The 115343-nt window shown below is 42.1% G+C and carries 123 protein-coding genes, 1 other RNA gene and 2 riboswitches (2 of these 126 only partly in view); of the genes, 96 read left to right on the top strand and 28 right to left on the bottom strand.

What is annotated here, in order from left to right; translation table 11 throughout:
* The 11 genes from NST65_RS15800 to NST65_RS15750 all read left to right on the top strand — a co-directional run.
* Window positions 1-261: the 3' portion of a sugar-binding transcriptional regulator gene (locus NST65_RS15800; RefSeq protein ID WP_034280955.1), read on the top strand. The gene continues 777 nt to the left of window position 1, outside the view; 261 of the gene's 1038 nt are visible here — the last part of the coding sequence; the start codon falls outside the window, past its left edge; its stop codon occupies window positions 259-261.
* A gap of 31 nt (window positions 262-292) precedes the next feature.
* A complete protein-coding gene (gene gap, locus NST65_RS15795; RefSeq protein ID WP_007500174.1) occupies window positions 293-1300 on the top strand; it encodes a type I glyceraldehyde-3-phosphate dehydrogenase in 1008 nt (335 codons plus the stop codon).
* Between the two features lie 213 nt (window positions 1301-1513).
* Window positions 1514-2698, top strand: coding sequence for a phosphoglycerate kinase (locus tag NST65_RS15790; protein WP_111926750.1), 1185 nt, complete (start codon window positions 1514-1516; stop codon window positions 2696-2698).
* A gap of 30 nt (window positions 2699-2728) precedes the next feature.
* The gene (gene tpiA / locus NST65_RS15785) at window positions 2729-3490 is read left to right on the top strand and encodes a triose-phosphate isomerase (RefSeq protein WP_017359213.1); all 762 of its coding nucleotides are present in this window, start codon (window positions 2729-2731) and stop codon (window positions 3488-3490) included.
* Window positions 3483-5018 (top strand): 2,3-bisphosphoglycerate-independent phosphoglycerate mutase, encoded by a 1536-nt coding sequence (gene gpmI, locus NST65_RS15780; RefSeq protein WP_034280952.1) that lies wholly within the window; start codon window positions 3483-3485, stop codon window positions 5016-5018. Before tpiA ends, gpmI begins: the two co-directional genes overlap by 8 nt.
* Before the next feature lie 30 nt (window positions 5019-5048).
* Window positions 5049-6341 (top strand): phosphopyruvate hydratase, encoded by a 1293-nt coding sequence (gene eno, locus NST65_RS15775; RefSeq protein ID WP_003212752.1) that lies wholly within the window; start codon window positions 5049-5051, stop codon window positions 6339-6341.
* A 258-nt stretch (window positions 6342-6599) separates the two neighbouring features.
* Complete coding sequence (locus NST65_RS15770) at window positions 6600-6869, top strand: hypothetical protein (protein WP_024423498.1); 270 nt, start codon at window positions 6600-6602, stop codon at window positions 6867-6869.
* A 58-nt stretch (window positions 6870-6927) separates the two neighbouring features.
* The gene (locus tag NST65_RS15765; protein ID WP_034280947.1) at window positions 6928-7695 is read left to right on the top strand and encodes an ABC transporter ATP-binding protein; all 768 of its coding nucleotides are present in this window, start codon (window positions 6928-6930) and stop codon (window positions 7693-7695) included.
* Window positions 7667-9064, top strand: coding sequence for a hypothetical protein (locus NST65_RS15760; protein WP_111926748.1), 1398 nt, complete (start codon window positions 7667-7669; stop codon window positions 9062-9064). Before NST65_RS15765 ends, NST65_RS15760 begins: the two co-directional genes overlap by 29 nt.
* Window positions 9061-9429, top strand: coding sequence for a hypothetical protein (locus tag NST65_RS15755; RefSeq protein ID WP_217008731.1), 369 nt, complete (start codon window positions 9061-9063; stop codon window positions 9427-9429). The genes NST65_RS15760 and NST65_RS15755 overlap by 4 nt, the downstream gene beginning before the upstream one ends.
* Complete coding sequence (locus NST65_RS15750; RefSeq protein WP_024426069.1) at window positions 9426-9707, top strand: hypothetical protein; 282 nt, start codon at window positions 9426-9428, stop codon at window positions 9705-9707. Before NST65_RS15755 ends, NST65_RS15750 begins: the two co-directional genes overlap by 4 nt.
* Before the next feature lie 21 nt (window positions 9708-9728).
* Here the strand turns inward: NST65_RS15750 and NST65_RS15745 are convergent, their stop codons facing one another.
* On the bottom strand, window positions 9729-10193 hold the full coding sequence (locus NST65_RS15745; protein WP_029706297.1) for a GNAT family N-acetyltransferase: 465 nt from the start codon (window positions 10191-10193) through the stop codon (window positions 9729-9731).
* Between the two features lie 15 nt (window positions 10194-10208).
* Window positions 10209-10673 carry a hypothetical protein gene (locus NST65_RS15740; protein ID WP_041115645.1) on the bottom strand — a complete coding sequence of 155 codons (465 nt, stop codon included), beginning with the start codon at window positions 10671-10673 and terminating at the stop codon, window positions 10209-10211.
* 119 nt (window positions 10674-10792) lie between these two features.
* Between NST65_RS15740 and NST65_RS15735 the strand changes: the two genes are divergently transcribed.
* Window positions 10793-11425, top strand: a complete 633-nt coding sequence (locus tag NST65_RS15735; RefSeq protein ID WP_217008733.1) for an NAAT family transporter — start codon at window positions 10793-10795, stop codon at window positions 11423-11425.
* A gap of 54 nt (window positions 11426-11479) precedes the next feature.
* On the opposite strand, the gene NST65_RS15730 is transcribed toward NST65_RS15735, so the two are convergent.
* Window positions 11480-12016: a GbsR/MarR family transcriptional regulator gene (locus NST65_RS15730; RefSeq protein ID WP_034280936.1), complete on the bottom strand. Its 537-nt coding sequence runs from the start codon at window positions 12014-12016 to the stop codon at window positions 11480-11482.
* A gap of 269 nt (window positions 12017-12285) precedes the next feature.
* On the opposite strand from NST65_RS15730, the gene NST65_RS15725 reads away from it, so the two are divergent.
* The 4 genes from NST65_RS15725 to NST65_RS15710 are packed head-to-tail and all read left to right on the top strand — an operon-like array spanning window position 12286 to window position 15743.
* A complete protein-coding gene (locus NST65_RS15725) occupies window positions 12286-13434 on the top strand; it encodes a betaine/proline/choline family ABC transporter ATP-binding protein (protein ID WP_025094044.1) in 1149 nt (382 codons plus the stop codon).
* Window positions 13435-13447: 13 nt separating this feature from the next.
* On the top strand, window positions 13448-14101 hold the full coding sequence (locus tag NST65_RS15720) for an ABC transporter permease (protein WP_034280933.1): 654 nt from the start codon (window positions 13448-13450) through the stop codon (window positions 14099-14101).
* Window positions 14102-14114: 13 nt separating this feature from the next.
* On the top strand, window positions 14115-15032 hold the full coding sequence (locus tag NST65_RS15715) for an osmoprotectant ABC transporter substrate-binding protein (protein ID WP_034280932.1): 918 nt from the start codon (window positions 14115-14117) through the stop codon (window positions 15030-15032).
* Between the two features lie 21 nt (window positions 15033-15053).
* Window positions 15054-15743, top strand: a complete 690-nt coding sequence (locus tag NST65_RS15710) for an ABC transporter permease (protein WP_034280931.1) — start codon at window positions 15054-15056, stop codon at window positions 15741-15743.
* A 77-nt stretch (window positions 15744-15820) separates the two neighbouring features.
* On the opposite strand, the gene NST65_RS15705 is transcribed toward NST65_RS15710, so the two are convergent.
* The 3 genes from NST65_RS15705 to NST65_RS15695 form a co-directional block, all read right to left on the bottom strand.
* Window positions 15821-16141, bottom strand: a complete 321-nt coding sequence (locus tag NST65_RS15705; protein ID WP_024423485.1) for a helix-turn-helix domain-containing protein — start codon at window positions 16139-16141, stop codon at window positions 15821-15823.
* 70 nt (window positions 16142-16211) lie between these two features.
* Window positions 16212-16613, bottom strand: a complete 402-nt coding sequence (locus tag NST65_RS15700; RefSeq protein ID WP_034280930.1) for a transcriptional regulator — start codon at window positions 16611-16613, stop codon at window positions 16212-16214.
* Window positions 16614-16751: 138 nt separating this feature from the next.
* On the bottom strand, window positions 16752-17147 hold the full coding sequence (locus NST65_RS15695; RefSeq protein WP_034280928.1) for a helix-turn-helix transcriptional regulator: 396 nt from the start codon (window positions 17145-17147) through the stop codon (window positions 16752-16754).
* Window positions 17148-17301: 154 nt separating this feature from the next.
* Between NST65_RS15695 and NST65_RS15690 the strand changes: the two genes are divergently transcribed.
* The 8 genes from NST65_RS15690 (at window position 17302) to NST65_RS15655 (ending at window position 23933) form a co-directional block, all read left to right on the top strand.
* Window positions 17302-17535 carry a helix-turn-helix transcriptional regulator gene (locus tag NST65_RS15690; protein ID WP_111291378.1) on the top strand — a complete coding sequence of 78 codons (234 nt, stop codon included), beginning with the start codon at window positions 17302-17304 and terminating at the stop codon, window positions 17533-17535.
* A 37-nt stretch (window positions 17536-17572) separates the two neighbouring features.
* Window positions 17573-17863, top strand: coding sequence for an AbrB/MazE/SpoVT family DNA-binding domain-containing protein (locus tag NST65_RS15685; RefSeq protein WP_060698323.1), 291 nt, complete (start codon window positions 17573-17575; stop codon window positions 17861-17863).
* 186 nt (window positions 17864-18049) lie between these two features.
* Window positions 18050-18283, top strand: a complete 234-nt coding sequence (secG, locus tag NST65_RS15680) for a preprotein translocase subunit SecG (protein WP_003212746.1) — start codon at window positions 18050-18052, stop codon at window positions 18281-18283.
* 124 nt (window positions 18284-18407) lie between these two features.
* Window positions 18408-19154: a carboxylesterase gene (locus tag NST65_RS15675; protein ID WP_034280925.1), complete on the top strand. Its 747-nt coding sequence runs from the start codon at window positions 18408-18410 to the stop codon at window positions 19152-19154.
* Between the two features lie 19 nt (window positions 19155-19173).
* Window positions 19174-21516, top strand: coding sequence for a ribonuclease R (rnr, locus tag NST65_RS15670; RefSeq protein ID WP_041107812.1), 2343 nt, complete (start codon window positions 19174-19176; stop codon window positions 21514-21516).
* A gap of 139 nt (window positions 21517-21655) precedes the next feature.
* Window positions 21656-22126, top strand: coding sequence for an SsrA-binding protein SmpB (gene smpB / locus NST65_RS15665; RefSeq protein ID WP_012011279.1), 471 nt, complete (start codon window positions 21656-21658; stop codon window positions 22124-22126).
* A gap of 176 nt (window positions 22127-22302) precedes the next feature.
* Window positions 22303-22666, top strand: a transfer-messenger RNA (tmRNA) gene (ssrA, locus tag NST65_RS15660).
* Between the two features lie 355 nt (window positions 22667-23021).
* A complete protein-coding gene (locus NST65_RS15655; RefSeq protein WP_206761824.1) occupies window positions 23022-23933 on the top strand; it encodes a hypothetical protein in 912 nt (303 codons plus the stop codon).
* Window positions 23934-23992: 59 nt separating this feature from the next.
* Here NST65_RS15655 and NST65_RS15650 read toward each other — a convergent pair whose 3' ends face one another.
* Window positions 23993-24232 (bottom strand): hypothetical protein, encoded by a 240-nt coding sequence (locus NST65_RS15650; protein ID WP_046313180.1) that lies wholly within the window; start codon window positions 24230-24232, stop codon window positions 23993-23995.
* Between the two features lie 239 nt (window positions 24233-24471).
* On the opposite strand from NST65_RS15650, the gene NST65_RS15645 reads away from it, so the two are divergent.
* The 10 genes from NST65_RS15645 to NST65_RS15600 all read left to right on the top strand — a co-directional run bounded on the left by NST65_RS15645 (window position 24472) and on the right by NST65_RS15600 (window position 35402).
* Window positions 24472-26073 carry a histidine kinase N-terminal 7TM domain-containing protein gene (locus NST65_RS15645; protein ID WP_111926738.1) on the top strand — a complete coding sequence of 534 codons (1602 nt, stop codon included), beginning with the start codon at window positions 24472-24474 and terminating at the stop codon, window positions 26071-26073.
* A gap of 257 nt (window positions 26074-26330) precedes the next feature.
* Entirely contained in the window at window positions 26331-26786 is a 456-nt protein-coding gene (locus NST65_RS15640) for a DUF6376 family protein (protein WP_034280921.1), read from the top strand.
* A 104-nt stretch (window positions 26787-26890) separates the two neighbouring features.
* Window positions 26891-27196: a metal-sensing transcriptional repressor gene (locus NST65_RS15635; RefSeq protein WP_012011272.1), complete on the top strand. Its 306-nt coding sequence runs from the start codon at window positions 26891-26893 to the stop codon at window positions 27194-27196.
* 72 nt (window positions 27197-27268) lie between these two features.
* Window positions 27269-27475, top strand: a complete 207-nt coding sequence (copZ, locus tag NST65_RS15630; protein WP_024423475.1) for a copper chaperone CopZ — start codon at window positions 27269-27271, stop codon at window positions 27473-27475.
* Between the two features lie 80 nt (window positions 27476-27555).
* Window positions 27556-29991 (top strand): heavy metal translocating P-type ATPase, encoded by a 2436-nt coding sequence (locus NST65_RS15625; protein WP_342489078.1) that lies wholly within the window; start codon window positions 27556-27558, stop codon window positions 29989-29991.
* On the top strand, window positions 29988-30122 hold the full coding sequence (locus NST65_RS15620) for a hypothetical protein (protein ID WP_257788743.1): 135 nt from the start codon (window positions 29988-29990) through the stop codon (window positions 30120-30122). The genes NST65_RS15625 and NST65_RS15620 overlap by 4 nt, the downstream gene beginning before the upstream one ends.
* 176 nt (window positions 30123-30298) lie before the next feature.
* Window positions 30299-31576, top strand: a complete 1278-nt coding sequence (locus NST65_RS15615) for a cation:dicarboxylase symporter family transporter (protein ID WP_024426051.1) — start codon at window positions 30299-30301, stop codon at window positions 31574-31576.
* Window positions 31577-31594: 18 nt separating this feature from the next.
* The gene (aspA, locus tag NST65_RS15610) at window positions 31595-33040 is read left to right on the top strand and encodes an aspartate ammonia-lyase (RefSeq protein ID WP_024426050.1); all 1446 of its coding nucleotides are present in this window, start codon (window positions 31595-31597) and stop codon (window positions 33038-33040) included.
* 116 nt (window positions 33041-33156) lie between these two features.
* Window positions 33157-34473, top strand: a complete 1317-nt coding sequence (locus tag NST65_RS15605) for a sensor histidine kinase (RefSeq protein WP_111926734.1) — start codon at window positions 33157-33159, stop codon at window positions 34471-34473.
* The gene (locus NST65_RS15600) at window positions 34470-35402 is read left to right on the top strand and encodes a response regulator (RefSeq protein ID WP_111926732.1); all 933 of its coding nucleotides are present in this window, start codon (window positions 34470-34472) and stop codon (window positions 35400-35402) included. The genes NST65_RS15605 and NST65_RS15600 overlap by 4 nt, the downstream gene beginning before the upstream one ends.
* A gap of 19 nt (window positions 35403-35421) precedes the next feature.
* Here NST65_RS15600 and NST65_RS15595 read toward each other — a convergent pair whose 3' ends face one another.
* Window positions 35422-36027 carry a TetR/AcrR family transcriptional regulator gene (locus NST65_RS15595; protein WP_034280915.1) on the bottom strand — a complete coding sequence of 202 codons (606 nt, stop codon included), beginning with the start codon at window positions 36025-36027 and terminating at the stop codon, window positions 35422-35424.
* 89 nt (window positions 36028-36116) lie between these two features.
* On the opposite strand from NST65_RS15595, the gene NST65_RS15590 reads away from it, so the two are divergent.
* Window positions 36117-36665 carry a hypothetical protein gene (locus NST65_RS15590; RefSeq protein ID WP_034280914.1) on the top strand — a complete coding sequence of 183 codons (549 nt, stop codon included), beginning with the start codon at window positions 36117-36119 and terminating at the stop codon, window positions 36663-36665.
* Window positions 36666-36702: 37 nt separating this feature from the next.
* Here the strand turns inward: NST65_RS15590 and NST65_RS15585 are convergent, their stop codons facing one another.
* The 3 genes from NST65_RS15585 to NST65_RS15575 are packed head-to-tail and all read right to left on the bottom strand — an operon-like array spanning window position 36703 to window position 39270.
* Window positions 36703-37641 (bottom strand): metal ABC transporter substrate-binding protein, encoded by a 939-nt coding sequence (locus NST65_RS15585; protein ID WP_041115667.1) that lies wholly within the window; start codon window positions 37639-37641, stop codon window positions 36703-36705.
* A gap of 13 nt (window positions 37642-37654) precedes the next feature.
* The gene (locus tag NST65_RS15580) at window positions 37655-38527 is read right to left on the bottom strand and encodes a metal ABC transporter permease (protein ID WP_024423468.1); all 873 of its coding nucleotides are present in this window, start codon (window positions 38525-38527) and stop codon (window positions 37655-37657) included.
* A complete protein-coding gene (locus tag NST65_RS15575; protein WP_024423467.1) occupies window positions 38527-39270 on the bottom strand; it encodes a metal ABC transporter ATP-binding protein in 744 nt (247 codons plus the stop codon). The genes NST65_RS15580 and NST65_RS15575 overlap by 1 nt, the downstream gene beginning before the upstream one ends.
* 412 nt (window positions 39271-39682) lie before the next feature.
* Here NST65_RS15575 and NST65_RS15570 point away from each other — a divergent pair, with 412 nt between their 5' ends.
* The 7 genes from NST65_RS15570 to NST65_RS15540 all read left to right on the top strand — a co-directional run bounded on the left by NST65_RS15570 (window position 39683) and on the right by NST65_RS15540 (window position 47953).
* Window positions 39683-41782 (top strand): heavy metal translocating P-type ATPase, encoded by a 2100-nt coding sequence (locus NST65_RS15570; protein WP_041115669.1) that lies wholly within the window; start codon window positions 39683-39685, stop codon window positions 41780-41782.
* 141 nt (window positions 41783-41923) lie between these two features.
* Window positions 41924-42610 carry a DsbA family protein gene (locus NST65_RS15565; RefSeq protein WP_034280910.1) on the top strand — a complete coding sequence of 229 codons (687 nt, stop codon included), beginning with the start codon at window positions 41924-41926 and terminating at the stop codon, window positions 42608-42610.
* Window positions 42607-43020 (top strand): disulfide oxidoreductase, encoded by a 414-nt coding sequence (locus NST65_RS15560; protein ID WP_024423464.1) that lies wholly within the window; start codon window positions 42607-42609, stop codon window positions 43018-43020. Before NST65_RS15565 ends, NST65_RS15560 begins: the two co-directional genes overlap by 4 nt.
* A gap of 149 nt (window positions 43021-43169) precedes the next feature.
* Window positions 43170-43781: a trimeric intracellular cation channel family protein gene (locus tag NST65_RS15555; protein WP_024423463.1), complete on the top strand. Its 612-nt coding sequence runs from the start codon at window positions 43170-43172 to the stop codon at window positions 43779-43781.
* 309 nt (window positions 43782-44090) lie between these two features.
* Window positions 44091-46106, top strand: a complete 2016-nt coding sequence (locus NST65_RS15550) for a Na+/H+ antiporter (RefSeq protein WP_041115673.1) — start codon at window positions 44091-44093, stop codon at window positions 46104-46106.
* Window positions 46107-46168: 62 nt separating this feature from the next.
* The gene (locus NST65_RS15545) at window positions 46169-47038 is read left to right on the top strand and encodes an ROK family protein (protein WP_034280908.1); all 870 of its coding nucleotides are present in this window, start codon (window positions 46169-46171) and stop codon (window positions 47036-47038) included.
* 69 nt (window positions 47039-47107) lie between these two features.
* Entirely contained in the window at window positions 47108-47953 is an 846-nt protein-coding gene (locus tag NST65_RS15540; protein ID WP_039181397.1) for an aldo/keto reductase, read from the top strand.
* Between the two features lie 39 nt (window positions 47954-47992).
* Here NST65_RS15540 and modB read toward each other — a convergent pair whose 3' ends face one another.
* The 4 genes from modB to NST65_RS15520 all read right to left on the bottom strand — a co-directional run bounded on the left by modB (window position 47993) and on the right by NST65_RS15520 (window position 52012).
* Window positions 47993-48658 (bottom strand): molybdate ABC transporter permease subunit, encoded by a 666-nt coding sequence (gene modB / locus NST65_RS15535; RefSeq protein WP_061110087.1) that lies wholly within the window; start codon window positions 48656-48658, stop codon window positions 47993-47995.
* On the bottom strand, window positions 48658-49437 hold the full coding sequence (modA, locus tag NST65_RS15530; RefSeq protein ID WP_061110086.1) for a molybdate ABC transporter substrate-binding protein: 780 nt from the start codon (window positions 49435-49437) through the stop codon (window positions 48658-48660). Before modA ends, modB begins: the two co-directional genes overlap by 1 nt.
* Window positions 49438-49552: 115 nt before the next feature.
* Window positions 49553-51403 (bottom strand): LTA synthase family protein, encoded by a 1851-nt coding sequence (locus NST65_RS15525; RefSeq protein ID WP_098677561.1) that lies wholly within the window; start codon window positions 51401-51403, stop codon window positions 49553-49555.
* 123 nt (window positions 51404-51526) lie between these two features.
* A complete protein-coding gene (locus NST65_RS15520) occupies window positions 51527-52012 on the bottom strand; it encodes a metal-dependent hydrolase (RefSeq protein ID WP_034280902.1) in 486 nt (161 codons plus the stop codon).
* Between the two features lie 171 nt (window positions 52013-52183).
* Between NST65_RS15520 and NST65_RS15515 the strand changes: the two genes are divergently transcribed.
* The 3 genes from NST65_RS15515 (at window position 52184) to NST65_RS15505 (ending at window position 54736) form a co-directional block, all read left to right on the top strand.
* Window positions 52184-52612 (top strand): MarR family transcriptional regulator, encoded by a 429-nt coding sequence (locus tag NST65_RS15515; protein ID WP_034280901.1) that lies wholly within the window; start codon window positions 52184-52186, stop codon window positions 52610-52612.
* An 81-nt stretch (window positions 52613-52693) separates the two neighbouring features.
* On the top strand, window positions 52694-52837 hold the full coding sequence (sspJ, locus tag NST65_RS15510; protein WP_024423454.1) for a small acid-soluble spore protein SspJ: 144 nt from the start codon (window positions 52694-52696) through the stop codon (window positions 52835-52837).
* Between the two features lie 121 nt (window positions 52838-52958).
* Window positions 52959-53137: riboswitch (Lysine riboswitch) on the top strand.
* 192 nt (window positions 53138-53329) lie between these two features.
* Entirely contained in the window at window positions 53330-54736 is a 1407-nt protein-coding gene (locus tag NST65_RS15505; protein WP_034280899.1) for an amino acid permease, read from the top strand.
* Between the two features lie 40 nt (window positions 54737-54776).
* Here the strand turns inward: NST65_RS15505 and NST65_RS15500 are convergent, their stop codons facing one another.
* Window positions 54777-55715: an iron-hydroxamate ABC transporter substrate-binding protein gene (locus NST65_RS15500; RefSeq protein WP_111926722.1), complete on the bottom strand. Its 939-nt coding sequence runs from the start codon at window positions 55713-55715 to the stop codon at window positions 54777-54779.
* A gap of 248 nt (window positions 55716-55963) precedes the next feature.
* Here NST65_RS15500 and NST65_RS15495 point away from each other — a divergent pair, with 248 nt between their 5' ends.
* The 20 genes from NST65_RS15495 to pdxA all read left to right on the top strand — a co-directional run bounded on the left by NST65_RS15495 (window position 55964) and on the right by pdxA (window position 81210).
* A complete protein-coding gene (locus tag NST65_RS15495) occupies window positions 55964-57016 on the top strand; it encodes an iron ABC transporter permease (RefSeq protein ID WP_111926720.1) in 1053 nt (350 codons plus the stop codon).
* Complete coding sequence (locus NST65_RS15490) at window positions 57017-58039, top strand: iron ABC transporter permease (RefSeq protein ID WP_034280896.1); 1023 nt, start codon at window positions 57017-57019, stop codon at window positions 58037-58039.
* 20 nt (window positions 58040-58059) lie between these two features.
* Window positions 58060-58875, top strand: a complete 816-nt coding sequence (locus NST65_RS15485; RefSeq protein WP_024423449.1) for an ABC transporter ATP-binding protein — start codon at window positions 58060-58062, stop codon at window positions 58873-58875.
* Window positions 58876-59050: 175 nt separating this feature from the next.
* The gene (locus tag NST65_RS15480; protein ID WP_024423448.1) at window positions 59051-59773 is read left to right on the top strand and encodes a response regulator transcription factor; all 723 of its coding nucleotides are present in this window, start codon (window positions 59051-59053) and stop codon (window positions 59771-59773) included.
* A gap of 3 nt (window positions 59774-59776) precedes the next feature.
* Window positions 59777-61531 (top strand): HAMP domain-containing sensor histidine kinase, encoded by a 1755-nt coding sequence (locus NST65_RS15475; RefSeq protein WP_111926718.1) that lies wholly within the window; start codon window positions 59777-59779, stop codon window positions 61529-61531.
* Between the two features lie 135 nt (window positions 61532-61666).
* Window positions 61667-63106 (top strand): glucuronate isomerase, encoded by a 1440-nt coding sequence (uxaC, locus tag NST65_RS15470; protein ID WP_111926716.1) that lies wholly within the window; start codon window positions 61667-61669, stop codon window positions 63104-63106.
* Between the two features lie 57 nt (window positions 63107-63163).
* The gene (locus NST65_RS15465; RefSeq protein ID WP_034280892.1) at window positions 63164-64174 is read left to right on the top strand and encodes a LacI family DNA-binding transcriptional regulator; all 1011 of its coding nucleotides are present in this window, start codon (window positions 63164-63166) and stop codon (window positions 64172-64174) included.
* A 58-nt stretch (window positions 64175-64232) separates the two neighbouring features.
* Window positions 64233-65690 (top strand): tagaturonate reductase, encoded by a 1458-nt coding sequence (locus NST65_RS15460; protein WP_111926714.1) that lies wholly within the window; start codon window positions 64233-64235, stop codon window positions 65688-65690.
* Entirely contained in the window at window positions 65687-67180 is a 1494-nt protein-coding gene (locus NST65_RS15455) for an altronate dehydratase family protein (protein ID WP_061110078.1), read from the top strand. Before NST65_RS15460 ends, NST65_RS15455 begins: the two co-directional genes overlap by 4 nt.
* 20 nt (window positions 67181-67200) lie before the next feature.
* Window positions 67201-68616 carry a glycoside hydrolase family 28 protein gene (locus NST65_RS15450; protein WP_111926713.1) on the top strand — a complete coding sequence of 472 codons (1416 nt, stop codon included), beginning with the start codon at window positions 67201-67203 and terminating at the stop codon, window positions 68614-68616.
* Between the two features lie 148 nt (window positions 68617-68764).
* Complete coding sequence (locus NST65_RS15445; RefSeq protein ID WP_065215175.1) at window positions 68765-69715, top strand: ABC transporter substrate-binding protein; 951 nt, start codon at window positions 68765-68767, stop codon at window positions 69713-69715.
* A complete protein-coding gene (locus NST65_RS15440; protein WP_041115703.1) occupies window positions 69681-70739 on the top strand; it encodes an iron ABC transporter permease in 1059 nt (352 codons plus the stop codon). The genes NST65_RS15445 and NST65_RS15440 overlap by 35 nt, the downstream gene beginning before the upstream one ends.
* Window positions 70736-72022 (top strand): heme ABC transporter ATP-binding protein, encoded by a 1287-nt coding sequence (locus NST65_RS15435; protein ID WP_065215176.1) that lies wholly within the window; start codon window positions 70736-70738, stop codon window positions 72020-72022. The genes NST65_RS15440 and NST65_RS15435 overlap by 4 nt, the downstream gene beginning before the upstream one ends.
* A gap of 179 nt (window positions 72023-72201) precedes the next feature.
* A complete protein-coding gene (gene dapA, locus NST65_RS15430; RefSeq protein WP_065215177.1) occupies window positions 72202-73101 on the top strand; it encodes a 4-hydroxy-tetrahydrodipicolinate synthase in 900 nt (299 codons plus the stop codon).
* A gap of 7 nt (window positions 73102-73108) precedes the next feature.
* Window positions 73109-74281 (top strand): iron-containing alcohol dehydrogenase, encoded by a 1173-nt coding sequence (locus NST65_RS15425; protein WP_268436286.1) that lies wholly within the window; start codon window positions 73109-73111, stop codon window positions 74279-74281.
* 63 nt (window positions 74282-74344) lie between these two features.
* Entirely contained in the window at window positions 74345-75751 is a 1407-nt protein-coding gene (locus NST65_RS15420; RefSeq protein WP_024426026.1) for a sodium:solute symporter family protein, read from the top strand.
* On the top strand, window positions 75748-76923 hold the full coding sequence (locus NST65_RS15415) for an exo-alpha-sialidase (RefSeq protein WP_111926707.1): 1176 nt from the start codon (window positions 75748-75750) through the stop codon (window positions 76921-76923). Before NST65_RS15420 ends, NST65_RS15415 begins: the two co-directional genes overlap by 4 nt.
* A gap of 147 nt (window positions 76924-77070) precedes the next feature.
* Window positions 77071-78852, top strand: coding sequence for a sigma-54-dependent transcriptional regulator (locus NST65_RS15410; RefSeq protein ID WP_181566856.1), 1782 nt, complete (start codon window positions 77071-77073; stop codon window positions 78850-78852).
* Between the two features lie 25 nt (window positions 78853-78877).
* Entirely contained in the window at window positions 78878-80221 is a 1344-nt protein-coding gene (locus tag NST65_RS15405; RefSeq protein WP_111926703.1) for a four-carbon acid sugar kinase family protein, read from the top strand.
* Window positions 80197-81210, top strand: coding sequence for a 4-hydroxythreonine-4-phosphate dehydrogenase PdxA (pdxA, locus tag NST65_RS15400; protein ID WP_111926701.1), 1014 nt, complete (start codon window positions 80197-80199; stop codon window positions 81208-81210). The genes NST65_RS15405 and pdxA overlap by 25 nt, the downstream gene beginning before the upstream one ends.
* A gap of 28 nt (window positions 81211-81238) precedes the next feature.
* Here pdxA and NST65_RS15395 read toward each other — a convergent pair whose 3' ends face one another.
* Window positions 81239-81985, bottom strand: a complete 747-nt coding sequence (locus tag NST65_RS15395; protein WP_024423430.1) for a 3-oxoacyl-ACP reductase family protein — start codon at window positions 81983-81985, stop codon at window positions 81239-81241.
* A gap of 189 nt (window positions 81986-82174) precedes the next feature.
* Between NST65_RS15395 and NST65_RS15390 the strand changes: the two genes are divergently transcribed.
* The 7 genes from NST65_RS15390 (at window position 82175) to NST65_RS15360 (ending at window position 87445) form a co-directional block, all read left to right on the top strand.
* Window positions 82175-82744 carry a cob(I)yrinic acid a,c-diamide adenosyltransferase gene (locus tag NST65_RS15390; RefSeq protein WP_111926699.1) on the top strand — a complete coding sequence of 190 codons (570 nt, stop codon included), beginning with the start codon at window positions 82175-82177 and terminating at the stop codon, window positions 82742-82744.
* A gap of 162 nt (window positions 82745-82906) precedes the next feature.
* Complete coding sequence (locus tag NST65_RS15385) at window positions 82907-83299, top strand: membrane protein (protein WP_024426019.1); 393 nt, start codon at window positions 82907-82909, stop codon at window positions 83297-83299.
* Between the two features lie 15 nt (window positions 83300-83314).
* A complete protein-coding gene (locus NST65_RS15380) occupies window positions 83315-83983 on the top strand; it encodes a PspA/IM30 family protein (protein ID WP_111926697.1) in 669 nt (222 codons plus the stop codon).
* A gap of 104 nt (window positions 83984-84087) precedes the next feature.
* Window positions 84088-84957, top strand: a complete 870-nt coding sequence (locus NST65_RS15375; protein ID WP_034280875.1) for a DUF4097 domain-containing protein — start codon at window positions 84088-84090, stop codon at window positions 84955-84957.
* Between the two features lie 30 nt (window positions 84958-84987).
* Window positions 84988-85752, top strand: a complete 765-nt coding sequence (gene liaF, locus NST65_RS15370; RefSeq protein WP_034281438.1) for a cell wall-active antibiotics response protein LiaF — start codon at window positions 84988-84990, stop codon at window positions 85750-85752.
* Window positions 85749-86813: a two-component system sensor histidine kinase LiaS gene (liaS, locus tag NST65_RS15365; protein ID WP_034280874.1), complete on the top strand. Its 1065-nt coding sequence runs from the start codon at window positions 85749-85751 to the stop codon at window positions 86811-86813. The genes liaF and liaS overlap by 4 nt, the downstream gene beginning before the upstream one ends.
* A complete protein-coding gene (locus NST65_RS15360; protein ID WP_024423423.1) occupies window positions 86810-87445 on the top strand; it encodes a response regulator transcription factor in 636 nt (211 codons plus the stop codon). The genes liaS and NST65_RS15360 overlap by 4 nt, the downstream gene beginning before the upstream one ends.
* A 42-nt stretch (window positions 87446-87487) precedes the next feature.
* Here NST65_RS15360 and NST65_RS15355 read toward each other — a convergent pair whose 3' ends face one another.
* Genes NST65_RS15355 through NST65_RS15340 form a run of 4 tightly spaced genes read right to left on the bottom strand, consistent with a single transcriptional unit; the run spans window position 87488 to window position 91517 of the window.
* Window positions 87488-87856, bottom strand: coding sequence for a hypothetical protein (locus NST65_RS15355; protein ID WP_034280872.1), 369 nt, complete (start codon window positions 87854-87856; stop codon window positions 87488-87490).
* 37 nt (window positions 87857-87893) lie between these two features.
* Window positions 87894-89015 carry a Ger(x)C family spore germination protein gene (locus NST65_RS15350; protein ID WP_034280871.1) on the bottom strand — a complete coding sequence of 374 codons (1122 nt, stop codon included), beginning with the start codon at window positions 89013-89015 and terminating at the stop codon, window positions 87894-87896.
* Entirely contained in the window at window positions 89012-90106 is a 1095-nt protein-coding gene (locus tag NST65_RS15345; protein WP_034280869.1) for an endospore germination permease, read from the bottom strand. The genes NST65_RS15350 and NST65_RS15345 overlap by 4 nt, the downstream gene beginning before the upstream one ends.
* A complete protein-coding gene (locus NST65_RS15340) occupies window positions 90093-91517 on the bottom strand; it encodes a spore germination protein (RefSeq protein ID WP_034280868.1) in 1425 nt (474 codons plus the stop codon). The genes NST65_RS15345 and NST65_RS15340 overlap by 14 nt, the downstream gene beginning before the upstream one ends.
* A gap of 112 nt (window positions 91518-91629) precedes the next feature.
* Between NST65_RS15340 and NST65_RS15335 the strand changes: the two genes are divergently transcribed.
* The 3 genes from NST65_RS15335 (at window position 91630) to NST65_RS15325 (ending at window position 93741) form a co-directional block, all read left to right on the top strand.
* The gene (locus NST65_RS15335; RefSeq protein ID WP_003213147.1) at window positions 91630-91797 is read left to right on the top strand and encodes a YvzF family protein; all 168 of its coding nucleotides are present in this window, start codon (window positions 91630-91632) and stop codon (window positions 91795-91797) included.
* 89 nt (window positions 91798-91886) lie between these two features.
* The gene (fumC, locus tag NST65_RS15330; protein ID WP_024423418.1) at window positions 91887-93281 is read left to right on the top strand and encodes a class II fumarate hydratase; all 1395 of its coding nucleotides are present in this window, start codon (window positions 91887-91889) and stop codon (window positions 93279-93281) included.
* 154 nt (window positions 93282-93435) lie between these two features.
* A complete protein-coding gene (locus NST65_RS15325) occupies window positions 93436-93741 on the top strand; it encodes a hypothetical protein (RefSeq protein ID WP_231293930.1) in 306 nt (101 codons plus the stop codon).
* 21 nt (window positions 93742-93762) lie between these two features.
* On the opposite strand, the gene NST65_RS15320 is transcribed toward NST65_RS15325, so the two are convergent.
* The gene (locus tag NST65_RS15320; RefSeq protein WP_034280864.1) at window positions 93763-94641 is read right to left on the bottom strand and encodes a TetR/AcrR family transcriptional regulator; all 879 of its coding nucleotides are present in this window, start codon (window positions 94639-94641) and stop codon (window positions 93763-93765) included.
* A 192-nt stretch (window positions 94642-94833) separates the two neighbouring features.
* Here NST65_RS15320 and spxO point away from each other — a divergent pair, with 192 nt between their 5' ends.
* On the top strand, window positions 94834-94998 hold the full coding sequence (gene spxO / locus NST65_RS15315; RefSeq protein WP_003212782.1) for an anti-adapter protein SpxO: 165 nt from the start codon (window positions 94834-94836) through the stop codon (window positions 94996-94998).
* Between the two features lie 20 nt (window positions 94999-95018).
* Here spxO and NST65_RS15310 read toward each other — a convergent pair whose 3' ends face one another.
* The gene (locus NST65_RS15310) at window positions 95019-96350 is read right to left on the bottom strand and encodes a HAMP domain-containing sensor histidine kinase (protein ID WP_034280863.1); all 1332 of its coding nucleotides are present in this window, start codon (window positions 96348-96350) and stop codon (window positions 95019-95021) included.
* Window positions 96347-97021, bottom strand: a complete 675-nt coding sequence (locus tag NST65_RS15305) for a response regulator transcription factor (RefSeq protein WP_034280861.1) — start codon at window positions 97019-97021, stop codon at window positions 96347-96349. The genes NST65_RS15310 and NST65_RS15305 overlap by 4 nt, the downstream gene beginning before the upstream one ends.
* A 326-nt stretch (window positions 97022-97347) precedes the next feature.
* Here NST65_RS15305 and NST65_RS15300 point away from each other — a divergent pair, with 326 nt between their 5' ends.
* Window positions 97348-98754, top strand: coding sequence for a trypsin-like peptidase domain-containing protein (locus tag NST65_RS15300; RefSeq protein ID WP_034280859.1), 1407 nt, complete (start codon window positions 97348-97350; stop codon window positions 98752-98754).
* A 46-nt stretch (window positions 98755-98800) separates the two neighbouring features.
* Here the strand turns inward: NST65_RS15300 and NST65_RS15295 are convergent, their stop codons facing one another.
* Entirely contained in the window at window positions 98801-99643 is an 843-nt protein-coding gene (locus tag NST65_RS15295; RefSeq protein WP_081124815.1) for an oxidoreductase, read from the bottom strand.
* 113 nt (window positions 99644-99756) lie between these two features.
* Here NST65_RS15295 and NST65_RS15290 point away from each other — a divergent pair, with 113 nt between their 5' ends.
* The 3 genes from NST65_RS15290 (at window position 99757) to NST65_RS15280 (ending at window position 101503) form a co-directional block, all read left to right on the top strand.
* Window positions 99757-100203: a YusW family protein gene (locus NST65_RS15290; RefSeq protein WP_170825857.1), complete on the top strand. Its 447-nt coding sequence runs from the start codon at window positions 99757-99759 to the stop codon at window positions 100201-100203.
* Window positions 100204-100349: 146 nt separating this feature from the next.
* Window positions 100350-101180: an ABC transporter ATP-binding protein gene (locus tag NST65_RS15285; RefSeq protein WP_008347057.1), complete on the top strand. Its 831-nt coding sequence runs from the start codon at window positions 100350-100352 to the stop codon at window positions 101178-101180.
* A gap of 71 nt (window positions 101181-101251) precedes the next feature.
* Window positions 101252-101503 carry a YusU family protein gene (locus NST65_RS15280; protein ID WP_034280853.1) on the top strand — a complete coding sequence of 84 codons (252 nt, stop codon included), beginning with the start codon at window positions 101252-101254 and terminating at the stop codon, window positions 101501-101503.
* 215 nt (window positions 101504-101718) lie between these two features.
* On the opposite strand, the gene NST65_RS15275 is transcribed toward NST65_RS15280, so the two are convergent.
* Genes NST65_RS15275 through NST65_RS15265 form a run of 3 tightly spaced genes read right to left on the bottom strand, consistent with a single transcriptional unit; the run spans window position 101719 to window position 102493 of the window.
* Window positions 101719-102066 carry a spore coat protein gene (locus NST65_RS15275; protein WP_065215193.1) on the bottom strand — a complete coding sequence of 116 codons (348 nt, stop codon included), beginning with the start codon at window positions 102064-102066 and terminating at the stop codon, window positions 101719-101721.
* A gap of 11 nt (window positions 102067-102077) precedes the next feature.
* A complete protein-coding gene (locus tag NST65_RS15270) occupies window positions 102078-102329 on the bottom strand; it encodes a hypothetical protein (RefSeq protein ID WP_048237393.1) in 252 nt (83 codons plus the stop codon).
* Between the two features lie 26 nt (window positions 102330-102355).
* Window positions 102356-102493: a YuzL family protein gene (locus tag NST65_RS15265; protein WP_003212904.1), complete on the bottom strand. Its 138-nt coding sequence runs from the start codon at window positions 102491-102493 to the stop codon at window positions 102356-102358.
* A 199-nt stretch (window positions 102494-102692) separates the two neighbouring features.
* On the opposite strand from NST65_RS15265, the gene NST65_RS15260 reads away from it, so the two are divergent.
* From NST65_RS15260 to sufD, 16 genes are all read left to right on the top strand, one after another.
* On the top strand, window positions 102693-105080 hold the full coding sequence (locus tag NST65_RS15260) for a 3-hydroxyacyl-CoA dehydrogenase/enoyl-CoA hydratase family protein (protein ID WP_065215194.1): 2388 nt from the start codon (window positions 102693-102695) through the stop codon (window positions 105078-105080).
* 12 nt (window positions 105081-105092) lie between these two features.
* Window positions 105093-106268 (top strand): acetyl-CoA C-acetyltransferase, encoded by a 1176-nt coding sequence (locus NST65_RS15255; protein WP_041115740.1) that lies wholly within the window; start codon window positions 105093-105095, stop codon window positions 106266-106268.
* A 14-nt stretch (window positions 106269-106282) separates the two neighbouring features.
* Complete coding sequence (locus tag NST65_RS15250) at window positions 106283-108064, top strand: acyl-CoA dehydrogenase family protein (RefSeq protein WP_034280847.1); 1782 nt, start codon at window positions 106283-106285, stop codon at window positions 108062-108064.
* A 110-nt stretch (window positions 108065-108174) separates the two neighbouring features.
* Window positions 108175-108531, top strand: a complete 357-nt coding sequence (locus tag NST65_RS15245; RefSeq protein ID WP_024423406.1) for an arsenate reductase family protein — start codon at window positions 108175-108177, stop codon at window positions 108529-108531.
* A 66-nt stretch (window positions 108532-108597) separates the two neighbouring features.
* Complete coding sequence (gene gcvH, locus NST65_RS15240; RefSeq protein ID WP_008347039.1) at window positions 108598-108981, top strand: glycine cleavage system protein GcvH; 384 nt, start codon at window positions 108598-108600, stop codon at window positions 108979-108981.
* Between the two features lie 45 nt (window positions 108982-109026).
* Window positions 109027-109263, top strand: coding sequence for a YusG family protein (locus NST65_RS15235; RefSeq protein ID WP_039181284.1), 237 nt, complete (start codon window positions 109027-109029; stop codon window positions 109261-109263).
* Window positions 109264-109394: 131 nt separating this feature from the next.
* The gene (locus tag NST65_RS15230) at window positions 109395-109739 is read left to right on the top strand and encodes a toprim domain-containing protein (protein WP_034281437.1); all 345 of its coding nucleotides are present in this window, start codon (window positions 109395-109397) and stop codon (window positions 109737-109739) included.
* 12 nt (window positions 109740-109751) lie between these two features.
* The gene (locus NST65_RS15225; protein ID WP_024426005.1) at window positions 109752-110054 is read left to right on the top strand and encodes a thioredoxin family protein; all 303 of its coding nucleotides are present in this window, start codon (window positions 109752-109754) and stop codon (window positions 110052-110054) included.
* Window positions 110055-110174: 120 nt separating this feature from the next.
* A complete protein-coding gene (locus tag NST65_RS15220; RefSeq protein WP_024423403.1) occupies window positions 110175-110516 on the top strand; it encodes an SCP2 sterol-binding domain-containing protein in 342 nt (113 codons plus the stop codon).
* A gap of 102 nt (window positions 110517-110618) precedes the next feature.
* Window positions 110619-110727: riboswitch (SAM riboswitch) on the top strand.
* A 154-nt stretch (window positions 110728-110881) separates the two neighbouring features.
* Complete coding sequence (locus NST65_RS15215; protein WP_024423402.1) at window positions 110882-111907, top strand: methionine ABC transporter ATP-binding protein; 1026 nt, start codon at window positions 110882-110884, stop codon at window positions 111905-111907.
* Window positions 111900-112568 (top strand): methionine ABC transporter permease, encoded by a 669-nt coding sequence (locus tag NST65_RS15210; RefSeq protein ID WP_111926693.1) that lies wholly within the window; start codon window positions 111900-111902, stop codon window positions 112566-112568. The genes NST65_RS15215 and NST65_RS15210 overlap by 8 nt, the downstream gene beginning before the upstream one ends.
* 14 nt (window positions 112569-112582) lie before the next feature.
* Window positions 112583-113404 (top strand): methionine ABC transporter substrate-binding lipoprotein MetQ, encoded by an 822-nt coding sequence (gene metQ / locus NST65_RS15205; RefSeq protein WP_111926691.1) that lies wholly within the window; start codon window positions 112583-112585, stop codon window positions 113402-113404.
* A 103-nt stretch (window positions 113405-113507) separates the two neighbouring features.
* Window positions 113508-113876, top strand: a complete 369-nt coding sequence (locus NST65_RS15200) for a carboxymuconolactone decarboxylase family protein (RefSeq protein ID WP_003212803.1) — start codon at window positions 113508-113510, stop codon at window positions 113874-113876.
* Between the two features lie 215 nt (window positions 113877-114091).
* The gene (locus tag NST65_RS15195; RefSeq protein ID WP_254965641.1) at window positions 114092-114226 is read left to right on the top strand and encodes a hypothetical protein; all 135 of its coding nucleotides are present in this window, start codon (window positions 114092-114094) and stop codon (window positions 114224-114226) included.
* A gap of 213 nt (window positions 114227-114439) precedes the next feature.
* Window positions 114440-115225: a Fe-S cluster assembly ATPase SufC gene (gene sufC / locus NST65_RS15190; protein ID WP_007500355.1), complete on the top strand. Its 786-nt coding sequence runs from the start codon at window positions 114440-114442 to the stop codon at window positions 115223-115225.
* 18 nt (window positions 115226-115243) lie between these two features.
* Window positions 115244-115343 carry the 5' portion of a Fe-S cluster assembly protein SufD gene (gene sufD, locus NST65_RS15185; RefSeq protein WP_041115742.1) on the top strand. Its footprint extends 1214 nt past the window's final position, so 100 of the gene's 1314 nt are visible here — the first part of the coding sequence; the start codon lies at window positions 115244-115246; its stop codon lies beyond the right edge, outside the window.

Below are 115343 nucleotides of genomic sequence, written 5' to 3'. Positions count from 1 at the left end.
AAGATTGATGAGCATGACGCAGTGACAGAGGCCTTTGGCTATTACTTTAATCGTGATGGTGAGGTCGTACACAAAGTGCACTCCGTCGGTATGCAGCTAGATGATCTAGAAAGCATTCCACACATCATTGCTGTTGCAGGTGGATCATCAAAGGCGGGGGCGATTGAAGCTTATTTCAAAAAACCGCGCCGAACGGTTCTCGTCACAGACGAAGGAGCCGCAAAAGAGTTATTAAGGGAGTCAATTGATCCCTCAATATAAAACATTGTGACCTATAAAAGGAGGAAACATCATGGCAGTAAAAGTCGGTATTAACGGATTTGGACGTATTGGACGTAACGTATTTCGTGCAGCATTAAATAATCCTGAAGTTGAGGTAGTAGCGGTTAACGATCTAACAGATGCTAACATGCTTGCACACCTTTTACAATATGACTCTGTTCACGGAAAACTAGATGCAGAGGTTTCTGTAGACGGTACAAACTTAGTAGTGAACGGTAAAACAATCGAAGTATCAGCTGAGCGTGACCCTGCGAAATTAAGCTGGGGTAAACAAGGCGTAGAAATCGTTGTTGAATCTACTGGATTCTTCACAAAACGTGCAGACGCTGCGAAACACTTAGAAGCTGGCGCTAAAAAAGTCATCATCTCTGCTCCTGCTAACGAAGAAGATATCACAATCGTTATGGGTGTAAACGAAGACAAATACGATGCAGCTAGCCACGATGTCATCTCTAATGCATCTTGTACGACAAACTGCTTAGCTCCATTTGCAAAAGTACTTAACGATAAATTTGGTATCAAACGCGGTATGATGACAACTGTTCACTCATACACAAATGACCAGCAAATTCTTGATCTTCCGCACAAAGACTACCGTCGTGCTCGTGCAGCTGCGGAAAACATCATCCCAACTTCTACAGGTGCTGCGAAAGCTGTTTCACTTGTATTGCCTGAACTTAAAGGTAAATTAAACGGTGGCGCTATGCGTGTTCCAACACCTAACGTTTCTTTAGTTGACCTTGTGGCTGAATTAAACCAAGATGTAACAGCTGAAGACGTAAATGCAGCACTTAAAGAAGCAGCTGAAGGAGAACTTAAAGGAATCCTTGGCTACAGCGAAGAGCCATTAGTATCTGGTGACTACAATGGTAATGCAAACTCTTCAACAATCGATGCTCTTTCTACAATGGTAATGGAAGGCAGCATGGTGAAAGTGATTTCTTGGTACGATAACGAGAGCGGATATTCTCACCGCGTTGTTGACCTTGCAGCTTACATTGCAAAACAAGGTCTTTAATTTCTCACACTGAAGGAACTCACTTGGTTCTTTCCTAGAGACACGATATAATGAAGACGGACAAGGGAAGGGGAAGCATCCCTTTCCCTTTTTCTCTGTTTTTATCCGTTCTGCACGATTTCTCGTTTTGATGAGGGCAAAATGGGAAAAGGATAAAGAGAGTCTTGTCCAATGCGTAAGGAAACCAGAATAAAGGAGGATCTCCTGACGAGCATGAATAAGAAATCAGTAAAAGACATTGACGTAAAAGGTAAAGTTGTGTTCTGCCGCGTAGATTTTAACGTTCCGATGAAGGACGGAGAAGTGACGGATGATACTCGTATCCGCGCAGCATTACCAACGATTGAGTATTTAACAGGACAAGGCGCAAAGGTACTGCTAGCTAGTCATTTGGGTCGTCCGAAGGGTCAAGTTACTGAAGAACTGCGTCTGACACCTGTGGCAAAACGTCTGCAAGAGCTTCTTGGAAAAGAAGTGAAAAAAGCAGATGAAGCTTACGGCGACAACGTGAAGAAGCAAATCTCTGACTTAAAAGAAGGAGATGTGCTAGTGCTTGAAAACGTTCGTTTCTATCCTGGTGAAGAAAAGAACGATCCTGAATTATCAAAAGCATTTGCTGATTTAGCCGATGTGTATGTCAATGATGCGTTCGGTGCTGCACACCGTGCACATGCATCGACAGCTGGTATTGCAGCTTATCTTCCGGCTGTTTCAGGCTTCCTCATGCAAAAAGAGCTTGAGGTTTTAGGAAAAGCCATTTCAAATCCTGATCGCCCATTTACAGCGATTATCGGCGGCGCAAAGGTAAAGGATAAAATCGGTGTGATTGAAAGTCTTCTTGATAAAGTGGACAACCTCATCATCGGCGGCGGACTTGCTTACACATTTGTGAAAGCACTAGGCCACGAAGTAGGGAAATCTCTATTAGAAGAAGACAAAGTAGATTTAGCGAAATCCTTTATGGACCGTGCAAAGGAAAAAGGCGTGAACTTCCTGATTCCAACAGATGTTCTGGTAGCCGACGACTTTTCAAATGATGCGAATACAAGCATTGTGCCAATCTCTGAAATTCCAAGTGATCTAGAAGCACTTGATATTGGAACAGAGACAAGAGAAAAGTATGCTGACGTTATTAAAAACAGCAAACTTGTTGTCTGGAACGGACCAATGGGTGTATTTGAAATCGATGCATTCGCTAAAGGAACAAAAGCTATCGCAGAAGCACTGGCAGAAGCAAAAGGTACATATTCTGTCATTGGCGGTGGAGATTCAGCAGCAGCTGTTGAGAAATTTGGTCTTGCCGATCAGATGAGCCATATTTCTACAGGCGGCGGCGCTTCACTTGAATTTATGGAAGGCAAAGAACTTCCTGGTGTTACTGCATTAAACGATAAATAAGACCAAAACTGCTATAAGGAAGTGTCAATCATGAGAAAACCAATTATAGCTGGGAACTGGAAAATGAACAAAACACTTGGCGAAGCAGTCAGCTTCGTTGAAGAAGTCAAGTCATCTATTCCATCTCCTGACAAAGTGGAATCAATTGTCTGTGCGCCAGCTCTTTTCCTTGAAAAGTTAAACAGCCTTTCAAACGGAACAGACCTTAAAATTGGTGCACAAAACATGCACTTTGAAGAAAATGGTGCATTCACTGGTGAAATCAGCCCTGCTGCTTTAAAAGATTTAGGCATCGGCTATTCAGTAATTGGGCATTCAGAGCGCCGTGAATTCTTTGCTGAAACAGATGAAACAGTGAACAAAAAAGCACATGCTGCATTCAAGCATGGCATCGTTCCAATCATTTGTGTAGGTGAAACGCTTGAAGAGCGTGAAGCTGGCAAAACAAATGAACTTGTCGCTGATCAAGTGAAGAAAGCACTAGCTGGTTTAACGAAGCAGCAAGTCGCTGAATCTGTGATTGCATATGAGCCAATCTGGGCGATCGGTACAGGAAAATCTTCTACAGCGAAAGATGCAAACGACGTTTGCGCACACATCCGCCAAACCGTTGCAAGCGAATTTGGTCAAGAAGCGGCAGACAGCCTTCGCATTCAATATGGCGGAAGCGTGAAGCCGGCAAATATTAAAGAATATATGGCAGAATCCGATATTGACGGTGCTTTGGTAGGCGGCGCAAGCTTAGAACCTCAGTCTTTCGTTCAATTATTGGAGGAAGGTCAATATGAGTAAGAAACCAGCTGCATTAATCATCTTAGACGGGTTCGGTTTAAGAGGCGAAACAGTCGGTAACGCTGTCGCACAAGCAAAAAAACCGAACTTTGACCGCTACTGGAACGAATTTCCGCATCAAACCTTAACGGCTTCAGGTGAGGCAGTAGGCCTCCCAGAAGGTCAAATGGGAAACTCTGAAGTTGGGCATTTGAACATCGGTGCAGGACGTATTGTGTATCAAAGCTTAACAAGGGTGAATGTTGCCATCCGTGAAGGGGAATTTGAGAAAAACGAAACGTTCCTAGATGCAATGACTTATGCAAAAGAGAATGACAAGGCGCTTCATTTATTTGGACTCTTGTCAGACGGCGGTGTGCACAGTCACATCCAGCATCTTTTTGCCCTGCTGAAGCTGGCGAAAAAAGAAGGCTTAACAAAGGTATACATTCATGGCTTCTTGGACGGACGTGATGTTGGTCAGAAGACAGCCAAAGTGTACTTGAAACAGCTGGAAGATCAAATCAAAGAAATCGGTGTCGGTGAAGTGGCAACACTTTCTGGACGCTATTACTCAATGGACCGTGACAAACGCTGGGATCGTGTGGAGAAAGCGTACCGCGCGATGGCATATGGTGAAGGCCCAAGTTATCAAAACATTTATGATGTCGTTGATGACTCCTATGAAAATGGAATCTACGATGAATTCGTTATTCCATCTGTCATTACGAGAGAAAATGGTGAGCCGGTTGCCAAAGTAAACGACGGTGACTCTGTGATTTTCTATAACTTCCGTCCAGACCGTGCCATCCAAATCTCGAACACTTTCACAAATGCAGATTTCCGCTCGTTTGACCGCGGAGAAGCTCATCCGAAGAATTTACACTTCGTCTGCTTCACACACTTCAGTGAAACGGTTGATGGTTATGTTGCCTTCAAACCAGTGAATTTGGATAACACAGTAGGAGAAGTGCTTTCTCAAAACGGATTGAAACAGCTGCGGATTGCTGAAACAGAGAAATATCCTCACGTGACGTTCTTTATGAGTGGTGGACGTGAAGAAGAATTTCCTGGTGAAGACCGCATCTTAATCAATTCACCAGATGTGGCAACCTATGACCTCAAGCCGGAAATGAGCGCTTATGAGGTAAAGGATGCACTTGTTGCAGACATCAATGCTGACAAGCATGATGCGATCATCCTGAACTTTGCTAACCCGGATATGGTTGGTCATTCAGGTATGCTTGAGCCAACAATCAAAGCTATTGAAGCAGTAGATGAGTGCTTAGGAGCTGTAGTCGACGCAATCCTGGCAAAAGGCGGACATGCCATCATCACGGCAGACCACGGTAACGCAGACGTGCTCATTACCGAAGAAGGAAAGCCGCATACTGCACATACAACGAATCCTGTACCAGTCATCGTGACGAAAAAAGGTGCGACGCTTAGAGAAGGCGGTATTTTAGCCGATCTATCTCCAACGCTTTTAGACTTACTTGGTCTTGAAAAACCAAAAGAGATGACAGGAACATCATTAATTCAGAAATAAAAAAATTGATTCAAAAGGAGAGAAATAACGATGCCATACATTGTTGACGTATATGCACGCGAAGTATTAGACTCTCGCGGTAACCCAACAGTTGAAGTAGAAGTTTACACAGAATCTGGCGGCTTTGGCCGTGCGCTTGTTCCAAGTGGTGCTTCTACTGGTGAATATGAAGCAGTAGAACTACGTGACGGAGACAAAGACCGTTACCTTGGAAAAGGTGTTCTGACAGCTGTAAACAACGTAAATGAAATCATTGCACCAGAGCTTTTAGGCTTTGATGTAACAGAACAAGTAGCGATTGACAAAATGTTAATCGAACTTGATGGAACAGAAAACAAAGGGAAATTAGGCGCAAACGCAATCCTTGGCGTATCTATCGCTGTAGCACGTGCGGCTGCTGATTTCTTACAAATTCCACTTTATCAATACCTTGGTGGCTTCAACTCCAAAACGCTTCCAGTACCAATGATGAACATCGTCAACGGCGGAGAGCATGCGGATAACAACGTAGACATTCAAGAATTCATGATTATGCCTGTAGGTGCACCGAACTTCCGTGAAGCACTTCGCATGGGCGCTCAAATCTTCCATAGCCTGAAATCTGTATTAAGCGCAAAAGGCTTAAACACAGCTGTAGGTGACGAAGGTGGATTCGCTCCAAACCTTGGTTCTAACGAAGAAGCACTTCAAACAATCGTTGAAGCGATCGAAAAAGCTGGCTTCAAACCAGGTGAAGAAGTGAAGCTTGCAATGGATGCTGCATCTTCTGAGTTCTACAACAAAGAAGACGGTAAATATCATTTATCAGGCGAAGGTGTTGTGAAAACATCTGCTGAAATGGTTGACTGGTATGAAGATATGGTATCGAAATACCCAATCATCTCTATTGAAGACGGCCTTGATGAAAACGACTGGGAAGGTCACAAACTATTAACTGAGCGCCTTGGCAGCAAGGTTCAGCTAGTAGGAGATGACTTGTTCGTTACAAATACGAAGAAGCTATCTGAAGGAATCAAAAACGGTGTTGGTAACTCAATCCTGATCAAAGTAAACCAAATCGGTACATTAACTGAAACATTTGATGCAATCGAAATGGCAAAACGCGCAGGATACACAGCTGTTATCTCTCACCGTTCTGGTGAAACTGAAGACAGCACGATTGCAGACATCGCTGTGGCAACAAACGCTGGACAAATCAAAACAGGTGCTCCGTCTCGTACGGACCGTGTGGCGAAATACAACCAATTACTTCGCATCGAAGATCAATTGGCTGAAACAGCACAATATCACGGCATTGCAACATTCTATAACTTGAATAAATAATGTCAGCTATGCGCTGCGTTCCGCTCTTTCATGAGAGCGGGACGCAGCGTTTTTTTGTGTTGAGCGAAAATCCGGTGGCTAATTCATTTGGCTTATCCTATTTCTGTAAAAAATCCTCCTTCAGTTAGAGAAGAAGCCAAAATCCCCTCCATTTATAAGTACTAAATCATGAAAAATCGACTAAAAATATGATCTGAAATGAACTTATGCTTTCTATAAGGAGGTGGTATCATTTTACATATATTAGGGGGTGATGAGATGCTGAATCCTTTTAGCCTTCGTTTTCCAGTAGGTGTGTATATGTATGTCCTTCACCTATTGGCGGCATATGATGAAAGGAAGCAACGAATTTTAACTTCTAAGAATGTACAGAAAAACGCATTTTGGATTTATGTCCTTGCCGCTATATTAGGCATTATTTCACTCGGAGCATTGATTTGGGCATGCAAGACCTTTGGACGGGGCTCGAAATTTTTAGGAGAGTTCAAATTATTAGGCATGTACGTTAAAATCCAGTGCGGTTTTTAACAGGGATGAGAACAGATGCAAGGTCATCTGTTCTATTTGAAACAAACGGAGGGATATGATGCTGACATTACGATTAAAAGAAAAAACATATAGCCGCACCTTCTCTCTCCGTAATATTCAAATGAATGTCGAGAAAGGGCAGATGCTGCTGCTTTTGGGGCATAATGGTGCGGGAAAGACGACGATGATCCAATCCATGTTTGGGCTGACACCATTTATAGGATGCGTCACTTTACACGGTAAACAGCTGAACCTTCAATCCTCAGAACACATCTCCTTGTTGAAAAAACATGTTTCCTATATTCCTGACGAGCATTCGTTGTTCGATTATTTATCACCGAGGGAATACTTTCAATTACTTCAGCTGCCAAATGAGCAAGATGTCACACGGGAGGAGACGTTCATCGAACTGTTTGAGCTGGGTTCATATATGGATCAGCCTATCGCTCAGCTGTCTCATGGCAATCAAAAGAAAACGCAGATCATTTCCCAGCTCCTCAGGCCATGTGATTATTATGTGTTCGACGAGCCAACGAACGGACTTGATCCAGATATGATGATCATCTTAAAAAAGGTGCTCATGAAGCTGAGAAATCAAGGCGCTGGCATTCTCATTTCAACCCATCATTTGAGCTTTGGTGATACGCTTTATGACCATCTCATGATCTTAAGAAATGGGGACGTCAAGCTGGATATGTCCCGCCAAGAAACGAATCAGACATTTCCTCATCAGGCACTTGAAGAGATTTATAAAGAAGTGAATCGAGATTACTATATGCAGGTGGAGAGGTTACTCAATGATCTGGACACGACACGTTCTTCATAAAATAGAATGGGGAATGCTGACAACGAAAGGAAAGCAGCTCGCAAAAAAGTACCCTATACAGCTTCTCGCAGCCGCGGCTTTTTTCTTGCTCATGTACGCGATATACGTCGTTATCAGCCTGCGTTTTTTCATGCAGGCAGGAGAAAGTGAGCCGGCTGCTCTATACCTCCAATTGATGAAAATGACGCTTTTACTTTTAGGCGCAGCTATTTTGTTATCCCGCAATAAATTAAAGCGACAGGAATATCAATTCTACTTTTTGAATAGTGCGATACAAAGTGTGCCATTTGTCCTTTGTGTGTATTTTTTTCCGATGCTCTTTTGTTTTCTCATGGTAGGACTGCTTTTTTTACCGATTGTCTTAGGCCTTTTGATCAGCGGTGTTACGCCATCTTTGTATTGGATAACGGCTGTATGCATGACTTGCTGTGTACTGGCGCTGCTTGCACTTGCTTCTTGGATGGTGATGCGGATTGCTGTGAGCCATTTCGTATCAAAAACAAAAGAGCATTTGCTGCTGCAAACGCTAGGCTTTGCGGTGCTGAATCTATTGGTGTTTCTCCTTTTGAAAAAAGCAATGGAGATGATCCGTGTATGGCCATCAGTCTATCTCATATTTCTGGTGATCCTTCTAAGCGCTGGCTGGCTATGGCTGAAGGGGTTAGCGGCTTCTTATGTCCATCGGATGTTTTTGCAGCTGAAAACAGAGGTAAAGTCGTTTTCTTACAAGAAAATCAGAACGCAATCTTCCTTTCTGACGCACCTGCGGCAGGAATTGGTCTATTTCAGCCGGTCAGCTGTTTTTAAAGAACAGGGCATTTTGTTTTTATTTCTCGTTTGTTTGACGGCGGGGCTGCCATTTGTTTTTACACCGGTAGAAACCGGCTGGCTGTATGCCTTTATTGTGCAGTATGCATTAAAGGAAATATTGATCATGCTTCCGCTGATGATTGGCAGAGAATATCATATGAATCAAAGGGCTATTTTTATGTTAAATACATCAAAGAGTGCTTATTTATTGTCGAGAATTTTATTTTATTACGCTATTAATTTGTTGACATATTTTGTGTTTATTTGGCTTGCATCTATGGTGATAGGCATTGAAAGTGAAGGGCATGGCCTCGCAAGTTTGTCCATTTTGTTGATCACTGCCATGGCGGCCTGTACAGGGTTTATCGTGAAGATCAGTGAGTTTAATAAACTGTTTGTCATCGTGATGATGATTGCTGTATTCAGCTTCATCGATATGCTTTTATTGAAGTGGCTTTCATCAGATGTGTATCTTCTCGCCACCGCCTATCTGCTAGGTTCACTTGCATTCTTTATCTGTATATATGCTGTCATGTTAAAGAGGCCTGTCTTGCGATGATAGAACTTGTGTGCAGTTTCCTAGCGGTTGTGGTGATACATGAACTCGGACATATGCTGATGGTCATGGTGTGTAACAAATTCGAAAAAAGGCCGCTCTTTGATTTTGTGGTCACGATTGATTGGAAGCATGTGGCGGTTGTCCATGAAACATTTGTCCGGCCGAGCTTCAATATGATGGTGGCACTTGCAGGGCCGCTCTTTCCGGTGCTTTGTTCGATTGTGCTTATTATGATATGGAAGCATCCGGTCAGTCATCAGCTGCTGTTTTTTTCTTTACTGAATACGGTGATGCTGCATCCAGCTTGTCCAGACGGGAAAAATATCACAGCCAGTTTAAAAGAGATGAAGGAGAGAAAGAGATGATCAAAGTATTTCATTCGTTTTCCAGCGGTATAACACTTGCGATGCTGTATGTATTTGCTGTGTTTATGACCCCTGTTTTTTTACTGCTGCTAGAGGTCAATCATGTTGAATCAAGCCCAACATTGTTTGGCATGCCATTTTATATCATGAAAATTGAAGAGTATCAATTCAGCTCAGAGGCGACGCTCTTTGGATGTGTGGTCTGTTTTTTAGCTGGCGCCGTCCTTTATTTCTTCATTCAATATGTGAAGCACGTGGTAAAAAAGCGCAGAACATAAAAAAGCAGACGGAACAAAACATCAGTCTGCTTGCAAAGTGAGTGACAGCCGTACCATATCCATACACTGAATGCCATTTTCAAAAATCGGTTCATCATAATGCTTTAGAAAGAAATCGTGGTCAATAGATGTCATGCGGAAGCCGCATTTCTGATAAAGTGCGAGCTGCTGAATACTCGAGTTGCCTGTGCCGATTTCAACTGTGTGAAATCCGGCGGCTTTCGCTTCAGCAATGGCATGGCGGATCAGCTGCTTCCCAATTCCTTTTCCTTGCCATGATTCCTTCACGGCGACATTAATGATTTCGACTGTCTGCTGAGACAGAGATAAAAGCACATAGACGCCAATCACGTCCTGTTCATGATACGCGGCATAACAAGAGCCGGATTGCACATAAGTAAGAACCTTTTCCTTGGAAGGATCAGCTAAGAGTAAAAGATCCATAGGGACAGATTGATCACCTGACAATGGCCGAATGTGTATCATGTTTTTTCATCCTTTCTATTCTTTAATATACCCTTGTTTCACACCCCAATCATATTGATCCTGTACCCATTGTGAGGGCGGATTGTGGGTGACATTTGGGTCTTTTTTGACAGTTGGTTTCCTTGCAGCCTGTGCTCTCTGCTTATTCGCTTGAGCAGTGGCTTTCGCTGCTGTCAGCTCTTTTTGAAGCTGGTCAATTTTTGCCTCAAGCGCTTTACGCTGCTTGACTTCTTTTTGATAGGCTTTCTTTTCGTTTTTGAGCTTTTTCGACATGGTCGACAGTTTCTTTTTTTGATCTTCGTTTTCATGCTTCATATCCGCTTGATCTGATTTCAACTGCGAAAGCTGCTCAGTGTTCGTTTTGCTTTCTTGCTGATGTTTTTCCTCTGCTGCTTTGATGGTCTGCTGCTGCCAAACCATCCAGCCGGCTGCGCCTAAAACCGCAACAGATAGAAGGACGATAGTGATTGTTTTCTTCATGTGTGATTCCCCTTTCAATAAAACCTCTATTAACATCGGTTAAATATATACAGGTTTTAACATCACAAGGGAATATTCACATCAGATTGGCAGACACTATGAAAAAAGGAGGGTGTCTGTTGATTTCCTTTATGATTCATGTCGTGGTCTCATTATTTGCTGTATCAAATCCCATTGGAAACGTGCCTCTTTTTATCACCTTAACAGAGGGATATACAGAGAAAGAACGCTCCCAGACAGCCAAAAAAGCCATTGTGGTCTCTTTCATCATTCTGATTGCCTTTTTATTGGCAGGAAGGTTTATTTTCAAATTGTTTGGGATCGATATTCATGCACTCCGCATCGCTGGAGGTATTTTTATTTTTGGTATCGCTTACAATTTACTGAATGCAAAGGAGTCACATGTCCAAAATCCACATTCTGAAGAAAAGGCAGAAAGCAAAGAGAAAGCGGATGTCTCCGTTACGCCGCTGGCGATCCCGATCATCGCTGGTCCTGGTACAATCGCTACAGTGATGAGCTTAACCCCGGGAAGTCAAGTGATGCTTCACATGTTTGCCATTGTAATTGGCATTGTCATCGTTCTGGCAATGACCTTTTATGCCTTTCATTATTCAAGTTTCATTATGCGGAAAATGGGGAAAACAGAGATGAATGTCGTGACGCGGTTAATGGGATTAATTCTTGCTGTAGTGGCAGTTGAGATGATCGGCGCAGGCTTAAAAGGGATGTTTCCAATGTTTATGCAATAAGTGTATATAAAAAAGCTGTTTTTTCTACAATGATGTAAAATAAAACAGCTTTTTTTAAGGTTTCGGCACATGCTTAAACACTTCTTCACTTTCAAAGAATTCAATTAAGCGGCTAATCCAATCATAGTAATCAAGACTTTCCTTGATTTCTGAAAGAAGCAGATTGATTTTATCCTCTGTCTCTTCTGGCAGGTCGTCCTGTTCAAGCAGCTCCAGCAATTCCTTGCACGTTTTCTTATGTGCCTTGCGGTTTTTGCTGACAACTCGGGACCAATTGGCTGCAAACAAGGAAATAAACGTTTGATATTGATCTTGCTCAACGTCATATAGATCTTTACGTATTCCTTTTTCATAAACCTTTTCCGCAATATTCAAATCAAGCATTTCTCGAACGACTTGACTCATTCTCGTTTTGCTCATGCCTGTCGCCTCTGATAGCTCCCCAAGCGTCATTGGTTTACGGTTCATGTGAATGATACCAAGCACTCTACCCACTGTAGAAGAAAGACCAAAGGCATTCATGTTCTCGGCAGCTTTTTCAATATAATGATCCTGTGCTTTTTGAATGGCGCCTAACGCTAGCTTGTCCACTCCCCGATTCATCCCTTCACGACTGACAATTTGTAACACAATATATCATATACCTGTTTGTTGATGAAAACAATAAATATTGAGTATTTGCTCGTAATTTGGAGGAAAAAGGAGAGATCTCTATCTATCGGGCCGTTAACTGAAAATTTTAAATAAATGTTATGCAATACAAACACATCGTAAACTTTTTATTTTATAAAGTTTGCACTATAATAAATAAGGTGTAAATTTTCTGAAAATATTGATCCGACTAATTGGAGGTGTCTCATTTGCTGAAACTAGAGAATGTATCTAAGACGTATAAAGGCGGAAAAAAAGCTGTCAAAAATATTGATTTAGAAATAGCAAAAGGAGAATTTATTTGTTTTATTGGACCGAGTGGCTGTGGTAAGACAACAACCATGAAGATGATCAACCGACTCATCGAACCTTCCTCAGGAAAAATCTTCATCGAGGGAGAAAACATTATGAAAAAAGATCCAGTTCAATTAAGAAGAGAAATTGGCTATGTGATTCAGCAAATTGGACTGTTCCCCCATATGACCATCGCACAAAACATTTCACTTGTTCCGAAGCTGTTAAAATGGCCGGAAGAAAAACGAAAAGAACGGGCGCGTGAACTGCTGAAGCTTGTCGACATGGGACCGGAATATTTAGAGCGCTATCCTCATGAACTCAGCGGAGGACAGCAGCAGCGTATTGGTGTTCTTCGCGCACTAGCAGCGGAACCCCCTCTGATCCTCATGGATGAACCGTTTGGCGCACTTGATCCAATCACACGAGATTCATTGCAGGAAGAATTTAAGAAACTGCAAAAAACGTTAAATAAAACCATCGTATTCGTCACACATGACATGGACGAAGCTATTAAACTAGCTGATCGAATTGTGATTTTAAAAGATGGAGAGATTGTCCAAGTAGGTACGCCTGACGATATTCTGCGAAACCCAGCCAATGAATTCGTAGAAGAATTCATCGGCAAAGAACGTCTGCTTCAATCAAATCCGAATATGGAACGTGTAGAACAAATGATGAACACGTCACCAGTCACCGTTACAGTTGAAAAAACATTAACAGATGCCATCTACATCATGAGAGAAAAGCGGGTCGATTCCTTGCTTGTAGTAGATGAACATCATGTGCTAAAAGGCTATATCGATATTGAAACAATTGATGCGAACCGCAGAAAAGCAGCTTTCGTTGGTGATATTTTAAATACAGAGTTCTATACCGTACAAGAAGGCGCACTTCTAAGAGACACTGTCCGGAAAATCTTAATACGCGGCATTAAATATGTACCGGTTGTGGATGCAGAAGGGCACTTAAAAGGCATTGTGACACGTGCAAGTCTTGTAGATGTTGTGTACGACTCCATTTGGGGAGACGATACGCCAGCAGCTGTCACTGAAATGAAGTAAGGGAGGTGTACACATGGATCAAATCATCGACTTTCTAGAGAAAAATGGCGGGGAACTCCTCACAAAAATGTGGGAGCATTTATATATTTCCTTAATTGCTGTTGTGCTCGGTATTCTTGTTGCCGTTCCTTTAGGCGTGGTACTCACACGAATGAAGCGAGGCGCAGGTTTTATCATCGGTATCGTGAATATCTTTCAAACACTCCCTAGTTTAGCGATTCTTGCCTTTTTTATTCCTATTTTGGGGGTTGGGAAAATACCTGCAATCGTTGCTCTCTTTTTCTATTCGGTTTTACCTATTTTAAGAAATACGTATGCCGGGGTACAAGGTGTGAACAAAAACTTGCTTGAATCCGGTAAAGGAATCGGGATGACAACATGGGAACAAATTCGTCTTGTTGAACTCCCGCTTGCTGTACCGGTCATTATGGCAGGTGTCAGAACGTCAACGATTTATTTGATTGGCTGGACAACACTTGCAGCCTTTATCGGTGGAGGCGGTCTAGGTGACTACATTTTGATTGGACTTCAGCTGTATCAGCCGGAATTCATTATTGCGGGTGCGATCCCAGTCACAATTTTAGCAGTCATCATCGACCTATCATTAATGAAGCTGGAGAAAAAAGTAACACCTGAAGGCTTAAAAGGATTGAAGGAAGTTTCATAAGGAGTTGGCTTATGTGAAGAATCGAAAAACAAAATGGATCAGTGCACTGCTTGCCGGATGCTTGCTATTGATAAGCGGCTGTTCACTTCCTGGACTAGCCGGCTCCTCAGGGGGCACGCTGCGAATTGGAGCACAAAACTTTACCGAATCAGAAATTATGGCCTATATGGTTAGCGATATGATCGAACATTACACTGATAAAAAGACGACCATTGTGAAAAACTTAGGTTCCAACACTGTGCAGCAGAAAGCAATGGAAAACGGAGATGTCGACATTTCTGCCACAAGATATTCAGGCACAGATTTAACAAGCACGCTTGGAATGGATGCGGAAAAAGACCCGGAGCGGGCGATGGAGATCGTCCAAAAAGAATTTAAAAAACGCTATGATTACAAATGGTTTGATTCTTATGGATTTGATAATACGTATGCCTTTGCCGTGACGCAAAAGATGGCGAAGGAAAATAATTTAGAAACGGTCTCTGATTTGAAAAAGAATGCGACCAATTACCGATTTGGGGTCGATAACATATGGCTCAAAAAGAAAGGCGACGGCTATGACGGATTTGTGAAAACATACGGAATCAAATTTGGCAGCACATATCCGATGCAGATTGGTTTAGTCTATGATGCATTAAAAAATAAAAAAATGGATATTGTACTTGCCTATTCAACAGATGGACGAATCAAAGCCTATAATCTCAAAATCTTAAAAGATGATAAACGGTTCTTCCCGCCATATGATGCATCGCCAGTAGTCCCGGAGAAAGTCTTAAAAGAAAATCCAGGGCTTGATAAGGTGATCAACAGGCTGATCGGAAAAATCGATACAGAACAAATGCAAGAGCTGAACTATCAAGTCGACGGAGAGCTTCAAGAACCAGCAACCGTTGCGAAGAATTTCCTGAAAAAACACAATTACTTTGAGTAAGATGGGGAGGTGTCACGGCTGATGGACACACTGCAGCAATTATGGACGTATTATCAGCAGAACGGGTCATATGTGTTAGAAGAATTTTATCGGCATTTTCTCATGTCGGCGTATGGGGTGTTGTTTGCGGCGATTGTCGGGATTCCAGTAGGCATCTTTGTAGCGCATTACCGCAAGCTGAGCAATTGGGTCTTTGCCATTACCAACGTCATCCAAACGATACCGGCATTAGCGATGCTTTCCGTGTTGATGCTTGTATTAGGACTTGGCGCAAATACAGTCATCCTATCACTCTTTCTGTATTCGCTTCTGCCGATCATCAGAAACACGTATACAGGCATTGTCAGCATTGAACATGCCTATTTAGAATCAGGTAAAGCGATGGGCATGACGAAATGGCAAGTGCTGAGAATGGTTGAACTACCGCTTGCTTTATCAGTCATTATGGCTGGTTTAAGAACCGCACTGGTCATTGCCATCGGAATTACAGCGATTGGAACATTTGTGGGCGCGGGAGGTCTTGGTGATATCATCATCAGAGGGTCAAACGCCACAAACGGAACAGCCATCATTTTAGCAGGTGCGATTCCAACTGCACTTATGGCTATTATCGCTGACCTTGTCATGGGCTGGCTCGAACGCTATTTAAGCCCGACAAACAAGAAAAAAGAAAGAAAAGCGTTAGCTGAAAAAAACATCACATCTGCTTAAGCTGTTGAAAAGACAAAACCTCCCTTACATCTGTAAGGGAGGTTGTTTTATGAAGATCAGGCGGTTCGAATGCTGGTTTATGATTCAAGCGTGATCCATTCAGAGGACCACTTCGCAATTTCCTCAAAAACGGGTGCAAGTGAACGCCCCATATCTGTTAAAGAATACTCAATGCGCACGGGTGTTTCAGCAAAAACCTCCCGTTTTACAATACCTGCTGCTTCCAGCTCTTTTAATCTCTCAGATAATACTCTTCCGCTTAAATTTGTCAGAGCCGCCTCAATTTCACTAAAGCGCTGCTGACCTGAGAGAAGCTGAAAAACAATCAGTGCCACCCAGCGTTTACTCAATAACTCAACTGCTTTTTCAAACCGCGGGCACATGTCAGATTGATTCATCTTTCTTCACTCCAATCTGAACCCATTATACCGTAAATCTGTCATAAATCGGCGCAAAAAGCTTAAACATTTATGAGGACGAACGGCTGTTTAACATAAATAACAAATAGCGGTTGAGGTCCTCTATTTCTTTTTTCGAAAGGGTTGACCATATGTCACCATCAAATATTTCGAGATCACCAAGTTCATATTGCGCTGCGGCTTCCTTTATTTTGGATAAAGCAAGATCATCTTCCCTAAGCTGTTGGACAGAAGCGGCTTCCTCAATATAGCCCGCAGCCTGCATCATGTCTTCATAAGGTACCTTTAACGCACCAGCTAGCTTTTTAATCGTAGGAGGTTTCGGAATGCCGCGTTTCCCGTTTTCAATACGAGAAATACCGGCAGCGCTGACCTCAGAATACATCGCTAATTGGTTCACCGACAGCTTCTTTTCCTCACGTAATGCTCTTAAATATGCACCAAAGTTCATTAACGCAAAACCTCACATGGTTATAGATTAGATATGTCTATTTTACTTGATTTGTTGACTATTGGCAATAAGTGCACCATGAAAATATTGACATTAGTTAATGGTGGATGTACATTAGGTTTATGCCCCGCTATTTGTTCACCTTTTTTGGTTGATGAGCGTGAGAAAGTATTCATTCAGCTGGCTGATGTCTTGTGCGGAGAGCCTTTCCCATTTGTCCCCGTCAAAAATGGGGAGATGTTCTACATCCTTTTGAAGCGCCGTTTGATAGATTTTTAACATGGACTCATATTTCGGTTTCATTTCATGAACTTGTTCCTGTTCAATATGACCGGCAAGCAGCATTAAATCCTCATAAGGCACCTTCAAAGCGTGTGCTAATTTTTTTATGGTTAAAGGCTTTGGCACACCGCGCTTTCCATTTTCAATACGAGAAATACCAGCAGCGCTTACACCTGAATACATGGCAAGCTGATTGACCGACATTTTTCTATTTTCTCTTAAAATGCGTAATTGTTCACCAAAGTGATTCATGACATCGAACCTCACATTTCAGTATATGACTTATTTTAGTATGATCATTGACCAAAGGAAATAGCAGAGGGGTAAAAGTGTTGACATAAGTTAATGAATCTGCTTGATGTGAGAGTCTTACATGTTGTACATAATGATTCCATAGGAGGTTGTAATGATGGTCGAAAAGATTCAGATCAGGCGGGCTTTTGTCATGCAGTATATGATCGAGAACGATATGTCGTTAAATCAGCTCGCTGATGAAATTGGCATCTCTCCTGCCACACTTAGCAGGGTATTAAATGGTCACCGAAAACCGGGACAGCTTGTCATTGGCAAAATGATTCATTACTTTGATAAAAAATTTGAAGATCTATTTTACTATGAAAATATTGACAAAAGTCAATGAATGATATCATCATATCATCATTAAGGAGGAAATGTCATTGAAAAGGACTGGGATGGTCAGACACATTGATTCTCTCGGCAGAATTGTTCTGCCCTCAGAAATGCGCAAGGTACTCAATATTAAAGAAGAGCAGCTGTTAGAAATTTTCATTGAAGATCAAACCATTATGCTGAAAAAATATGATGCAGATAAGAGCTGCCTGCTGACGGGACAAGTGACGAAGTACAACAAAAGCTATGGAAATGGGAAAGTGATGCTGAGTCCTGAAGGAGCTGAACGTTTGTTAGTAGAATTAAAACAGCTATTGAAGGAAGAAGCAACTCATTAAAAATGTGTTTTTAACCGAAAAATTGCATATAAAAATGCTGCAGCCAGCACTTTGGAACGAAATTGTATCAAAATAACGAATCAAGTCGACAATATATAGGAAATCTTTATTTTGATGTTTCGTGACATGCACCTTGTTTTCATGTAAAATAAAGTTATGTGTACCAGTTTGTCTGGAGGTGTTTTCATGCACGCATTTGTTATCACATTACTCGTAATTGTCAGTATCGCACTTATCATCGTTGTATTACTACAATCAAGTAAAAGTGCTGGACTGTCAGGCGCTATTTCAGGTGGAGCCGAGCAGCTTTTCGGTAAGCAAAAAGCGAGAGGCCTTGACTTGATTCTTCACCGTTTAACGGTTATTTTGTCAGTGCTTTTCTTCATCTTAACACTTGCATTGGCATATTTAGGCGTGTAAAGCGCGAGTAACAGAAGGTCTGATCTTTTTTCAGACCTTTTTTTATTATCAGCACTCTTTTGTGTTTGTTTCATACATACAAGTGGAAAATATAAACCATACCAGAAGGAAAGGAAGTCACATCATGAAAGTTGTTACACCAAAACCATTTACGTTTAAAGGTGGAGAAAAGGCGGTGCTTCTTCTTCACGGTTTTACTGGGAATACAGCCGATGTTCGAATGCTTGGCCGTTATTTGAACGATAGAGGATATACATGCCATGCACCTCAATATAAAGGACACGGTGTGCCGCCAGAAGAGCTTGTCCATACAGGCCCGGCTGACTGGTGGAAAGACGTTGAAGAAGGCTATCAATTCTTAAAAGATGAGGGTTATGAGGAGATTGCAGTTTGCGGCCTATCCCTCGGAGGAGTTTTTTCATTGAAATTAGGTTACACTGTACCTGTAAAGGGAATTGTACCTATGTGTGCACCTATGTACATAAAAAGTGAAGAAGTCATGTACCAGGGTGTACTAGATTATGCCCGTAACTATAAGAAATTTGAGGGTAAGTCAGAGGACCAAATTGAACAAGAAATGGAATCGTTCAAGAAAACACCAATGGATACACTGAGGAGCCTGCAAGAACTGATTGCAGATGTTAGAAACAATGTCGACATGATCTATTCACCTACTTTTGTTGTGCAGGCACGTCACGATCATATGATTAATACAGACAGTGCGAATATCATTTATAACGAAGTAGAGACAGATGATAAGCATTTGAAATGGTATGAAGAATCAGGCCATGTCATCACGCTTGATAAAGAGCGGGAGAAGGTTCATCAGGATGTCTATGCATTCTTAGAATCACTTGATTGGTCAATTTAAATATATAGGGGGTTAGAGTGTGCAAAAAGAAGAATTTATGGATGAATTACTCGCTTTTATGAAAGAAGAAGCGTATAAACCGTTAACCGTTCAAGAGCTGGAAGTCATGATGGAGATTACCAATCCTGATGATTATAAAGAGCTCGTCAAAGCACTTGTGACGCTGGAGGATCAAGGACTCATTGTTCGCACGCGCAGCGACCGTTACGGTGTACCAGAAAAAATGAATTTGGTAAAAGGAAAGCTGTCTGCTCATGCAAAAGGATTTGCATTTGTAACGCCTGAAGAGTTTGGACAGGATGATATTTTCATTCCGCCAAATGAGTTAGGCACAGCGATGAATGGAGATACCGTCATGGTTCGTGTCAGCCACAAATCAAATGGCACGAAAAAGGAAGGAACTGTTATCCGTATTCTCGAGCGTAATACTCAGACGGTTGTCGGTACCTACACAGAAACGAAAAGCTTTGGCTTTGTCATTCCTGATGATAAAAAAATCACAAACGATATCTTCATTCCGAAATCCGCTAAAAACGGTGCGGTCGAAGGTCATAAAGTCGTTGTGACGCTGACAAGCTACCCTGAAGGAAGAATGAGTGCAGAAGGTGAAGTGACTGAAATCCTCGGTCATAAAAATGACCCTGGCATTGATATTTTGTCGATCATTCATAAACACGGTCTGCCAGGTGAGTTCCCAGAAGAAGCACTTCAGCAGGCAGTAGACACACCTGAAACGATTGATGAAAAAGACCTTGAAGGCAGACGCGACTTGCGCAATGAAACGATTGTGACGATTGACGGTGCAGATGCGAAGGACTTAGATGATGCTGTAACTGTGCAAAAGCTGGATGATGGCAAATATAAGCTTGGCGTGCACATTGCAGACGTTTCTCATTATGTCACAGAGAATTCGCCGATTGATCAGGAAGCTTATGAACGTGGAACGAGTGTGTATCTCGTCGACCGCGTCATCCCAATGATTCCGCATCGTTTGTCAAACGGTATTTGTTCATTAAATCCAAAGGTCGATCGTCTCACACTGTCTTGTGAAATGGTCATTGATCGAAACGGAAAAGTCGTCAAACACGAGATTTTCCAAAGTGTGATCAAAACGACGGAGAGAATGACCTATTCTGATGTGAATAAGATTTTAGTCGACCAAGACGAAGAGCTTTTAAACAAATATGAGCCGCTAGTGCCGATGTTTCAAGAGATGGAGAAGCTTGCAGAGATTCTTCGTGACAAACGAATGGAGCGCGGAGCTGTAGACTTTGATTTCAAGGAAGCAAAAGTACTTGTAGATGATGAAGGCGCAGCGAAAGACGTTGTCATTCGTGAGCGTTCCGTTGCAGAGAAATTAATTGAAGAATTCATGCTTGTTGCAAACGAAACGGTTGCAGAGCATTTCCACTGGATGAATGTTCCGTTCATTTACCGAATTCACGAAGAACCAAACCCTGAGAAGCTTCAGCGCTTTTTAGAGTTCGTAACGACGTTTGGTTACATTGTGAAAGGGACGTCAACGAACATTCACCCGCGCGCACTTCAAAGTGTCCTCGATGCTGTCAGGGATCAACCGGAAGAAGTTGTCATTCAAACTGTGATGCTTCGCTCTATGAAACAGGCGAAGTATGATCCAGAAAGCATTGGCCATTTTGGGTTATCAACGGAATTCTATACACACTTCACATCACCGATCCGCCGTTACCCGGATTTAATCGTGCATAGACTGATTAGAACCTATTTGATTCAGAAAAAGACAGATGAAGCGACTCTAGAAAAGTGGGGCCAGCTGCTTCCTGAAATCGCAGATCATGCGTCCACGATGGAGCGCCGCTCAGTCGATGCAGAGCGTGAAACAGATGATCTGAAAAAGGCAGAGTTTATGCTAGATAAAATCGGTGAAGAGTTTGATGGCATGATTAGTTCTGTGACGAACTTTGGACTATTCGTTGAACTGCCGAATACGATAGAAGGTCTTGTCCATGTCAGCTACATGACAGACGACTATTATCGCTTTGATGAACAGCACTTTGCCATGATCGGTGAACGTACAGGGAATGTCTACCGTATCGGTGACGAAATCACTGTCAAAGTTGTTAATGTTAATAAAGATGAGCACTCAATTGATTTTGAAATCGTCGGGATGAAAGGCACTCGCCGTAAATCTCCAAAAGATTTCAAGTTCAAAAAACGGACAGATCCACCAGCGAAAAAAGGGCGTGGAGGTCAAAAAGCCTCTGGGGAAAAAGGCAAAGAGGATAAAAGCGGAAGTGACTGGTTCACAAACCGTAAAAAGAAGAAAAAGAAAAAACGCGTATTTGAAAACGCACCGAAACAAAAACGCAAAAAGAAAAAGTAACGTGCCAAAAAGCAAATAGGGCATCCCGCTCTATTTGCTTTTTGACCACATGGCGTCAGCATTGTCGAAAGCTGGATTGTTTGATAAAATAATCCGTACGATTTGGACCGTGTTTGTGTCAAAAGGAGGGTGTACGCCAATGCCAAAGGGAGAGGGAAAAGTTGTTTCCCAAAACAAAAAAGCAAATCATGATTACTTTATAGAAGAAACATACGAAGCCGGCCTAGTATTACAAGGAACTGAAATCAAATCGATTCGTGCTGGAAAAGTGAATTTAAAAGATTCCTTTGCCAAAATCGAGCGAGGAGAAGTGTTTCTTCATAATATGCACGTGAGCCCATACGAACAGGGGAACCGTTATAACCATGATCCGCTGAGAACGAGAAAGCTGCTGCTTCATCGCAAGCAAATCAGCAAATTGATTGGTGCGACAAAGGAAGAAGGCTACTCACTTGTGCCTCTGAAACTTTATTTGAAAAATGGCTTTGCCAAAGTGCTGATCGGAATCGGAAAAGGGAAGAAGAAATACGATAAACGTGAAGATCTGAAGAAAAAAGATGCAAAACGTGAAATCGAACGTGCCTTCCGCGATCGTCAAAAGCAATTCTAGCCTAATGCAGATGGCTTGCTGAGAGCGGAAGCATTATGCTACAATATGTTATGCAGTAAACAATCATCGCTGTTTTGACAGAAACCACCAGTTGTTTCGAGCGATGAGATTGTTATAATAGTTATATACGGAAGCAGTTAAGCTGAACGTTTCCATCCCGTATATCCCTTTTACAAGGGGACGTTACGGATTCGACAGGGATGGTTCGAGCTTAGGCTGCGAGCCGAGAGGCGATCTCGTTAACACGCACTTAAATGTAACTGGCAAAACTAAAAGTTTTAACCAAAACTTAGCACTAGCTGCCTAATAAGCGCAGCGAGCTCTTCCTGACATCGCCTATGTGTCTGTGAGGAGCCCAATGAAGTAGGCTACGCTTACGTTTCCGTCTGAGGACGTAAGAAGAGATTCATCAGACTAGCTCTCCAAGCGCCCGTCAGCAGGCATGAGGATGAGTGAACACGTAAATATGTTGACTACGCTCGTAGACGCTTAAGTAATCGATGTCTCTGGACGTGGGTTCGACTCCCACCGTCTCCATAATTTTAAATATTTAAAAAGGCCCCTTTCTATAAAGGGGCTTTTTTTTATCTAATTTAAAAAATATTGACTTTTTAGTTAGTATTGATTTTAATATTTAATGTTTCTTTTGAATTTATTGACAAAAGAAAATTTTTGATTAATACTGAAATTTATAAGGATTTTAACCTACTATAATTAGTTAATTAATATCAAGAGGATGATTTTTCAATATGTTGTTGTACTCATTTGAATTTAATTTAATCAATGATAAATAATTAGAGAAAATATAACTTCAAGAGCTAACTTCTAAATTAACTATAAAATAGCAGGTGTTATTTTAGATTATCTTTTTTAAGAAAAGGGAGATGTTGTGAAGATGATTATACAAGGAAAAAAATATGTAAAGTCTTTAAAAAAATTTTTAGATGAGAGAATTAATGAATTTCGAGTAGGTATTAAAATTAATGATGAAGATATTATCAAAAAAATTGGTTTTGAAAATGTAGAAAAAGGTCGAATTATATTACCACCTATAAAAGGAAGATTCACGAAATTCAATGTTGAGGGGAAAGAAATTGTGAGAAAAGATCTTCCAAAAAAACCTATTTGTTATTCAATTTATACAACAAGAAGAGAATTTAGAGGTCGAAATCAAACTGAAGAAGTAACAGGTTATATAGATGTATGCCGTAATGTATATCAAAAAGAGTTGATTCCAGGACCAAGTTTAGAGCTTGTTATTGAAAGTAAAGGTGAGGATTTATTTATGATGATTGATGGAACATTCGTAACTAGTGACGATCTGAGTCATGCTATCCTTGGTGTGAATATTTTATTAGAGTTAGTAGGTTACTGTGAAATTTATCAAAAAAACCTGTCGTTGTATCGTAAGCCCCAAAAAACAATAAAATTAAATTGGATTATATTAAATAGAGATGGGGAAAATTGGGGAGACAGAAGAGGAGATTTAAAGCATTATATTGAAAATATTAAAAAAGGAAAACAAAAAGTAATATGGGATAGAGTTGATACTATAACAAAATTTAAACCAGATTTCGAAGCGATAGGTGCAAATGGACTTGCTGGTTATTATATCTTTGGATTTAAAGAAAAAAATTTATTTGTATTTGAGAATGTTAAACTTGGAAATGCTACTTATATTATTAAAGGAGATTGGGAAGCCATTTCGAAAATGAGCAAGTCGACTATAGTTAAGAATAATCTACATGAATTACGTCTAATTCATAGGAGTGATTGGAAAAATAGAATAGAGGGAATTTTAGCTTAAAAAACTCCGGTTATTTCTATTAGGAATAACCGGAGTTTTTTAATTATTATTAACATTATTTATGTACGGTTTCTCAAAGAAGACTGCACCAACCGAACAAACAAAGGAAAAACGACAACCACCGCAATCATCATCAAAAATCCATCCGGCACAAGTTCCACAAACGTTGTCTGAATCACATAAACCGCAATCAGCAGTAAATAACTGATCAAAAATAACAATCCAGAACTTCTCTTTTTAAACGGTTTTTCTAAAAGAATCAGCATAAACAGCCCCGTCATAATCATCCAAAAAGTCATATTCCTTTCGAGTCTCCTCTCCATTCATCCCCACATTGTACAGATATTTCTCCAGACGCAACATACTTCTCCCTCAAATTAAGCAAAAAGTAGTGAAAATATAAGGGATCACAAACAGATAACGCCTGAAATTTTACAAAAAACCTCCAACCAATTCAAAATCACATCTTCCCATTTTTGACTTCCTCATATATAGTAAGATTAGACTAGTTCTAAATAACTGAAATTGGGGCGTTTACATGGATTCGATTGTTTTACATTTTATTGTGATCATGAGTGTTTCTGGCATTCTGTCCGTGATATTATCAATCATTGCTCATGCGAACCGCCACCGGTATATTGGCTGTCAATTGTTTATGTACATGTCTGGAGCAACTGCGATTTATATCTTTGGGCATACGTTTGAATTATTGGCTCGTACCCCTGAAGAAATCATGTTCTGGGTTTGTTTTCAATACATAGGTCTTCCGTTTATCGCACCGCTCAGTCTGCTGATTGTGCTGCAATTTACGGGGTTCCATCAATATTTCACAAAGCGCCGCGTGCTTCTCATCTTATTGATTCCAACTCTCACAACCATTATGGTGTTCACCAACTCTTTACATTCACTCTTTTATCGAAGCATCACGATGAATCCAGTAGATGGGTTTTTATTGGCTGATTTTACGATTGGCTATTGGTATATCATTCATGGCGTTTATACGTTTGGCTGTTCGATGCTTGCTATTTTTATGCTGCTTTGGTTTTTACGTGTCACAAAAAAAGAATATTTAAAGCAGATTCTGATACTGTTAGTGGGAATGTCCTTACCAATTTTGACTTCTTTTATTTATTTATTAGGCGTTACACCCCTGCATATTGATCCGGTTCCTGTGGTGATGTTTATTACCAACGCACTCTATTTATGGGCAATTATGTCGTTCCAGCTGTTTAAGCTGTCTCCCATTGCAATGGAGCGTGTGTTTGAGCATATGTCTGAAGGGGTTTTGATTTTAGATCGATATCGGACACTCATTGATTACAATCCCGCTGCTGCATCGATCATTCCAGCACTTGCGAATAAAAAGGGAATTGGCTATAAGATCGACGATATTTTCTCAGCAATCATCAAAGATTCAGCGTTCATTCAATGGCTGCGCTCTCCGCAGGATCATTCGCAATATGATTTAATGTGGAAAAAAGAAAAAGACCAGTCCTATTATTATCATCTGACCGCTTCCTCTCTATTTAATAGAAGAGGTGAGATTGAGGGCAGGCAAATAGTGATCAGTGATGTTACAGAGCAGCGTTTGCTGCAGGAGGAGCTGGAGCGTCGTGCGTATATCGATGGTTTGACGAATATTTTCAATCGATCTTCTTTCATCGAACGAACGCAGTTGATCCTTGAAGAGGATGCGCAGGATACCGCTGTTATGCTGTTTGATATTGATTTCTTTAAACAAATCAATGACACACACGGACATCATATCGGGGATGAAGCGCTGCGTCATGTTGTCTCTATTTGTCAGGAGCATTTACAAATGGATGATTTATTTGGACGATATGGGGGAGAAGAGTTTGCCATTTGTCTGCCTCATCAGTCATTTAAAGAGGCATGTCATATCGCGGAACAAATAAGACATTCGTTTGAAGCAAGTTTCTTTACGAATGATAAGGAAAAAGTGCGAGTGACAGCGAGCTTTGGAATTGCTCACACAGCCAATGATCCTTGTGTATTAGAGACACTTCTATTTGAAGCGGATCAGGCCTTGTATATGTCAAAACGCCAAGGACGGAACCGGATTTATGCATCCACTGGTAAGGGCCATGTTCTGTATCAAGAGCAGGATCTTCTGCATTGACTGTTGTCCTGACATTCGATATGATAAACATAACATTTGAACAGTTTCCTAAAGGGGAGTAGCTTTTACGGTTTTGGTCGTCACTACAGAAACATTCGTTGTTTCTCGGCCATTCCGGCATGAACAATGTTAGCCAGACCTTTGCCTATCACACATGAGGCAAAGGTCTGGCTATTTTTAAGGTCTTTTTGCATCTGTGTGATAGGGAAGCGGAACAAATGATGCTTTTAATCCTACAGATGAAAGGATGATCGATCTTGAAAAAATACGTGATGGCTTGTCTATTTTCCGGAACGCTTGTATTAAGCGGTTGCTCCGGCTTGCTTGATCAGGTCAACGATACAACGACGTATGTCACTGAGGCAAATGACTATGTGACGGACATTCAGCAATTTACAGAGGAATTTCCAAAGCTCGCTGAAGAAGCTGTGCAAAACGCCGCCAAAAAGGCAGAATTAACGCAGCAGCTTGAATCGTTGAAGGCAGACATACAAGATTTTAATGAAGTCACAGCGCCAAAAATGGCAGAAGACCTTCATGCACAAATCATTGAAAAAAATAAAGTGCTGTCAGAGGAGATTCAAACATATATACAGCAATTGAAAGCAGGCGATATCGATGTTGCCGCCATACTGGAGGATCAGCAGGGATTGATGAAACAGCTTCAGCAATCCGTCAATCTTTTGCAGGATATCGAACAATTAACAAATTAGGACAAACAGCTTTATATGCGGTGCTCAGCATATCTTTGCCTTTTTCGGTGGAGATATGCTTTAATTTAGGTAAAGACAAGTCATAATGAAAAAAAGGTGATCACATGACAGAACATGAAGAAAGACATATGGCTTCGCCTAGAGCCGAAAAGGAAAAGGACCAATTGATCAATCGCTTGAAACGAGTGGAAGGACAAGTTCGCGGGATTCAGCAAATGATTGAAAACGATCGTTACTGTATAGATGTTGTGAATCAAATCTCTGCAGTCAATGCGGCTTTGAAAAAAGTCAGTCTTCATTTGATGGAAAAGCATACACATCATTGTGTTGCAGATGCTATCAAGAGCGGCAATGGGGATGAAGCCATTGAAGAGTTAATGACAGTCTTTACGAAACTGACAAAATCGTAGCATTTATGTTTACATCTATACCCTACTAGGGTATAGTAAATTGTAGAAAATGATTGATGGAGGCGATGAGAAGTGGAACAAGCAACACTTCAAGTGCAGGGCATGTCTTGCGGACATTGCGTGAAAGCAGTCGAAGGAAATGTAGGAGAATTAGCAGGTGTGGAATCTGTGAAAGTCCATTTAGACAAAGGACAGGTGGAGGTTTCATTTCATCCGGATCAAGTCACGTTACACCGTATTTCTGATGTGATTGAAGAACAGGGATATGATGTCGTATAAATAAGTATACGTGCTGCAGTACAGCACGTATTTTTTTCAAAAAATAATACCCCCATGGAGTATATGGAGAGGTGAGATCAATGAAAAAGGAAATTGACTTTCAAATTACGGGGATGACCTGTGCTGCTTGTGCAGGCCGTATCGAAAAGGGATTGAACAGGCTGGAAGGTGTGGAGGATGCCAGTGTGAATTTGGCGCTTGACACTTCCCATATCGTCTATGAAACAGAGAAGATAACACCAGATGATTTAAAGCGAAAAGTTCAATCGCTTGGCTATGATGTGGTGATGGAGCAAGCAGAATTTGATATAGAGGGAATGACGTGTGCGGCTTGTGCAAACCGAATCGAGAAAAAAATTAACCGAATGGACGGTGTCGATCACGGGTCTGTAAATTTTGCGCTTGAGACACTTCAGGTCACATATCATCCGGGCCAAACGTCTACAAATGACATAAAAGATGCGGTGCAGTCTATTGGGTATTCTTTAATTGAACCAGCTGCAGATCAAGCAGAGGAAGGAAAGAAAGATCACCGCCAAGCAGCAATAGAGAAGCAAACGGCACGCTTTTTATTCTCGATGATTTTGTCACTGCCGCTTCTTTGGGCAATGGTCAGCCATTTTTCTTTTACGTCCTTTATTTGGCTGCCTGAAGCGTTTATGAATCCATGGGTACAGCTGGCGTTGGCAGCGCCTGTGCAGTTCATTGTCGGCTGGCCCTTTTATGTAGGGGCGTATAAGGCTTTAAGAAATAAAAGTGCCAATATGGATGTTCTTGTCGCTCTTGGGACATCTGCCGCGTTTTTCTATAGTTTATATGAAAGCATTCAGTCAGCGGTTCAAGGCACACATGAGGCAGCCCTCTATTATGAAACAAGTGCTGTCCTCATTACGTTGATCGTGCTTGGAAAATTAATGGAAGCTAGAGCTAAAGGAAGATCATCAGAAGCGATTCAAAAGCTCATGGGCTTACAAGCGAAAGAAGCGGTTATCGAGCGAGATGGCAAACAGATGACTGTGCCTATTTCTGACGTGAAAGTGAATGACCTTGTGTTTGTCAAACCGGGGGAAAAAGTACCGGTAGATGGGGAGATCATAGAAGGGACAACCGCAATAGATGAGTCCATGATTACAGGAGAAAGTCTGCCTGTTGATAAAACAGCAGGAGATATGGTCATCGGGGCAACGATCAATAAAAATGGATTCATCAAAATAAAAGCGACTAAAGTCGGGAAAGAGACTGCTCTTTCACAGATTATCCGAGTCGTAGAACAAGCGCAGGGCTCAAAAGCACCAATTCAAAGAATGGCAGATCAAATATCAGGAATATTTGTTCCCATTGTTGTTGGAATTGCTGTGCTCACATTCCTCATATGGTTTTTCTTTGTTGACCCAGGAAATGTGACGTCAGCACTTGAAACCTTTATAGCCGTCATTGTCATTGCATGTCCGTGTGCGCTCGGCCTTGCGACACCAACCTCTATTATGGCTGGCAGCGGCCGTGCGGCTGAATCAGGCATTCTGTTTAAAGGCGGAGAGCATTTAGAAGTGACTCAATCACTCGACACGGTCGTGTTAGATAAAACAGGGACTGTAACAAAAGGAGAGCCTAGTCTGACAGATGTACTGGCATATGCCAACTGGACAGAAGATACGCTGCTTCAGCTAGCAGGATCGGCAGAACAGCAGTCGGAACACCCGCTTGCCCGGGCGATCACAGACGGTATGAAAGAACAAGGTCTTGAAGCAGTCGAAATTGAAGCCTTCCAAGCAGATCCAGGTCATGGAATTGAAGCAAAGGCAGCAGGACACAAGCTTTTGATTGGAACGCGAAAGCTATTACAGAAACATCATATCCAATATGAGCAAATAGAAGCATCTGTCACAACGCTGGAGGAGCAAGGAAAAACGGCTATGCTTGTTGCGATTGACGGCGAAGTCGCCGGCATTGTAGCAGTGGCAGATACGATCAAATCATCCTCTCCTCAAGCCATCGCTCGTCTGAAAGAGCAGGGGATTCACGTTGTGATGATGACAGGTGATAATAAACTTACAGCAGAGGCGATTGCGAAACAGGCGGGCATTGATCATGTCATTGCTGAAGTGCTGCCTGAAGAAAAAGCGGCTCACATTGCAGCGCTTCAGGAACAGGGAAAGAAAGTCGCCATGGTCGGAGACGGTATCAATGATGCCCCAGCTCTTGCAACAGCGAATATTGGGATGGCTGTGGGGACAGGGACAGATGTTGCCATGGAAGCAGCAGATATTACGCTCATGACGGGAGATCTCCATGCCATTGCAGATGCGCTGGAATTTAGTAAAAAAACAATGAGAAACATTAAACAAAACCTATTTTGGGCGCTTGCCTATAACTGTATTGGGATACCGATCGCTGCATTTGGTTTCCTTGCACCATGGCTTGCAGGAGCAGCAATGGCCTTTAGCTCCGTGTCCGTTGTGCTGAATGCGCTCAGATTGCAGCGATTGAAGCCAGTCAGAGAGGGAGTGGCAGAATGAAGATGAATGTCAAATGGATTTGGACCGTTAGTGCATTGCTCTATGTTGCTCTTGTGCTCATTGGATATACGATTTATGATGAATTTTTTTCAAATCAACTTACACCAAGTGAACAGATGCAAAATCATTAAGACTTCGCCAAAAAGCGAAGTCTTTTTTTAACAATATTGTGGAAAAACCCACCTTTTTAAAGATTTTTCATAAAAAATTCACTTCTTTTTGTTCTTTTTTGTCGTTTTTTGTAGGTTCGTCGTTAAGATGCGATTAAGCAACAAAGAAAGCGTTATCAATAAAAGGGGGTTCACGTATGAAAAAGTTAGGGTTAGCTTCTCAAATACTCATTGCACTTGTTCTGGGTGTTGTCGTGGGAGCGCTGTTTTATCAAAATGAAACCGTTATTAATGTGTTAACGCCGATTGGCGATATATTCATCCATTTAATTAAAATGATCGTTCTTCCAATTGTTATTGCTGCATTGATTGTAGCAGTTGCAGGTGTTGGAGATATGAAAACGATCGGAAGACTCGGCGGAAAAACCATTCTTTACTTCGAGATTGTGACAACGATTGCATTAGCAGTTGGACTGCTTGCAGCAAACTTGTTCCATCCTGGTACAGGAATTGATATGAGCAACATGGAGAAAGGCGATATCTCTAAATATGAAGAGACATCTAAGGCTTCTTCTGAAAAAGCGACTTTCTCAGAAACGTTGGTGCATCTTGTACCGACAAACGTTTTCCAATCCATTGCAGAAGGTGATCTATTACCAACGATCTTCTTTACAGTCTTATTCGGATTAGGAATTGCCGCAGTTGGAGACAAAGGAAAACCAGTATTAGGATTCTTTGAGGGTATACTCGAAGCCATGTTCTGGGTAACCAATAAAGTGATGAAGTTTGCACCATTTGGTGTATTCGCGCTCATCAGTGTGACGGTGATCAAATTCGGGGTCGGAGCGCTTCTCCCGCTAGGCAAACTGGTACTTGTCGTTTACGGTACAATGGCATTCTTCGTCATTGTTGTACTTGGCATTATTGCGAAAATGGCTGGAACAAGCGTCTTTACACTATTTAAAGTATTAAAAGAAGAAATCATTCTTGCATTCTCAACAGCAAGTTCAGAAGCTGTACTGCCTAGATTAATGGACAAAATGGAGAAGTTCGGCTGCCCGAAAGCGATCACGTCGTTCGTTATTCCAACAGGCTACACCTTTAACTTAGATGGAAGTGCCATCTATCAATCCATTGCTGCGATATTTGTTGCACAAATGTACGGCATGCCGCTTTCCATCTATGAGCAAATTACGTTACTATTAATTTTAATGCTGACATCTAAAGGAATGGCTGGTGTACCAGGTGCATCGATCGTTGTTGTCATCACAACTCTTGGTGCCATGGGACTGCCGCTTGAAGGACTTGCCTTCATCGTTGGGATCGACCGACTTCTTGACATGGTTCGTACAACAGTGAACGTATTTGGTAACTCACTTGCAGCCATTGTCATGTCTAAGTGGGAAAAAGTATTTGATCAAGAGAAATCGAAGAAGTATATTGAGGAATTAAAACAACAAACAAAAGCAGCGTAAAAAAGGAGATCTTTTCAAATGACGAAGCTACAGGACAAGCAAGTTCGAATCGAACGAGACTTTCTAGGTGAAAAGGAAGTAGACACTCAAGCATATTATGGAATTCAAACATTACGTGCAGTGGAGAACTTTCCAATTACAGGCTACCGTATTCATGAGGAACTCATCAAAGCATTAGGGATTGTCAAAAAGGCAGCCGCACTTGCAAATATGGATACACAGCGACTATATTCTGGTCTTGGAGAAAAAATTGTTCAAGCCGCAGATGAGGTCATCGAAGGAAAATGGAACAATCAATTTATTGTCGATCCAATTCAAGGCGGGGCTGGCACTTCAATGAATATGAATGCCAATGAAGTCATTGCAAACAGAGCGCTTGAACTACTAGGAAAGGAAAAAGGCGCTTATACTGAGCTAAGTCCAAACACGCATGTGAACATGTCGCAGTCAACAAACGACGTTTTCCCAACAGCGATTCATATTTCAACATTGAATATGATTGAAAAACTACTTTATACGATGGAAAACATGCATCAAGTCATGACCGAAAAAGCGCAGGAATTCGATCATGTCATCAAAATGGGACGCACGCATCTTCAGGACGCTGTTCCAATCAGACTTGGACAAGAGTTTAGTGCTTATGCAAAAGTTCTTGCTCGTGATATTAAACGTATCAAGCAGTCTAGACAGCATTTATATGAAGTCAATATGGGTGCAACAGCAGTCGGAACTGGATTGAATGCAGATCCTAAGTATATTCGCCAAGTGGTTGGCTACCTATCTGACATTAGCGGATTACCGTTAGTTGGTGCTGAAGACTTAGTCGATGCAACGCAAAATACGGATGCTTATACAGAAGTATCGGCTGCGCTTAAAGTATGTATGATGAACATGTCCAAAATGGCGAACGATATTCGTCTAATGGCTTCAGGTCCAAGAGCGGGCTTTGGTGAGCTGCACCTGCCGCCGAGACAGCCAGGTTCATCCATCATGCCAGGAAAAGTCAACCCAGTTATGCCTGAGGTCATGAACCAAGTGGCATTCCAAGTTATTGGGAACGATCACACAATCTGTCTTGCATCAGAGGCTGGCCAGCTTGAACTAAACGTTATGGAACCAGTGTTAGTGTTCAACCTGCTTCAATCTCTCAGCATGATGAAAAATGTATTCGAGTCCTTCGTGGACAACTGCTTGCGTGACCTAAAAGCAGATGAATCTAGATTAAAAGAATATGTAGAAAAGAGTGCCGGTGTCATGACGGCGGTGAACCCGCACATTGGTTATGAAGCGGCTGCACGAATTGCAAGAGAAGCCATCCTTACAGGTGCATCTGTACGTGAGCTTTGTCTGCAAAATGATGTGTTAACAGAGGAAGAGCTTGATGTCATCTTAAATCCTTTTGAAATGACAAAACCAGGTATTGCTGGTGCATCACTTTTAGAAAAGGATCGTTTAGAAGATTAAGCGGCATCATGAGAAGCGCACACCGGCAAAGTTCCGGTGTGCGCTTTTTCATGGAGGTTTGTTTTTCTTTAGCTCACATAGTATACTATCGTCAATTATTAGGGATGTGACTGCGTTTGAATCTACTGAAAAAATGGCTGAATACAGAGCCTTATTTAATTGTGCTGCTCATTGTACTGACGCCGATTGGCGGAGAGTTTAAATTTTATCCATTTGAGGACAGCTTTCGGGTCAGCTTTGGAACCGTTGTCTTTTTCTTTATCCTGCTTCAAATGAAAAGATTTCCGGCATGGGCAAGCGGCATCATCGCTGGGATATCTGTTTTTGCGTTTCGCGTGCTGCTTGATACAGCTGTGACAGGGCATCTTCCGCTTGAAGAGGCAGTTTCATTAAGATTTCCTTCCCTGCTTTATTATGTTGTCTATGGCACACTCTTTTATTTATTGAAGGTCAGACGTTTCCGCGATCAGCCATGGCTGATTGGCGCAACAGGCATCGTCATGGAGCTTTGCGCAAGCGTTGTTGAGATCATCGCACTTCGAGGCACGATGGATGAAATGTTAACGGTGCGGACGCTGTTTCAATTATTTGTTTTAGCGATTTTCAGAAGCTTTTTCGTGTTGGCTTGTTATACAATGATTCGCTTATATGAAGAGCAGGCGAGAGAGCGTCAGATGAAAAAGGAAAAGGAACATTTGCTGATGCTCCTATCAAACCTTTACACAGAATCTACATATTTCCATAAAACACTCGCACATGCCGAGCACATTACGGCCACATCCTATCAATTGTATCAATCCCTTCACCACGCAAAGGATGCGGAATCATTGGATTTGAAAAAGCTCGGTAAAACCGCCTTGCAAATTGCAGGAGAGGTGCATGAAATCAAAAAGGATAACCAGCGGATTTTTTCTGCCTTATCAAAGCTGATTCATGAGGAAAACTTCCAGGCTTATGAGAGTCCTTCTCATATCGCTGGGCTTGTCATTCGCATTCATGAAAATTACGCAGAATCTCTTAAAAAAAACATCGTCTTTCATTATGATGAAGATGGGAAGCATCCCGCCTATCACGTGTATACCATTCTATCTTTGTTAAATAACATCGTATCCAACGCTGTTGAAGCCATTCCTGTAGATGGAGAGGTGTCACTTTCTATTTCACAGAAAGAAAACCACGTGATTTTTCAGATCAACGACAACGGGCCGGGCATAAAAGAACGTAATCATCATGTGATTTTTAAACCGGGCTTCACTTTGAAATACGACCAGGCTGGGAATCCATCTAGCGGTATCGGGCTTGCCTATGTAAAGGATACAGCGGAGAAGCTTGGCGGAAGTGTTGAGATGAAGAGTATCCCAAATAAACAAACGATTTTCACATTAACGATACCAGTAGATCAAGTCAGTAGAAAAGAGGGGATTGGGAGATGAGATTTTTTATAGTTGATGATGATGAAGCCGTTCGTTCTTCACTGGCTCAGCTCATTGAAGATGAAGAGCTTGGCATTGTGGCCGGGGAAGCAGGGGATGGCGCAGAGTTAACAGCCAGCTACTTAAATGATTTGCACATTGATATCTTATGTATTGATCTATTGATGCCGGAAAGGGACGGGCTTGAAACGATTCGAGCGATCAAGGATGAGTTTCATGGGAAATACTTAATGCTGTCACAGGTTGAAACAAAGGAATTAATCGGACAGGCGTATACGCTTGGCGTCGAATATTATGTGACAAAGCCGATCAATCGTGTAGAGGTCTTAAGTGTCCTCCATCTGATGATTGAACGTCTTCATTTAGAGCATTCAATTGAAAATATTCAGCACTCACTCAAATCGGTCATGCAATTTCAGCAGCGCGGTCAGACGAAAACGAAGCAGCGGGGGAAAAGTCTTGCAGAGGCAGGTCAGTTTTTGCTGGCGGAGCTTGGTATTGTTGGTGAGAAGGGGTCTAAAGATTTATTAGATATGATTCTGTTTACAGACCAGTATTTAGCGCTGCATGCTGATCATCATGATTCCTTTCCTTCTTTAAAGATCATTTTCACTGGGATTACGGAGGATAAGTTAAGTGAGCCCTACACATCGGCAGACATCGCAAGAGAAGCAAAGGCAGCCGAACAGCGGGTAAGGCGTGCGATCAATCAATCATTGAAACACATCGCATCACTTGGGCTTACCGATTTTTCCCATCCAACGTTTGAAAATTACGCATCTAAATTTTTCGATTTCACCATCGTACGAAAGAAAATGAGTGAATTGACGAAAGAGATGAGCGGAAGAGAAGAACACACCCGTATCAATGTGAAGAAATTTGTGCAGGTGCTTTACTACGAAGCGAAACGTATTTTTATGGAAGATTAAAAAAAGACATGCTCTCCAATTAAGGAGACATGTCTTTTTTTGTGATGGATTGCAGGTGCATCTGCAGTACGGAGCGTATGAGCTGAGGCGGTATACGTTCGGGCTGCACGATTCCATTCAATGCAAGCCCATTGATGACCGCATAAAGCCGTTCGGTTTCTAATAAAAGATCGATATCATTTAGCAGCAGCCCATCCTCTTTCAATTTCATTAAACAATATTGGACCGTTTGGAAAAGCTCGTCATACATCTTTGCATTGAGCGGCTGTAGATCTGGTTCAGTCAGCGCCTTGACTGCAAAAGCCTGCCACACCTCCATTTCAAATTTTCTTTCTTCATCAAGTGGAAGAAGCTGCTCCAATAAAGTGAGGACATTTTCCTCCGTTGAACCGTTTAATGAAAGCCCTGTAATCCGCTCCTTGACTCTTTCTTGAATTAAATTCATAGAGAATAGAAATAACTCTTGCTGTGTGGAAAAATAATGACGCATAGAGCCGGCTGAAATTCCAGCTTCGACTGCTATTTTTCGTACAGAAGCGCTTTCCAATCCCTCTTGTTTAATCACTCTCATTGCAGCTTGAGCGACCTTTTGTTTTTGTTTATGGTGATCGACGATTTTTGGCATACATTGATTTTAGCATAGCTGTTGTTTTTTTAACACATCTGTGTTATTTTTTATTTAATACAATTGTATTAAAAAAGGATGTGGAAAAATTGGTCGGGTTATTGATTGTGGCATGTGAAATTGGTTTTTGGCTGTTTATTCTAATGGGCTTAACGCTGCGTTATGTGTTTAAACAGAAAAAGTTGGGTGCTTTCTTTCTTGTCTGTACACCGATTTTGGATTTAATCCTTCTTGCTGCAACTTATATAGATTTAAGGCAAGGGGCTGTGGCGAGTGTCATCCACGGGCTTGCGGCTGTTTATATTGGTGTGAGCCTTGCCTTCGGACATCAAATGGTGAAATGGGCAGATGCTAGGTTTGCCTATCGATTTGCAGGAGGTCCTAAGCCAAAGGGAAAACCAAAGTACGGGAAAGAGCGGTCTGTGTATGAAATGGTCGGCTGGGCGCGGCATTTCATTTCTTATGTTATTGGAGCGGGGCTGTTATATGGATTAACCTATCTTATCCAAGCACCAGAGCGGACGGAAGCACTGATGCAGCTTGTCAATACATGGGGGATGATCTTAACTATTGATTTCATCATTAGCATCAGCTACGTCATTTGGCCGAAAAAACATCCAGAAAATATAACAGGCTGACAAAAAAGACAGGCGGATTCACTCCACCTGTCTTTTCTTATGATGACAGCCCTTTGTAAATGGTGTCGATATTCCATTTCATCATCTTATAGTAGCTGTCTCCATCTTCACCTTCTTTTCCAATAGAGTCAGTGAAGACTTTTCCTTTGATCGGAACCCCGGTTTCCTCAGAGAGGCTTTCAAGGCTGCGTTTATCAACACTTGTTTCAAGAAAGAGCGCAGGAACTTGATGATCTTTGACAAAATGAATAATGCGCTTCATTTGTCCTGGTGTTCCTTCACTTTCTGTGTTGATCTCCCAAATATAGCCGGCTTTCAATCCATACGCCTCTGCAAAATACTTGAATGCACCTTCACTTGTGACAAGGAGCTTTTTATCTTTTGGCAGCTGATCAAACTTGTCTTTTGCTTCATCGTGAAGCGCTTGAAGCTTTTTGATGTAGACTTCTGCATTTTTTTCGTAATCCTCTTTATGCTCAGGGTCTGCTTGAATGAGCGCATCTCGGGCATTTTGGGCATAAATGATCCCGTTCTCTACATTCAGCCATGCGTGCGGATCCTGCTGGCTTTCAAGGCCTTTTGATGACAAATGCTTCACTTTGACGCCTTTACTCAGCTCGGCTACAGGTGCATCATCCCCGTCCTTGCCGCTCGATTCAAGCAGCTTTTGAAACCAGCCGTTTCCTGTTTCAAGGTTCAAGCCATTATATAGAACAAGGTCTGCATCCGTCGTATACTGAACATCCTTTGGCAGCGGGTCAAATTCGTGTGGATCTGTACCAATGGGAACAATGCTGTGAATAGAGACATGCTGCCCGCCTACTTCCTTCACAATGTCATAAAGAATGGAGTAGGTCGTGACAACTTTTAATGTGCCGTCATCTTTACCGGAATTACTTTGCTGGGTCGAACAGCCTGCGATGATCATAAGGGCAATGAATACTGCGGTCAAACGGATAGCAAATACCTTCTTCATATATGTCCTCCTTTTACATAGACGCTTCCTTTTTTAAGTGCGTTCGTTTTCGTTTAGATTTTAATGATCTCCATAGAATGCCTTGCTTTGGTGAAAAGATAAAGGCACTGCCGAATAAAATGGTCGCGACCAGCACGATGGAAGCGCCTGATGACAAGTTATACGTAAAACTAAGCCCTAGACCTACGACAGCAGAAACAGCACCGAAAAAAGCAGATAAATAAATCATGATCCATAGCCGGTCCGTTAAGAGATAAGCGGTGGCTGCCGGCGTAATCAACATGGCAACAACAAGAATAATCCCAACGGTTTGCAGTGATGCAACGGTCACAAGGGTCAATAAGGTCATGAGAAAATAATGAATCATACGATTCGGCAAACCGTAAACCGAAGAAATCACCGGATCAAATGAACTAATGAGCAGTTCCTTGTAGAAAACAATGACGGCTAGCAAAATAAAAATACCGATTCCCAGTGTAATCCACATATCAGATGATCGAACAGCTAGAACGTTTCCAAATAGAATATGATATAGATCACTTGAACTTTTCAAAAATGTGATCAAAATAATTCCGATTGAGAAAAAGGCTGTGAAGACAATGCCGATGGCAGAATCATTTTTTATGCGGCTGTTTTGACTCACATAACCGATCCCAATCGCTGTTAACACCCCAGTTAAAACGGCCCCGAAGAAAAAGTTAATTCCCAGCATATAAGAGATGGCGACACCTGGCAGTACGGCGTGTGAAATGGCGTCTCCCATCAGGGCCATGCCGCGTAAAATGATAAAGCAGCCGATAACGCCGCAAATGATGCCTACCATGACAGATGTAAATAGCGCTTTTTGTAAAAAAGCATATTCAAAGAGTCCGGTTAAAAATTCCATTACACGTCTCCTCCTGCTGATTTTAAGAATGGCAGCTGTGTTTCATATGCTTCCAGCATGATTTCTGGGCGAAGGATGTCGTGTACAGGCCCTGCTTTGATGAGTTTTTTATTTAACAGAACAAGATGGCTGAAATAATCATCTGCCTTACTCAAATCATGATGGACAACCAAAATGGTTTTCCCTTCATCTCGTAATTCCTTCAAAATGCGAACCATCGTTTCTTCACTTGCCATATCAATCCCGACAAATGGTTCATCCAAACAGAAGAGCTGTGCGTTTTGAGCAAGTGCCCTTGCAAGGAAGACACGCTGCTGCTGTCCGCCGGATAACTCACCGATTTGTCTTTTGGCAAAGTCCTGCATCCCGACTTTTTCTAAACAGTGATACGCATATGCCCGGTCTTCTTTTTTTGGACGTTTGATTAGTCCGAGCTTCGGATATGTTCCAAGTAGTACGGTATCCAGTACATGAATCGGAAACGTCCAATCTAAATCATTTCTCTGCGGTACATAGGCGATTTGTTTTCTGACTTGTTTAAAGGGCTGCTCAAAAAAACGAATATCCCCTTGGTCTTTTTCAATGAGATCCAAACATGCCTTGAGTAACGTCGATTTACCAGCACCATTTGGACCGATGATTCCTGTCATTGTCCCTTCCTGTATGGAAAGAGAGACATTCTCTAATGCATCCTGTCCGTGATATGAGACATGAAGACGGTCGATTGTTAAAGCATTTGACATCTCTTGCGGCCCCTTTCAATCATCATTGCACTTCCTAAAGATATATGCATACATTAAATAATTTTGACTAAAGGATGAAATGATTCACTAACGCTAATTTGTTTCCTTAGGGAAACTTTTATTTTATTCTAAGCTTATGTCCTTCTTTTGTAAAGAGAAAAACTGCAAATGATCGTTTTTATGTTATGCGGGGAGCGGGGGACATGAGCTTGGTTTATTGAAAATCCGTGTGACAGAATTGGACACAAAAAACCAATGATTTCTTCAGAAATGATTGACAGAAGACAAGAACTCCTCATATAATAAAGGTAATCTAATATATGAATATATGCTCATATATAAAGTTTTTGATTTTTAATAGGTTTCATCGATCCAGGGAACGTTACTTATCATATAGAAAAAAGGTGAGAACATGAAAAAAATGAAGGATGAATACGTATTAAGCGGTCTTGATTGTGGAAACTGTGCACGTAAAATTGAAACAGGTGTCAGCAAAATGGATGGCGTTGAAGCTTGTTCCGTTAATTTTGCGACAGGGACATTGACTGTCACACATGCAGATAAGCAAGAAACGATGTCAAAGCGTATTGAAAAAACAGTTCAGTCCATCGAACCTCATGTGAGTGTATCACCAAAAGAAGAGGGACATCACCACGATCATGATCATGGGACAAAGAATTTAAAAGCGATTGTGCTGAAATTAATTGGCGGTGCAGTTATAGGAACAGCAGCTTATTTTATACCAGAAGATGGCTTACTGAAATTTATCATGTTTTTCGCAGCGTATTTACTAGTCGGCGGTGATGTGGTTTTTAAAGCGCTGAAAAATATCGTGCGCGGCCAAGTATTTGATGAGAACTTCTTAATGACCATTGCAACTGCTGGCGCTTTTGTGATTCAGCAATATCCAGAGGCACTGGCAGTGATGCTGTTTTACCAAATTGGAGAGCTGTTCCAAGGGGCAGCAGTGAATCGTTCAAGACGATCCATTAGTGAATTAATGAATATTCGCCCTGAATATGCAAATCTCAAAGTAGGAAATGAAACAAAAAAAGTGAAGCCGGAAGAAGTAAAAGTCGGTGACCGTATCGTCGTAAAACCGGGCGAAAAAATTCCACTTGATGGTCTTGTCATTGAAGGATTTTCACTTGTGGATACCTCTGCATTAACAGGTGAGTCTGTGCCGCGGGATGTAGAAGCAGGGAAAGAAGTTCTTGCAGGATTTGTGAATCAAAACGGTATTCTTGAAATTGAAGTGCAAAAAGGGCTAAGTGAATCGGCCGTGACGAAAATTTTAGATTTGGTTGAAAATGCGAGCAGCCGAAAAGCACAGACAGAAAACTTTATCACAAAGTTTGCAAAATACTATACACCGGCTGTCGTTGTATTAGCATTGCTGCTTGCCTTTGTGCCGCCGCTTCTCATTCCATCAGCACAATTGTCTGACTGGGTTTACCGGGCACTCGTTTTCCTAGTGATTTCTTGTCCTTGTGCGCTTGTCGTGTCTATCCCATTAGGGTTCTTCGGGGGAATTGGGGCAGCTTCTAAACGAGGCATCTTAGTAAAGGGCAGTAACTATTTAGAAGCATTGAACTCTGTGAGTTATGCTGTATTTGATAAGACGGGCACACTCACAAAAGGGAACTTTACGGTGACCAATATCGTGACAACGAGCGACAAGTGGTCAGAAGAGGAACTGCTTTCTTTTGCAGCTTTAGCAGAAGCTCACTCCTCACATCCGATTGCTGAATCGATTAAAGCGGCATATGGTTCGCCGCTTGATGAAAGCCAGATCGAAGCCTATGAGGATATTGCTGGACATGGAATTAAAGCGACCATCAGTGGTTCACAAGTGTTAGCGGGTAATCATCGCTTGATGGAACGAGAAGGCATTTCGTATGAAAAAGAAAAACGAAGCGGAACAGTTGTGTACATGGCCATTAACGGTGAGTTTGCCGGATCGATCTTGATTGCAGATGAATTAAAGGATGATGCAATTGAAGCGGTCTCAGCTCTAAAAGCATCTGGCATTCAAACAGTCATGCTGACTGGTGATGCCAAGCAAGTTGGAACAGCGGTCGCCCAGCAAATTGGCATTGATGAAGTACATGCCGAATTATTACCGCAGGATAAAGTAACGAAATTAGAAGAAATTGATCAGAAAAAAGCGCCTCAAGAAAAATTATTATTTGTTGGGGACGGCATTAATGATACACCGGTATTAGCAAGAGCAGACATAGGAATTGCGATGGGCGGACTTGGTTCAGATGCAGCGGTAGAAGCGGCTGATATCGTCATTATGACAGACCAGCCGTCAAAAGTAGCAGAAGCCATCGCTGTCGCTAAACGAACAAGAAGAATTGTATGGCAGAACATTGCATTTGCTCTTGGAGTTAAAGGGGTTTTCCTATTACTCGGAGCATTTGGTATTGCGACCATGTGGGAAGCCGTCTTCTCGGATGTCGGTGTGACTGTACTCGCTGTTTTAAATGCCATGAGGGTAATGAAATAAAATTGTTAGGAAAAATTCATGAATACCATCTTTCATAATGAACCCCCTCTTGTTAAAATAGAAGAAGTTGGATAATGGCATTATTCTAAGCTATTATCCTTTTTCTTTTGAAGGAATGAAAAAGATAAGGTAGGTGCTTATGTGAGTAAAAAAAATAATCAATCATCATCCATTAAATTTGCTGTCATTTTAACCATTATCGCAGCTCTTCTCATCGGATTATTCGTCGTCATTGGAAATAACAACAGCAAAGAAGCACAAACGGTTGACAGTAAGCCTTCTATTAAAGGACAGCCTGTCATGGGAGATAAAAACGCAGCCGTACAAATTGTCGAGTTTGGGGATTATAAATGTCCATCATGTAAATCATTTGAAACAGACATTTTCCCAAAGCTGAAAGCGGACTACATAGATAAAGGCGATGTATCATTTTCGTTTATTAACTTGCCACTTCCTGTTCATGGAGATGGCGCAGTGCTGGCAGCACTAGCTTCTGAAGAAGTGTGGAAAGAAGATCCGAAAAACTTTTGGGCATTTCATGAAGCTGTCTATCAAGCACAGCCAGATAGTGAAGCAGAATGGGTCACGCCTGCTAAGCTGACAGAGCTAGCGAAAAAGACAACAAAAATAGATACGGACAAGCTTAAAGATCATCTATCAAAGAAAACATATCAGCCGCAGCTGAACACAGACGATCAGCTTGTGAACCAATATAAAGTGAATGCAACACCAACTCTTTTCATTAACAATAAACAAGTCGAAAACTTTTATGACTACGATGAAATCAAAGAATTAATTGATCAAGAGCTCAAAGGGAAAAAATCATGAAGAATAAGCTTGTTTACTTATACAGTGCTTGGATCGTTTCTATCGTTGCGACGATGAGCAGCCTGTATTTAAGTGAAGTAAAGAAGTTTATCCCATGTGATATGTGCTGGTTTCAGCGCATTTTCATGTACCCGCTCGTGCTTTTACTTGGAATTGCGACATTCAGAGGCGATGTGAAAGTGAAATATTACGTTCTGCCTCTGGCTGTTATTGGCGCTTGTTTTTCTATCTATCATTATATGGAACAAAAGATACCTGGCTTTGCATCGATTCGCCCTTGCCTGAGCGGTATTCCTTGTTCTGTTGATTATTTGAACTGGTTTGGTTTTATCACCATTCCACTGCTAGCTCTTATTGCATTTATTCTCATCATCATTAGTATGCTGCTGTTAAATGCAAAAGAAGATTGAAAGAGATAGCCTGCTTATAAGCGGGCTATTTTTTATTTTTGCAAAAAGATAAAATTTAAAGAAAATTTGTATTGCTTTTCACCTGTGTCAGATATACATTAAGGGAGTAGTGTTAGATGATCAGATAAAGGTAAGGAGATAAGCGGAAAATGGCATGGGAAGTCTTAAGTATCATTGGCATTGTCGCATTCGCTATTAGTGGTGCGATTGTGGCAATGGAGGAAGAGTACGATATTCTTGGTGTATACATTTTAGGGATTGTGACAGCATTTGGCGGTGGAGCGATTCGGAATCTATTAATTGGTCTTCCGGTGTCTGCTTTATGGTCACAAGGCAAAATGTTTACGATTGCCCTTGTATCCATTACGATTGTGTTTCTTTTTCCAAAGCTTTTGCTCAAGCACTGGAGCACATGGGGAAATTTCTCGGATGCGATCGGTTTAGCAGCGTTTGCGATTCAAGGCGCATTATTTGCTGTGCAAAGAGAACTCCCGCTCAGTGCAGTCATTGTGGCAGCCATATTGACTGGAAGCGGCGGCGGAATTGTGCGTGATTTATTAGCAGGGCGAAAGCCGCTTGTGCTAAAAGCAGAGATTTACGCCGTATGGGCAGCCCTTGGCGGCTTATTCGTTGGACTCGGCTTAGCGCAAGGAGAGCTTGCTTTATATTTGCTGTTTGTCATCCTCGTCGTATGCAGGGTTTGTTCCTACTTATTCAAATGGCGCCTTCCCGCCAGGTCTTATTTTTTAAATAAAGGGTAAAACGAAAAAGGGCGATTCCGCTCTTTTTTTTGTGTTTAATAAGAGCTGAATATCAGCAGATGATGGAGTTTTCGTGTAAAATAAAAGAAGGGTCTTTTGTTCATCATTTGAACAATACATATGATGAAAATTTTGTCAGCAGGCTGAATATCTGGATTCAGCCTTTTTTTGCCTAGATGGATTGTTATGTGTTGGTTTCACTTTTTGCGGAATACTAAAGAAGCACTTCTGAGCGGACGGATGTAATGAACACATCTTTGCATGTAAGCAAAACTTGACGAAAAATATACATAGGAGGGACATGTACTAGTGGAGATTTTTTTGGCAGTGCTCGTACTACTGGCACTCATAGCAGCATCTAATATTATCAATCGTTTTGTCCCCTTTATTCCCGTTCCGTTAATTCAAGTGGGCTTAGGAATATTGGTGGCAGCTTTTCCTTCAGGTTTACATATTTCTTTAAATCCTGAACTCTTCTTCGTTCTATTTATTGCGCCGCTGTTATTTAATGACGGGAAGCGTACCCCAAGGGACGAGCTATGGAAATTAAGAGCACCGATTCTTCTTTTAGCGCTTGGTTTAGTGTTTGCGACCGTCATTGTAGCGGGATATACCATTCATTGGATGATTCCAAGCATACCGCTTCCAGCCGCATTTGCGCTTGCAGCAATTTTATCACCGACAGATGTGGTGGCAGTAAGTGCTTTATCCAGCCGTGTGAATATGCCAAAGGGCATCATGAGACTGCTGGAAGGCGAAGGGCTGATGAACGATGCATCAGGACTTGTCGCCTTTAAATTTGCCATTGCTGCAACGGTGACGGGAGCTTTTTCAATTGCTCAGGCATCCTTTAGTTTTGTACTGATTGCAGCAGGCGGGTTATTGACTGGATTTATTCTATCCTTTTTTATCATTCGTTTTCGCTATTTCCTCCGCCGTTTAGGAATGGACGATGTCACAATGCATATCATCCTGCAAATCCTTACACCATTTGTGATTTATTTAGCAGCGGAAGAAATCGGTGTATCCGGCATTTTAGCTGTTGTGGCTGGCGGTGTGACACATGCCATTGAGCAAGACCGAATGGAAGCGAATTTAGCCAAGCTGCAAATTGCTTCATCAAACACCTGGAATATTATTTTATTTATTTTAAACGGCCTTGTTTTCGTCATACTTGGACTGCAGATTCCGGATGTTTCCACAGTTATTTTCCAGGATGAAGCCTTTAACAACATGCAGGTGATTGGCTACATCTTAATTATTACACTATGTCTCATGGTGCTGCGGTTCTTATGGGTATGGCTGTTCTGGGCAGGAAAATGGAGTGCAACGAAAAAGCAAAATGTGAAAAAGCCGAAGCTTCGCGCCTCGATGCTCATGACATTCTCTGGTGTCCGCGGGGCTGTGACATTGGCCGGTGCCTTCTCTATTCCATTTACGCTTGCGGACGGATCACCATTTCCAGAGCGGCACTTGATTATTTTCCTCGCAGCTGGTGTGATTTTATGTACGCTCATTTTAGCCAGTGTGTTACTGCCTCTTTTATCAGAGAAAAAAGACAAGCAAGTCGACGTGGACTTGGATACAAAGATTCAGCATGCAAAACGAAAGCTGCTGAGAAGTGCCATTAAAACCTTAAAAGAAGGAATGAATGAGGACAACAGGGAAGTATCCCTTGCACTCATCAATGATTACCGAATGAAGCTGAGAAATATCCAGCGTGAACCATACCAATTCGGGATGAGAAGACAAGAGCGAAAAATCAGACTGCACGGTATCAAAGCAGAACAGATGAAACTTCAACAATTAATTGAGGAAGAGAAAATTGACAAGGAAGAAGCCTATGAGCTGCAAGAAAGATTTCATGAGCTGGAAATGCTTTATTCAAACTCCTTCAAAATTCGCTTTTCAAAGGTGAAGTTTCTGCGCTTGCTTCAATGGCTGCAATTATGGCGGCCGAATCAGCACATTTCAAGCGGCATTTTAGAAAACGAGGAATCGTACAAACAAATCCGTAAGAAAACCGCTGAAGCTGCAGTAGATTCGATCAAACATCATATGACAGATGAAAACCAACAAACGTGCCACCAAGTCATTGGTTTTTACAATCAAGTGATTTTCCGCTGTGAACACGGTCCAAGCTTCTTCCAGCAAAAAGACCGTTCATTTGACCGGAAGAAAAAAGAGTTGAACTTCCAAGCTGTACAGACGATTCGAAATGAAATTCAAACCTTATATGAAGACGGTGAGATCAATCGTGATATTGCCCATCATTTAAGGGAGTATATCAATGACATGGAAGCTGTTCTGCTCACCAATACGTGATGTTGTCATCTTCTCCCCCATGTTTTATGATGAAGAAAGAGAACAAGCAGGGGGGATCAATGATGGCGTATTATGGAGCAATTGAAGCTGGGGGTACAAAATTTTGTTGTGCAATCGGCAATGAGCATGGAGACATCTTAGAGGAAATGACGATTCCGACAGAGCACCCGGAGAAAACAATACAAAAGCTCATTCCATTTTTTGAGCAGCATGACATTGCAGCATTAGGGGTTGGCTCCTTTGGACCCATTTGTGTTCAAAAGGATGATCCTTCATACGGTTATATCATGAACACGCCAAAAGTGGAGTGGAAGCATTATCCGTTCATTCCTGAGCTTGAGAAGCAATTAGGTGTCCCAGTATCTTTTACAACCGATGTCAATGCCGCAGCACTAGGTGAATTAACAAAGGGGGCAGCCAAAGGGCTAAGCAGCTGTTTGTATATCACGGTCGGTACAGGCATTGGTGCGGGAGCTGTTGTGAAAAATGAGCTTCTACACGGCCATTCACATCCTGAGATGGGACATATCCTTATCAGACAGGATGAATCGGATTCGTTTGCAGGTATCTGTCCGGCACATGGAAATTGTTTAGAAGGACTGGCAGCTGGACCAGCGATTGAGAAAAGGTGGGGGAAACCTGCCAAAGAGCTTACGAAGGAAGAAGCGGTTTGGTCACTTGAGGCGGATTATTTAGCGCAGGCGCTTATGCAGTACTCGCTCATTTTAAGCCCAGAGCGCATCATCATGGGCGGAGGCGTCATGAAGCAAAAGCAGTTATTCCCACTAATTCGTGAGAAGCTGGCTGCTTATGTCAATGATTATGTGGACCTGCCGCCGCTTGATACATACATTGTCTCCCCTGGACTTGAGGACAAGGCTGGCATGACAGGTGCGCTGCTCTTAGCCATCGAAGCGAAGAGAAACGCCTGATAATAGAGTTTTGAAGTACAACATGAGATAATGAAAGAGATGGAATCTATAAAAAAGGTGGTTGTTAAAATGGTCAAAAGCTTGAATGATACCGTAACATTGAATAACGGAGTTGAAATGCCTTGGTTTGGTTTAGGTGTATTCAAAGTGGAGGACGGCAATCAAGTGGTAGATGCCGTAAAAGCAGCCATACGAAACGGATATCGCAGCATTGATACGGCAGCTGTTTATAAAAATGAGACAGGCGTAGGAAAAGCGATTAAAGAATCTGGCGTGAAACGAGAAGACTTATTTATCACATCTAAAGTATGGAACACAGATCAAGGCTATGACAAAGCGCTTGAAGCGTTTGACGCAAGCTTAAACCGATTAGGTCTTGATTACTTAGACCTCTATTTGATTCATTGGCCTGGACCAAATGCAGATACATTTAAAGACACATGGCGCGCACTTGAGAAGCTTTATAAAGACGGGAAAGTCAGAGCCATTGGAGTCAGCAATTTCTACATTCAGCATTTAGAAGAGCTGTTAAAAGATGCTGAGGTTGTTCCAGCTGTGAACCAAGTTGAATTTCATCCGAAACTGACACTTGTTGAACTGCGTCAATATGCAAAGGAAAAAGGCATTCAAATTGAGGCATGGTCTCCGCTGATGCAAGGGAAGCTATTAGATCATGACGTATTGAAAGACATTGCTGCACGCTACAACAAATCTGTTGCTCAAGTCATCTTGCGCTGGGATCTGCAAAGCGGTGTTGTGACAATTCCTAAATCAATCAATGAAGAACGCATTAAACAAAATGCAGACATCTTTGACTTCGAGCTTTCCAAAGAAGACATGGAAAAAATCGATGCATTAAACAATAACGAACGCGTCGGCTCAAATCCAGAGACAATGACAGTTGGGTTTGAATAAATAATAAAATCCTCTTTCTTATATGAGAAAGAGGATTTTTTACGTACTGCTTCGGCGCACAGCCAAGAGCATGATAAAAGATAAGATCACAATACAAATCGTCCAGGCCCAAGCGAGCTCCATTCGTCCAGAATCAATCGCCACATAGATAGCGGTTGGGAGAGTTTGCGTTTTTCCCGGGATGTTGCCGGCAAACATTAAGGTCGCCCCAAATTCTCCAAGGGCTCTGGCAAAGCTGAGGACGCCGCCTGACAAGAGGGAAGGCAGGGCAAGTGGTACTGTAATATAGGCAAAGACTTGGAATGAATGAGCACCATCTACTTTTGCAGCCCCTTCAATATCTGACTCAATCGTAGAAAATCCAGCTTTTGCTGATTGATACATAAGCGGGAATGCCACAACCGTTGATGCAATTACCGCCGCCCACCATGTGAAAATGACCGGCTGGTGGAAGATCCATTCAATCACGCCTCCGATCATGCTATGCCTTCCGAATATGACGAGCAATAAAAAACCTACAACCGTTGGCGGGAGGACAAGCGGCATCATCAAGAGTGTTTCTACGATCATTTTCCCCTTAAATGATGTTCGCGCCATCCAATAGCCAATCATTGTACCAAAAACAGTTGCCAGCAGCCCGCTCACAACGGCAACTTGCACGGACAGCCAGATGGGAGATAGAAATTCTTCAGTCAGCATGGGCATTATGTCACTTGAAAGCCGTACTTTTTAAAAATGGATTTGGCTGCTTTTGATTGTAGAAATTGAAAAAAGGACTTGGCTTCCTCTAAATGTTCTGTCCCTTTTACGATCCCTACTGGGTAAATGATCGGGGAATGCATGTCCTGATTGGCTTCAGCCGCAATCTTTACTTTTTTGGAAACGAGGGCATCTGTCTTATACACAACACCTGCTTCCACATTTCCTGTTTCTACGTAGCTTAAAACCTGCCGTACATCCTTGCCGTACACAGTATTCTTTTTCACTTGATCCCAGATGTTCAGCTTTGTAAAAATCTCTTTGCCGTATGTACCAGCAGGAACGGATTCAGGTGTGCCAAGAGCAACCTTTCCTTTTATGTGCTCGACATCTTGAAAGCTTTTAATAGAGGAAGAGTGATCTTTTGGCACAATGAGTACAAGCTCATTTTGGATGGCATCCTTGATAAAATGTTGATCGATGTCTCCAGATTTCACAAGCTCATCAAAGGGCGCTTCAGCTGCAGAGAAAAAGAGATCCGCCTTTGCCCCTTGTGCAATTTGCTGCTTCAATGCGCCGGATGACCCGAAATTATTTGTTAATGTCACATTCGGATGCTCAACGTTAAAGGCAGATTCAATTTCTTTAAGTGCATCCTGAAGACTTGCCGCAGCTGAAATGACAAGCTCTGTTTTTTTGGTTGTTGTATCCGATGACTTCATCTCTGTTTGACACCCGCTCAGGAGCAAACAGATGGCGATGAAGGCGAAGAACGTATACTTCATGTTCACACCTCTTATTATTCAATATCATCTGTATCCTTTATTATAAGCAAACTTATTTGACCATTCATAGGCTTTCAGTAAAAAGAGAAAAGAAAAAGCCGCCAGAAGGCGGCTTTTATTGCTGATAAAAACGGAGCAAATTCCCATTGATCACTTTGTCTGATAAGGAAAGCTCTTTATTGGCTTTTTCGATATAAGGCTGACACACCTCATCCTGTTCAACAGGTTCTTTTGTTTTTTGATCATAGCAGGTGTTCTTTGTATAGAGATAATCATCTGTAATAAAGTTCCCGTTTCTCAAAACAGCAAAAGGCGTCCGTTCGTTTGAAAATAAGTCATTGCCAAATTGAATGGCATCCTTCGTTTCAATACCGAGTAAGTGCAGGAGTGTCGGCTTCACGTCGATTTGCCCAGCTGTTTCAGAGATTGTCTGCGGTGCTTGATCTGTGACTCCCGGAATGTAAATCAAAAAGGGAACCCGCTGCAATTTCACAGCATCATACGGTGTGATCTCATCTTTTTTGAGCAGCTCTGCCATTGCCTGATGATGTGCCTCGGATATGCCATAGTGATCCCCCATGAGAACAAACATTGTATTGTCATACAGTCCTTCTTCTTTCATACGGTCAAAAAAGTTCTTAATGGCTTCATCCTGATAGCGGACGGTCGTCACATAGCGGTTTAAAATGGCGCTGGACGAATCATATTCATCGATCAATTGATCCTTTGGATCAATTTCAAATGGAAAGTGATTGGTCAAGGTAATGAACGTGCTGTAATAAGGCGCCTTCAACTTTTTTAAATAATCAATGGATTGGTCAAAGAAGTCGATATCCTTTAAGCCCCAGCCAGTTGAATTCTGTTCATTGACCTGATACGAATCGACATCATAAAAGCGGTCAATCCCAAACGATTCATACATCACATCACGATTCCAAAACGTTTTATTATTCGCATGAAATTGGACGGATTGATAGTTCTCTTTTTTCAACTGCTTGTATAACGTGTCGTATTCGTTGTCACTAGCTGTGAAAAAGACAGCGCCGCTGCTAGATGGATAGAGGGAATTTGCGACAATAAACTCTGAATCTGACGTCTTTCCTTGCTCAGTCTGCTGATAAAATTCATCAAAATAAAAACTCTTTTTAGCGAGTTGATTTAAAAAGGGGGTGATGTATTGTCCATTCACCTTTTGATCAACGACAAATTGCTGGGTTGATTCGAGTGAAATGAACACAACGTTCTTGCCTTTAGCAAGTCCAAAATACTCTTCGTTTGGTGCACTGTAATCAGCCTTTGTGTAGTTTGCTACGGTTGAAAGTGTATCTTCATCTGCAAAGGCTTTTTGTCCAATACGCGCTGTTTGGGCAGCGCCGTCATACAGGTGGAACTGGAACAGCCCAAGGTTTCGAACAATCACTTCTCGATCATAAGAGCTTGTCAGAAAGCGAGGGTGATCCAGCATGGCTGAACTGACATGAAACAATAGAAAGCTGCAGCACACGGCATAATATGTTTTGATCGTCTTGAAGGAGGCTTTTGGCGCTAAAGGTTTGCGCTTTAACAGCCAAGCCAGCACCACGAAATCAATGAGCATCAGCAAGAACAGCGGGTGGAATAATTCTGTCATACTGCTGCCCATATCTCCCATGTTTTTCGCTTGGAATAATACAGGGATCGTAATGAAATCAATATAAAATCCATAAAAAATCGTATTCGATATGAGAATCGCCGTCAAAATCAAATTTGCGGTCAATAAAAAAACCTTTTGCTTCGTTTCATTTAAAAAAAGAGCAATCCCAAACAAGGGGAGCAAAAAGCTAAGTGGATTGATCAAAAGCAGCCATTCATGAAACAGATTGGCTGTTCGTATGTGAAATCCGAATTGATAAATGATGTATGTTTTCATCCACATGAAGAGGATGGAGTACACTAAAAACCAGTGATCTTTGAAAAACGCTTTCATTTATGTAGCTCCTCACCATTCTGTATTCAGCTGCAAGGCAAAAACACTTATCTTAAACCTACTAAAAAAATGAGGAATGATCAATTCATATCCTGTGTTTTTCGGAAATCTCTTTTTGATTCATTAGAATGGGATGGATATGCCGCAGATAACAGCGATGTAATAGCAGGTAACGACGGTAAGAGCAGCCAGTACGACTTGTTCTCCTGCGCTGCCTGTTTTGACATAGAAGGGAAGACGCACTTTAATGGAAGCTGGAAATAAAAATTTAATCCCGTTCACTGTTCCTGCATCCAGGATGAGATGACTTGCCATCCCGACTAGTAAACCGATACTTAGGCTGTCATTTGGAATGTATGTTGTCGCTAGAAAATAAATGATCAGCAAAAATAATAAACTGTGTGTAAACGTGCGATGACCGAACACACTGCTGATCAGTGCCGAGAGCAGCGGGAATTTTCTGCCGATTTTACTTTTTGTATGGCAAAGGTCAGGGATCAGGGCACCTGCTGATCCAGCGGCAGCCATTATCACTGGGTCGAATCCATAATAGTAGGCAACGGCTGTGGAGGCGGCAATTCCGCCCATGATGTGTGTTTTTCCTGTCATGATGCGTACTCCTGTTCTATCTTAGTTCAAGTACTCACTATATCAAGGGTGGATTCATTCAGCAAGGCTTATTTTCTAAAGAAAAAGAGGCCAAAAGGGTTGGCTGAATGGAAAAACATTCTATAATAAGGGGGAAGTCATGTTGATACTAACGATAAGGATGCGATTCGGATGGGTAATGCAGACATTTTAAAAGAAATTGTTCTTGTACATTATGAAGTCAGCCGTAAATTAAACCGCAAGTTACTTGAGTTAGAGAAAGACATCACGCCCCCGCAGATATATGCTCTTTCTATTTTGATACAAGGAAAAGTATCACATGCTGAAGAGCTGAAGCAAAGACTCTCCTTAAACCCTGGTGCAGCCTCTATTGCGCTCAATAAATTATGTGAGCAGGGTTATATTCAGAGAGAACGGGACAAGGACGATTCATCACTTGTTCGTTTAGAAGTCACGGAAAAAGGGATGGCGATTTATGAAAAGCATACACGTCTTTTCGGAAAAGTGATTCAGCATATGATGTCAGACTTCACAAAGGAAGATTTAAAAACCTTTCTGTCGTACTTGCAAAAAATGAGACAGACCTTTCATGATGATTGAGCCTCTTCCCTTGAATAAGTCTGAGCGCTGTAGCACAAATTAAACAGGCAACCGCATTTTATGAAAAGGGAGGAAACAGCGATGTCATTTTTCCAAAAGGATAAAAAGGCGAAAAGTGAGAAAAACCATCAGCAGGTAGATCAGCTGTTAGAGGAAGCAAGTAAAGAGCTAGCAGGCGACCCGCTTCAGGAAGCTGTACAAAAGAAGAAAAACAACCAACAATAAGCAGGTAAAGGGCAGAGAAACACTTCTCTGCCTTTTTTCTATGTTTTTCCCTTTGACAGATGTAAGAATGTTTGATAACCTTCGTGTAGTAAAAATGAATAGAAATCCTCACGCTATGTCTCAGTGAGGTAGAGGTTGCGCGGATGATGAGTCACTCATAGGAGAGATGGAATCGTAGATCATGAGAAAAAAGGCATCAGCGCCGAAGTGTAAAGAGAGCTCCAACTTTCTTTATGCTGGGTCTGCATTGAATAAATGCAGGACTGCCACGTCTTTAAAGCGTGGAGGGCTATCCGGAGATCAAGGTGTATGTTTTGAAAAGCATGGACTTTTGTTCAGGCTTTTTTTTATGTTCTGAGTAACAAAAATAAGGGTATGCTGTTAAAAAAGTAATCCATGATGAACATAAAGAATGCAAGTCATTGCTTCACAAATATATCAATGAAGATACTGCCGGGTCTGGTCCAAAGTGAATAAAACGGAGGTACGGAAATGGAACAGACAAAAAAATGGGGTTTTTGGTTATTGACGGCCTTTGTCGTCGGAAATATGGTAGGTTCAGGCATCTTTATGCTGCCAAGTACGCTTGCCCAGCACGCCAGTCCTTTAGGTGTGACGATGGCATGGCTTGTCACAGGCGGCGGTGTGCTGATGATTGCGCTTGTATTTGGGCATTTGTCCATTCATAAGCCGCAGCTGACGGCTGGACCACAAAGTTATGCAAGGGCGCTTTTTAAAGATCCGAAAAAAGGGAAAGCGGCCGGTTTTACAATGGTTTGGGGATATTGGGTGGCAAGCTGGATTAGTAATGTCGCGATTATTACAAGCCTTGCTGGTTATTTAACGACTTTTTTCCCTATTCTCACCGTGAAGACTGAGGTTTTTACCTTTGGAAAAGAAGCGGTCACACTTGGCCAGCTCATGACGTTTATCGTATGTACTCTTCTTCTATGGGGAACACATACCATTTTAATCACAAGCTTAAGTGCTGCGAGTAAATTGAATTTTATTACGACCTTTTCGAAGGTGCTTGGATTTGTCCTTTTTATTGTTGCGGGATTATTTGCTTTTCAAACGGCATTATTTGAACATTATTACTTCCCGGTTGAAACAGGCGGGGAAGGAGTGCTCGGACTTGGAGGCCAAATTCATCATGCGGCTATTTCCACACTATGGGCATTTATTGGGATTGAATCAGCTGTCATTTTATCAGGAAGAGCATCCTCACAGCGTGATGTGAAACGTGCGACGATTACAGGTCTTTTAATCGCACTTTCGATCTACATGATTATCACATTGATTACAATGGGCGTTCTGCCGCATGATCAATTGCAAGGCTCTGACAAACCATTCGTGGATGTGCTTCAGCTTATTATTGGGCCGGCTGGCGGAATTGTCATGGCACTGCTGGCGATTATTTGTTTGTTTGGTTCGATGCTTGGCTGGATTTTACTTGGTTCAGAAGTACCGTATCAAGCAGCAAAGGCTGGTGATTTTCCAGCAGTATTTGCAAAAACAAACAAAAAAGGAAGCCCTGCTTTCGCTTTGACTGTTACAAATATTATGTCACAGCTGTTTATCTTCTCTGTGATGTCACGTACGATTAATGAAGCTTTTACCTTTTTAACCACATCAGCGACACTTGCGTATCTTATTCCGTATATTGTGTCTTCCATCTACAGCTTTAAGGTCATCATGCAAGGTGACACATATGAGCTACAAAAAGGAAATCGAACAAGAGACGGCATCATTGCACTTGTTGCGATGGGATATTCGGCTTGGGTCATTATTTCAGGAACAGCCGACTTGAAAACTTTTGGTCTTGGAATCGGTCTATTCTTAGTGGGTATTTTGCTTTATCCATTCATGTCAAAAGGATTTGCCAAAGAAACGGTATAAGATAAGGAAGACGTTTCTCCAGAGATGGAGAAACGTTTTTTTATGATGCAGATGTCAATCGGTCCACAATGAACTCTAGCTGACCTTCTAGAGACACTGGGTCATTAAAGAAGTAACCGACGGGATCTATTTCAAATACACGTTTATTTTTGACGGCAGGAAGTGATGTCCAAATGCTGCTTTGATAGACTTGGTCACCATTACTTTTTGAGCCGCTCCATGGACCTGTGAAAATATAGTCGCCTGCGAATTCTGGCAGCTTCTCAAGAGAAATGTTTGCATAGCCGACACCGCTGTCGATCGCTTCTTTTTTGACGACTTTCGGTGCTTTTAATTTCAGCTCGTCATAAATGATTTCTCCCCCGCGGCCAAAGGTGTTTCCAAAGATATAAATACCTTTATCAAATGGCGATACGATCGAAACCGTTTTGCTGCCGACAGCTTTTGTTACCTTTGGTTTCACCTCAGCAATTTTAGTATCCCATTTCGTGATCCATTCTGTTGCTTTTTTTGGTGTACCTGTCATTTTACCGAATTCTTTTAGCTGGTCTTTGAAGGAATATTGGTTGTATTTAACCGCTACAGTTGGGGCGATTTTTTTGTATTGATCAAACTTCTCGTCTTCTCCCCATGCAATAATCATATCTGGCTTCAAAGCGGCTACCTTTTCGACTGATGGGGTCCTTCCGAGATTCTTCACTCCATCTGTTTTCCCTTTATAAAAAGGGTTTTTAAAGATGGGTGATGTCGTAGCAACCGGCGTCTTGCCGAGTGTGACGAGGTCCCCGTAATAGCTTTCTGCAAGAAGCACTATTCGCTTCGGATTTTTCGGAAGCTTCACTTCTCCTTTGGCATCCTGATATGTGATCATGTCATTCTTTTTCGCTGCAGATTGTTTATTTGAAGTGCTGCCGCAAGCGGCTGTAAAGATCATAAGGATGGATAAAGAAATCAAAAGAAATCCAGTTCGTTTTTTCACAAAAATTCTCTCCTATTCACTTTTCCTTGATAATGATTCTCATTTTCAATTTTATCGTACCATGATAGGAATAAAAATGCATCGGCTAATTTAGAACCAAAAGAAAAATGATGAAATTCTCACAAAAATAAAGAAATTTATCAGAACAGTGATTTCAAAAAGAAAAGAAAGTGATATACTAGACTTCGAGATTGATAATCATTATCACTAATAGAGAATAGACATGAACGGAAAGGAAGAGACTGGTTTTGGGCTCACAATCGAATAAACAGCTGCCAGCCAGCGATGATACGATCGATATTGTCACGAAGCCTTTTGGAACAGCAGCTGTTATCATCATAGGAATGATCGCTTTAGCATTTGGTCTTTTTTTATCAGTATCATTAGGAGCGGCAAACATTCATCTACAGACTGTATGGGAAGCCGTTTTTCATTTTGATTCACATCAAACTTCACATCAAATCATTCGGGAATTGAGGCTGCCGCGTACAGTTGGAGCTGCTCTCGTCGGTGCCTTTTTAGCCGTATCAGGTGCCATTATGCAAGGAATGACGAGAAACGCGCTTGCGTCACCTGAGATTATGGGTGTGACAAATGGCTCCGCATTTGCGATTGCCATTGCATTAGCATTTTTCCCTGGCCAATCTTCTTTTACATTAATTCTTTGGTCATTTGTTGGAGCCGCACTCGGTGCCTCTATTGTATTTGGTGTTGGTACTATGTCAAAGGGGGGGCTGACTCCTGTAAAGCTTGCACTAGCTGGTACAGCGGTTGGAGCACTTTTGAGCTCCATCTCCTCAGCCATTGCCATCCGTTTTGACGTCGCTCAAGATATGAGCTTTTGGTATGCTGGCGGAGTGGCAGGTGTGAATTGGAGTAACATTCATATCATCATTCCAGTTGCCATTGCAGGACTAATCATTGCAATGATCCTTGCCCGTTCGATCACGGTTTTAAGCTTAGGTGAAGAACTGGCGAAAGGACTTGGACAGTATACAAAAACGGTCAAGGTGCTTGGTATATTGGTTGTTATTCTTTTAACGGGTGCTGCCGTGTCGGTAGCAGGCTCTATTGGTTTTATTGGGCTGGTGATCCCTCATGTCACTCGGTTCTTGGTTGGAGTGGACTACCGCTGGATTATCCCATGCTCCGCTATCTTAGGGGCCACTTTGTTAATTTATGCAGACATTGCTTCAAGACTGGTCAACGCTCCGTTTGAAACGCCAGTCGGTGCCATTACAGCGATTATAGGCGTTCCTTTCTTCTTATACTTAGCTAGACGTGAAAGGAGCGGGATTTAAATGGAAATGGTGCAGCAAGCAAAGAAAAAGAAATATCAACGAACGATGCTCATGATTTTTTTCGCGATCGTAGCTGTGTTTCTCATTAGTTTAAATACCGGAGAAATTCGGATCTCTCCGATGGATACATTGAAAACACTTTTTGGATTCGGGAGTGAAATGGATGAACTCGTATTATTCGAGTTCAGGCTTCCAAGAATGGTCATCGCTTTACTTGTCGGCGCTTCTATCGCTGTATCAGGAGCGATTTGGCAAGGTGTTTCTCAAAATGGTTTAGCTGACCCAGGTATTCTTGGTGTCAATGCCGGTGCAGGCTTTGCCGTTGTGCTATTTATCTTTGCATTTCAAGGCACGATGACAAATTTAGGTGATCTTACGATTTTTATACTGCCGCTTTTCGCGTTCGTAGGTGCAGGCTTTGCTGCATTTCTCATCTATGTGTTAGCGTGGAAAAAAGGCATCACACCTGTTCGATTGATTTTAACTGGTATTGGTGTGAATGCTGCGTTTTCAGCAGCAATTGTGGTCATCCAGTTGAAAATGAGCCCAAATGATTTTAACCAAGCTATCGTGTGGTTATCTGGAAGCATTTATGGCTCGAGCTGGACGTATGTCCTATCTGTTCTGCCATGGATGCTGATTTTCCTTATATTAGCGCTTGTCAGATCACGCTACTTAAACATTATGAATTTAGGTGATCAGCTGTCGTATGGATTGGGCATTTCTGTTCATAAAGAAAGAAGTCTTCTCATGCTGATTGCCGTTGCATTAGCAGGTGCGAGTGTTGCTGTTGCAGGAAGTATCTCTTTCCTAGGATTAGCCGCACCGCACTTGGCTAGAAAGCTTGTTGGGCCAAAGCATCAAGGAATGATACCGGCCTCCGCGCTGATTGGCGCGCTGTTATTATTACTGGCAGATACAATTGGCCGCGTCATCCTTGCACCATCAGAAGTGCCAGTTGGCCTTGTCGTTTCTGCTTTAGGCGCACCTTACTTCATTTACTTATTGATGAAATCGAACTAATGAGGAAGGAGAGACAACATATGAAATCGCTCGAAACAGAAAAGCTTTGTATCGGTTATCAAGACCGTTTGATTGTAGAAGATTTGAATGTCAGCATCCCAAAAGGCAAGGTGACAACACTGATTGGACCGAATGGCTGCGGGAAATCAACCATTTTAAAAACGATGTCTCGTATTATGAAGTCCAATCGAGGAGCTGTTTACTTAAATGGCAAGGCCATCCATGAGACGCCGACAAAAGAAATTTCAAAACAAATGGCGATCTTACCGCAAACGCCCGAAGCACCAAGTGGATTGACAGTGTATGAGCTCGTGTCATATGGACGTTTCCCGCATCAAAATGGGTTTGGCCGTTTATCAAATGAAGATAAACGAATCATTAGGTGGGCACTTGAGGAAACGGGAATGATTGCTTTTCATGATCGGCCAATTGAAGCACTTTCCGGCGGACAGCGTCAGCGTGTATGGATTGCGATGGCACTTGCCCAGGAAACAGAGCTGCTCCTATTAGATGAACCTACGACGTATTTGGATCTTGCACATCAGCTCGAGATTCTTCAGCTGTTAGAACGCTTAAATAGAGAGCAGGGCCGAACTGTGTTGATGGTCATCCATGATTTGAATCATGCGGCGCGTTTTTCACATTACATGATTGCCCTCAATCAAGGGAAAGTCATAAAAGATGGTACGCCTCATGAGGTCATGACCAAAGATGTACTCAGTCGGGTATTCCATATTGATGCAGAAATTGTGCTTGATCCTAGAACGAATAAGCCGATCTGTTTAACCTATGACTTAATGAATCATGAACGAAAGCTAGAAGCTGTGAATGGATAATAGATGTAAAGGAACCCGGTGCAGCTGCCGGGTTTTTTTGCATGTTTGAAACTTCCTCGTGCTGCCATTTTCTCCAGTTGATATTTTTTCGCTTTTATGCGGAAAAGAGGTACTTTTTTACTTTAGACAATGGTAATATACGGTTAGAGATCATAGCTAGAAAGGAAAGAGATGCGTGGAAACAGCAAAAATATTGATTGCAGATGACGAAGAAGCAATTGTGAAAATGGTTGAACGCGTATTAAAAAAAGAAGGATTCAAGCATATTTATAAAGCCTACCATGCAGATGAAGCATTAGATATTGTCAAAAACGAGGACATCCACCTCTTACTTCTAGATGTAATGATGCCCGGTAAGTCTGGTTTTGACGTTCTGCCTGAAATCAGAAAGTTAACGAAAGTGCCTATTTTCTATTTAACTGCAAGAACGTCTGATGTCGATAAACTGACGGGCTTTGCACAGGGGGCAGATGATTACATCACAAAGCCATTTAACCCGCTTGAGCTAGTGGCTAGAATTAAGGCTCACCTAAACCGAACATATATCTCCTTACAGGAGGAGCAAGAAGACACTCAAAGCCAATATCATTATGCCCATTTCTCCTATCATCCTCATGCAGCCGAATTGAAAGTAAGAGGAGAGGTGACGGCATGTTCTGCTCAGCTTCTTTCTTTGCTGAAGTACTTTTGTGACCATCCGAATGTGGTTCTCTCAAAAGATCAAATCTATGAGAAAGTATGGGGCGTCCCATCATATGGTGATAACAACACTGTCATGGTTCATATTCGAAAGCTGAGAGAAAAGATTGAATTAGATCCGAGTCAGCCAGAATATATTGTGACGATCCGTGGTATGGGATATAAATTTATACCGCACCCTGCAAAGGTCCTTCAATAATTTATGAATTTACGAGCAAAACTTTTCTTTCACTTTGTCGGACAAATGTTTATTGTGATTGCCATTCTGACGATCGGCAATACGTTCTCTGAGAACTTATATTTAAATAAATACTATGAGAACATGACCGAAACTGGTTTAACAAAAGCTGATGGAGATACACTCATGAGCTGGCTTTATTTTAACGAGGATGGAAAAATGGAAGCCGACGATCAGCTCAAGCAAGCAGTGGAAAAAAGAGACGGCTGGCTGCAAGTGATTGATTCAAAGAAGAATACCGTTTATAGCTATCACCGCCCTAAATCAATTCCAACGTCTTATCAAAAGGATGAAATGATCAAGATCTTTGAAAAAAGAGAATTTAAAGATTACAAGATGTACTTCTGGCCAATTGAGATTGATCAAGAAAGTTTTACTGTGTTATATGGGTTCAAAACGAACAGCACAAAGGTAGCCAATTATCTGAAACAGCACGAGAAAAATTTGGCTGCATTATCTCAATATTCGGTTGAAACGAAAGAATTCTTGAAGAGAATGAATGGATCGGTTCATTTGTTCAATGAAGAAGGAAAATATTTAAAAGGCATTCGGGCCAACACTAGTTTGAAACATAACGTAACAGATGTTGAATTGCTCAAGTATCAATCGAAGCCTTGGGAGTTTAGAAGTGACCTCACTTATATGAAGGTGAATAAAAACCTGTATATCATCGTCTCGGTACCAAATAAAGTATACAGCCCAGACGAGCTTTACGATAAAGAGAGAGACGCTTTAAATCAATATACAACCATCTTAATTGCAGGTCTTGCACTCACTATTATTATTGTCATGACATTGTGGTATTCGTATCGTTATGGGCTGCCAATTTATCACATTATTCGCTGGCTGATTTTCTTATCAAAAAATAAATTGCAGGAACCAACAAATAGAAAGGGAATTCCAGTCAGTAAAAATAAAAAAGGCCGTATTAAGCGGGAATACCGATTATTTGAGGATATCCTAAAAACAATGGATCAGCTCACGCTTACATTAAAAGAGAATGAAGCAAACCGAAGAAAAATTCAAACCACAAGGGAAGAATGGATTGCAGGATTGTCTCATGATTTGAAAACGCCTCTAAGTACGATTTACGGCTATGGACTCATGCTTGAATCCGATCAATATCAATGGTCCAAAGAAGAAGTCATGGAAATGGGACAGGTGATTCGTGAGAAATCAGAATACATGTCGACACTGATTGAGGATTTAAACCTCACGTACCGATTGAAGAATGGTGCCCTGCCTATTAATCGGAAACCGGTTGAACTCAGTGAATTTTTAACTTCCATTATGGACGAGTTTTCAAGAAGCTCTTCATCTGAGGATTATCCATGCTCCTTTGAAGATCAAACAGATGGTGTCATATTTGAGATCGATAAAGCATGGTTCAGACGAGTGATTGAGAACCTGCTGGCGAATGCAGTGAAGCATAACGAAAAAGGCACTCATATTACAGCAGTTTTATCTGAAACAGAGGAAGAAGTTCGGATCGAAATGAAAGACAATGGCCGCGGAATGGCACTGGAAACGGTGGATCACCTATTTAACCGCTATTACAGAGGAACAAATACAAATGATCCAACGAACGGAACAGGTCTCGGGCTTGCGATAGCAAAAGAGCTCGTCTTGCTGCATGACGGTGATATTCAAGTTGAAAGTGAACTAGGCACTGGAACAACTATTGCGATTATCCTAAAAAAATCATCACCTGTAAAATAGCCAAAAAACGATTTTCTTTTCTAAAGGAGATCGTTTTTTCCTGTTTTAGGATTGAAATCATTTTTGTAAACGATTACAATAAAATTGTTAACGTGAACAAATTATTTTTATCTATATGAGAAATGGGGGAGTTTGATGAAAGCCTTTTTAGATGGACAGTTTTTACTCAACAGTCAGACGGCGGAAAAGCTATACCATGAGTTTGCTAAGGACCTTCCAATTATAGATTACCATTGTCATTTAAGCCCCAAAGAAATCTATGAAAATAAAACCTTCCATAATATCACCGAAGCATGGCTTTACGGAGATCATTACAAATGGCGTGCCATGAGAGCAAATGGCATACCCGAATCGCACGTCACAGGGGATGCCTCAGACTATGAGAAATTTCTGGCGTGGGCGAAGACCGTTCCCATGACCATTGGAAACCCGCTCTATCACTGGACTCATTTAGAGCTGAGACGATATTTTGGAGTTGAAGAACTTTTAAACGAAAAAACCGCACACATCATCTGGCAAAAAGTAAATGAAAAGTTGCAAGGAGAGGGTTTTGGTGCAAGAGACTTCATTGTGAAATCGAACGTTGAAACAGTCGTGACAACAGATGATCCAGTCGACTCGCTTTGCTATCATCAAAAACTGCGGGAAGAAGGATTCACTGTGCAAGTACTGCCCGGATTTCGGCCTGATAAGGCACTTGATATAACGAATCACCTATTTACAGCGTATGTTCACGAACTGGCAGAGGCTTCATCTACTCCAATCCAATCCTACCAAGACTTTTTGAAAGCACTTCGTACAAGAATTGATTTTTTCCATGAACAGGGCTGCCTGATCTCAGATCATGCCATTAACGAAATGACGTTTGAAGAAACGACGGAAGAAGAAGTGGAAGCCATCTTTTATAAAAAAATGTCGGGGCATTCATTGACGGAAAAAGAGAAGATCAAATTTAAAACACAAACATTCATAAAGCTAGGTCAGGCTTACTATGAGCGGGGCTGGGCGATGCAGCTTCATATCAATGCGCTTAGGAACAACAATACGAAAATGTTTGAGCGGCTTGGGCCAGATACAGGGTATGATGCGATGAATGATGAAGACATTGCCAAGCCGCTTTGCAGAATATTGGACCGTTTAGAACAAGAACAGGCACTGCCAAAAACCATTCTTTATTCCTTGAATCCTAGGGATCATGTTGTGATTTCCACATTGGCTGGAAGCTTTCAAGACGGGACGACACCTGGGAAGATCCAGCACGGCACAGCTTGGTGGTTTAATGATACGAAACAAGGGATGACAGAGCAGATGATGGCTCTATCCAGTATTGGGCTGATCAGCCGTTTCATTGGGATGCTGACAGATTCACGAAGCTTTTTGTCGTATACAAGGCATGAATATTTTCGAAGACTGCTTTGCGATATCATTGGAGATTGGGTAGAAAAAGGAGAAGCCCCTTATGATCTTGAGCTGTTAGGGGGAATCGTGAAAGGAATCAGCTATGAAAATGCCAGGCAGTATTTCCAATTTGACCGGGCAAATCAGCTCAAGCACCACCCAAACAAAATGACATGAAGAAAATGAAAGCGGTTTTATGATAAGATGGTAAAAAATCATAAAAGGCGGAATAGCATGACAGTCACAATTAAAGACATAGCAAAATTGGCAAACGTCTCTCATACCACGGTATCAAGGGCTTTGAATAACAGTCCTTTTATTAAAGAGAAGACAAAACAAAAGATTTTGTCGATTGCAAAACAGCTGAATTATTCACCGAATGTCCATGCGAGAGGCCTAGTATCACAAAAATCATTTACAATTGGTCTGTTTTTTACGAGTTTAACAGAAGGCACATCTTCAAGCTTCTTTGTGGATGCGTTAAAAGGTGTCAACAGCGTCATGACAGAGTATTATAATCTCTTTGTAAGAGGAATTGACGACTTTCACGATTACACAACCATTCATAAACAACGCTACGATGGCATTTTGCTCATGAGTCAAAGCGAACACGATGAAGCATTTATCCATCATGTGAAGAAACAGGGCATTCCCATCATTGTGCTGAATCGCCGTGTAGAAAGTCATGAGGTCATGAATATATTAGCAGATGATAGTCAAGGAGCTTACCAGGCTGCACACCATTTCATTCAGCAAGGTCATGAACAAATCGCCATCATTGAAGGGAAAGAAGGCTTTAAATCAACTCAAGAAAGAAAAGCTGGTTTCCTGCAAGCGTTAATTGATCACCAAATACCTATGAAGAAAGAATATATGATGAAAGGCGACTATCACATGAAAAGCGGCTATGAATCAATGGAATCACTGCTGGCCCTTGATGATCCGCCAACAGCGCTCTTTTGCTCAAACGATGACATGGCGATTGGTGCAATGAATGCATTATTTGCAAAAGGCAAAACGTGTCCAGGTGATATTTCTATTATTGGTTTTGATGATATTGCCTTTTCATCCTATACCACACCTGCATTGACAACGGTGAAAAAACCGATTGAAAAAATGTGTGCACTTGGAGCAGAAGCTATCCTTTCAGTGATAAACGGTGAAGAGCAAGAAGAGGATCATATGGAAAAAGTGTATGTCCACACAGAGCTGATGATCAGAGATTCAGTCAAAAAGGTGCAGTAATCAGCACCTTCTTAGAAAAATGTTCACGTGTGCATAATACTTGGAGAGGGGAATCCATTTGAAACGATTATCAAAAGCCATATATCCGGCACCTGAGTATCCGGAAACGATTTTGCAGATTGGTGAAGGAAATTTTATGCGAGGATTTATCAATTGGCACATCCAGAAGCTGAACGACTGCACAGATTTTAAAGGAAGAGCGGTTGTTGTTCCTCCTCGAAAAGGATCGGTAGCAGTATTAAATGAACAAGATGGCTTGTACACATTATGTATTCAGGGATATCATGACCAGCAAGAAATGAATGAACGTATGATCATCCAATCGATTAGCAGAGGAATTAGTACGTATACGGATTACGAGGAATTTTTACACATAGCGGAAAACCCGGATCTCCGCTTTGTTTTCTCAAACACGACAGAGGCAGGACTTGTGCTCAGAAAGGAGGATCGTTTGGAGGATCGGCCGCAAGCCAGTTTTCCAGGAAAGCTGACAGCGTTCTTGTATCACCGGTTTAAAGCATTTGCTGGAGATGAGCAGAAAGGACTGATCATTCTGCCTTGTGAATTGGTTGAACAAAATGGTGATCGATTGAAGGAATATGTGATCCGTATGGCAGCTGAGTGGGAACTGCCGCCTGCGTTTTTTACATGGATTAAGGAAGCCAACACGTTTTGTAATACGCTTGTGGACCGGATTGTCCCTGGATTCTCTAAGAAAGCGGCTGACATCGTACGAAAGGAAGAAGGGTATATCGACGAATTGCTTGTCACGGCAGAATATTATCATCTTTTTGTCATTGAAGCGCCCGCTTTTGTGAAAAAGGAGCTCCCCTTTCAAGAAGCAGGATTAAATGTACTTTTTGTAGAGGATATTGCGCCTTATCGTATGAGCAAGGTACGAATTTTAAATGGTGCACATACGGCGATGGTGCCGATTGCCTATTCATGCGGTTTAGAAACTGTAAAGGAAGCTGTGGATGATGAGCATGTTGGTCCGTTCATCCGGCGTATGCTGAAGGAGGAAGTATTGCCAGGGCTTGAACTCCCTGAAGATGAGCTTCTTCTTTATACACAATCCGTTTGGGATCGTTTTTGCAATCCATTTGTAAAGCATCAATTGCTGGATATTGCGCTGAATGGGGTATCCAAATTCCGAACCCGTAATCTTCCGTCATTGCTTGATTATGTCGAGCGAAAGAAACAGCTGCCAATGAAACTTGTGTTTTCACTTAGCAGTCTCATTTATTTCTACAGAGCACATGCAGGAAGGGTAAAGGATGATGAAACTGTGCTAACGCTCATGAAGGAAGCATGGGACGAGGAAAACCATTCTAATGAAGGAGTTGCAGCGAAAATTCTTTCATGCGAGTCATTATGGGGCAGAGATTTAACAGATATAAATGGATTGAGTCAAGCTGTAGCTGATCAGCTTACCCTCATACAGACGCATGGGATGAGAGCAGCTGTTCATCGAATGATGCTTCATCAATATGAAAGTCAGGGGGAGAAAGCATGAAAGACTTTATTGTCATCCACCCTTCAGATAATGTCGGTATTGCTTTAAAAGGACTTGAGCAAGGGGAGGAGCTGCAGCATCAAGGACATACGATTATCTTAAAAGAGACCGTCGCCAAAGGTCATAAGTTTGCATTGGCTGAAATCAAGCAAAGAGAGAATATTATCAAATATGGCTATCCCATTGGTCATGCAGTGACTGCTATTTCTGCTGGAGAATGGGTGCATACGCATAATATCAAAACCAATCTATCTGGCAAGCTGGAATACGAATACCAGCCTTCATTATCAGAAAACCCCTATGAAAAAACGAATCTTACATTTAAAGGGTATAAACGAAAAAATGGCGGAAGCGGAATCCGCAATGAGCTTTGGATTGTTCCTACCGTTGGATGCGTGAATGGCATCGCCGATCAAATGATCCAAATATTCACCGCTGAAATGGGTGGAAACATCCATCCTTTTGAAACAGCCCTTGTATTAAAGCACAATTATGGCTGCTCACAGCTTGGGGACGATCATGAAAATACCAAAACCATTTTACAAAATGCGGTGAAGCACCCTAACGCTGGAGGAGTACTCGTTCTTGGACTTGGCTGTGAAAACAATGACATTGAGGATTTTCAGTCCACATTAGGTGAATATGACCGTACGAGAGTGAAATTTTTAAGAAGCCAAGAAGTAGGAGATGAGATTGAGACGGGAGTCGCTTTACTCAAGGAAATTTATGATGCGGCGAAAGAAGATCATCGTGAAGACATTCCGTTATCTGAGCTGAAAATTGGCTTGAAGTGCGGAGGATCAGATGGATTCTCTGGTATTACCGCAAATCCGCTTTTAGGCAGACTGTCCGATTTTCTTGTCGCGCAAGGCGGAACAACTGTGCTGACAGAAGTGCCCGAAATGTTTGGTGCTGAAACGATTTTAATGGAGAGAGCAGCATCAGAAGCGACTTTCGACAATATTGTGCAAATGATCAATGACTTTAAACAATACTTCATGGATCATCGACAGCCGGTATATGAAAATCCTTCCCCGGGAAATAAAGCAGGTGGAATTTCGACATTAGAGGATAAATCTCTTGGCTGTACACAAAAAGCAGGTACTTCTGATATTAAAGATGTATTGAAATATGGAGAGCTGCTGAAACAAAAGGGATTGAACCTATTAAGTGCACCTGGTAATGATTTAGTTGCTTCATCTGCACTTGCTGCTTCTGGCTGTCAAATGGTCCTGTTTACAACAGGCCGGGGGACACCCTTTGGTACGTTTGTGCCAACAATGAAAATCTCGACCAACACAGCCTTATATGAAACAAAAAAGCACTGGATTGACTTTAATGCCGGAGAACTGCTTGAAGATGTACCGGAAGATGTTGTATTAGAAAAATTCATTTCAACTGTCATTGATGTGGCGAGCGGGAAGCTGTTAAATCATGAAAAAAACAATTTTAGAGAGCTGGCTATTTTCAAAACAGGTGTCACACTTTAAGGCGACTGGGGGATGAGAAAGTGTCTAAAAAACGGGATTTGATGTATATCACAGCAGGAACGGTATTAACTGGAGTTGGAATTGCTCGTTTAGCAAAGCAAGGGAAGAAAGATAAAAAAGTAAACGGAATTGATCAAGTGCTAAAGCAGATAAAAGCACCGCAGTTCCCAGATCGTGAATTGAATGTGGTGCATTATGGAGCAGATGCGGAAGGGCAAGAGCTTTCTACAAATGCTATTCAGTCTGCCATTGATGATGCGCATCGGTTGAAAGGGGGACGGGTGCTGATCCCAGCAGGGACATTTTTGACAGGTGCTTTAGAATTGAAAAGCAATGTAGAACTTCATCTGCATGAGAAAGCCTATGTGACATTCAGCCAAGACCCAAAGGATTACTTGCCTCTTGTACTGACAAGATATGAAGGGGTTGAACTTTATAATTATTCACCTCTCATTTATGCACACCATGCAGAAAACATCGCTATAACTGGAGCCGGAACCCTTGATGGCAGAGGGGATGAGCATCATTGGTGGCCCTGGAAGTATGGGACAAATGGCCAGCCCTCTCAGGATCGGGATCGCCAGCTTTTGTTTGAAATGGCGGAAAAGAGAATACCGGTAGAAGAAAGGGTATTTGGAGAAGGTCATTATTTAAGGTCGAGCTTTATTCAGCCATACCAATGTCAGCATGTGCTAATCGAAGGAGTGACAGTGAAGGATTCACCGATGTGGCAAATTCATCCTGTGTTAAGTGATAACGTCATCGTCCGCGGCGTTAAAATCATTGGGCATGGACCAAACACAGATGGTGTCAATCCGGAATCTTGCCGGAATGTGCTCATTGAAGATTGTTATTTTGATAACGGAGATGATTGTATTGCCATCAAATCGGGCAGAAACGAGGATGGACGGAGAATAGGGATTCCATCTGAAAACATTGTCATTCGTAGAAATGAGATGCGGGATGGACACGGCGGTGTGACGATCGGGAGCGAAATCTCTGGCGGAGTAAGGCATGTTTATGCAGAAGATAATGTCATGGACAGTCCGAACCTTGACCGGGCACTGCGTATTAAAACCAACTCTGTCAGAGGCGGCACCATTGAACATATTTATTTTAAAAACAATACAGTCAAAAGTCTAAAGCATGAAGTGGTCTGTATCGACATGATGTATGAGGAAGGAGATGCTGGTCCGCATCGTCCTGTTGTACGTCATATTGAAGTGGAAGGACTCAAAAGCAGCGGCGGACGATATGGTGTGAAAATAGCCGCATATGCACATTCTCCTGTGACTCACTTTAAAATGAAAGATTGTGTCATAGATGATGTGGCGTATCCATTATCTTTAGAGCATGCCGTTTTTCCTGCTTTTCAGAAAGTCGTCATCAATGGAGAACAAATCAATTCATTGAAGAGTGAAAAACAGTCTTTTTAGAGGCTGTTTTTTTGTTTTATGAACAGAAAAGACGCTTTTAGAAATCACATATACAACCTATCTGCACTGTAGTATAATATTCCCGAAATTAGAAAAGAATTGACGAAAGAGATTTCGTTAAGCAGTACATAAACCAGGGGGTTCACTCATGAAAAAGTTAACAGCTATTTGGCTATCGTTATTGCTTGTGATGGGTGTTTTAGCAGGATGTGCAGGCGCTGAGACAGATCACAAAGCAAAAGGGTCACAAAATAAAGAAACGGCCACTGCGGCATTTCCCGTATCGATAAAAGATGCAGCTGGCAAAACAGTCGAAATCAAAGAACAGCCTAAACGAATTGTTTCGTTAATTCCAAGTAATACGGAGATTGCTTATGCACTCGGTCTTGGAGATAAAATGGTTGGACGATCAGACTTTGACAATTATCCAAAGGAAGTCGAAAAGGTAGAGAAGATTGGCGGACTTGAATTCAATGTCGAGAAGGTCATTTCCTTAAAGCCAGATCTTGTCTTAGCACATGCATCTCAGATGGGATCAAAAAATGGATTTAAACAGCTTGAAGATGCAGGGATCCAAGTGCTGACTGTAAATGATGCAACATCCTTTAAGGATGTGTACAAATCAATCAATATGATCGGTGAAGCAGCCGGCGTGAAAGAAGCATCAACAAAGCTTGTAGACGAAATGAAAACAAAGCTGAATGACATCAAGAAACAAGCAGAGGGGATTTCGAAAGACAAGCAAAAAACAGTCTTTGTCGAAGTATCAGGTGCACCTGAAATCTATACAACTGGTAAAAATACATTTATGGATGAAATGCTTTCTGTTATCCATGCCAAAAATGCTGCAGGTGATCAAACTGGCTGGGTGCAAATGACGGAAGAATCGATCATCAAGCGAAATCCTGATGTCATCGTTACAATTGATGGATCAGGCTTATCTGATTTGAAAAAAAGAGACGGCTGGAATGCAATGAAAGCAGTGAAAGAAAAACAAGTCTTTCAATTGAATACGGATCTCGCATCAAGACCGGGACCGCGATTGGTTGAAGGAGTCGAGGCTCTTGCGAAAAACGTCTATCCTGACACGTTCAAATAAATTGATCATCGCATATACACTAAGTGTTTTACTTCTTGTGATGAGCATTGGAATGGGAATCTCCTTTGGAAGCTTAGGGATTCCCATTCCTTCTATTCTTCGTATATTTGTTCATGAACTATTCGGAGTGCAGTTTGGAACCATTGATTCCATCGATCGCAATATTATGATGAACATTCGGCTGCCAAGAGTCATATTAGCGGCATTAGTCGGAGCAGCACTTGCGTTATCTGGTGCAGCTTTTCAAGGTTTATTAAAAAATCCTCTCGCTGACCCTTATACGCTGGGGGTATCTCAAGGGGCATCAGTTGGAGCCGTAGCGACCCTGTTTTTCAGCTTGCAGCTCCCGCTTTTTGGCAGTTTCACACTGCCATTATTCAGTATGACAACAGCGCTTGTGACCCTCTGTCTCGTTCTCTTTTTTGCGCGTCTTGTTCATCGGGGGATGAGCATTTCTTCTTTAATTTTGACAGGAGTAATTTTCAGCTCTTTTTTGGGTGCGCTCATTTCATTGATGATTGCTTTAACAGGTGATGATCTAAAAGAGATCATTCATTGGCTGCTTGGCAGTGTGTCCATGAGGGGCTGGCGTTATATTGTGCTTTTTCTTCCTTTCTTTCTTATTGGGACCTTTGCGTTAATGTTGATGGGGCGGGATTTGAATGTGATGACGTATGGCGAGGAGAAGGCAAAGCTATTAGGTGTTCATGTGAAAAGGAGCAAATATATTGTGCTGCTGGCGGGCTCGATCCTGACCGGAAGTGCAGTAGCGGTATCAGGGACGATCGGTTTTGTAGGACTTGTGATTCCGCATTTTATCCGCCTCTTAACTATCACAGATCATCGGCATCTGCTGCCTTTATCTATGCTGAACGGTGCTTCCTTTCTTGTATTAGCAGATGTGTTATCCCGTACCATCATTGAGCCGACTGAATTACCGATTGGCATCATTACTGCGTTAATTGGTGCACCTGTATTTGGCATCATCCTCATTCGTAAATATAGAGGGGGGACGCACGTATGATTCAAGTGAAGGAAATCAGAGGTGGATATGGAGAGAAAGAGGTCATTCGAGGCATTAATCTTGAAGTGAAGCAAGGAGAATTTCTCGGTATACTCGGTCCAAACGGGAGCGGTAAGACGACCCTTCTTAAAATGATGGCAGGGATTTTAGCACCTATGAGCGGAGAGGTGCGTCTCGGCGGTCACCTTATTCAATCCTATCAGCCAAAGGCGCTTGCGCAAAAGATGGCAGTTCTGCCGCAGAAAACGGACCAAGCTTTTTCATTTACGGTGGAAGAAACCGTCCAATTCGGTCGTTATCCATATCAAAAAGGGTGGCTGCAATCTGTCACGCGAGAAGATGTGCAGGTCGTCAGCAAAGTAATGGAACAAACGGGTGTTGCACAGTTTAAGAATCAATCCATCCATGAGTTAAGCGGAGGAGAACAGCAGCGTGTATATTTAGCACAGGCATTGGCGCAGCAGCCTGAATATTTATTGCTGGATGAACCAACGAGTTTCCTTGATTTAGCCTATCAAAAAGATTTGCTTGATTTAATTAAAGAAGAAACGACTTCCTCTAAGTTAACGGTCATTGGCGTATTCCATGATGTGAACATTGCTAGTTTATATTGTGATCGCCTGCTGCTACTACATGAAGGAAAGACAGACATGTTAGGACTGCCGCATCACGTCTTGACCACTGAACGAATCAACCGTGTGTATGAAACAAATGTGACACCGCTCCAGCATCCATTTAGGGCTAACCCCCAGCTGATGGTTGAGCCTGCAGCCCCTTCAAAAGCATCAATTGTAAACATAGCGGATGGCTGGAGGACTTATAGCTCAGAAGGAATGACGTTTTCCATTAATCAGCCTCTTCGCATCCTTTCCTCACATAAGAAAAACGGCGGGTTCTTTTGGAAAAGGTCTATTGGAACGGGAACGAAGACGCTTCATGAGCAGCTAGAGTCATCTGAAGATATGCTGTTTTTCGAGCAAGCTAACGGATTAGCACAATTTGCCGCAGAAGACGCCGAAGACGATATGATCCTTTACGGCATGCTTCAGCAAGAAGAGTTGGCCATTTGGCTTATCCTGAAACGATCTTTAACAGACGGAGCAGCTGTTCAGCTCATGGGGCAGCTTATGCACATCATGAAGCAAGAAACAAGCATTCCAATCCATCATCTTTGTATTGCTACACCCAATACGCATGAAACGGAAGATGCTGACCTTTTACACGAAGGATTAGGACAAAAGGTGCATGGGCTTCTTCAAAAGTTGAATGCCATTCAAAAGTGAACCAAAATGGTTCGCTTTTTTTGTTGAAAACATCAACAGCTGCATAAGAAATGAACTTAATATAACGAAAAATCAAAAAGTGTTGCTAATTAAATCGCAATCCTTTTATAATAAAAAATATGAAAGCGCTTAAAATATGACGTGTTTAAAAATGCAACACATAAGAAAGGGAGGATTATTTGGACATTCAAGGGATTATACCAGCTATTTTGACACCGCTTACTGAGGAAGAACATTTTCATCCCGAAGTGGCAACGCAATTAGTGAATCGTTTGATCGACTCAGGTGTACACGGCATCTTTGCTTTAGGCACAAATGGAGAGTTTCATTTGTTTTCAGAGGAAGAAAAGCTTCAAATTGCTGAAACTGTCGTGAATGCTGTTGGCAGACGAGTGCCGGTATTCATTGGAGCAGGTGAAAATAGTACGGAGGCAACCATCAGGCTGTCAAACAAACTGGCAGATCGAGGGGTAGATGTTCTGTCTATCATTACACCTTACTTTGTTGCACCAACCCAAGAAGAGCTGTATGAGCACTTTCGTCACATATCTGAGAATGTGAATATTCCGATTCTGCTTTATAACATTCCATCTAGAACAGGAGTATCTCTAGCACCAGAGACGGTTGCTCGGCTCAGTGCACTGCCGAATGTGCTAGGCATTAAAGATAGCAGTGGAAACATTGAAAATATCAAGGCATATCTGGATGTCACAAAAGATGAAGATTTTGTTGTCCTTGCAGGTACGGACTCACTCATTTTGGATACCTTGAAACTCGGCGGAGCAGGGGCGGTCGCAGCAACTGCAAATGTACTTCCTGAAACTGTCGTTGGACTCTATGAATCTTTTCGAAAAGGGAAGCTTGACGAAAGTGAGCACTTCCAGAAGCAGCTGCAGCCATTAAGAGCAACATTCGGTTTAGGGACATTACCAGCGCCTTTGAAAAAGGCAGCAGAGCTTTATGGAATTCCGGTTGGCCCGCCCAAAAGCCCTGTAAAAGAGCTGTCAGGTGAGGCATTGGAAGCTGTGGCACAAATGGTTGAAGACTATCGCAAACAAGGAAAAGCGGCAAAGGAGTAGTGAAGAGATGACGATCACGCATTATCACTTTCAGACGGCATCACACATTGTATCTGGCGCAGGTTCTTTAGACCTTCTTGGGGAGAAATTAGATAGTTTAGGGCTTAGCGGACTCACATCCATTTTTATATTAACGCAGCCATCTATCGTATCACTTGGTTATGCAGATCACATCAAAAGAGAACTTGCGAAAAAGGGGATAGCAAGTGAGATAAGTACAGAAATCAAACCTGAACCAACAGAAGAAAATATCGAGGGCGTATTCCACACCTTTTTAAAAGGAGAGCATGACGCCATTATTGGCATTGGTGGCGGGAGTGTCCTTGATGCTGCAAAAATTCTAGCTGTTCTTAAGACAAACGATCAGCCGATTTCTGCTCTCGTTGGCACAAACCTTGTGGAAAAAAGGGGAGTGCCGACGATTCTCATTCCGACAACATCTGGTACGGGATCTGAGGTGACACCAAATGCAATTGTGACTTTTCCAGAAAAGGAACTGAAAATTGGAATGGTTAGTCCGCATCTTTTGCCAGACCTTGTCATCTTAGATCCTGCACTTACTCTCAACTTGCCGAAATCTATTACCGCAGCTACAGGTATGGATGCTTTTACGCATGCGCTTGAATCTTATATTTCAAATAAAGCCAATCCATTCAGTGACATGTTTGCCTTGGAATCGATGCGGCTGATTTCAGGAAGTATTCAGGAAGCGTATCATCACGGGGATCATATGAAGGCAAGAGAAAATATGCTTGTTGGTGCTATGTATGGGGGAATGGCGCTTACAAGTGCCGGAACTGCGGCTGTTCACGCCATGGCTTATCCATTAGGGGGGAAATACAAGATTTCTCATGGTGTTGCTAATTCCATGCTGCTTCCGCATGTCACTGCTTTTAATGCAGATCATATCATTGATCGGCTTGAACATGTGGCAAGAGTAATAGGACTAGCGGGAGCTCACACAAAGCAGGATCTTGCAGAGCGTGTGATTCATCAAATTGAAGAATGGACAGCGGATTTACACATTCCACAGCAGCTCAAAGCTTTTGGCGTGTCGAAGGAGGATGTACCGGTACTTGCTCAAGCAGCTTCAGAGGTGAAGAGATTAATGGACAACAATCCAAAGCCAATGTCTGTTTCCGAAATTGAACAGGTATACATGAAACTGCTTGACGCTTAATGCTTCATTGGATGGGACATGAGAAGTTGCTTCACACGGCTTGCACACAAAGGGGGATTTTAAATGAATGTCTTAAGCAGTTCTGTCATCACATTTATTTTGATCGTCATTATTCTCTATATACTATTTACGACTTGGCTGACGATGCGTTTCCGCAGTAAATCCAATTCAGAATTTAACAATGCTGCTAAGTCACTTCCAGCCATTGTAGTCGGTATTTTGCTCATGAGTGAATTCATTGGAACGAAATCCACTGTTGGAACTGCAGAATCTGCCTTTACGCATGGGCTTTCTGCTTCATGGTCTATTGTGACCGTTGCTATCGCCTTTTTTATCTTTTCCTTTTTCTTAGTAGGCAAGTTTTATCGAACAGGGCAGTACACCATTTCAGGTATTATCGATCAGAAGTTTGGGAAATCAACGAAGCTAGTTGTTTCTGTTATTATGATTGCTGCATTACTGCTTGTGAATCTAGGAAACTATTTAAGTGGGTCAGCTGCTATTGCATCCATTTTAGGGCTTCCTTTAATGACCTGTGCGATCATTACGGCCGTTGTGAGTACATTTTATTTTACATTCGGAGGAATGAAAGGGGTAGCATGGGTCACGATCCTTCATTCGATCGTGAAGTATGCGGGGATTTTAATTACACTAGGGGTAGCCCTTTATTTAACAAAAGGCTTTGAACCGATGAAACAAACGATGCCTGATCATTTCTTTACATGGGACGGGACAATTGGATGGGGGACAATTGGAGCTTGGTTTATAGGAAACATGGGAGCCATCTTTGCTACGCAGTTTATTATTCAAGCAATCACCTCGTCGAAAAGTGAGCGTGAGGCAAAGAAATCGACACTTTATGCAGCTCTGCTTTGTTTGCCGCTCGCCGTTGCGATTGGTGTGATCGGTGTAGCTGCACATTATTTGTATCCAGACATTGATCCTATTTATGCCTTCCCTGTCTTTTTACAGCATATGAATCCAATTTTGAGTGCCATTGTGGCAACATCGCTTGTGGCATCCATCTTTGTCGGTGTGTCGACGGTCGCGCTTGCGACGACAACCTTAATTATGGATGATTTTTATGTACCGAAAATGAATCCAACACCAGAGCAGAGAATGAAAATCACGAGGTATGTGGCTGTACTCGTTGGAATTGTGCCTCTTGTCGGAGTGGCACTTGCGCCGGAGCTGCTGTCCCTTTCCTTTTTTACAAGGGCGCTTCGAACATCGATCGCCGTTGTAGCAGCAATGGGCTTTTACTTGCCATACTTTAATTCAAATAGAGGGGCGACCATTGGCCTTGCTGCTTCAGGTGTTACAACGACGGTTTGGTATTTACTCGATAATCCGTTCGGAATCGATAATATGTATATTGCCATTATCATTCCTTTCCTTGTGCTGGTAATCGATCGACTTATCAGTCCGCCTGCTAAAAAGGATCAATCATTGAAAGGAGAATTGTCATGACAAATGAAGAGACTATGATGAAAATAGATGGAATTTTGCGACAAAATGAACAAGATACAGAGAGAAAAGAAGCCTTTCTGCCAACAGACTGTGTGCAAAATCATGCGGCCAATCTACTTGAGCTGGATAATGGAGATGTATTATGTGTTTGGTTTGGCGGAACGCAGGAGGGAATACCTGATATCTCAATCTATATGTCGAGACTCAAACGGGGAAGTAACAAGTGGACAGAGGCAGTGAAGTTATCTAACGATCCTGCACGCTCTGAACAAAATCCAGTTCTGTTTCAAGAGGGAAATGGCAGACTATGGCTGCTGTATACCGCGCAGCTATCTGGGAATCAAGATACCGCCATCGTGAGATACCGGCTATCAGAGGATAGAGGTGAGACATGGGGTGAGATTGATACTTTGTTTGAACAGCCGGGTACGTTTATACGGCAGCCGATTGTTGTACTGGATAATCAAGATTGGCTGCTGCCCGTCTTCTATTGTAAGACCATTCCAGGCGTCAAATGGACAGGGAACCGGGATGTCAGTGCTGTGAAAATTTCATCCGACCAAGGAAAGACATGGGATGAGGTCATTGTACCAAACAGCACGGGCTGTGTTCATATGAATATTGGAAAGTGTGCAGACGGGTCCCTCATAGCCCTCTTTAGAAGCCGGTTTGCTGATTCGATTTATATCAGCCGTTCCGTCGATCATGGACGGACATGGTCTGAGCCAAAGGCGACGGAGCTGCCCAATAATAATTCATCCATTCAATTTACCGTGCTCCAAAATGGGCATCTTGCCCTAGTCTATAATCATATCAATGCGGATGAGCAAACAGAAAGAAGAGCTTCTTTATACGATGAAATTGAGGATGAAGGCGATACGCGCACGGCGGTTGATACAGAAGCACGTCCAGCGTTTTGGGGAACACCGCGTGCACCAATGACTTTGGCGCTCTCTGAGGATAATGGTAATACATGGCCTATCAGACGTAACCTTGAAGTGGGTGATGGATATGCGATGACAAACAATTCAAAGGATAAACTAAATCGAGAGTATTCTTATCCATCCATCACGGAAGGAAAAGACGGGAAGCTGCATATTGCGTTTACGTATTATCGGCAGGCGATCAAATATGTGTGTGTGACAGAAGAATGGGTCAATCGCACTTCTTAACTGCAAGAGGGCCCTGCTTCTGGTGAATTGTAACCCTCATTTGCTTCATTTATAATTGATGTTTGGAGGGTTGTCCCCATTTTCTATCGGCTGGACTCCCTCAAGGTATGTCTCATGATGAAGAGATAAAAAATGGGGGTCCTTTTCATGAATATCAAAGTGTTAGGTGTTGCGCCGTATAAAGGGTTGGGAGATGTGTTAATCGACCTTGCCAAAGAAGAAAAAAATATCACATTCCAGCTTGTAGTCGGAGATCTTAGGTCTGGTGTTGCTCTCGCAGAACAAGCAGAAGCTCAAGGGATGGATATCATTATGAGCCGGGGCGGAACAGCTGCGCTCATTCAAAAACATGTGAACATCCCAGTAGTGGATATCCCTGTGTCAGGGTACGACTTGCTTCGTGCCTTAACGCTGATAAAAGATTATCAAGGTAAAAAAGCGGTCGTGGGTTTTGAAAATATCACTCAAGGTGTCCGCACCATTGGGGAATTATACGGAATTAAAATTGATATTTACACAGTGCAGCAAGAGGAAGAGGTATGGGATCTCTTAAAACAATTACAAGATCAAGGGACACAGGTTGTGCTTGGAGATGTCATTACAGATAAAGCGGCTAAAGAGCTGGGAATGCAGAGTATGCTCATTACATCAGGTCGTGAATCGGTCAAAGAAGCATTTCATCAAGCAAAACAAATGTATCGTTTATATAAAGAGGCGACAGCTGAACAGCGTCTTTTTCGTGAAATGATTGATCAAGAGCCAAAAGGCATGCTGATCGTCGATCCACACAACAAACTTCATTTTATGAATCAACAAATGAAACAATGGACAGAAAAAGGATTATTTGCACCGTCTACTTCTCATGCCGATGTGATTACATGGTGTCCAGCACTTGAACCGGCACTAAAGGCGATTCGAGAAGGGAAACAAAATGGTTATTCTCAAATATCTCATCAGCAGCAAGTGTGGCATGTCAAAGGAAGCATGCTATCGAAAGGCGAGTTGCTTGTGACGATTGAAAGGCCTACGGCTGTGATGAATCAAGAAGGTCATCGTATTTGGACGCTTGCGTCGCCTATTCATTCAGAACATCCATTTGCTCTTTTTACAGAACAGAGCCCGAAAATGAAAGATGTGATCAAAAGGGCAAAAGCGTTTAGCCAAACGGAGCGCTCGATTTGCCTTTATGGTGAACAAGGAACTGGTAAATCAAGCCTTGCATTTGCCATCCATCAAATGAGCGAGAGGAAAGATGAGAGCTTTACAACGGTACATTGCAGACGTTTGACAGAACCGGAAGATTTAAAATCAATCCCTCTGCATCAAAAAGGGACGATGTTTCTAAAGGATATTGAGAGCGTTCCAATGGATATACAGCAGCTCATTGCTGAGCAGATGCATCATCATCAGAATATTCGCTGGATGGCTGCGTCTCAAGTGGATTTGTTCAAATTGATGCAATCTGGAGCGTTTTGTGAGGAATTATATATAGGCTTACAGGAGCTCACGATTCATGTCCCTCCGTTGTCTGAACGGCCAGAAGATATTGAGGACATGAGCAGGTTATTTATTGCGGAACTAAATTCTCTTTACGGGACGCAGGTGGTTGGGCTGTCAGCAGATGTGATTGAAGCCTTTCAACACCAGAAATTCAGAGAAAATGTCAGGCAGTTCAAGCGGATCATTGAGGAGCTTGTGCTGACGACAAAAAGTGGATATATCACGTTGAATAAGGCAAAGGCAGCAATTGATCAGCTTGCTTTTGAAAATGAAGAAAAACAGCTGTCCAGCTATTTGAATGGAACGCTTGATGAGATTGAAAGACGGATTATCAAAACGGTGCTGGAAGAAGAAAATATGAATCAATCAAAGGCGGCAAAGCGGTTGAATATCAACCGTACGACGCTATGGAGAAAGCTAAAGGAATAATATGTAATGAGGCCGAGGTGTCTAAATGACAAACGATCTATTAAAAAAAGGAGCGAAACTAGAGCAAAAGGTAATCATTGTGGCGGATGATTTGACAGGTGCCAACGATACAGGTGTTCAATTTGTCAAAGCGGGCTTCACAGCCTCTGTCCTGTTTCAGCCGTCATTTGAAGGCATTGACAGGTATAAAGAGGATGTGCTGATAGTGGATACCGATTCACGAAGTATGTCTTCAGAGAACGCCTACCATGAGGTCAGCCAAATGGTGCAGCCATTTCTCCAAGATGAATCGCACCTTTTCTTAAAAAAAATAGATTCAACATTAAGAGGCAATATAGGAATTGAACTGCAAGCACTAATGGATATTGGCCCATTTGATGCGGCGGTTATCGCACCTGCCTACCCAGATGCACAAAGAGCAACCAATGATGGCATACATTATGTGGAAGGAGTGCCTGTTCATCTGTCAGAGGCAGCAAAGGATCCGAAAACACCAGTTTTGACATCCAGCATATCAGATTTAATTGAGGAGCAGACGAACGTCAGACCAAAAAACCTTTCTCAACAAACAATCGGCGAAGAGCTCAAAGGAATGGATGATGAGGTATCATCGTTATTGAAGCATGGTCACCAATGGTTTGTGTGTGATGCAGAAACAAGTGATGATTTAGGGCGGATTGTGGAAGTGTTTATGAAGATGGATAAAAGAATACTATGGGTCGGTTCAGCGGGACTAGCTGGTGCATTATCGGCATATGTCGCTAAACATAGAAATACTTCTCGCCTTAAAAAACAGAGACCTGTCCTCATCGTATCTGGAAGTGCCTCTCAAAAAACAAATGAGCAGTTTGCTTATTTAAGAGAAACTCACGATTGTTTTGAGATAAAATTGAACCCGCTGAATGTATTAAACGGCCGTGAAGCATGGGAACGAAAATCAGTTCTCGATCAACTGCGTAAGCGTCAGAACGAAGATATTCTCCTTTACACAGATGCACGGCCAGAGATGGTTGAAAAGATGCTGGTTTACGGAGAAAAGAAAGGGCTGTCAAGACAAGAGGTTGGAGGTGCTTTGTCCGTCTTTCTTGGAATGATCACAAAAGACATTGTCACATTATCAGGAATGAGACGACTTTTCCTAACTGGCGGAGATACAGCGCGGGCGATTTGCCAAGAGCTTGGAGCAGGAGGTATTCGGCTGCTGAAAGAAATTGAACCTGGCATCCCGCTCGGTCAGCTTGTTGATACGAATTTATATGCGGTTACGAAAGCAGGAGCTTACGGTCAAAAAAATTCAGTACTCCACGCGGTAGAAGTGCTGAAAAAGATAGAGGGGGAAGTCGAATGTCAAAACCAATCATTGCTGTAACGATGGGAGATGCGGCTGGTGTTGGTCCTGAAATTATTTTAAAAGCTTTTCAGCAAACGCGTTTACATGAAGAAGCCGTTCTATTTGTGATCGGAGATACCAGTATATTAAATAGGGCAAAAGACTTTGTGAGTACAGATGTGGAGATTGTAAGTATCAAAGAACCAGAGGAAGCGGAGCAGGTGAAAGCCGGAGCAGTTCCCTGCTTAGACCTTAAGCTTTTAACGAACGAGATTCCAATTGGGGACATATCAAAAGAAGCAGGAAATGCTGCTTTCCGATATCTTGAAAAAGCCATTAGTCTTGCAAATGACCGTAGAATTGACGGCATTTGCACAGCGCCGTTAAACAAAGAAGCACTTCATAAGGCAGGTCATATGTATCCAGGACATACAGAAATTTTAGCTGACCTGACAGGTACAGAAGATTATGCGATGATGCTGGCTGCCCCTAACTTAAAGGTAGTTCATGTCACCACACATATTGGATTAATGGATGCCATTTTAAAGATTAATCCTGAGCGTGTATACACGACGATTAAGCTGGCACATGATACACTCGTCCGTTCTGGAATCTCTGCTCCTAAAATCGCTGTATGCGGGATTAACCCGCATGCTGGGGAGAATGGATTGTTTGGGAACGGAGAAGAAGAGGAGAAGATCATCCCAGCGGTTGAACTAGCGCAGGAAGAAGGGATTCAAGTATTTGGGCCGCTGCCTGCTGATACCTTGTTCTTTAGGGCAGTAAGAGGTGACTTTGATATCGTTGTGGCGATGTATCATGATCAAGGGCACGGACCGATTAAGGTGCTTGGCTTAGAGTCGGGTGTAAACATTACAGTTGGGCTGCCGATTATCCGTACAAGTGTCGATCATGGGACGGCATTTGATATCGCAGGAACAGGAAAAGCTGATTCTGCGAGCATGGAAGAAGCTATTAGACAGGCCATCATGCTTTCTGGTACGAGAGAAAATCAATATGAAAAGTAAAAGAGCCTTTAAGAGAGGCTCTTTTTTTCTAGTTCATATACGTTCCGCCATTCATATTGATGGTTTCTCCTGTGATAAAATCCGACTGGTCAGAAGCTAAAAATGTCACAACATTTGCAACTTGTTCTGGTGTTCCAATCGTTTTCAAAGGAATTCTATCTAAAACCGAACGCCGGTATTCATCGCTCCACTGTTTGCTCATGTCTGTTTCAATTGGACCAGGGCAGACAGCATTCACATGAATGTGGTGTTCTGCTAATTCTTTGGCAAGATGCATGGTTAAATAATTGATGCCTGCCTTTGATGCACCGTATGCAGGTGATGCATTGTGATGAGGGGTTTTGCCAGTTGTAGAACTCATATTAATAATCTTTCCGCCTTGTTGTTTGATCATGTCAGGAATGACCGCTTGGCACATGAGGAACGTGCCGGTCAAATTAATATCAATCAATCGTTTCCACTCATCAAGGGATGTCTCGACTGTGGATTTTCGTAAATTGATCCCAGCATTGTTGACCAGCAGATCAATCTGTCCAAAATGTGTTTTCGCTTGCTCCACGAGTGAAGAGGCTGTCTCTGGTAAACTAGCATCACCAGCAACATAAACGGCTCGTTTCTCTTTTTTATTCAGTGAGGAGCAAACCTCCTGCAGCAGCATGTCGTTCGTTCCATTGAGAACGACGCGCACTCCTTCGCAGGCAAGTGCCTCCGCAATGGCGCGGCCGATTCCTCTGCTTGCACCTGTAATGATTGCTACTTTATTTTGTAAACTCACGTACATCCCACCCCATCTCTCATAATTAAAAAGCGCTTTCATTCATTATAAAACGGGATGTTTCATCATTCAACATATATAAGAGGGTTGGAGTGATTTTCAGTAAAAGTGTTTCATAATAAAACAAATACATCTTTTTAACTTCAGGTTATACTAGAAGGACAAAGCAGTAGAAAAGAGGGAAAACCGTTGAAACTTTATACGAAAACCGGGGATCAGGGCCAAACAGGCTTGATCGGAGGAAGAGCCGATAAAGATGATGTGAGAGTAGAGGCGTATGGTACGTTAGATGAGGCGAATAGCTTTATTGGACTCGCGCATGCAAAATTACGGCAGCATGGCGAATTGTTTCCGGACCTTTTGTCAGAGCTGATCGTTATACAGCATGAGCTGTTTGACTGCGGTGGTGATTTGGCAGCAGTCAAACCACGTAAAGAAGGCAAATTAACAGAAGCCTCTGTGACAGTCCTTGAGGAAAGAATGGATGTCTATGTAGAAGAGGCCGCGCCGCTTACTAAGTTTATTTTACCGGGTGGTCAGGAAGGCGCTGCTCTCTTACATGTAGCGCGGACAGTCGTCAGAAGAGCCGAGAGGCATATTGTGACGCTTGCAAAACAGGAGGAGATTCCAGCCGTTGCGCTCTCATACGTAAACCGTCTATCCGATTATTTATTTGCAGCCGCTCGAATCGTGAATTATCGGCTTGGTGAAGCTGATGTTGAATATGAACGAAGTGCCGATGTGTTTCGTTCTAAATAAGGAAAGCACTCTTCATAGAAGAGTGCTTTTTTATTAGGTTCTGCCGCTTAGTCTGAGCATTGTTACGACTCTAGTCGCAATCAAAGATCAATCTGTGACACGTTTTGCCGGCTTTCTTTTTTGACTATAGTTAAAGCAAGGAGCAAGAAAGGAGGCATGAAGATGAAAATAACAAGTAAAACCATTATCGGTTCAATTTTATTGTTTGTCGGTTTATCCATCTTCTTTGGTGGTTCATTTGGTGGTCTGATCCCGGTTTTGATTGGTGCAGGGCTCATCTATGTAGGTGTTAAAAAATACGAAAAAGGCAGTAAAACCTTAGGTGTCATTCTAGCAGTCATTGGTGTATTGATCGTCGTGCAATTTCTGCCGTTTATACTCGGCATCGCATTTGCAGGGGTACTTCTTTATTTTGGCTGGTCGATGATCAATGGTGAATCTACCGAAAAATCATCAAGCAGAGCCTATATGGAGCCAAACACGGCACCTAATACGGAAGAACCGATTCATACGTCTTTTGATCAAGAATGGGAAGACTTTTTAAAGAAAAAATAAAGGGAGGAATATCAAATGGTATTAAGAAGAGTAAGAGATATGTTTGTTGCAACTGTCAATGAGGGTTTAGATAAATTGGAGAATCCGCGTGTCATGCTGAATCAATACGTTCGTGATATGGAGGATGATGTTGCGAAAGCGAAACATGCCATCATCAAACAGCAAACGATTCAGCAAGGCTTCCAGCGAAAAGCAGAAGAGACGGAAGCATTTGCTGAAAAGCGAAAGAAACAGGCCGAGCTGGCATATCATGCTGGAGAAGAGGAGCTTGCACGAAAAGCGCTCACAGAAATGAAGTATTTTGAAGAAAAGCACAACGAATATCAGGAAGCCTACCAGCAATCTGTGAAACAATTGAAAGAGCTGAAAGAGCAATTGCAGCACTTAGAAACAAAGCTGCGTGATATAAAAGACAAGAAGCAGGCCCTGATTGCAAGAGCCAATGCCGCACAGGCAAAGCAGCATATGAATGATTCCATCAATAAAGTAGACAGTGAAAGTGCATATAAAGAGTTTCTTCGAATGGAGAACCGTATTGAAGAAATGGAAACAAAAGCAGGCAGCTATGCACAATTTGCAGATCAAGGGGCATATGCTCATTTAGACTACGCCGATGAGGTTGAAAAAGAATGGCAGAAGCTGAAACTTGAGAAAAAGCCTGAACAGCAGCAAGCAAACGTATAGAGGTCAAATCGGAAGAAAAGCAGGCTTTTTCTTCCGATATTTGATTTCTTTCTGTTTCGCTTTTCCTTATAATGAAAAGGTCAGAAGATAAAGGGATGGTATGAATGAAGCGATTAATCGGTCTAATTTGTATACTTGTAGGTATCTTTTTAATGATTGGCATGCTTTTCAAAAATGAAGATCTCTTTCATTTAAGTTTTTCCCGTGAAAAACCAGTGACAAAAGCTTCAGCGAAAAAAGAGGAGATTGATCAATTAGATATTTCTCTTTCTGGGTTTCGCGTGAAGGTAAAACCTGAAAATCGTTCCGATATTTCCGTGACTGCTCTCAATGGAAAAGGGAAAATGTATGCGGAGCAAACAGGCGGTACCTTTAAAATTCGCGCTGAAAATAAAAGCTTCTTGTTTTTCACTCAATTTGAAAAAGGAGAGCTTTTAGTTAAAATTCCAACAGATTATCATAAAAATGTGAAGATTACGGGTGGAAGCGGAGTCAGCGAGATGAACGGAGAAGGAAAGCTGTCCCTTCAAGATGTGATACTCAAATCAACGAGCGGAAACCTCACAGCTGAGAATTTCTCAGCCAAAAATGTGGAAATCAAAGCAACCTCTGGCAGGCTGGCAGTGTCGCACATTGATGCGAAGGATAGTGATATTGGGGCAACTTCAGGGCGTGCCGATATTAATGATGTCAAAGGCGAGCTGCAATTGGGCATGACAAGCGGCCGGTTGACAGCAAGTTTTGATACAATTGAGTCACCTGTCTCCTTTCATATGACATCAGGGAGCGCGAAATTTAATTTGCCAGATGACGGAGATTTCAACGTTCAGGTGAAAAAAACAAGTGGAAGCGTCGATCACTCGTATGACTTTGATCAAGTGGATAGTGAAGGTCGAGGCTTTACAGGTACGCGGGGGAAAGGGACACATTTAGTCGATATTGAAATGACAAGTGGTAACCTCAAGCTGCGGTAATGATTGAAAGAAAGGAAGGAGGCGAGTCAACTGCGTTTTACAAGGAATCAAATTTTAGGCATCATTGTCGTGATATTTGGTATTAATTTATTTCTCAAAATTATTGGGATCGGAGCAGATTTGTTTTGGCCTGTGTTTTTTGCGCTGGCAGGTTATTGGCTGCACTCACGATCCAAACGTTGGCTCGGTTCAGTTTCCTATATTTTTGCCGGCTTTCTCTTCTTAAAATTTCTGCTCAATATTACATTTAGTTTAACAGGTTACTTATTTGCGGCCTTTTTGATTTATGCCGGCTATCGCTTATTGAAAAATAAACCTGTTTTTGATGTCGATAAAAAAGAAACATCAGACGACGGGAAGCCTTCATTGAAAGTCAATCTTGAAAAAAAGGACGATCAGAAAAAAACAAAAAGCCAGACAAAGCCGCGCAAAGAGCATGACTTTTTTATCGGTGAAGTCAGGCTGATGAAAAAGCCGTTTCAATTAAGTGATTTGACGATTTCAGGTTTTATTGGCGATGTTAAAATCGATTTATCAAAGGCGATCATCGCAGAAGAAGAGAGTACGATCGTGATTAGCGGGCTGATCGGAGATGTGGATATTTACGTACCGCAGGATATTGAAGTATGTGTGAGTGCTTCCGCCGCGATTGGTGATATGAAAATCATAGATGAAAAAAGAAGCGGGTTCGGCAGTAAAGTGTACGTGATGACCAACGATTACGATGAGAGCAAACGAAAAGTGAAAATCTCCATCTCTCTATTGATCGGAGATGTGGATGTGAGATACTTATGAGGAAATTCCATTTAGGCCTCCAGTGGCAATCTGTTCGTCTTGGCGTCGGTATCTCGCTCGGTGTTGTGACGATGACGACACTGCCGATGTTTTTTTATTATCAGCTTGATCCGATGATTCTGCTTTCTACCCGCTGGTTTGGCATACCGTTTTTTTGTATTTTACTCATCGTTAGTCTTGCGATTGGGATTTCTGCCGGGAGTGTATTTGGCTATCAGCATAAGAAGCGACTCGATCAGCTTGTAGAGTCGATTTTGAAATTTGAAAATGGAAACTTTGCATACAGACTGCCGTCTCTTGGCGACGATGAAATTGGCTTAGCCGCCGATCAATTAAATGAAATGGCGAAGCGGGTGGAAGGGCAAGTAGCCTCTTTGCAAAAGCTTTCAAATGAACGGGCTGAATGGCAGGTTCAAATGAAGAAATCGGTCGTCTCAGAAGAGCGGCAGCGGCTTGCACGAGAGCTCCATGATGCGGTCAGTCAGCAGTTATTTGCGATTTCGATGATGACTTCAGCTATTCTTGAAGGCATGAAGGAAAAGGACGAAAAGATATTAAAGCAAATGCAGCTTGTCGAACGAATGGCTGGCGATGCACAAAATGAGATGCGTGCTCTTCTGCTTCACCTAAGACCGATCACGCTAGAAGGAAAAGACCTGAAAAAAGGCTTAATTGAGCTGCTAAATGAATTTCAAGCAAAGCAGCCGATTGATATTGATTGGGAAATCGAAGATGATGTTCCGTTATCTAAAGGAGTAGAGGACCACCTCTTCCGAATTGTGCAAGAAGCCCTGTCTAATGTATTTAGGCATGCAAAGGCGACAAAGGTAACTGTGCGCCTGCTCATAAGAAACCGGCAAGTGCAGCTAAAGATTATTGATAATGGTATCGGCTTTCAAACAGACCATGTGAAGACAGCCTCCTACGGACTTGAATCGATTCGAGAGAGAACAAGTGAAGTAGGCGGTGTCGCAGAGATTATGTCATTTGAGGGAAAAGGCACACAAATTGATGTGAAGGTTCCCATTTTTGATGAAGGAAAAGGAGAGAACGTTCGATGATTCGAGTGCTTTTAATCGACGATCACGAAATGGTGAGAATGGGTCTTGCGGCCTTTTTAGAGGCGCAGGCTGATATTGAAGTCATTGGTGAAGCGTCAGATGGACAAAAAGGTGTAGAGCTAGCCGTTGAATTAAAGCCAGATGTGATTTTAATGGATCTTGTCATGGAGGGGATGGATGGCATCGAAGCAACGAAAAGAATTTGTCAGGAAATTGAAGATGCCAAGATTATCGTTCTGACGAGCTTTATTGACGATGATAAAGTCTATCCAGTGATTGAGGCGGGTGCTTTAAGCTATTTATTAAAAACATCCAAGGCAGGAGAAATTGCTGATGCCATCAGATCTGCAAGTATCGGCGAACCAAGACTTGAATCAAAAGTGGCTGGAAAGGTCATGAATAAACTCCGTCATTCATCAAATGGGTCCATCCTTCACGATTCATTAACGGCAAGAGAAATGGAGATCTTGAAGCTGATTGCGGATGGGAAATCGAATAAGGTCATTGCCGAGGAATTATTTATTACAATTAAAACGGTGAAGACCCATATTACCAACATTCTTTCCAAACTTGATGTGGAAGATCGAACGCAGGCGGCTGTGTATGCGCACCGTCATAAGCTGATTCAATAAAAAAACAGCTTTCAAGTGAAAGCTGCTAGAACATGCGTAAAATTAGTCCTTCTGTCCTGTGATCGGACGTTCGGATAGTTGATGGAGCTCAGGAACTGGAAAAGCCTCCTGCTCCTTGGCCGGTTTTTCTTCCAGGGTTTTCTTCATTTCGGATAAAAGCTTTACGCTCTCCTTTGCTGCTGCCGCTTTTTTTTCCTGCAAATCAATGATCTGTGAAAGTCCGACGAATAATCCGCCTCCCAACAGAAGGAGCGCAGGGGTTTGTCCATAATAAACCACGATCAAAAATGTGCTTGAAAAGCTGTCGGCTTCAATGAAGAAATCTTCTTTTGATTGCGTGAATACAACGATTAACAGAAGTATCCCTAGAATCAAAAATAGAATGCCGGCCGAAAGTAAAGCTCGTTTCATGATTGACACCCTTTTTTTCTTACCATTTTAACATACTCTATAAAGATTGTGTTGCGCCCTTAGTCCCGAAGTCACGGATTTTCACATTTGCTTTGTAACGAATGTCCGATTCACTAAATATTTCATCCCAATGCTTCGCTTCTTTTCGAAAGTCCTTCGGATACGCAATACCCGCTTTTTGATAAAACCCGCAAATATCTGCTTTGATCTCATGCTGTAATTCCCCAATGAAATCTTTTACGTTTTTCTCTAATCGACGCTCCACAACACCTTCAATCTCTTGGAGATACTTTTCATTAAATGCATTTTCCCGCTCATTCCAATCCTCAGATAATCTTCCTTCAAGCGCCACTGACACATTAAATTGATATTTTCCGCTGGCTGTTTTATTTGTTTCAATGTTGTGTTTCAGTTTAAAAATCTCAAAAGAATAGATGCTGTGATCATATTCAAATTCAATGACTCCGCCTTCTCCGTCTCCAGTCAACAGGTTATACGACTGCACGGCTAACGGAGAGATGTTGGTGAGAAATCGTCTGTTCTTTATAATAGAGGCTCCGTCCAGCATTAATTTCCCTTGATCCACACCGACTTTCGGAACAGCAAAAGATACGTTGTTTTGCATAGCAGAAGAAATATCTCCTAATGAAGCGGGCTTGAGCATACGTATAGTCGATTTAGTATTCCTAGAAATATCATATAATGTAGAAGAAGCTGGCTGTCCATCGTCATTGATTTTCAGCAAGTCCCCAGGCTTCTCAGAAGTCATAAAGACAAGGCTTCCTCTCCGTGTTTCATTGTCGCGAATAAATTGATTAATGACGAGGTCGAAATTATTCTCATTGATGAGCTCCTCAGAAAATAAATACACCCTCAGCTGCTGGGCGAAAATCCGGTGACTCTTGAGCGTTGTTGTTCGGAATATTTGATGTACGGAATCACCACTAGTTTCAATAATCTTTGTTGGGTCTTTTACGCTGGATTCTTGCTCAATTTTTTGAGGAACAAGGACTTGCATAGATATTTTAAGCTTATGACCGTCATCTCCTTTATCTAAGCCAAAACCAATCGCCATGTTGAGCTCCTCAATATTGGTACTATCCCAGCATCCACTTAATAGAACAAGGGCCAGGTATGCAAAGGCCGCCTTTTTTTTCATGCTGCTTTCCGCCTCCTTTTAAAAAACACGATGATAAATAAGAGAAACGGGAGGATGCCGAATAAAAGGAAAAATAAATGGTTCACATAGGTTAGATAATCACGCACTGTATCAACATCCTTTGGGAAAACGGCGGCAAAGTAGATGACAATTCCCATCAACGTGAGTACGACTTTTTTGGGTAATTTTGTTAGTTTGGATACCCCCATTGCAGCAAAAAACGTATATCCTACAAAGCTCGTATAAAGCTGAACAAGCCAAACGATAAGCAAAAAAGATTCAATTCGCTCAATAAAAATCCCCTGTATATCGAACGATTGAAATAAAGCAATCGTCGGCCAAGTCAACGTCGCAGTTTCTTTCACAGTGAACGCACCAACGACAAGAATATAGGTGAATATATAAATGATCGCAGGAATCAAAAAGCCGATTGCGCCATAAGCAAAGGTGTGTTTTTGCGTGTTCATATAGACAGGCATAAACAGCATCATTTCAATGCCGACAAACGAAATGGCTGATGCGTTAAGGGATTTGAAGACAGGGGAGAATCCCTCTCCTAAAACAGGCCGGAGGTTATCTAACTTAAATTCTTGAACACTGAGTCCATATGCAACAAATAAGATAATCAAGGTCACAATGAGGAAAAAAGGGCACAGTCTGGCAAAATCACCAATCCCGCCGACTACGAGATAAAGACCAACCAAAATAAAGCTGATCATTGTCACCGCTACAGGTGTGTTTTGAAGCAGAAAGAACTTCACCATTTCTGACATAGCCCGTACTTCATAGCTGGCAACGCCAAGAAAATAAACAATAATGAGCAGGTTAGCAAGAGCACCAATCCACTTTCCAAGCCCCTCATTTGTATAATCATAGTAAGAGGAGAAGGGGACTTTTTTCATCATAAGGACATTCACAAAAATAAATACAATGTAAATGACGCTCATGAGTAAGAGTGCAATCCAGCCATCAGGTGTAGTTGCAGCCTGTGCCATTGCTCTGGGCAGAATCATCATACTTGCACCTAATGTTGTATTGGCAATAATGGCACTTGCCTGATAGCTGGTGATCGACTCTTTATGATTGACCATATCGTTCTCCTTTCTTTTGATTTTTCAAAGGCAATCGAATGATGGAATTGTCTTCATTTTTATAGCTGAACACAAAGTCTGGCGAAAAATAAGGCGTACCAAAACTTTTTTGCCGTGTTAAATGGGTAAGGAGAACGAGCATGAACAGCACAATCCCATATAAACCCAAGGTAGCTGCCGTAAACATGGACACAAAGCGGAGCACGCGGAACGACATGCCCATCCCGTATTGAGGCACAGTAAAGGAAGCAAGGGCAATCACACTGACGATAATCACCATAATCGAGCTCACAATATGAGCCTGAACGGCCGCCTGCCCAATGACGACTCCGCCTACAAGTCCAATCGTTTGACCGAGCGGATTTGGCAGCCTTAAACCAGCTTCCCGCAGCAGCTCAATCGTTATCTCCATGATGAGTGCCTCCACAATAGGCGGAAAGGGGACATTTTCTCTTGTACTTGAGATCGAAATAGCCAGTGTTGTTGGTAAAAGTCCTTGATGGAAGGACACAAGCGCAATATAAATGGCTGATAAAAATAATGTCAGAAAGATAGAGGTAAACCGCAGCATACGAATGAGAGAGGCGGCGATCCACCTTTCATAATAATCATCAGGTGATTGCATAATCGTCGCGAGAGAAGCAGGTACAATTAACACAAAAGGTGAATGATCAACAAAAATGGCGACACGTCCATTATTTAAAGCAGATGCCACTTTATCCGGCCGTTCTGTGTTTTGGATTTGCGGGAAAGGCGAGTACACATTGTCCTCAATCAGTTCCTCAAGAACACCAGAATCTTGTATATCATCAATCGTGACCTGTTTGAGCCTTTTTTTCACTTCTTTTAAAACAGACGATTGAGCCATACCGTCAATGTACATGATGGTCACTTGGGTGTACTTTTTTTGACCAATTTTCATGTCGACGGTTTTAAGATTGGGGTTTTTCAAGCGCTGCCTCACAAGAGCTAAGTTCGTATCTAAATCTTCAATAAAGCCAATTTTCGGGCCTCTCACAATTGTTTCAGAGGTAGCATCACCTATACTGCGTTTCTTCGTTCCATGCGTTTCTAAAATATACGCATGCTGAAATCCGTTAATCAGTACCACACAATGCCCTTCAAAAATCGCATCGACCAATTCCTCGGTGGTCTTCACAGAACGGGTGGTCATCATCGATAAATTGGATTCCAGCTTCTCTTTTGTGAGAGACGTATGATCTTGGAGAAGCAGCTTTAAAAAGGTTTGAATCTCCATCGTTTCGTTCATTTCTTTTATGTATAAATAGTAAACCACCTGTCCGTGAGGCAGTGTTTTTTTCTCATGGACCAAATCGTCCATTTCTTTTAATTGCGGAAGGATGACGGAGAGATTATCGTATAAGTGCTCTTTTAATGGAGTTTGATTCATTTGGATCACCCGCCTCAAATCTTTTTCTTAGCATTACCTGCTTGAAAAAACAATATTCTGTGTTACATTATTTTGTGGTAAAAGAAAGAATGAGGGTTTTGGAGGAAACAAGATGGCACAGATTCGTTTAGCAGGAACAAAAGAGGAGATCGACCGTATTCTACAGTCGTTTGACAAGCATTATGAGGTGACCTATACATCAAAGGATTACGGAAAAACGAACCCAAAATACAAATATTCGAAGGATGTTCGCGTTTATATTGAACTAAAATTAAAATAAAGATAAAATTTTAATTGAAAACGCTTAAAGGATTTTCGTTTTTTGTATAGAATAGAGTTGAGTGATGAGAAGCTATGGAGGGATACATAATGACGGAATTTAGAATCGAAAAAGATACAATGGGCGAAATCAAAGTGCCAAAGGACAAGTTCTGGGGTGCACAAACACAACGAAGCAAAGAAAATTTCAAAATCGGTTCTGAGAAAATGCCAAAGGAAGTTGTGAATGCGTTTGCGATTTTGAAACGTAGCACAGCGATTGCGAACGAACGACTTGGCAACCTTGAAAGCGAAAAAGCAGAAGCAATTGCTGCTGTATGTGATGATATCATCAGCGGAAAGTATGACGAGCATTTCCCGCTTGTTGTTTGGCAGACAGGCAGTGGAACACAAAGTAACATGAACATGAACGAAGTCGTTGCAAACAGAGCAACTGCTTACTTGAAAGATAAAAATAGCGAGTTCAGCATTCACCCGAATGATGACGTTAACCGCAGCCAAAGCTCAAATGATACATTCCCAACGGCTATGCACGTGGCAGCTGTTTTAGCTGTGTACAAAAAATTGCTGCCTGCAATTGACCAGTTAAGAACAACTCTTGATGAGAAAGCAAAAGCGTATCAAGAGATTGTGAAAATCGGCCGTACGCACTTGCAGGATGCAACACCGCTGACAGTTGGCCAAGAGATTAGCGGCTGGGTATACATGCTGGATCGTTCAAAAGAAATGATTCTAGAATCAACTGAAAAAATGAGAGAATTAGCCATTGGCGGAACTGCTGTTGGTACAGGAATTAACGCACATCCTGAGTTCGGTCAATATGTTGCTGAGGAAATCAGCCAGCTGACAGGTCAAACTTTCAATTCTTCACCAAACAAATTCCATGCGCTGACAAGCCATGATGAAATTACGTATGCACATGGTGCCTTAAAAGCACTTGCAGCTGATTTAATGAAAATTGCCAATGATGTAAGATGGCTTGCAAGTGGTCCTCGCTGCGGAATTGGCGAATTGATCATTCCTGAAAATGAGCCGGGAAGCTCCATTATGCCAGGAAAAGTTAACCCAACCCAAAGTGAAGCATTAACTATGATTGCAGCGCAAATCATGGGGAATGATGCCACAATCGGTTTTGCGGCAAGCCAAGGAAACTTTGAGCTGAACGTATTTAAGCCAGTCATCATTTATAACTTCCTGCAATCAGTTGAACTACTTGCTGATGGCATGAACTCATTCCATGACAAGTGTGCAGTTGGAATCGAACCAAACCTTGAAACGATTGAGAAAAACTTGAACAATTCATTGATGCTTGTGACGGCACTAAACCCGCACATCGGATATGAAAATGCAGCGAAAATTGCGAAGCTTGCGCACAAAGAAGGATTAACACTAAAAGAAGCAGCACTTCAATTAGAGCTGTTAACTGAAGAGCAGTTCGAGCAATTTGTGAAACCAGAGGAAATGGTGACACCGAAAGCAAAATAAGAAACCAGGGGCAGCTGCCCCTGGTTTTTATGTGGGAAGATATTTGAGGTGAATAGTTGTGAGAACAATAAAGACAAGATTTATTAGATGGCTGCGGACACGTGATGTTGAATTCTTTCAAGTAATGTCCCCAGATACGGAGGAGTCAGCTTTTTTGTTATATATTGATCAAAGACGGCCCGAGGGTGTGAATCATATTGATATATTTTTGATCTCTCATTTTGAGCTGTCAGAAGAGTCGTATGAAGATGTTCTAAGTTTCAATAACGATATGCTAGGCTTTAAACCAACCTGTTCGTATTGTATGGACACACTGTCGATAGAGGAAGAATTTGAATTTGATTTTCCTTGTGACATGCTTGCTGTTCAAAGATATGTAGATGACTTACTAAATAGAGTTCAAGCCAGCAAACTTCCTGAACTGACACATAAGGATTTTGATTTTTTATCACAACAATAAACCCAGGGCATCCCCTGGGTTTTACAAATGATCCTCTTTCAAAATACGCAAAAGTGAATCAGAATTGGTTTGAAGCGGCGCATATAATTTCAATTGGTACAGCATGCCTTTCACGATGACTTGTCTTGGTTTTTGTTTGTTTAATTCATTTTCCAGGATGCCAAGCGCTTCAAATAACTCAGGCTCGTCTTTCACTTCATAGTGTGCTTCAGCAATCTCTCTTAATTCCTTTAAAAGAGATTCTGTGAGCGGATCGAATGACCGTTCATAAATTGGACCAAACCAATCGCTCGCTTGATCTACAGAAATGAGAGGAAGATCATTTCGCTTCATCATACCGCCCATCAAATCATCGATACGATGAATCATGGTTTTGGCAAGCTCTTCTGCTTCCAGCTGAAAATCATATAAAATGGCAAGCTCGAAATAAACGTGGCTCATGCCCTCAATCGTCAAACATAAATCAGCCATATATGGAATAGCAGCGTCTCCATACACTTGTTTAATGTTATCGATGTGAAGCTGGATGGTTGCAAGCCTAATTTGTTTTGCGAGCTGCTGCGTTTCTTCATTCAATGGAAGCGCCCTGTCGCTCAGCTGCATTTTAATAAAATCCTTTTGCTGCAAAATATTATCGTAATAGACAGTGAGCTGTTTGCGGTAGGCTTCTTTTGGTGTGCCGCCCTCTGTTTGAACCTCATGAATCCGGGTAAATACCTTATCGTAATAGTAATGAAGGATCGAAATGAGCAGTGCTTCCTTTGATTTAAAATAAAGATAAAAAGCGCCCTTTGACATGTGGCATTCATCTGCAATTTCCTGAACAGACGTTGTGTTATAGCCTTTGCTGGCAAATAATTTCATGCCAGCCTCAATGATCATTTTTTCTTTCTTTTTCAAAATGAATGTCATCCTTTCTTACCGAGAGACAAATGTCTTAGGAAACGTGCGCAAAGAGATGTGACTTATCGGTCATAAACGACGAAAGTTTTCAAAAATTAATCAGATTGTAACTTGTTTTTTACAGTGTAATTCTTTATATTATAAAGTAAGGTGACCAACTGGTCAAAATATGTGAAAGGATGATGTTCCATGAGAGAAATCGATGATATGATTAGACGCCTGCGAACAAAAGGGATTCAAGTAGAAAAAGTCAAAATGCCGAAAGAGACAACCATTGAAAAGAAATGGATGTATCAAGCTGGCAAAAAGATCAAAGCCACATACCGTGATTTCAATGGGTATTCATTCATCTAAAAAAGACTGCGGTCAAAAACCTACAGTCTCTTCTTTGGAACCATAATTGTATAACGTACACCTAGATCATCATTTTCAATTGATATGGACGCTTGATGCATTGAAAGAATTCTTTTGACAATGCTTAATCCAATACCGAATTCGCCCTTTTTTCCCTTACTAAAAGGCTCGTATAGGTTGGACAGCATATGTTCTTCAATTGGAGGACCGTCATTACGAATGACAATGCGGATTTGATCCTCTTCCTGTTTCATCTGAATATCAATCTTACTTTTTGCGTACCGAAGTTGATTTTCTAGTACATTCTCAAATAATTTACTCCATTGTTCTGGATCGCCTTCAAGAGCAGCCTCATCATCTAAGTCCACGTTCCACTGCAATTCATTTTTCGACCAGCGTATTCGGTCGACCACTTCCAGCATCGTATTACTGAGTAGGAAGGAAGAATGTGCGGGATGTTGTTTTGATAAATAATCAAGCTTTGTTAAGTACAGCAGATCCTTGATTTTCTTCTCAAGCTTTTCCGCTTCACCTTCAATGACTTCCACCGTTTGTTCAAGATCTCCCTTAGGAAAAATACCATCTTTAATGGACTGAGTGTAGCCGCGGATGACCATGACAGGTGTCTTTAAGTCATGTGAAATATTCTGCAAAAGTGTCCGTTCTGTTTCATCTTTTTGAATGAGTTTTTGTCTCATTTCTTCAATGGTATGACCAAGTTTGCCAATTTCATCTTGCCGGTCAACGATGACAGGATCGTCCCAGTCCTCTTGTGCAATCCGTTTGACGTGCTTTTCAAACGCAACGATTGGTCGGGATAAATAGCGAGCAAGCCAAATCGATGGAATCCAGCTTAGTAAAATAACGGTGCCTAAGATAAAGATCAGCTGTTTAAACAGGGTAAAGGACAGGTCATCTCGATAAGAATCTGGTGCATAGGACAGAAGAATATATTGTGTATTGCCTGATGATACCTTTTTGATGACAAAGAAGATATGCTGGCCGTTCACCTCTTCAGAATACCGTTTCGTTGCGCTTTTTTGTTTTTTCACAAACGATTGGATTTTCTCAATAAAAGCATGCGGAAAAAACTGCGCCATTTGATCTAATTCATCTGATGGGATCAAAATGTGCTGCACGGAGCGGTTTTCCGGTGTCGATTTTGGCGAGCCGTCTCGGTTCAATGGATATTCTGTCAGCACTTGCTGTTCATTTTCAATATTTTTATAAATTTCATTTGTGAAGAAGTCACGTAATGTATTGGAAAATAGAATAATCAGGACAATGGAAATGGTGAGCAAAATGCCAGAGATCACGACCCAAATTTGAAAAGCGAGCGGTTTGTTCTTCATCCTTTAAGCATCCTATAGCCAAATCCATAGATGGTCTCGACCTTTAAGTCGGGCATTTTTTTGCGCAGCCGTCTGACAAGGTCATCCACCACACGATCTGTCCCGAAGTAATCGTGTCCCCAAATCTTGACGAGGATATCTTCACGAGAAAAAGCATGTCCCTGGTGATGTGTAAATAAAAGCAGCAAGTCAAATTCCTTAGAAGTTAAGTTAATGAGCTGTCCCTCTTCATAGACCTCTCTTACATCCTCATGAATGACATAAGAAGAAACTGAAGTGACGCTTTGCTGCGGTGTATCGCTGTTTTTATACACAAGCTCCAGCAGCTTTTGAACCCGAATGATCAGCTCACGCGGAAGAAACGGCTTCGCAATATAATCACTGCTTCCCAGCTCTAAACCGAGGACACGGTCGATATCTGCATCCCGGGCTGAAATGAAAATGACCGGTACGTCAGGTGATGCGGCTTTAATTTCTTTTATGAGGGTATAGCCGTCTGTATCAGGCAGCATGATATCTAAAATCCATAGATGCGGCGGCTTGTTCATTGCCTCGCGTGCCGCTTCTCCGGTTAAAAAAGAGGAGACATTCCAACCTTCACTCTCTAAATATTTGGTTAACAGTTCATTTAAATTTTGTTCATCTTCAACTAAATAAATGGTGTACGACAAAGTCTTCCACATCCTCTCAACGTCATTATAACGGGATACGAAGGCGGCATGTCAACAATCACACGCTTTTTTCACAATTTCACATATTCTTCTCATCATTATCCCATAATGTTTGATTATGATAAGGTCAAGGGAAAAAAGGGCATAGACAAAAGGCGGGTGAATAGGTGCTTTTCATCAATGTGCGCACCTTGCTTTTTTTCTATGAATAAGTATTATATAATTTGACATATTGCCATAAAGTATTTTTCAATGATCTTTCCATTAAGAGGACCTGAGTCCTATCTAGACATATGAATGAAACATGATGTAAAGGAGTGCAAGCGATGGATTTCCGAAGAGAAGATGAAGAGAATAAGATGAATCATCATGAAAACGCGAATCAAGACAATGAAATGAATCAGCAAAAAGATACCTATCCAGAGAATGAGAAACAAATAGACGCACCAGAAAAAGAGAAGGAACTTGTTTTTCATCAGCATGAAAACGAAGCATCTGCCACTCAGGAGAGTGTGACAAATCATTCTCCTCAAATGGTGGATGACCGTGCGTCGAAAAAAGAGAAAAAGCGGAAGGCGGCATGGCTGAGCCCGATTCTTGGAGGAATTATTGGCGGGGGTCTTGTACTTGGCATTACACCGCTTTTGCCGCAGTCACAGGATACAGCTGCCAACACGCAAACGCAGACAGCATCAAGCGAGCCGGCAGCCTCAGATAATTTCTCGACAAAACAAATCACCAATGCCACAAATGTGGCTGATATGGTAGAAGATTTAGAGCCAACCATTGTTGGGGTCTCAAACTATCAATCTACACAAAATTCGTTTGGCCTGAGCGGTGATCAAACAGAAGCTGAAGCTGGAACAGGCTCTGGTGTCATCTTCAAAAAAGATGGCAAAAAAGCGTACATTATTACAAATAACCATGTTGTCGAAGGTGCCAATAAAATCAAGGTCACCCTTTATGATGGAAAAACGAAAGACGCAAAGCTTGTCGGCAGTGATGTCATGACAGATTTAGCCGTTGTTGAAATGAACGCAGACGGTATTGATAAAGTGGCGAGCTTTGGTGATTCTTCTAAGCTTCGTGCTGGAGATAAAGTCATTGCCATTGGGAATCCGCTCGGTGCACAGTTCTCAGGTACTGTGACAGAAGGAATTATTAGTGGTCTTGATCGTACTGTAGAAGCAAATACGTCATCTGGTACGGTGGAGATGAATGTGCTGCAAACAGATGCAGCGATTAACCCAGGAAACAGCGGGGGGCCACTGATCAATACTGACGGTCAAGTCATTGGCATCAACAGCTTGAAAATCAGCGAAAGCGGTGTGGAATCACTCGGATTTGCGATCCCAAGTAACGATGTCAAACCGATTGTAGATGAGCTGTTGAAAAATGGAAAAGTTGAACGTCCATACCTTGGCGTACAAATGATTGACCTTGAGCAAGTGCCTGAGACATATCAGGAAAATACGCTCGGCTTATTTGATAAACAAATCGGCAAAGGCATTTACGTAAAGGATGTTTCAAAAGGTTCACCTGCACAAAAAGCAGGCTTGAAATCTGGAGATGTCATCATCAAGTTCAAAGGGAAAGACGTAGTGAACAGCTCTCAGCTGAAAGAAATTCTTTACAAAGAAACAAAAGTCGGCGATAAAACCACAATGACTGTCATCCGTGAAGGAAAGAACAAAAATCTAGATATTACCCTTGGACAATCAGATAGTGAATAAATAAAAAAACAGGTGGATGTCAACATGTCCGCCTGTTTTTTTGTGCTTATTTTTTTGAAGAGAGTGTCCGTAGAATGATGTGTTCCCACATGTTCCAAGGCAGAAGCTGCTTTGCTGTGAATGAAAGCCGTACGCCTTTTCCAACAAGATATCTCAGCCGTTTCAGCCGCTTCTTTTCTGCTAATCGTACAACAAGCTCCGCCACTTCACCAGGGTCTCCATAGTTGGATTTCTGGGCATCAATATGGGCCATCATCTTTAGATAGAGCTTTGTGTATTTCGATCCTTCTGCTGGCTGAATCATTTGCTCGTTCATGGAGGTGTTCCAAATATTCGTCTGGAAAGAGCCCGGCTCGATCAAGGCCGCCTGTATACCGAACGAAGCCAGTTCAATCCGCAAGCTTTCTGTATAGCCTTCCAACGCAAACTTAGACGATACATATGGAGAAAGTGCAGGCATCCCCATTAACCCGCTGATGCTGCTCATATTGAAAATCTTTGCACCACTCGTCATAAACGGCAGCACTGCTTGGGTCATTTCCATCACACCGAAGACATTCACTTCAAATTGCTGGCGGTACGTGTCGACAGGAACCTCCTCCGCAAAACCAGCAAAGGCTGTTCCCGCATTGTTCACAAGCAGGGTAATGGGTGCATAGGCATGAAGCTTCTTCTGAAATGCTTGAATCGACTGCGTATCGGTCACATCTAACGCTTCAATATGTATCATGCCAGATAAAGAGGCTTGATCAATTTCTTCAGCGAGCTTTTTGGCATTGGTTTCCTGTCTGACGCCGGCAATCACTGTATAGTCCCGCTTGGCGAGACGCATCGTGATGAGCTTGCCAAAGCCGCTATTGGCACCAGTTACAATGGCTGTTCTTTTCATCATCCCATTCTCCTTTTTGTTTCAATTTATCATAGTGCGATGTTTTATTGAATAACGAAAAGGAGCTTGGAGAAGAATAAAAAGCGATGCTGTGAAATAGGAGGAAACACATGATGTGTTGGAAGAAGGCGGGACGAATAGGAGTGCTGCTCTTTATGCTGTCCGGCTGTCAATCAATTGAACCGTTACAACAAACACATGAAGCAGAAGCAGAAAGTCTGTCAGCTGTTCAAATGAAGGAACTGCCATTTCAGCATGTGCATCTGCATGTACAATATGGACAGAAAAACGAATTATACGAAGCGACTTATCGTCAGGCAAGAGGCAAAGAGGAGGCGATCATTCGTGATCATATGAATGGTGTCCGCTATGAAGGAGAAGAAGCCTTGCGCGAAATGAAGATGAAGCTGAATGATATGTCGATTCCTAGTGAAAAGATCAATGAAGTGTATGTAAAGGAACTATTAGCTGCTTTTAATTTAGATGATGATTATCAGCGGATACAGATCGATCTGAAGCTAGAAGATGGGACCAAACGTACATTCCAAAGGAAGAAATAAACGAGAGTTTCTCATTTTTTAATTGAAAATGATTTTCAAGATCACTTAAATCTGATACACTAAATTGAGATAAGTGATCTTTTACGTCTGTACATAGACGATATTTCATATAAAAATTTGGATGAGAAAAGGAGCGTTTGAGCGGAATGAGTGCCATTTCTACTGAAGGTTTAAGCTTAGGCTACGGAGAAACAATGATCATCGATGAACTAAATGTATCAATCCCTAAGGGTGAAATCACAGTATTTATTGGCAGTAATGGATGCGGTAAATCCACGCTACTTCGCTCTTTGGCCCGTCTCATGAAGCCAATGGGTGGTTCTGTCCTGCTTGAAGGTCATTCCATTGCAAAATTACCTACAAAAGAAGTAGCGAAACAACTCGCCATTCTTCCACAAGGACCAGAAGCGCCAGAAGGATTAACCGTGCATCAGTTAGTGAAGCAAGGCAGATATCCTTATCAAAATTGGCTGAAGCAGTGGTCGAAGCAAGATGAAGAAGCAGTGAACCGCGCATTAAAGTCAACAAAGATGGAAGACCTTGCTGACCGGACCGTTGATTCATTATCAGGTGGGCAGAGGCAGCGTGCATGGATTGCGATGACGCTGGCCCAAGAGACCGATATTATTTTGTTAGATGAGCCGACGACATATTTAGACATGACACATCAAATCGAAATTTTGGACCTTCTGTTTGATTTAAATGAGAAAGAGCAGCGCACAATTGTGATGGTTCTTCATGACCTCAATCTTGCATGCAGATATGCTCATCATCTTGTGGCGATTAAAGACAAGTCAATCTATGCAGAAGGCAGACCAGAAACAGTGATTAATTGTGATCTCGTGAAAAATGTCTTTGATATGAATTGCCAAGTGACAACAGATCCTTTATTTGGAACACCATTATGTATTCCGCACGGTAGAGGACGCTGTATTGTGCAGCAAGCGCAAGCTGAAACATTTCTTGCTGCAAGATAATCGTATGTCAAAAGCCTGACATCTGTATCTCACAGAGTCAGGCTTTTTTCTGAAAAAGGAGCGGAATATCAATGGGAAATGAATTAGATGAAAAGCTGAAAGGCTTGCTTGATAAATATACAGAGCTGCTGCTCGGTGAATCAACAGACGAGCTGAAACAAGATGTGAAACAGTGGGTGATCTACTCTCATATTGCAAAAAGCATGCCGCCGCTAGCAAAGCATTTCAATGAAACGTATCCAGAAGCAAAAGAAGAAATCAAACACACGATTCAACGGATCAAACAGTTGAACGAAGCTCATCGCGCCAATAAAGACCGTTAAAAAACTGCCAGCAGCGTGTAGACAAACCCTCGCATTCTTTGTCAGTCCTGTGCGCTGGTGCTCACGAATGTTCAATTCGCTCCGCGCCAGTGCTCGTCCTTCCTAGACTGCAAAGGTTTTCTATCACGCTGAAAAGAAGACAAAGGGCTAAAATAAAAATCATTTTAGCCCTTTATCAACAATTGACTGCCAGCACTAGACTGGCAGTTTTTTTCTTATGACATTTGTGATGAACCGTACGGCGATTGATCTATCAGTGTTTGCTGGAATTTCTGGTGTGCCTGCTGGAGCTTTTGCTGATCAGCGGCTTCAACAGAATACCAGCCATATCGGAACATGACATCATATAAATGTCTTTGTGTTTTCTGTGTTTCCAGTGCAATTCGCTGAATATCCTGATAAAGAGATTCATGACTGAATTCATTGAGCGCTGTGTTGTATCCACTTGTCATATATTTTTCAGTCGACAAGAGATCTGTGACAAAATCACGATCGTTCATGTTGGTTGTTGTGGGAACCGGAGTTTGTGGATTCCCGATTTTTTGTTGGTTTTGCTGTTCCATGTTTTTTCCTCCTATTGCATAAAGCCAGTAGACTGGCCTTGCCCTGAGCTGCCTAAATGCTGAAGAATTTGTGTATAATGCTGATGATGCATTTGCCCAACTTGATTCAATTCTTGTTTCAAGGTTTGATCCTGGCAATGCTCGGCCATAAAATGAGCCTTTTTCATGGCGATCAAGTTCCAGTTGAGCATATCCTCTAAGTACAAGGAATCCTTCACTGAAATGACTTCTGGGGGCATATTCATTTGCTGATTATTCAACATGTGTTCCTCCTTACGATTTTGTTTCCTTACTGATTCTTTTTATATTGCTGATTTTGACTGGTTTTTTTCCCGCCAAGGTCTGCTTCCTGTGATGGACCTGCGTTTCCTTTTACACTTGCAGCACTTACGCCTGCTTTCGATGGGTTTTTCTTCAAACGAGACATGTGGACATCACCTCCATTCTTACAATTCCCTCTCATCTTTAATTCATACGCCGCAAAATAAGGCACACGAGAATGTGTAAATTTTTGAAATCTGCTATTGAACTGTTTCGGAAAATCTTTTAAGATAAAGAAAGAGGCATTGCTTTTTTTTGGACAAAAAATGAATGACTGTTCATTCAAAATGTTTAGGGGGATATTTATGGGCAAACATATTCGCAAGGCGGCTGTCATTGGTTCAGGTGTCATGGGCTCAGGCATTGCTGCACATTTAGCCAATATTGGGATACCAGTTACACTGCTAGATATTGTGCCAAATGAACTGACAAAGGAAGAAACGGCGAAAAAGCGGACGCTTGATCACCCTAGTGTTCGGAATCGATTAAGTCAAGAAGCGATGAAAAAATTATTAAAGCAAAAGCCAGCACCTCTTACTTCAGCAAAAAACCTATCATACATCACACCGGGAAATCTCACAGACCACCTTTCCTTATTACACGATGCTGACTGGATCATTGAAGTCGTCACTGAAAAGCTCAGCATCAAACAACACGTATTCTCTCTCATCGACGAACACCGCAAAGAAGGAAGCATCGTATCAAGCAATACATCCGGTATTTCAGTTGAAAAAATGGCAGAAGGCCGATCAGATGATTTTAAACGCCACTTTTTAGGCACACATTTTTTTAACCCAGCTCGTTATCTAAAACTCTTAGAAGTCATTCCTATTCAAGAAACAGATCCAGAAGTACTGTCATTTATGAAAACATTTGGCGAGGATGTACTCGGCAAAGGTGTGGTTGAAGCAAAGGACACACCGAACTTTATTGCAAACCGCATTGGCACTTATGGACTTCTTGTCACAGTGCGTGAAATGCTTGAGAACAAATACACAATCGGAGAAGTGGATTCTGTCACAGGACCCCTCATTGGAAGACCGAAAAGTGCGACCTTCCGTACACTGGATGTAGTGGGACTCGACACGTTTTCTCATGTGGCACGAAACGTATATGAACAGGTAGAAGGAAAGGAAAAAGAGATTTTTCAGCTGCCTGAGTTTATTGAAAGAATGCTCGAAAAAGGATGGATTGGCAGCAAGGCAGGCCAAGGTTTTTATCAAAAAAATGGGAAGGTCATTTTAGAGCTTGACCCAGTGACGCTCACATATGGAGAACGCACAAAGCTAAAAGATCCAGGCATTGAGATGGCGAAACAGCAAAAGGGTGCAAAAGCAAAGTTGAAAGCGCTTATTTATCAGGATGGCCGTGCAGGGCAATTGCTTTGGAATATGACAGCGCCCGTGCTTCTTTATTCAGCTCATCTAAAAGGTGAAATTGCGGATGATATTCAGTCTATCGATAACGCCATGAAATGGGGATTCGGCTGGCAGCACGGCCCATTTGAGCTGTGGGATGCAATAGGTGTCAAAAAAGCCGCCGAACGCATGGAAGCAGAAGGTCACAGCATCCCAGCGTGGGTGCAAGACATGCTGTCAAAAGGACACGAGACATTCTATCAAGAGAATGCTGATGGAGAGCGAGCGTTTTATCATAACGGGGCTTATGAACAGGAAAAAGGAAACGACAAACATATTTCTTTAGCTAGATTGAAAAAGAAACACGACGTCATCTTCAAAAATTCTGGTGCGAGCCTGATCGATATTGGTGATGATGTCGCCTTGCTCGAATTTCACTCTAAAAGCAATGCCATTGGACTAGATGTCATCGATATGATCAATCGTGCTGTTGATGAGACAGAAAAGAATTATAAAGGGCTTGTCATCGGAAACCAAGGGAAGAACTTCTGTGTTGGCGCTAACCTTGCCCTGATTTTAATGGAAGCACAGGACGACAATTTCTTTGAAATTGACTTTGTGATCAGACGCTTCCAGCAGGCAATGATGAAGGTGAAATATAGCAATCGCCCAGTCGTAGCCGCACCGTTTGGGATGACATTAGGAGGCGGAACAGAAGTTTGTCTGCCGGCAGCAGCTATTCAGGCGTCCAGCGAAACGTACATGGGACTTGTGGAAGCGGGAGTAGGACTGATTCCAGGAGGCGGCGGAAACAAAGAGTTATATCTTCGTCACCTGCAAGGGTCAGTGAAGCCGTCGCAGACGGCTATACAGGATGCCACGCTGAAAACATTTGAAACAATTGCGATGGCAAAAGTATCAACTTCAGCTGAGGAAGCGCGGGATATGAACATGCTCCGCGTGAACGACCGGATCAGTATGAACGGGGATCACCTGATCTATGATGCAAAACAACTGGTGCTCTCTCTTGATGAAGCCGGTTATCGTGCGCCGCTCAAGCAAAAGGTGCCGGTCATGGGAGAAACAGGCTATGCAGCGATGATTTTGGCTGCTGAAAATATGAGACTGTCTGGATACATTTCAGAGCATGACATGACCATTGTAAAAAAATTAGCTCATGTCATTTCCGGCGGGAAACTGCCATTTGGAACAGAGGTAGAGGAGCAATATTTATTAGAGCTTGAAAGAGAAGCCTTTTTAAGTCTTGTAGGAGAAGTGAAATCACAGGCACGTATGCAGCACATGCTCGTCAAAGGAAAACCTTTACGTAACTAAGGGGGAGTCAAAATGAGAGAAGCAGTCATTGTCGCTGGCGCAAGAACACCAGTAGGAAAGGCGAAAAAAGGATCGTTAAAACATGTCCGGCCTGATGATATGGGCGCATTATGTGTAAAAGAAACGTTAAAGCGTGCCGGTGAATACGACGGACAGATAGATGATTTAATCATTGGCTGTGCAACGCCAGAAGCAGAGCAGGGGTTAAATGTGGCGCGGAATATTGGGGCATTAGCGGGACTGCCTTATACAGTACCTGCCATCACCATAAACCGTTACTGCTCGTCTGGTCTTCAATCTATCGCTTATGCGGGTGAACGTATTATGCTCGGGCAGGCAGACACGATTTTAGCCGGAGGAGTCGAATCAATGTCGCAGGTGCCGATGATGGGTCATTCTATTCGTCCAAATGCTCTCTTGGCAGAGCAAGCACCTGAATACTACATGAGCATGGGTCACACGGCAGAGCAAGTGGCGCAAAAGTATCAGGTTACACGTCAAGATCAGGATGCCTTTGCGGTGAGAAGTCATCAAAAGGCAGCAAAGGCACTTCAAGAAGGGAAATTTTCAGATGAAATTGTACCCGTTGATGTAACAGAGCGACGGGTAGGAGATCAATATCAATTAGAAGAGCATCAATTCACGTTCTCACAGGATGAAGGTGTGAGAGCAGGCACAACGGAGGAGATTCTTTCCACATTGCGTCCAGCCTTCTCAACAAAAGGCACGGTGACCGCAGGGAACTCTTCGCAGACAAGTGACGGGGCTGCGTGTGTGATGATGATGGACCGCGAGAAAGCATCCTCACTTTCTCTTCAGCCGCTCGCTAAATTCAGAGCATTTGCTGTTGGCGGTGTACCGCCTGAAGTGATGGGAATCGGTCCGGTTGAAGCCATTCCGCGTGCGCTGAAAATCGCTGGACTTGAGCTGAAGGATATTGGCCTGTTTGAATTAAACGAAGCGTTTGCTTCTCAGGCAATTCAAGTCATTCGCCATTTAGGAATTGATGAGGAAAAGGTGAATGTCAATGGCGGGGCCATTGCGCTCGGACATCCGCTCGGCTGTACAGGAACGAAACTAACGCTGTCACTGATTCATGAAATGAAACGGCGAAACGAGCAATTTGGCATTGTCACAATGTGTATCGGCGGGGGCATGGGAGCAGCAGGCATTTTTGAATTGATCTAAAGGGGGAAATCAGGATGAAAGCATTGGAAGATGTAAAAAAGGGTGGAAGCTTTTTAATTGATGAGACGAATTATGAGCATATTTTTACACCGGAGGATTTCTCTGATGAACATCAAATGATTGGAAAAACAACAGAGGATTATATTTTACAAGATGTTGTTCCGCATATTGATCAAATTGAAAACCATGAGTTCGAGCATTCGGTCAGGCTTCTCAAAAAGGCTGGTGAGCTTGGACTTTTAGGAGCCGATGTGCCTGAAGAATTCGGCGGGCTTGGATTAGATAAAATCAGTTCAGCGATCATTACTGAAAAATTCGCTAGAGCAGGAAGCTTCTCACTTTCCTATGGTGCTCATGTCGGTATTGGTTCTCTGCCGATCGTGCTCTTCGGAAATCAAGCGCAAAAGGAAACGTACCTGCCTGGACTCGCCTCTGGTGAAACCATTGCGGCGTACGCACTCACTGAGCCAGGATCAGGCTCTGACGCTCTTGGAGCAAAAACAACCGCAGTTCTGAATGAAGCAGGTACTCATTATGTCCTGAATGGAGAAAAGCAGTGGATCACAAACTCCGCATTTGCCGATGTCTTTGTTGTGTATGCGAAGATTGATGGTGAACACTTCTCTGCTTTTATCGTCGAAAAGGATTTTCCAGGTGTCAAAACGGGACCTGAGGAGAAAAAGATGGGCATTAAAGGATCATCGACAAGAACATTAATTCTTGAAGATGCCCAAGTACCGAAGGAGAATTTGCTCGGTGAAGCCGGCAGAGGTCATGTGATTGCCTTTAACATTTTGAATATTGGGCGCTATAAGCTGGCAGTCGGCACAATCGGTGCATCAAAGCGCGTCATTCAATTGTCGGCAGAATATGCGAACCAGCGTAAGCAGTTCAAAACACCAATTTCTCAATTCAGCTTAATTGGTGAAAAAGCAGCCAATATGTCAGCAAAGCTCTATGCGATGGAAAGTGCAGTTTACCGCACGGTTGGATTATTTGAACAGCGGATGGGGCTCTTAAGTGATGAAGAGCAAAAAGACGGCAAACAAATTGCCCAATCCATTGCGGAATATGCGATTGAATGTTCTCTCTGTAAAGTGCTCGGCTCTGAAACGTTAGATTATATTGTGGATGAAGGCGTGCAGATTCACGGCGGATATGGATTCATGCAAGAATACGAGGTCGAAAGAGCCTATCGCGACTCACGAATTAACCGGATTTTTGAAGGGACAAACGAAATCAACCGTTTGCTTGTACCAGGTACATTCTTGAAGAAAGCGATGAAAGGAGAGCTTCCGCTGCTTCAAAAAGCGCAAACCTTACAGGAAGAGCTGATGATGATGATGCCGGAAGAGCCAGGCGATCAGCCGCTCGATCAAGAAAAATATTTGCTCGCCCATGCGAAAAAGATCGCCTTAATGGTGGCTGGTATGGCAGCCATGAAATACGGGAAAGCCTTAGACAAAGAGCAAGAAATTCTTGTGAACATAGCCGATATCGTCAATGAAATTTTTGCTGCTGAATCAGCGGTTCTGCGTACAGAAAAGGCAATCGCTGCAACAGGGGCAGAAAAGAATGAACAAAAGCTTGCTTACACACAAATTTTCACGCAGGAGGCTTTCTTAAAGATTGAAGCCCATGCAAAAGAATCCTTGATTGCGATGGAGGAAGGAGATTCACTCCGCATGAGCCTGTCAGCCCTTCGCAAGCTGACAAGATTTACGCCGATCAATGTCATCGCCAAAAAGCGCGAAGTGGCAAAACGAATCTTTGAAGCAGAGAAATATATCGTATAAGGGCGGGTTAAAGGTGCGGATATCACTCCGCACCTTTTTGTAAGCATACATTTAGGTTTTTAAAATATTTTGTGATAAAATGTTGTCACAATTTGCAGGAGGTGAAAATGGTGGCTTTAGATTTTTACGAATACCCATCTTGCGGTACATGCCGAAAAGCAAAAAAGTGGCTGGAAGCACACAATAAAGACATCAACAGCATACATATCGTCGAAGAGACGCCTGATAAAGAAACATTAAAAGCCCTTTACGAAAAAAGCGGTTTAGAGCTGAAGAAATTCTTTAATACAAGCGGGCAAAAATACCGGGAGCTGCAGCTGAAAGATCAACTTCCTGCAATGTCAGAGGACGAGCAGCTAGAATTACTCGCGTCTAACGGAATGCTGATTAAGCGCCCGATTACAACAGACGGAAAACGAGTCACGGTAGGATTTAATGAAGATACATTTAAAAGCGTCTGGAAATGATGTAACTTTCATTCAGATTGTGGTATCTTCAATATAGATTGTAAGAAAAGACTGGAGGGGTATTGAATGAGCACACCAAAAGATTTACGTTATTCAGAAGAACATGAATGGGTCAAAGTAGAAGGAGATAAGGTGCGTATCGGTATTACGCATTTTGCTCAATCTGAGCTGGGCGATATCGTGTTCGTTGAGCTTCCTGAAGTAGGAGACAAAATCACAGCGGACGAGCCTTTCGGAAGTGTAGAATCAGTGAAAACAGTTTCTGAACTTTATGCACCGATCAATGGCACAATTGTTGAAGTGAACGATGAGCTGGATGACAGCCCAGAATTCGTCAACGACTCTCCATACGAAAAGGCATGGATGATCGTTGTAGAACCAGCTGATGCATCTGAAATCGAGAACTTAATGACGGCTGAGCAATATGAAGAAATGACAAAAGAAGACTAATTCATGTGAAATTGGACACTCTACCTTTATGGGGGGGTGTCCAATTTGTCTTTTCAAAAAGAACAGGTGGATATAACAGAGCATGTCACTGGACGATTCAAAGAAAGCGGCATGGTGCTTTATCATCAAAATGAAGAGATTGGCACGATGATTAGTGAAAACCAATATGAGCTGAAATCGGGATATTCCTATGATCAAAATCGTTTTTATCGTTTAACGGACACATTAACCGATGGGACAGAAAAATATGTTGACTGTGACGATGAAAATGGCTGGTGCTAATCACAGATGAGACTGCAGTGAACAGAAGCTGCAGTCTTTTTGATGACGAGGCGCTCAATCTTTACAACCTGAATGAAAGATTGTAATCTAAGGAAGAAGTGAATCAACGTCAAAAGGGCCGGGTGATCGTGATGAATGTCGAGATAGAAAAGGTCATCATTGTAGAAGGTAAAACAGACAAACAAAAGCTAAAAGAAGTCATAAGTGAACCTGTTACCATCATTTGCACCAATGGCACGATCAGTACATCGAAGCTGGATCAGCTTGTGGACGATTTATTGGGGAAAGACGTTTACATATTAGCTGACAGTGACGATGCAGGCGACAAACTGCGGAAGCAATTTCGAAAAGAATTCCCTGAAGCACTTCATCTTTTTGTCGACAGAACGTACCGCGAAGTGGCCGCTTCACCGTCAGCCCACATTGCATCTATCCTATTAGCTGCAAACATTGATGTTCATTCGAAATATTTATGAGGGTGGACGTATATGAAAGAGATTGAAGAACACGAATTCAAGGAGATAGAGGACGATTTATTTCTTTTATACTTATATACACCGTTTTGCGGAACATGCCAGCTGGCAAAGAAAATGCTGGCAGTCGTAGACGCCATGCAGCCGGATGTACCATTTTACGAAAACAATTTAAACTATTCACCAGGCTTTGCGAAAGCATTTGAAATCGAGAGTGTTCCTTGCTTTCTCCTGTTTAAAAAAGGTGAATTGGTGCAAAAAGGCTATGCCTTTCACTCAGTTCCATATCTTCATGAAATGATTGAAACCGCTAAATAAAGCGGTTTTTTGTCATATTTCAAGAAATTCATTTGAAAATTTGTCGAGTTATTTATAAAGGACAAGCAGATGTTTGTAGAGAAATGTTATGTATAACCAAATGACAGGGAGGTTATACATGTGGAAAATGTGAAAGCCCATGGTAACACAGGGCAGCGTTTATTATTAAAACCGCTGCTCTCATCATCATCCTTGAAGATTACATTTGAGGCGGAAACTGACTCTTGTACATTGATTGTGGATGAACGTGGTGAAGTGAAGAAACTACCTGCAATTGAGTTATCGGATCTCATCTTTTATGGTGAGAGGAAAGAAATTCTTCAATTATTAGACGGAGATATGTCCTTACAGCAGTTAATCAGCAGGGGACAAGTCAAAGTCAAAGGGTCATTCCGTGCGCTCCTTAGACTAGAGGCAGTGCTTTGGCTGACGAACGGTTTTTTTCGAAAAATGATAACGTAGTTGTTTACTTGGAAATTAGCGATTTACAGCGTTGACATATCTCGGGTAGCATGATATTCTACGTTAGTAAAAACATGAACATCACATAAAACAGCATATTTTCTCTTATTAAGAGAGGTGGAGGGACGTGCCCTATGAAACCCGGCAACCGTCAGCATAGCTGAAATTGGTGCCAATTCACTCAAAGCCGCAGCGCTTTGAAAGATGAGAGAAAGGCGTAATTGACATAAAAGGCCTTTCTGCTTGCGTTGCAGTTAGGTCTTTTTTACTGACCTGGCGTCAGGCTAGAGTCATGACAGAAAGAAGAATAAATAACGTATGTGATGGCAACCTATAGATTCAGCAAGAAAGCAGGTGATCAGACTGTGATTCATTTACAGAATGTATCAAAAACGTACCATTCAAAAAGCGGAAATGTTGATGCCGTGAAAGACGTCAACCTGGATATTGATAAAGGTGAAATATTCGGAATTATCGGGTATAGCGGTGCAGGAAAAAGCTCGCTTATTCGCCTATTAAACGGTCTGGAGCTGCCAACAGAAGGTATTGTTGAAGTGGCAGGCAACCGGATCAATGAAGTATCGAATGCGAAACTTCGGAAAGCAAGACAAGAAATCAGCATGATCTTCCAGCACTTTAATTTGCTTTGGTCAAGAACGGTGAGACAAAATATTATGTTCCCGCTTGAGATCGCAGGTGTACCGACATCAAAACGGAGAGAGCGTGCGAATGAACTGATTAAATTGGTCGGTTTAGAAGGAAAAGAAAATGCGTATCCGTCTCAGCTGAGCGGCGGGCAAAAACAGCGTGTCGGCATTGCGAGAGCATTAGCGAATGATCCAAAGGTTCTTCTATGTGACGAAGCGACATCTGCGCTAGATCCGCAAACGACCGATTCGATCCTTGAGCTTTTGGCGGATATCAATAAACGATTAGGGCTCACGATTGTGCTCATTACACACGAAATGCACGTCATTCGCAAAATTTGTCATCGCGTCGCGGTCATGGAAAATGGACGTATTGTCGAAGAAGGCGAAGTATTACGTGTCTTCAGACAGCCGAAAGAAGAAATGACGAAGCGATTTGTGAAACAGCTTGCTGAACCAGAGGAAGCGAAAGAAACAATTGAGCATGTCCTTGAGCGAGTAAAAGAAGGTCAGGTCGTACGGTTGTCCTTTATCGGAGATTCTGCCGAGCAGCCGCTGATCACTGAAATCATTCGATCCTTCAACGTCGATGTGAACATCCTTCAAGGGAAGATTTCTCAAACGCAGGAAGGCGCGTTTGGAACACTCTTTATCCACATTAATGGAGAAGAGACCGAGGTAGAAAAAGCCATCGCCTATATCCAAAGCAAACAGGTTGAAATCGAGGTGATGACACATGTTTGAGAAATGGTTTCCGAACGTTGATTTAGACGTCATCTGGAGTGCAACAGGTGAAACAGTGTATATGACACTCATTTCATTGGCATTTGCTTTTGCCATTGGTATCATCCTTGGACTATTACTCTTTCTAACGAGTAAAGGCGGTCTTTGGGAAAATAAACCGATTAATGCTGTCATCGGCGCTGTCGTCAACATTTTCAGATCGATTCCTTTTATCATTTTAATTATTCTATTATTAGGATTTACAAAACTCATTATGGGCACGATTCTTGGCCCAAATGCAGCACTCCCTGCCCTTGTCATAGGGTCAGCTCCATTCTATGCACGTCTTGTCGAAATTGCACTGCGTGAGGTAGACAAAGGAGTCATTGAAGCAGCACGATCAATGGGAGCGAAAACGTCGACAATCATTTTCAAAGTATTGCTGCCAGAATCATTGCCAGCCCTTATTTCAGGTATTACCGTAACAGCAATTGCTTTGATTGGCTCTACTGCGATTGCAGGAGCAATTGGAGCAGGCGGACTTGGTGACCTCGCCTATGTGGAAGGGTACCAATCTGGTAATACAGATGTCACACTTGTAGCTACTGTGTTTATTCTCATCATCGTCTTTATTATTCAAATAATCGGTGATTTGATTACAAATAAAATTGATAAACGTTAAGGGAGGATTTATTCATGAAGAAATTGATTTTAAGTGCACTATTTCTAGCATTTGCAGGTATTTTAGCTGCGTGCGGTTCATCTAATAACGCAAGCGATAGCAAAACCATTACGGTAGCCGCTTCAAAAACACCGCATGCCGAAATTCTTGAAGAAGCAAAACCACTTCTAAAAGAAAAAGGCTACGATCTAAAAGTGAAAGTGCTTAGCGATTATAAAATGTACAACAAAGCGTTAGCTGAAAAAGAAGTGGATGCGAACTTTTTCCAACATATCCCTTACTTAAACGAAGAAAATAAATCAAACAAAGATTATAACCTAGTGAGTGCTGGTGCGGTTCACCTTGAGCCTTTCGGTATCTACTCTAAGAAATACAAATCCGTAAAAGATATTCCAAACGGCGGCACAATCATCATGACAAACAACGTAGCTGAGCAAGGCCGTATGCTTGCCCTGCTGCAAAATGCTGGTGTCATCAAGCTTGATCCAAAGGTTGATACAATCAACGCAACAGTAAAAAACATTAAAGAAAACCCAAAGAACCTAAAATTCAAAAAAATCGCGCCTGAATTAACTGCGAAAGCTTATGAAAACAGTGAAGGCGATGCTGTATTCATCAACGTCAACTATGCGATCCAAAATAAATTGAATCCGAAAAAAGATTCAATTGAACTTGAGCAAACAAAGAACAACCCATATGCAAACATCGTTGCGGTTCGCAAAGGTGACGAAAAATCAGATAAGATCAAGGCACTAATGGAAGTTCTTCACTCTGATAAAATCAAAGAATTCATCGACAAAAAATATGACGGTGCAGTATTGCCTGTATCTGAATAACAACATTTTAACCTCGCTTCTATCAAAGCGAGGTTTTTTGTGTATTTTTTCAAATCTCGCTCATAATAAAAACGTACAAATGACCTGAAGGGATGGAATCAAGATGAATGAACAGCATATGAGCGGATCCATGCAGCAATCACTGACTGATTATAAAACCGCAATGGGTGAATTCCAGAAGAAAATGCCGGTGTTTGGAAAGAAATTCAATGAATTTACGGAGCAGTGCTTCCAGAGCGATTCATTAACGCAAAAGGAAAAACAAATGATTGCCCTCGGTATCAGTATTCATGCGCAGGATGAATACTGCATGATTTATCATACAAAGGGAGCGCTCGATCAAGGGGCGACAGAAGAGAATTTGCTGGAGGTTGTCAGCGTGGCGGCAGCTTTTGGCGGCGGAGCAGCACTAAGCCAAGGAATCACTGTCGTTCAGCAATGTATTGATGAATTTGGAGGACAGACGCATTAAGGGAAGCATAACACGGTATTTTTCCATATCAGGGAGTTGAGCGCTTCTCATCCGTTTGTGTGAGAAAATATGCCAGCATAGGGTGTCATATCCCTTTTGAGTGAAGCCGCATACGTTTGCTACAATAAAGCTACACTCAAGGAAGGGAATGGTTTATTATTTGTTCGGACCATAGTACACTAGGATTGGATTATACCGCCGAGATGGAAAAGGCCATGCATCAAGCTCATGGCATGAGCTATGCAGAGTACGAAAGAGACCATGACTTACGGATGAAAGTGGAATATAAACGAGAGCAGTCCTACCGAGATGAGAAAAGACAGCTCGCAAAAATGAATATACGAGGCTAATAATAGCTGAGGGGCGGGGAGAACAGTTTCCCGCCCTTTCTTTATGAAAACAGTCTTTTCGACATAAATCCTTTTATCTACCTGCTTTTTTTGTTAGAATTTTGAGAGCATCCTCTCACGCTTATCGTGAATGTGTTGTATTCAGTTTTAATTTGTTATAAAATTAGAATGAGAATAAATTGAGAATAATGATTATTTTGGAGGTATCGATATATGACTGCTTCGACATTAACAATTAAGGACTTGCACGTTGAGATTGAAGGGAAAGAAATCTTAAAGGGTGTAAACCTCGAGATAAAAGGTGGAGAATTCCACGCAGTAATGGGACCTAACGGAACAGGTAAATCTACTTTATCTGCTGCCATTATGGGTCACCCTAAATATGAAGTAACAAAAGGCAGCATCTTGCTTGATGGCGAAGATGTCCTTGAAATGGAAGTAGATGAGCGCGCTCAAGCTGGTCTTTTCCTTGCGATGCAATACCCATCTGAAATCAGCGGTGTTACAAATGCTGACTTCCTTCGTTCTGCAATTAACGCACGCAGAGAAGAAGGCGATGAAATCTCTCTTATGAAATTCATCCGCAAAATGGACGAAAACATGGAGTTCCTTGAAATGGACCCAGATATGGCACAACGCTACTTAAATGAAGGTTTCTCAGGCGGGGAGAAAAAACGCAACGAAATTCTTCAATTAATGATGATTGAACCAAAGATCGCCATCCTTGACGAAATCGATTCTGGTCTTGATATCGATGCCTTGAAAGTTGTTTCTAAAGGAATTAACAAAATGCGCGGCGAAAGCTTCGGCTGCTTAATGATCACTCACTATCAGCGCCTGCTGAACTACATCACACCAGATCACGTTCATGTCATGATGCAAGGCCGTATCGTGAAATCTGGCGGACCAGAACTTGCGCAGCGTCTAGAAGCAGAAGGCTATGATTGGATTAAAAAAGAGTTAGGAATTGAAGACGAAACTGTTGGTCAAGAAGCGTAAGCGTTAGGAGGATTATTGATGACATTAGAAACGAAATTATCAGTAGATCAAGATTATGTCAAAAGCTTCTCCGAGAAGCATCAGGAACCGGCATGGATGAGCTCCCTTCGCTTACAGG

The organism is Bacillus sp. FSL P4-0248, assembly GCF_038593305.1.
GTDB lineage: Bacteria > Bacillota > Bacilli > Bacillales > Bacillaceae > Bacillus > Bacillus safensis.
This window is presented reverse-complemented; position numbering and strand designations above follow the sequence as displayed.

Bases quoted from the DNA above. Each gene is read 5' to 3' on its own strand.
- gap (WP_007500174.1), top strand. From the start codon at position 293: ATGGCAGTAAAAGTCGGTATTAACGGATTTGGACGTATTGGACGTAAC.
- NST65_RS15790 (WP_111926750.1), top strand. From the start codon at position 1,514: ATGAATAAGAAATCAGTAAAAGACATTGACGTAAAAGGTAAAGTTGTG.
- tpiA (WP_017359213.1), top strand. From the start codon at position 2,729: ATGAGAAAACCAATTATAGCTGGGAACTGGAAAATGAACAAAACACTT.
- gpmI (WP_034280952.1), top strand. From the start codon at position 3,483: ATGAGTAAGAAACCAGCTGCATTAATCATCTTAGACGGGTTCGGTTTA.
- eno (WP_003212752.1), top strand. From the start codon at position 5,049: ATGCCATACATTGTTGACGTATATGCACGCGAAGTATTAGACTCTCGC.
- NST65_RS15770 (WP_024423498.1), top strand. From the start codon at position 6,600: ATGCTGAATCCTTTTAGCCTTCGTTTTCCAGTAGGTGTGTATATGTAT.
- NST65_RS15765 (WP_034280947.1), top strand. From the start codon at position 6,928: ATGCTGACATTACGATTAAAAGAAAAAACATATAGCCGCACCTTCTCT.
- NST65_RS15760 (WP_111926748.1), top strand. From the start codon at position 7,667: ATGATCTGGACACGACACGTTCTTCATAAAATAGAATGGGGAATGCTG.
- NST65_RS15755 (WP_217008731.1), top strand. From the start codon at position 9,061: ATGATAGAACTTGTGTGCAGTTTCCTAGCGGTTGTGGTGATACATGAA.
- NST65_RS15750 (WP_024426069.1), top strand. From the start codon at position 9,426: ATGATCAAAGTATTTCATTCGTTTTCCAGCGGTATAACACTTGCGATG.
- NST65_RS15745 (WP_029706297.1), bottom strand. From the start codon at position 10,193: ATGATACACATTCGGCCATTGTCAGGTGATCAATCTGTCCCTATGGAT.
- NST65_RS15740 (WP_041115645.1), bottom strand. From the start codon at position 10,673: ATGAAGAAAACAATCACTATCGTCCTTCTATCTGTTGCGGTTTTAGGC.
- NST65_RS15720 (WP_034280933.1), top strand. From the start codon at position 13,448: ATGGATCAAATCATCGACTTTCTAGAGAAAAATGGCGGGGAACTCCTC.
- NST65_RS15710 (WP_034280931.1), top strand. From the start codon at position 15,054: ATGGACACACTGCAGCAATTATGGACGTATTATCAGCAGAACGGGTCA.
- NST65_RS15705 (WP_024423485.1), bottom strand. From the start codon at position 16,141: ATGAATCAATCTGACATGTGCCCGCGGTTTGAAAAAGCAGTTGAGTTA.
- NST65_RS15700 (WP_034280930.1), bottom strand. From the start codon at position 16,613: ATGAACTTTGGTGCATATTTAAGAGCATTACGTGAGGAAAAGAAGCTG.
- NST65_RS15695 (WP_034280928.1), bottom strand. From the start codon at position 17,147: ATGAATCACTTTGGTGAACAATTACGCATTTTAAGAGAAAATAGAAAA.
- NST65_RS15690 (WP_111291378.1), top strand. From the start codon at position 17,302: ATGATGGTCGAAAAGATTCAGATCAGGCGGGCTTTTGTCATGCAGTAT.
- secG (WP_003212746.1), top strand. From the start codon at position 18,050: ATGCACGCATTTGTTATCACATTACTCGTAATTGTCAGTATCGCACTT.
- NST65_RS15675 (WP_034280925.1), top strand. From the start codon at position 18,408: ATGAAAGTTGTTACACCAAAACCATTTACGTTTAAAGGTGGAGAAAAG.
- smpB (WP_012011279.1), top strand. From the start codon at position 21,656: ATGCCAAAGGGAGAGGGAAAAGTTGTTTCCCAAAACAAAAAAGCAAAT.
- NST65_RS15655 (WP_206761824.1), top strand. From the start codon at position 23,022: ATGATTATACAAGGAAAAAAATATGTAAAGTCTTTAAAAAAATTTTTA.
- NST65_RS15650 (WP_046313180.1), bottom strand. From the start codon at position 24,232: ATGACTTTTTGGATGATTATGACGGGGCTGTTTATGCTGATTCTTTTA.
- NST65_RS15645 (WP_111926738.1), top strand. From the start codon at position 24,472: ATGGATTCGATTGTTTTACATTTTATTGTGATCATGAGTGTTTCTGGC.
- NST65_RS15635 (WP_012011272.1), top strand. From the start codon at position 26,891: ATGACAGAACATGAAGAAAGACATATGGCTTCGCCTAGAGCCGAAAAG.
- NST65_RS15625 (WP_342489078.1), top strand. From the start codon at position 27,556: ATGAAAAAGGAAATTGACTTTCAAATTACGGGGATGACCTGTGCTGCT.
- NST65_RS15620 (WP_257788743.1), top strand. From the start codon at position 29,988: ATGAAGATGAATGTCAAATGGATTTGGACCGTTAGTGCATTGCTCTAT.
- NST65_RS15615 (WP_024426051.1), top strand. From the start codon at position 30,299: ATGAAAAAGTTAGGGTTAGCTTCTCAAATACTCATTGCACTTGTTCTG.
- aspA (WP_024426050.1), top strand. From the start codon at position 31,595: ATGACGAAGCTACAGGACAAGCAAGTTCGAATCGAACGAGACTTTCTA.
- NST65_RS15600 (WP_111926732.1), top strand. From the start codon at position 34,470: ATGAGATTTTTTATAGTTGATGATGATGAAGCCGTTCGTTCTTCACTG.
- NST65_RS15595 (WP_034280915.1), bottom strand. From the start codon at position 36,027: ATGCCAAAAATCGTCGATCACCATAAACAAAAACAAAAGGTCGCTCAA.
- NST65_RS15585 (WP_041115667.1), bottom strand. From the start codon at position 37,641: ATGAAGAAGGTATTTGCTATCCGTTTGACCGCAGTATTCATTGCCCTT.
- NST65_RS15580 (WP_024423468.1), bottom strand. From the start codon at position 38,527: ATGGAATTTTTAACCGGACTCTTTGAATATGCTTTTTTACAAAAAGCG.
- NST65_RS15575 (WP_024423467.1), bottom strand. From the start codon at position 39,270: ATGTCAAATGCTTTAACAATCGACCGTCTTCATGTCTCATATCACGGA.
- NST65_RS15570 (WP_041115669.1), top strand. From the start codon at position 39,683: ATGAAAAAAATGAAGGATGAATACGTATTAAGCGGTCTTGATTGTGGA.
- NST65_RS15560 (WP_024423464.1), top strand. From the start codon at position 42,607: ATGAAGAATAAGCTTGTTTACTTATACAGTGCTTGGATCGTTTCTATC.
- NST65_RS15555 (WP_024423463.1), top strand. From the start codon at position 43,170: ATGGCATGGGAAGTCTTAAGTATCATTGGCATTGTCGCATTCGCTATT.
- NST65_RS15545 (WP_034280908.1), top strand. From the start codon at position 46,169: ATGGCGTATTATGGAGCAATTGAAGCTGGGGGTACAAAATTTTGTTGT.
- NST65_RS15540 (WP_039181397.1), top strand. From the start codon at position 47,108: ATGGTCAAAAGCTTGAATGATACCGTAACATTGAATAACGGAGTTGAA.
- modB (WP_061110087.1), bottom strand. From the start codon at position 48,658: ATGCCCATGCTGACTGAAGAATTTCTATCTCCCATCTGGCTGTCCGTG.
- modA (WP_061110086.1), bottom strand. From the start codon at position 49,437: ATGAAGTATACGTTCTTCGCCTTCATCGCCATCTGTTTGCTCCTGAGC.
- NST65_RS15525 (WP_098677561.1), bottom strand. From the start codon at position 51,403: ATGAAAGCGTTTTTCAAAGATCACTGGTTTTTAGTGTACTCCATCCTC.
- NST65_RS15520 (WP_034280902.1), bottom strand. From the start codon at position 52,012: ATGACAGGAAAAACACACATCATGGGCGGAATTGCCGCCTCCACAGCC.
- NST65_RS15515 (WP_034280901.1), top strand. From the start codon at position 52,184: ATGGGTAATGCAGACATTTTAAAAGAAATTGTTCTTGTACATTATGAA.
- sspJ (WP_024423454.1), top strand. From the start codon at position 52,694: ATGTCATTTTTCCAAAAGGATAAAAAGGCGAAAAGTGAGAAAAACCAT.
- NST65_RS15505 (WP_034280899.1), top strand. From the start codon at position 53,330: ATGGAACAGACAAAAAAATGGGGTTTTTGGTTATTGACGGCCTTTGTC.
- NST65_RS15490 (WP_034280896.1), top strand. From the start codon at position 57,017: ATGGAAATGGTGCAGCAAGCAAAGAAAAAGAAATATCAACGAACGATG.
- NST65_RS15485 (WP_024423449.1), top strand. From the start codon at position 58,060: ATGAAATCGCTCGAAACAGAAAAGCTTTGTATCGGTTATCAAGACCGT.
- NST65_RS15475 (WP_111926718.1), top strand. From the start codon at position 59,777: ATGAATTTACGAGCAAAACTTTTCTTTCACTTTGTCGGACAAATGTTT.
- uxaC (WP_111926716.1), top strand. From the start codon at position 61,667: ATGAAAGCCTTTTTAGATGGACAGTTTTTACTCAACAGTCAGACGGCG.
- NST65_RS15465 (WP_034280892.1), top strand. From the start codon at position 63,164: ATGACAGTCACAATTAAAGACATAGCAAAATTGGCAAACGTCTCTCAT.
- NST65_RS15455 (WP_061110078.1), top strand. From the start codon at position 65,687: ATGAAAGACTTTATTGTCATCCACCCTTCAGATAATGTCGGTATTGCT.
- NST65_RS15445 (WP_065215175.1), top strand. From the start codon at position 68,765: ATGAAAAAGTTAACAGCTATTTGGCTATCGTTATTGCTTGTGATGGGT.
- NST65_RS15435 (WP_065215176.1), top strand. From the start codon at position 70,736: ATGATTCAAGTGAAGGAAATCAGAGGTGGATATGGAGAGAAAGAGGTC.
- NST65_RS15425 (WP_268436286.1), top strand. From the start codon at position 73,109: ATGACGATCACGCATTATCACTTTCAGACGGCATCACACATTGTATCT.
- NST65_RS15420 (WP_024426026.1), top strand. From the start codon at position 74,345: ATGAATGTCTTAAGCAGTTCTGTCATCACATTTATTTTGATCGTCATT.
- NST65_RS15415 (WP_111926707.1), top strand. From the start codon at position 75,748: ATGACAAATGAAGAGACTATGATGAAAATAGATGGAATTTTGCGACAA.
- NST65_RS15410 (WP_181566856.1), top strand. From the start codon at position 77,071: ATGAATATCAAAGTGTTAGGTGTTGCGCCGTATAAAGGGTTGGGAGAT.
- NST65_RS15405 (WP_111926703.1), top strand. From the start codon at position 78,878: ATGACAAACGATCTATTAAAAAAAGGAGCGAAACTAGAGCAAAAGGTA.
- pdxA (WP_111926701.1), top strand. From the start codon at position 80,197: ATGTCAAAACCAATCATTGCTGTAACGATGGGAGATGCGGCTGGTGTT.
- NST65_RS15385 (WP_024426019.1), top strand. From the start codon at position 82,907: ATGAAAATAACAAGTAAAACCATTATCGGTTCAATTTTATTGTTTGTC.
- NST65_RS15380 (WP_111926697.1), top strand. From the start codon at position 83,315: ATGGTATTAAGAAGAGTAAGAGATATGTTTGTTGCAACTGTCAATGAG.
- NST65_RS15375 (WP_034280875.1), top strand. From the start codon at position 84,088: ATGAAGCGATTAATCGGTCTAATTTGTATACTTGTAGGTATCTTTTTA.
- liaS (WP_034280874.1), top strand. From the start codon at position 85,749: ATGAGGAAATTCCATTTAGGCCTCCAGTGGCAATCTGTTCGTCTTGGC.
- NST65_RS15360 (WP_024423423.1), top strand. From the start codon at position 86,810: ATGATTCGAGTGCTTTTAATCGACGATCACGAAATGGTGAGAATGGGT.
- NST65_RS15355 (WP_034280872.1), bottom strand. From the start codon at position 87,856: ATGAAACGAGCTTTACTTTCGGCCGGCATTCTATTTTTGATTCTAGGG.
- NST65_RS15350 (WP_034280871.1), bottom strand. From the start codon at position 89,015: ATGAAAAAAAAGGCGGCCTTTGCATACCTGGCCCTTGTTCTATTAAGT.
- NST65_RS15345 (WP_034280869.1), bottom strand. From the start codon at position 90,106: ATGGTCAATCATAAAGAGTCGATCACCAGCTATCAGGCAAGTGCCATT.
- NST65_RS15340 (WP_034280868.1), bottom strand. From the start codon at position 91,517: ATGAATCAAACTCCATTAAAAGAGCACTTATACGATAATCTCTCCGTC.
- NST65_RS15335 (WP_003213147.1), top strand. From the start codon at position 91,630: ATGGCACAGATTCGTTTAGCAGGAACAAAAGAGGAGATCGACCGTATT.
- fumC (WP_024423418.1), top strand. From the start codon at position 91,887: ATGACGGAATTTAGAATCGAAAAAGATACAATGGGCGAAATCAAAGTG.
- spxO (WP_003212782.1), top strand. From the start codon at position 94,834: ATGAGAGAAATCGATGATATGATTAGACGCCTGCGAACAAAAGGGATT.
- NST65_RS15310 (WP_034280863.1), bottom strand. From the start codon at position 96,350: ATGAAGAACAAACCGCTCGCTTTTCAAATTTGGGTCGTGATCTCTGGC.
- NST65_RS15300 (WP_034280859.1), top strand. From the start codon at position 97,348: ATGGATTTCCGAAGAGAAGATGAAGAGAATAAGATGAATCATCATGAA.
- NST65_RS15295 (WP_081124815.1), bottom strand. From the start codon at position 99,643: ATGAAAAGAACAGCCATTGTAACTGGTGCCAATAGCGGCTTTGGCAAG.
- NST65_RS15290 (WP_170825857.1), top strand. From the start codon at position 99,757: ATGTGTTGGAAGAAGGCGGGACGAATAGGAGTGCTGCTCTTTATGCTG.
- NST65_RS15285 (WP_008347057.1), top strand. From the start codon at position 100,350: ATGAGTGCCATTTCTACTGAAGGTTTAAGCTTAGGCTACGGAGAAACA.
- NST65_RS15280 (WP_034280853.1), top strand. From the start codon at position 101,252: ATGGGAAATGAATTAGATGAAAAGCTGAAAGGCTTGCTTGATAAATAT.
- NST65_RS15275 (WP_065215193.1), bottom strand. From the start codon at position 102,066: ATGGAACAGCAAAACCAACAAAAAATCGGGAATCCACAAACTCCGGTT.
- NST65_RS15270 (WP_048237393.1), bottom strand. From the start codon at position 102,329: ATGTTGAATAATCAGCAAATGAATATGCCCCCAGAAGTCATTTCAGTG.
- NST65_RS15265 (WP_003212904.1), bottom strand. From the start codon at position 102,493: ATGTCTCGTTTGAAGAAAAACCCATCGAAAGCAGGCGTAAGTGCTGCA.
- NST65_RS15260 (WP_065215194.1), top strand. From the start codon at position 102,693: ATGGGCAAACATATTCGCAAGGCGGCTGTCATTGGTTCAGGTGTCATG.
- NST65_RS15255 (WP_041115740.1), top strand. From the start codon at position 105,093: ATGAGAGAAGCAGTCATTGTCGCTGGCGCAAGAACACCAGTAGGAAAG.
- NST65_RS15250 (WP_034280847.1), top strand. From the start codon at position 106,283: ATGAAAGCATTGGAAGATGTAAAAAAGGGTGGAAGCTTTTTAATTGAT.
- gcvH (WP_008347039.1), top strand. From the start codon at position 108,598: ATGAGCACACCAAAAGATTTACGTTATTCAGAAGAACATGAATGGGTC.
- NST65_RS15230 (WP_034281437.1), top strand. From the start codon at position 109,395: ATGAATGTCGAGATAGAAAAGGTCATCATTGTAGAAGGTAAAACAGAC.
- NST65_RS15225 (WP_024426005.1), top strand. From the start codon at position 109,752: ATGAAAGAGATTGAAGAACACGAATTCAAGGAGATAGAGGACGATTTA.
- NST65_RS15210 (WP_111926693.1), top strand. From the start codon at position 111,900: ATGTTTGAGAAATGGTTTCCGAACGTTGATTTAGACGTCATCTGGAGT.
- metQ (WP_111926691.1), top strand. From the start codon at position 112,583: ATGAAGAAATTGATTTTAAGTGCACTATTTCTAGCATTTGCAGGTATT.
- NST65_RS15200 (WP_003212803.1), top strand. From the start codon at position 113,508: ATGAATGAACAGCATATGAGCGGATCCATGCAGCAATCACTGACTGAT.
- NST65_RS15195 (WP_254965641.1), top strand. From the start codon at position 114,092: ATGCATCAAGCTCATGGCATGAGCTATGCAGAGTACGAAAGAGACCAT.
- sufC (WP_007500355.1), top strand. From the start codon at position 114,440: ATGACTGCTTCGACATTAACAATTAAGGACTTGCACGTTGAGATTGAA.